The sequence below is a fragment of the Treponema bryantii genome (assembly GCF_900111035.1).
In the GTDB taxonomy this organism is placed as follows: domain Bacteria; phylum Spirochaetota; class Spirochaetia; order Treponematales; family Treponemataceae; genus Treponema_D; species Treponema_D bryantii_C.
Genome location: NZ_FOFU01000003.1, coordinates 288,358 through 403,700, shown reverse-complemented (window position 1 = coordinate 403,700; position 115,343 = coordinate 288,358). Strand labels below are relative to the sequence as shown.

Below are 115,343 nucleotides of genomic sequence, written 5' to 3'. Positions count from 1 at the left end.
TGTTGCGCATTTTTTCCAAATTATTCGTTGCCATAATTGGGTTATTATATAGTTTTTTATCTGCTTTGAAAAGTTAGGGGGTATAAAATAAAATTCCTCATAGAGCACAGAGGAATTTCTATTCGAGGATAGCACCCTTGCCAGGTCGCAGCCTGACGGCTTCTTATCAAGTTTTGCATTCGCAAAACTTGCAGGTTTACCGTCTACTCTAAAATTGCACCTTTATCTGCGGAACTAACTAATTTCGCATAACGTGCGAGATAGCCGGTCTTAACCTTTGGTTCCGGAGCTTTCCAAGCGGCACGGCGACGCTCGAGTTCTTCGTCGCTTACTTCAAGGGTAATCTTATAATTGTTGATATCGAGAGTGATTTTGTCGCCCTCTTCTACAAGTGCGATTGGTCCACCTACAGCAGCTTCCGGAGAACAGTGTCCGAGAGAAGCACCGCGGGTAGCACCAGAGAAGCGGCCGTCTGTAATAAGGGCAACTTCCTTATCGAGTCCCTGACCTGCAAGAGCTGCAGTTACTGCGAGCATTTCGCGCATACCAGGTCCGCCCTTTGGTCCTTCGTAGCGGATAACTACTACATCACCACTCTTGATTTTACGGTTCTGAACAGCATCCATTGCTTCACTTTCGTCGTTGAATACACGGGCTGGTCCTGTGTGCTTCATAAGTTCTTTTGCACAGGCAGAGCGTTTTACAACAGTTCCGTTTGGAGCAAGGTTTCCAAAGAGAATTGCAAGTCCACCATTGTCACTGAAAGGATTTTCAATTGGACGCAAAACTTCAGGATTGCGGTTACGAACGCCTGCGATATTTTCTGCCACAGTTTTTCCTGTAACAGTCATAAGGCTTGTATCAATCAGATTTTTCTTAGCAAGCTCTGCAAGAACAGCCTGAACACCACCCGCATCATCAAGTTCGCACATAAAAGTGTGACCGGCTGGAGCAAGGTGGCACAAGTTTGGTGTTCTGTTAGAAATCTCATTAACCATATGAAGGTCAATCGACAAACCTGCTTCATGTGCAATTGCAGGAAGGTGAAGCATTGTATTAGAAGAACAGCCGAGTGCCATATCAGCAGCAAGGGCATTCTCAAAATTTTTCATTGTAAGCATGTTGCGCGCAGTAATTCCACGCTCAAACATTTCCATAACCTTCATTCCGGCTTTTTTAGCCAGAGCGATACGGCGACCGCTGACAGCTGGAATTGTTCCATTTCCAGGAAGACCAAGTCCGATAGACTCTGTAAGACAGTTCATTGAGTTTGCTGTGAACATACCAGAGCAGGCACCACAGCCAGGACAAGCTACAGTTTCCATTTCACGAAGCTGTTCTTCTGTAATACGTCCGCTGGCAACTGCACCAACAGCTTCGAACATATCTGTCAGCGACAAATTACGTCCGGCATAAGGATTAGAAGCATCAGCTCCAGGGAGGTGACCAGGCATCATAGGACCGCCGCTTACAAATACTGTAGGCAGATCTAGGCGGGCTGCAGCCATCAGCATACCAGGAACAATTTTATCGCAGTTAGGAATCATAACGAGGGCATCAAACTGATGAGCCTTTGTCATACATTCAATTGAGTCGGCAATGAGTTCGCGTGTAACAAGGGAATATTTCATTCCTTCGTGACCCATGGCAATACCGTCACAGACACCGATTGCAGGGAACTCTACAGGCGTTCCGCCAGCCATACGGATGCCGGCTTTTACAGCTTCAGCAATGCGGTCAAGTTCAATATGACCTGGAATAATCTCGTTTTTAGCACAACAAACGCCTACGAGCGGGCGGTCTAATTCTTCATCAGTATAACCCATTGCATAAAACAACGAGCGGTGTGGCGCGCGGGCAACACCTTTTTTAGCGTTATCACTTTTCATAGAGGTCCTCTTTATGTCGGTATTCTACTCATATTTGTCGCGGATGACAAGTTTTACGAGAGTTTTTGTTTTGAGCACTGCTGTACGGCGCTGTTCTGCGAGTTCTTCTTTCTTCAGGCTGATTCTGGCATAATCACAGATTGTCTTTCCGAAATCAGAAAGTGTTGCAGGAGATTCTGCTTCACAGGCAAGAATAACATTCTTCTTTGCAATAAAATGCTTAAAGAAGAGTGCAAATTCCTCATTATCAAGAGGAAGTCCGTAAAGCATAATGATTCTTTTATAATCCTGAATTCTTGCAAAAGTCTTACAACAGGTAATAAGTTTTGAACTGAAGTTTGATTTTCCGTTCTCATCCTTAACAATTTTTTCTGCAATGACGAACAGTTCAGGATCTTCAGGAAGTTCTCCCGAAGGTTCACATTCAAATACAGCACTTAAACCAACTGAATCTGCAAGAATCTGAGCCTTGCTGTCCAGAACATCAGGATTATCAGCATTGTGAGTTGCGAGTTCTGATTCCTCATTTTTAGCAAATAACTTTTCAAGTTCAGCTTCTGAAATTGCAGCACTTGTATCACCCTGACTTGAATCAGACATTACAGCCATAGTTTCTGAAAGAACTGCAGTTTCCTGCTCGCTTACGGCAACCTCTTCGGAAAGTGTATTACGTTCCTTTTCATCACCCATAATATCTGCAAGCATTGAATCAACTGCGCTATCCTGCATAATCTCAGGTTCTTCCTGAGCTGCAGAAGTTGATTTTGTATCAAACACTGGTTCAGGAGCATTTTCTGCCTGAATAAATACAGCTTCTTCCTCTGAAGCCCCTATTTCAGCGCTGAATGTATCATCATCTTCGAAATCTTCGTCATCATTTTCTGAAAGGCCTGCTGATATTTCATCTGCATTATCCTTAAAGAAAGATACACTTGAAGCATTACCGCCATTTGTTTTCAAAACAACGCGGTCTCCTTCATCAGCGGCTTCGTATAAATAGCCATCGTTTTCACCAATATAGAAAAGTCCGCCCTCTCCATCTACACGCAGATTGTGCAGAGAATTACAGCCTTCAAAGGCATCTGGAGCAATATATTCAATACAAGATGGGAATACAACACTTTCAAGAGCAGTACAACCGGCAACAGCTCTGGATTCAATTCGCTTTACGGTTGGTGGAATTACAAGAGATTTTAATGAAGCACAGCCTTCAAAAACACTTTCCGGCAATTCTGTAATTCCGGCACGGAAAGGAATTTCTGGTAAAGATACACAATCCTTAAAAAGCCCTTCTGGAAAAGCACTAACCGCATTTGGCATAGTTACCTTAGTAAGAGCAGAACATCCAGAAAAAAGATAAGAAGGAAGTTCTGTAACACCAGATGGAAGCTTAACCTTTTCGAGTGCTTTTGAATTTGAAAAAAGACAACTTCCAAGCTCTTTTACAGAATCTGGCAGAGAGATAGACTCATACGGACAATCTGAAAAAACATCATCTTCTATTCTATGTGCTCCAAAAGGAACACGACCAGTAAAGTCTGTTGAAGTATCGTCAACTCCAAGAACTGTGTGCAAATCCTCAGAATATAGCAGGCCATTTTTTTTAATATACGAACCCATAAAGCTTCCTTAAAATATTGTTTTATACAATTTTATCATAGGAATTGTTATTTGTCATTTAATAATGTTCATGTTATTCTATATTTATGCTGAAAATTTTCTCTTCAGACACACAGATTTTTTATAGTGAAAGCAAGTGGCTGCATCCAATTTTTGAATTTGAAGAGTTTTTGAAGGCTTATGATGGGCCTCGAACTAATTTGAGTGCCTGGGACAGCGCCATTGGAAAAGCTGCAGCTGTTTTACTGGTGCGGTTAGGTGTTGAGCAGATTCACGGCGAACTTGTAAGTAATCTTGCAGTAAAATATATCGCTCAAACTCTTGGCGAAGGCAAACTCACCTGGGATACTCTGGTAGACCGCCTTATGTGCCAGACTGAAAGTCAGCTGGAAAATCTTACAGATTCTGATGAAATGTACTATTTACTACGACAGCGGGCAAAACTTGTACTTGGAATTCCAGTCAGCATTCAAAATCTTTCATATAAATACGGAAAAATAAACGGCCTGAATCTGGAAGTACCCGCAGGTGGGCGACTGATGATTCTTGGCGAAAACGGAACCGGTAAAACTACCCTTCTCCGCTTGCTTTGTGGAATTTACAAACCAGATAGTGGAAGCATTCTGATTGACGGAAAACCTGTAGACAAGCTCCCAAAATACACAATCGGCTATATTCCGCAGCTTTCAGAACTTCAGGAAGAACAGAGTTTTGATCTTACAGCAGAAGAAGTTGTAGGACTTGGAATAAATGGCAAGCCTGAGAAATCTGGCGGAAAAAGCCGTCGAGACCTTGTAGAACAGGCAATGAGAAGAACAGGCTGTGCACATCTTGCCGGACGAAAGTTTTCAGTACTCAGCGGCGGTGAAAAGCAGAAAGTTTCACTTGCCCGCTGTCTTGCGCAAAAAGCCCGTCTCCTGCTGCTGGACGAACCTACCGCAAACCTCGACAAAGATAACCGCCGCATGGTAGTTGATATTCTTACTTCTCTTTCGATTTCGGAAATCCCAACTATCATAATGGTAACTCACGACAAAGAGCTTACTTCTCTAAAAAAATGGGAGGTACTCAACATTGGATAAACTCGAAAGACTTGCATTACTTTTTTCTCTTGCACCCGTAATGAAAGGCTTTATTGCCATGAGCATAAGCGGAGCCGTTTTCCCGCTCTGTGGAGTTATGGTCCTGCGACTGAATCTTGTTCCAATGCGTTACATGCTGATGCACGGAGTAATACTCGGCGGTGCAATTGCAATGGCACTGAATGTTCCCCTGCTTCCTGTAACAATCACAGTAAACCTGCTTTTAGTTTTTATGATGATTATGATGACAGGAAGCGGCGAAGGGAGAAACTTCGGCGGCACTAGTGCTGCTACAATGGTTTTGAGCATGGCCCTCGCTTCTCTGATTATGCATGTAGCTGATGTTCCTGCAAAAGACACTCTCGACCTTTTATGGGGAAGTCCTTTTGCCTTGAGCTATCTGGACATTACAGCGCTTGGTATACTTGCCCTCCTGCTCCTCTTATATGTCATCATAAATTTCAGAAATATTAAAAATCTCTTTTTCAGCAAAGAGATTTCCATGAGTCTTGGAATCCGCGTAAGACTTCATAACACAATAATGGTTATTCTGATTGCCTCTGTAGTTGCAATTGCAATGAAACTACTCGGAGCTTTTCTAATCGACTCACTCTTAATTCTTCCGGTAATGTGTGCCGCGCCGTTTCTCAAAAAAATGAATCACAACGGTATCCGTTCACTGTTTATCGGAAGCTGTATTACAGGTTTCTTACTCTCGGTTGCAGGCTATGTTATAGCTGTTGCCGCAGATTTTCCTCCAGCTGGAACTATTGCAGTTCTTGCAGGTATATTATTCTTTATAGGAAGGATTATTAAATGAAAAAAATCTCTAAAATCATTATTGCCCTTTTTGCAGCTCTTACACTTGTAAGCTCTGCCTGGAGCCAGTCAAAGAAAGTTGTTGCTTCTACTTCCTGGGCAGCTGCCTTTGCAGATATTGCAGGAGCTGATGAAGTTGAAAGCATTGCACCAGTAAACCTCCGCCATCCGCCGGAGTATGAAATTACAGTAAGTGATGTTCAGAAAATTTCTGATTCTGAAGTTTTCATTTTCGCTGGCTTTGAACGCATGATGAAAACTCTTGGAACAAAAGTTCCTAATAAGGGCGTAAGTGTTCAGGTTGTTCTTGATAACTCTCTTGCAACTGTTCAGGAATCTACTTTGAAAATTGCTCAGGCTCTTGGAACAGAAGAGATTCAGAAAATTCGTTTTGCAGAATATGAAAAACTTGTAAAAGACGGTCAGAAAAAAGCTTTGAAAAAGAAGCTCAATAAAAAGAAAGTTCTCTGCAACAAGAATCAGACATATCTTGCAAAGGAACTTGGACTTGATATCGTCGGAGTTTTCGGGCCTGGTCCTGTAAGCGCAGAAGAACTTCTTAAAGCAAAGAAAGAAGGCTATGATCTTATTATTGATAATATTCATAATCCTACAGGAAAGCCAGTTACAGAAATTCTTCCTAAGGCAAAATATATTGAATGGCGCAACTTCCCTACTGCCATTGAGCACAACGCGCTTAAGAAAGTTGTAAGCGACAATATAGAAATGTTACTTGCTGAGTTTTAATTCAAAAGAATCAACGAGGGCTATCCAAGACGCTTCGATGACGTCGGAAGATACGCCCACTGTAGTCCAGCTGCTTTGTCCGTCGGTAGATTCAATAATTACACGTACACGGGCAGCAGTTGCAGACTTAGAATCCAAAACACGTACCTTATAGTCCACCAGTCTGAAATTAGAAACAACAGGATAGAACTTTTCGAGCGCCTTACGAAGCGCAATATCCAGAGCGTTGACAGGACCGTCTCCCTCACCCGCTGTAATTTCAAAATTTCCGTCTACTTCAACTTTAATCTGTGCACAGCAGCAAACGCCCTCTTCTGGACGCGGATTTGAACCTGTTGTCTGATAGTAATGAAGCTTAAAGAACGGCTTATACTGACCGAGCATCTTTTTTACAAGCAGTTCGAAACTTCCGTCGGCACCTTCAAACTGATAGCCGGCAGATTCGAGTTCCTTTACCTTAGCCATAAGGTCGCTTACGATAGGATCATTGCGTTTTACATCAGGCACAAAGCGGCGGATCTTCTCCAAAATCATACTGCGGCCGGCAACCTCGCTCATAAGGAAGACACGGTTATTACCTACAGTTTCGGGAGTAATATGCTCATAGGCAAAAGGATTTTTAAGAACCGCATCAATGTGCATTCCAGCTTTATGCGCAAAGGCATCTTTTCCAACATAAGGCGACTGAGGATTTACACGGATATTTGTGAGCTCTGCAACACGCTTACAGATTGCAGTAAGGTTTTTCATGCTCTCTTCAGGAATAACCTGATAGCCCATTTTAATCTGAAGATTAGGGATGATTGTAGAAAGATTTGCGTTACCGGTACGTTCACCAAATCCAAGGAGAACACCCTGAACATGAGTTGCACCTTCCTTTACGGCAACAAGGGAATTTGCAACGGCAAGACCGCAGTCATTGTGAGTATGAATACCTACGGTTACTTTCTTTCCATAAAGTTTTACGACCTCAGCTACGGCACGGCGGCATTCGTCAATCATAAAGCCGCCCTTTGTTTCACACAGGCTCAGGACTGTGGCACCACCGTCCACGGCAGCCTTTAAAGTTTCCAGAGCATAGGCTTTATCTTCTTCATAAGCAGTAAAGAAATGTTCTGCATCGTAAATTACTTTGCGTCCGTTAGAAACAAGGAACTCGCAGGATTCGCGAATCATATTGAGATTTTCTTCCGGAGTTGTTTTGAGAATGTCTGTAACCTGGAAAGTCCAGGACTTACCAAAAATTACGACAGTTTTAGTTCCTGCTGCAAGAAGACTTTTAAGATTTGCATCGTCTTCGCATTTACAGTTTTTTCGTCTTGTAGAACCAAAGGCACAAACCTGAGCATTCTTAAACTGAACTTCAGCAACAGCCTTAAAGAACTCCATATCCTTAGGATTCGACCCCGGATTGCCAGCCTCGATGTAAGTTACGCCAAGGTTATCGAGCTCATGACAAATATGCAGTTTATCCTGAACAGAAAAACTAATACCTTCGCCCTGAGCACCGTCGCGTAATGTCGAATCAAGAATCTCAATTTTCTTCATGCGTTAATTATGGAAGAAATAAGAGGAAGTTTCAAGAACCCCCGTCATTGCGAGGAGTGAAACGACGAAGCAATCTATTAAATGGATTGCTTCGCTGCGCTCGCAATGACGGCATCTTATTCACAATAACGTTAGTTCAGAAAGAATTTTACCGAGTTCTCATAACAAACCGCAGCCACCAGACGGCCGAGGCTCTCTTCATGCCACGGGAACTCACCTGCTTCTACAAGACCGCCGATGTAGTTACACAAAATGCGGCGGAAATATTCATGTCGCGGATACGAAAGGAAACTGCGGCTATCTGTCAGCATGCCGACATAACTTCCAAGAGGTGCAGTTCTTGCATATACACGGATCTGCTCTTCAATTCCATCTTTGTGATCATTGAACCACCATGCAGGACCAAACTGACAGTTGCGGAAGTTGGCAGCCATAGTTGCAAGAGCTTCGTTATCTTTTGGATTAAGGTTATAGAGGATTGTGCGTGCACCCGGTGCTGTACTGTAAATCGCATTCAGAACAGCTCCCAGCTGCGGTGCAAAATTAAAGTCATTCAGACTGTCTTCACCGATATTTTTTCCGGCAGCCTCGAGCATTGCAGCATTGTTGTCACGAAGGGCTCCAATGTGAATCTGCATTACAAAGCCCTTCTGAGCATAAAGCTTTCCGAGTTCCACCAGAACCCACCCCTTATATTTTGCAATTTCGTCGTGGCTGAGTTTTTTTCCAATCCACGCCTTTTCAAAAATGTAGTTTACGTCATCGTAAGAAGCCGGCAGGTAGAAGTCTCCTTCAAGAGAATGATCACTTACTACAGAACCGTTCTCTTTGAAAAAGTCCATACGTCGGCCGAGAGCAGCAATCATATCAGACACAGACTGGAACTTTGTGCCGTCCATTTTCTGAAGGCGGCTGATGTAATCTGCATAGGCAGGACTGTCTGGAGAAAGCGGAACATCCGGGCGGAAAGACGGGCGCACACGGAGTTCTGCGCTGTTGTCAGCAAGTTTCTTATGCCATTCAAGACTATCAAGAGGATCATCTGTGGTACATAACTCACGGACACCGAGTTTAGAAAGTAAACCGCGAGGCGCATACTCAGGCTTTGCTAAAAGCGCGTTACATTTATCCCAAACCTCACGGGCATTTGCTTCAGTAACAGGCTCGGTAATTCCAAAGTAGCGGGCAAGCTCAAGATGGCTCCAGTGATATAACGGATTTCCAGGACACAGTTGAAGTGTTCTAACAAAGGCAAGATAACGCTCGTAGTCGGCTTTTTCTACGGCAGCGGTTCCGCCACGTTCAGCATCTGATTTTACGGTGCCGTCTTTGCGGATGTGCCCTGTAATAAGAGATTCATGAACCCCGGCAGCTCTCATGGCACGCCATTTATAATGATCGTGATCAAGCCATGCATTTGCGAGATTTCCAAGAGTTTTATTCTCAAAAATCTCCTGTGGGCTCAAGTGATTATGAAAATCAAAAATCGGCTGATTTTCTGCATATTTATGATATAAGATCTGAGCAGGTTCGCTCTGCAAAATAAAGTCATCATTCAAAAAGGGTTTCATATAGTTTCTACCTCGAATACTAGTATATCACACTTCATACCTTTTGTGTATTATGAGGAAGTTTTTTCATGGCAACAAAAGCTATAATCACACCAATTCCACAGACAACAGTTCCTGTCAAAAGCATTTGAGTTATTCCCAGATTATCAAGAATTACTCCGCTTATAAGATTAGAAAAAACACCGCCTATTGTAATTGCACTTGTGATATAAGCCTGACCTTTTACCTGATCCAGTTCTTCCATTGTTTCGCTTACATAATATGCAGCTGCCGGAACAAATACAGCATAGGCAAAAAGCTGGAACGACTGGCTGAAATAATAAACTGCAAGATTTCCGGCAGCCATCAGCACAATCATTTTTATAAAGAACGCAGCACCTGAAAATACAAGCATCCAGCGGGAAGCAATCTTTTTAAGAACAAAGCCAATCAGTGCCATAACAGGAAGTTCAAGAATAGCCTGCAGAAAGTTTGAATAGCCCAGTTCTTTTTCACCACCCCCGAGTCCACGTATAATCTGAATCATAAAATCATTTATCATATTGTGGGCAAAAAAGAAGCAGATTGTTCCAACCAGAAAAAGCATAAATGCCGGATAAGTTCGGGCAAAATCAGAAATCTTATTATGAGCAGCAGCGGGCTGTGAATTAAAAGAATTCACGACATCCACATTACCAGCGGCTTCCCCTTCTGTCTTCGGTTTCTTAAAAGTAAACACAACTAAAGCCGAAAGAATCATAGAAATAATATTCACAAAAAGAAGCACATTCACGCCACGTTTTGCAACAAAGCCGCCGACAAATGCAGAAGTCACAGCGAAACTTGCAGAACCAAGTCCTCGTGCGAGTCCAAAATAAATAGGACAACCAGCTTTCTGATACTCAAAACACAGAGCCAGTACAACCGGCTGATATGAAAACTGAATCAGATAAATCAATGCATAAACAACAAAGATAAATGCCTTATTATCATGAAACACCAGAAGTGCTGCTGAACCGGCAAGAATCAATACCACAGAAATCAAAATAAAACGGCGGTTTGTAAGCGGGCCGGGCTTGTCTATTACTCCTGCAATCAGAGGCTGAAAAACTGCAGAAATTATATTTGCAAGGGCAAGCAGAATTCCAACCTGAGTATTTGTAAAGCCGTTCGCAAGCAGATACACTGCGGCATAAGCATGTACAGTACAAAAGGCTGCAAAATAAGAAATATTTATCAGCGAATATCTGAAAGTCCAGTTAAAATTATTACGGTTCATACAATCCTTATTCTTTTACTGCAGAATCATACATTGCAAGGATACGCTTAAATAAATCTTCATCAGGGAGTTCATTAGAACGCAAAAGTCCGGTATGACCTCTATCCTCATTTGGAACAAAGGTAAAACGCGGATTATCCTTAAATTTTCTGTAGTAGATTTTATATCCATATTCAGGAGGTACTGTTGCATCATCCATACTATGAATAATCATAACTTTTGCATCTGTAGCAGAAAAACCTTTTACGCCACTTGCAGTTGCATACTTTCCATACTTACAGGCTTCAAAGATTCTATAAAATGGAACAAAGAAAAGTACCAGATTACCGGCGATTTTTTTACCACCTGCAACAAACATTCCAGGTGAATCATTAAAGCCTGCAACCTCGGCAACAGCCTTCACTTCCGGATGATAGGCAGTAACACTGCTGACACTGAAACCACCCCAGCTGTGTCCAAATAAAACAATCGGGAGTTTTTCAAAATTTCCACTGTTTTCAACAAAGGAAATTGCATAATCTAAATCGATTACTCCCTGTGGAAGACCACCCACAACCTGATCTTTTCCAAAACCTTCACTTTCATCATTTCCGGTTGCATCATAGGCAAATACAGAATATCCGTTTTTAGCAAAATAATTTATGATATCTGTATATCTGTTGTGTCCGCCTCCGCTAAAACCATGTGCAAAAACAACTATACCTTTTTTCTCATCATTGCCAATATTATACATATAACCGGCAAGACGCTGTCCTTTATTTGACTTAAAATCATATCTTGTTCTTGTAAGTCCTTCAAAATTTTCAACATAAAGTCTGTCTTCATCAGGCGTAATATAACGATTACAGAAATTGAACTTATAAGAAATAAGCATTCCTATCCAAAGTCCAGTTATAACCAGCACGATAAACAGTACTGTACAGATTTTTAAATTTTTAATTGTCTTTTTTGTCATTGTTTTCTCCAGTTCGTCAAATTATATTTTTTTTTGTGTTTTATAACAATGATTTTGGAAACACTTTTCTTATGTTTCCATTATGTTATATAATTAAAACATGAAATCCTTCTATTCGAAACAGTTTTTATTATTTATTCGCATAACTTCTATCATTTTTATCGGAATTCTTTGTTATCTGACCGGACACGCTGTTTTCGATGTATTTTTGAATCATGATTACCCATGTATTTTCGGACTTATATGTGGACCTGTAAGTATTGTAATTCTGATTTTTGTTATACGAAATCCGCAGAAACTTGCTTTATTTGTCCCACCACTTATTCTATATTCAGTTTCAAACGCAATTGGAAATGCAAATCCAGCTTATCCCATAATCTTTCTGGAACTTGCTGCCATTCTTTTATGGATCCGCGGCTTTTTCAACTGTCATAAAGCAATTAAAATTTCTGGTATGGTTCTGATTTATCTGATTCCGGTTTTGCTTTATCTTCGCTTTGGATGGGCTTATTTTGCAGAACAGCTTCTTGAGATTCTGCAGATACTGCTTATTACCTTCTGTATCATTTACATAATGTATGAATATATGAAAGCGCAGACGTCAACAGACAAGATTCTGAATATTGCAGATTATTCCGAAACTACAGAACGAGATGCAAAATGGCTTATTCTCGTACAGCAGGGAGTTAAATACGAAGCGATCGCCATTGACTATGAACTGACTCTTGGCACTGTTCAGAACAGGCTCAATAAAATCTATCATATTCTTGAAACTGGCGACCGCATCGGTTTTCTTTCAATTTATTCAAATGCTAAAATTATTTATAAAAAGTAATTCAGCTTTTTCATTACATAAAAGTATGAGTCCAGCTAATTGCAAAGCGCTTAAAGTACCATTCACGTCCTGTTACTTTAGTATTTAAGATATCACTTTCTTTTTCAATTTTATTTTCAAAGCTTCGGCGGCTTGAGAAATCAAACAGACAAATCAGATTATCTTTTTTACCAATTTTAAACTGTACGAGTGGGCTTATTGAGATTTCCGGAAAATCCCCATCAAAAACATCATTATACACTCCATAAGCATCACCATTATAATATCCGGCAGCCTTGAACATAACTCCTGCAAGATTTATTGGAAGTGGCATCTGATAACCTAAAATACACTGAGCCTGATAAGCTAAACCACGTACCTGATATTTTGAACACTGCCATTCATACAGACTGTCGCTTTCTAAACCTGCAATTCCAAAATAAATTGTTGTATAGGATGCGAGCAAAACAACATGACTCCAGTCTCCTGGAATAAGAGCGCCTGTATCAAACTGGAAAGTTACTGTACCCCATGCCTCATAATAAGGATGTGATATAGTTGAGATTGGTTCGTATTCATAAGTTGCTTTATTCATTTCGCACAAACCTTCAATTGGTCCTATATTCCAGCCCCAACCAATTGAACCTCCGGCCGAAAAAATCAAAAATGGCACAGGTGTAAATTCAATACTTAACTTTTGCTTTAATGAAATTGGAGTAAGTTCTAATGCACCACGAAAAGTAACATTAGCGTCAGAAACCAGCCAGTGTTCTCCAAGAGGTGTATTCAGCTTATATGCAGCAGTCAAAGTTGTACAGGCTTCCACTCCATCATAGACTCCGGTAATCGGGGCATAATGAGTATCTCCTGTAATAAATTCAGCTTTCGGATGGTAAGCGAAGTCTGTCTGAAGCGCAAGACTAAATGGAGATTTTTTCTCTGCATCATTATTATCATCCTGAGCAAAAACTCCAAAAACAGTTAAAACAGTTGCAAGTAAAATGGCTATTACTTTTTTCATTTTTTATCTCCCTATAACTTTTATTACTTTTATGATTCCTGCGACAACCGAAAGAATCACACTTAATATTATTATAATATACAAATCTGGAACAAATAATTGTACCACCCAGAGTGGGGTCTGTACAAATATTTTTGTAAAAAAGATTAACAATAGCGGCCAGATAATATAGCAGCTTACAGCAAATATTATACTGATACATCTTTTTGTTTTTATTGATCTAATGAGTATAAAAATAGAAAAACAAAGCATACAAAGGTAAACAGCATCAATCATAATATGCAGCAGAACATAAGATTTATGATTAATTTTCTCAGGTTCTTCTCCACGAATAATTGAAAGGCTATCTCAGATTGCATTATCCATAAGATTATTTAAGCCAAACTGGTCACTTGCATTCAGCATAAAACAGACTCCAAGCTTCTCATCTGGTAAAATAAACATATAGGTAATTCCATTTTCAACCTGTCCCCCATGAAAAACAAGTTTTTGCCCCTTCCATTCCATAAAATTCCAGCCCATACCATAATAAGCATCATATTCATTTACACCTAACGAAACATTTTTGTACCACATGGAATTAATACTTTCCTGAGAAATAATCTGATTTTTACCAGTCTGTCTGTTTTCAACAACTCCTTCATTCAGATACATCCTCAAATATTTTGCATGGTCATGTGGTGTTGTAGCGATATAACCAGCAGGTTCATGAAACCACGATTTTTCAACAGGATATATAGCCTCTTCTCTTTTGAAAAAGCCGAAATAATTTCTGTTTCCCCTCAATAGTTTAGGACTATTCTTTACCTTCCTGGCATTCGCATTTGAATCTTCCATTTCCAGAGGATTAAAAACATTCTGTTTAATATAGTCTTCATAAGCCATTCCGCTTACCTTCTCAATAATTTTTCCAAGCAAATCATAATTTACATTAGCATATTCATATTTACCATAAGACTTCGTAAGTTTCGCATTATGGAGTTTTGCATGAGTATCAAAACCACTTGTATGATTCAAAAGAGAAAGCACTGTAACAGGCTTTGAAAACTTATAATCCGGCAGATAAACAGAAATATCATCCTCAAGCTTAATCTTACCCTTCTCTACAAGCTGCATTACGCAAAGCGCAGTATACGACTTACTCATAGATCCAATAAAAAACTGCTGATCTAAACTTGTACATTCACCATATGCCTTCTCAAAAAGCGTATGGTCCGGGCTTGTAATAAAGAAAGCCATTCCGGGAATGTGATAAACTTCTGCTAATTCATCCAGATATGTTTCAAACTTTTGAATACGTTCAGAAGGAAGTTCTATTCCATCTTTGGCCTTAGCGAAACAATTTTCAGTAAATGCCATTAGCATTATCAAAAAGATAAACGATAATTTTTTCATAAAAACCTCACGCTGCAAATCATAAAGCATGACAGAAAGAAAACAATACTAAAGTGAGGAACCTAATATTGGGTTTATGAGGTAGTTAACATCTGTTTATACTGTAAAATCAGAATTGTGATATAATAATATGTAAGATGAAGTTTAAAAAAACATTTATTTTATTGTTCTCTTTTATTTCTCTTTTTTTATTTATTGGCTGTAATCAAAAAAAATCAGTTAGCCGGAATCTTAACCTCGAAAACATCAACCAGCTCAACAGCGATACCTTTACATGTACCTTTGATGGCATTGAACATGATTTTATAGTTGAATTACCTGTCCAGAAAGATACTTCAAAAAACGATGCAATAAAATCAGTTCCCCTTGTAATCCTCCTTCCCGGCTACAGTAATACGGCAGATCATCTTCGTTTTACTACGGGTTTTCATAAAGAAGCTAACTCACGCGGTTATGCGGCAGTTTATGTAACCGGCTCAATCAGTAAATATGAAAAAACGGGTGGACTTGGATGGAACTCGGGAATTGCTGCAAAAGGTAATCCTGATGTTGAGTTTATTGTGGCGCTTACAGAATATCTTCAAAAAGAATATGGCTTTGATAAAGAACGCACTTTTGCAGCAGGCTTTTCAAACGGTGGATTTATGATACACAGGCTTGCAATGGAAGCAGGAAATACTTTCCGTGCGGTTGCATGTGTTGCAGGAAAAATGCCTGAAAAGGTCTGGAACAACAGGAACAGAAAAAATCACATTGGCGTTATGCAGATTACAGGCGAAAAAGATGATGTTGTTCCAAAGAGATTTGACGGCACAGTAAACAATTCACGCGATCCTGCAATTGAAGATGTTATGGATTACTGGGCACTTTCAAACGGTTTGAAAACTATTGCTGTGGAAAATGTTGCCCGCGGCTCAAAGCTCACAAAATGGAATTCTGGAAATAAAGACTGCCAGGTGTGGCATCTGCTTGTAAAAGACAGCCATCACTTCTGGCCTACCGAACAGATTAACGGAATAGACGGCAACACAGTTATTCTGGATTTCTTTGATGCAAATTAAGATCTGAATACCATTAAACTTCTACAACTTCTATTTGAATATTTTCTTTCAGATTCTTAACTGCAATCTGAAAATCATCCTCGTAAATAATTTCACCAGGAACTTCAGAACACTTTGACATGTAAAGTTTTAATCCGTACTTTTTTGCCATCTCACGATAAAAAGTCATCTGGCGGTAAATGTCATTTCCCTGTGGAGTATCCTTGAACCAGGTAGTTGCGTGCTCTGGATTTCCCTGCTCATAAAAAGGCGGAACCGGCAGAACCTTTTCAAAATATTCGCGGTTCTTCCAGTACTCAGCAGTTTCTTCTTCTGTGAGAGTTTTTGAATCTACAAGTTTACCAATTGCAGTAAACAGGCCGCGAGGCTGCTGGGTAATATAAGCAATATCTGCTGTGTGAATTCTGTAAAATGTCATCTATATATCCTTTTTTTAAATTATAGATTATTTTACAGTTTTCACAATAAAGACATTCTTTAATAAATTACCTTGAAGCAAATTTCTTATTTGCTCCCCACAGTCCAAGTGCAATAAGCCATGCAGTTATAACCAGTAGAGGAAGTACAATCCAGATAGTGTTCAAACCGAAAGCAAGAAAACCATACCAGTCGTAAGCAGGATCGGGTTTTCCATTATTAAGATGAAGAAGTACATTCGGAGTATAAACAGAAGCATAAAGAGCCATTGGAATTATACCGGCAAAACTCAACTTAAAGGAAGGTTTTTCAGCAGCTTCAAAAAATATAAAACTGATGATACACAGCATTGGTGTTACAAAATGCATGAAAAGATTTGAATTCATAAAAAGCGAAAAATAACCAGTTTTTGAAGTTGGTGCCAGATAGAAAACAGTAATGAACATTGTAAAGGCAACAGCGTCAGTTGATGCAATTTTCAGCAGATATAACCAGCAAGGAAGCTTCTCTGTATTTTTTCCAGCTGGACTGAATTTGAAAACAATGTAAATAACAGCAACAATTGCCGCCAGAATATTAGATAAATTTGTAAAATAACGGAAAGACTTAAAGTTCTTTTCTGAAAGGACAGAAATATCCTGCATAAACTTAAATCCAATAATAACACAGATAGTTGCGAAAATTGTAAATACAACAACAAGACAATTTAAAACAAGCGCTGCTTTCTGAGATTTAGTCATAAATAAAACTCCTGAATACTATTCAAAAAAAAATGGTTGCACGAGTCGTGCAACCATTTTTACTTATACTGCTTATTATATCTCTTTTAGAGTTTTTCGAACAGTACCCTTACCGGAATTTAATTTTGCAAAATATTCCTTTACCTTATCAGCAAGGCCAGCTTCAAACAGGTCTACACCGAAAATCTCTGCACGGTGTAACAACGAATCGATGTCTCCCGGCACATACTTTCTGCACTCATCCAGAAGTGGATCAGGACTAAGTTCAAACGGATTACCATCATCACCAATTCCTGTAAGATAGCGCAGCCACAAAGCAAATACAAGAGGAACCACCTTAAGGTCTGCAACGTGGAGGTCGCTGCGACCAAGGTAGCCCTTAATAGTCTCACCAAAACGAATACTCAGTTTCTGAGAAGTATCACAGGCAATGCGCTGTGGAGTATCCGGCATAAATGGATTTGGAATACGGATATTTACAACCTCATCAATAAACTCACGAGGCTTAATAATTCCAGGATCAACAACAACAGGAAGCCCTTCTTCGTAGCCAAGGCGTTTTACAAGACGAAGCAAATCTTCATCCTTCATTTCATCTGCAATCAAGGTGTAGCCGAGAAGACAACCGCTTACAGCAAGGAAAGTATGAAGAGGATTCAGACAAGTACAAACCTTCATCTTTTCAACCTTGTCTACAGTTGCACGGTCTGTAAAATACAAACCAGCCTTTTCAAGCTCCGGGCGACCGTTAGGGAAGCTGTCTTCAATTACAAGATACTGACACTCTTCTGCATTTACAAAAGGAGCAACATAAGTTTTCTTAGAAGTGATTACAGGCTCAAGCTGTTCGATTCCGTCATCAGCAAGAATCTTTTCAATTTTTGCATCCGGGCGTGGAGTGATTTTATCTATCATAGTCCATGGGAAACTTACTTTCGAAGCATTGTTTACATATTCGAGGAAACCTGGCTTACAAACACCACGTGTCTCCCACTCTTTTGCAAACTCATTTACGGCAGCATACAATTTATCACCGTTATGCGAACAGTTATCCATGCTCACCATAGCAACTGGAAGTTCACCGTTTACATAACGTTCGTGGAGAAGAGTCACAACCTTACCAATATATGATTTAGGCAGTACAGGTCCCTGAGCAAAATCTTCTTCAACTCCAGGCATCATAACACCGGCTGCATTGCGCAATAAATATCCTTTTTCAGTGATTGTGAAAGTAACCATCTGAAGGGATGGAGAACGGAAGATTTCGCAAAGACGAGCCCAGTCTTTTTCGTTTTCTGAATCGGCAGCAAGAGCTTCCATAATAGAGCCCACAACTGTTTTTTCAACAGAGCCGCTAGACTTCAAAGTTACAAGAGCTCCGATATTGTCGTGTGGACGGTACATCTTTTCGATGATTTCATAATCGTAACCTTCTGCTACTACAAGACCACGGTCAAGCACACCGTCATTCAAAAGATTCTGAACAATATTAGCCTGGAACGCACGGAAAATATTTCCCGCACCAAAATGAATCCAGAATGGCTCTGCTTTAGTTGCAGTTTCTACAGCAGTACGGTCAAATTTTGGAAGTGAGTAACCTTTTGCTTCCCACTCCGCAGTATTTTTTATTCCTTCAATAGTTAATTTCATAATAATCCTCGTAACTAGTATTCTAGCATATTAGTTATATTTAATCTACAAATCATTTAGATAAATACACAGCCGCAATATCAGAATCGGTAAAACCTAGTATGTTTCCGTTCTTCTTAAAGAATGTATTGCAGTCCCAAAGCATAGGGCAATAATTATACTTTTCACAGTTTTCAAGAACACTTGTCATCCATGCTTCCATTCCCTGCTTTTTTGAACCATCCTTTTTTGTAGAAACACCATATTCACCGATAATTACACCATAGCCCTGTTCTGTAAACTTATTCAGCTTTCTAAACCAGTAATTTTGTTTTGAATCAGTATTGAAGTTACTGTCATATCCCGGCCAGGAATCCATATATCCCCAGCTGTTTTTAGGATCATTCACAAGACAATAAGTTTCCGGCTTATAATAATGAACAGAAATAATCAGCTTTTGAACTGAATTAGTTTTATCTGAAGGCACTTTGAATCTGGAATCACAAGTCTTATCTATATCTGTATTGTATCCGGGAATTAAAAGAAAACGTTTTGAATTATTGCTACCCTGCGAGCGGATTATATCAACAAATTTCTGATTGATTTTTTCTGAAAGAGCATAACATTGATTTTCAGTAAGCTTTCCTTTTGTACTATATTTGATAGAAGCATCTAATCTGCTGTCAACTTTTGTATCAACAACATCATTTAATCTGTCTCCAATTTCTTCGTTTCCGCCTTCAAAAATCAGTCTGTAAGAATAATTCTTAAAACGCTCCCCTACCTGACTCCAGATTGCTTCATAAATCTTCCAGGCTAAAGCTTCATCATGGCTGAACATTCCCCACCATTGATAATCCCAGTGGTCATTAATAATGACAAACAAATCAGATTCCAATGCCCAGTCCACAACTTGTGCAACACGATCCAGATAATCTTTTCTGATTGTAAACTTGCCACGGCTCCAGTCCATAGTGTGAGTCCACGCCACAGGAATCCGTACGCTGTCAAATCCAGCAGCTTTCATAGCCTCAAACATTTTCTTAGTTGTTACAGGCTGCCCCCAGGCTTTTTCATAATCTGTTACCTGAGCATGTCCATAACCAAGCCATGGTCCTGCAGCTTCCATTGTATTTCCAAGATTAATTCCGTTTCCCATCAATTTGATTAATTGAGGAGAAGACATTTCTATTAAAGAGGCTTCATCAGCCCCAGGAACAGCCCAAAGATAACAAGCAAAAAATACTGAAAACAATAGTGATATTTTTTGTTTATTTATTTTCATTTTTACCCCACAACAAAAGAAGTTTTATATGATTTTTCCAGCAAGGATCTCTTTATAATCAGCAAGATTCTTTTTGAGCAGGCTTGGGATTTTAAGTTCATAAGGACAGCGCTTCATACATGCACCACACTCGGTACACCGTTCAATCTTCATCATCTCTTCCTGCCATTGCATAGTAAGCCAGTTCTCAGAAGGTGCACGACGAATCATCTGACTCATTCGGGCACATTGATTTATAACGATTCCTACAGAACAAGGAGAACAGTAGCCACAGCCACGGCAGAAATCACCAAGAAGTTCTGCACGATCTTTTTTGATAAGGGCGTCGAGTTCAGGAGTCATTTCAGGTTCAGCATCAAAATAACTCAGCCATTCATCAAGTTCAGATTCCTTTTGGATTCCCCAGATTGGCAAAACCGGATACTGAAGCATAAAAGCCATGCATGCTCGCGAGTTTGTCAAAAGACCACCTGAGAGCCCTTTCATTGCAATAAAGCCCACATTGTTTTTTTGGCACTTTTCTACCAGGGCAATGTCTCGTTCAGTCGCAAGATATGAAAAAGGAAACTGAAGAGTTTCATAAAGGCCACTTTCTGCAATTTCTTCTGCGATTCCGATTTTGTGAGCAGTAATTCCAATGTGGCGGATTTTCCCCTGGGCTTTTGCTTCCTGTAAAACTTCGTAAAGACCAGTACCATCACCCGGACGGTAGCATTGTTTTACACAATGAAGCTGATAGATATCAATGTAGTCAGTTTTCAGATTTCGAAGAGAAGTTTCAAGGTCTGCACGAAGTTTTTCCGGAGTTTCTGCAGTTGATTTTGTTGCAATAAAAATCTGGTCACGTTTTGGACTATTCCACTTGCCAAAAGCCTCGCCCATTTTTTCTTCACTGTCAGAATAAGCGCGGGCTGTATCAAAAAAGCGCATGCCACCGTCATAAGCCTTTCGCAACATCTGAACAGCAGTATCCATATTAACACGCTGAACCGGAAGCGCCCCAAATGCATTCTGAGGAACAGTGATTCCCGTTGAACCTAAAGTTATTGTTTTCATGGATTCAGTATAACATAAACTATAAAAAAAGGAGAGGAATTGCTCCTCTCCTTTCTATAAAATTAAGTTATAGACTAGCGATACAGCTTTACATTGCTGCGGTCAATTGTTTTTTCGCAGGCTTCCCAAAGTCCCTGAAGGTAAGTAGCACCAAGAGCGCGATCATACAAACCATAACCAGGCATAGCCTTTTCGCCCCAGATCATACGACCGTGGTCAGGACGGATAATTCCATCAAAACCAGTTTCATAAAGAGTCTTTACAATCTTGAATATATCAAAAGAACCAGTACTTGAAAGATGAGCAGACTCCTGGAAGTCGAGAACTGGATCATCAATTGCAGTATTGAATTTAAGGTTGCGAACGTGAGCAAAGTGAATGCGTCCCTGAGCAGCCTTAATGAATTCGCAAAGATCATTTTTGCGGTTAGTACCGTATGAACCGGTACAGAAAGTCAAACCGTTGTGAGGATTGTCTACAGCCTTAAGCATGCGGCAAACCTTATCCTGACTTGTGATGATACGAGGCAAGCCGAATACAGGCCATGCAGGATCATCCGGATGAATTGCCATATCAATATTGTATTTATCGCAGACAGGCATAATAGCCTTAAGGAAGTAAACAAGGTTGTTGAAAAGTTTTTCTTCATCAACTTCCTTGTACATCTGGAATAATTCCTTTACACGAGCCATACGCTCAGGTTCCCATCCAGGAAGAATAAATCCGTTCGAATCCTTATCAATAGAAGCAAACATTTCTTCCGGTTTTACGCCGTCGATAGCCTTAGAATTGTAAGCAAGAACAGTAGAACCGTCCTCACAAACGCGGGCAAGCTCAGAACGAGTCCAGTCGAAAACAGGCATAAAGTTGTAGCAGACCATGTGGATATCTTCCTGACCAAGGCGCTCCAAAGTCTTAATGTAGTTTTCGATATACTTATCGCGATCACCGCCGCCAATCTTAATGTCGTCGTGAATATTTACACTTTCAATACCGGCAATCTTAAGACCAGCATCCTGTACTTCTTTTTTGATTTTCTGAATAGCAGCAAGTTCCCATGCATCGCCAGGAACAGAATCGTACAAAGTTGTAATAACGCCGTGTACCCCCGGTACCTGGCGAATCTGCTGCAAAGTAACGGAATCAAAACCTGTTCCGTACCAACGTAAAGTCATTTCCATTTATGAACCCTCGAATATCTGAAATATTTATATCCAGTTTTTTATGATTTCAGTATAGCATCTGTCAAACGTTTTATCAACTAAAATACTAGCATACAAGTTTATATTTTAAAATATAGGTAATTTACAGTACGTTCCCCTCCCTCCGGTCGGGTCGCTACGTCCGCCATTCCGCTTCGCTCCAGCCTCCGCACTCGCTCACTTCGTTCGCTCGCTTGCGGTGGCCGCCTTCGGCGTGGCTCCCATCGCTAACGTTTTGTTCTTATTAATTTGATGGAGATAAAGTCCAGATAAATTCAGCTTTCGAAATACCTTCACCAGTACTAAACTTCCAGCTGCTGATTTTCTGTCTCATTTCTTTATTTATAATATCAGATAACATAAATTCATTAGCAATTATAATAGTTGAAGATATTACATTACCATTTGCATCAACTGAAAACGAAATCTTAAATGATATTGCTTTTGTAAGAAGCATAGATTTCTTAGCTTCTTCTGAAAGTTTTGTATCGAGATTATATTGTTTTCTTGCTCCTGCACCATCTTTCCACGTAAGAGATTCTTTATCATTACCTTTCGATGGATTTTGATTTTTTCCAGCACCTGTATCATTATTACTAATTGCAGTTCCTTCAGAGTTTTTGATTTTATCCAAATCACTTGAATGATTTCCCTTAGCAGACTTATCATCAGCATTATTAGAAGTACTTTTTATCGATTCACCATTATTTGTATTAACCCTTGCATCAGGATTATCTTTTATTGATGATTTTCCTTGAACCCTTACTGGTTGATCAGTTTGTTCACTCTCATCTGAGTCATCACCAAACATTTTATCAAAATCTCTCATTTTATCTTCTGCCGATTTAGAATTAAACTGTTCTGCCATCAATTCTTCAACAGATTTTGCATAATTAACAGGCTCCGCTGGTTTTTGAGTTGCAGCCGGTTTCGCAGCAGACTTCTGTGTAGTCGTTGTTTTAGCAGGCTCTTTCTTAGGCTGTGTCTGTGCCTTAGGCTTTGGAGTCTCAACTTTTTTTGAAGCCGGAGTTTCTACAGTTTTCTTTACCGGTTCCGGGGCGGGCGCTGGTGTCTCTACTACTTTCTCAACCACAGGTTCTGAACTTGCAGCACTTGCCGCAGACTGCTCTGCAGGAGCCGGAGACTCTTCGGTTTTCTGAACAACCGGAGTACTTGAAAGCACAATCTGCACTTCCTTGTACTGCTTCTTAGGTTCAGGTTTAATCACAAATGAGAAAATCAGAAAAAGCAGCCAGAACAGAACAGTGCCCGAAAGCGCAAAAAACTCACTTGTGTTTTTGCTTGAACTGTCCGGACCTAAAACAGGCTTTCCTCTATAATTTATCATTTTTCTGCCGTTGTCCTCAGATTTATAACACAGTAACCGCTTTCGCGAATTACATCAAAAATCTTTACGATAGTTCCATTTGTTACGTCAGAATCAGCTTCGAGAGAAACAGGGAACTCTTCTTTTTTCGTTGTTCCTGTATCAAAAATCAAAAGCTCTTCACCAAGGCCAGCCATCGAAACTTCCTTATCATTAAAATAAAGACCTCCGTTGCTGTCTGCAGTAATTGTAATCCCTTTAAGGCTGGTAGCTTCAGAAGTATGACTCTGAGGAAGATTCAGTTTGATTCCAGGCAAGGTTGCAAATGTAGTAGAAACCAGGAAGAAAAGAATCAGCTGGAATACAATATCAATCATAGGAGTCATATCAACGTTAGAACGGATACGCTCCCGCTTAGTTTTTAGTTTCATAAGCACAACCCTCGCAACTTAGCGAACTCTTCCGGTAAGACGAAGCAATACAGAAGTTACACGTGCTTCCATTTCTACAACGCGGCGGTTTACCCGCGAAACAAAATAGTTATGAAAAATTACAGATGGAATTGAAACACATAGGCCTGCAACAGTAGTTACAAGAGCCTCAGCAATTGCACCTGCAAGCAGAGCTGGATCACCCATTGAACCGCCGGAACCAAGTACACCGAAAGCCTTAATGTTACCGGTTACAGTTCCAAGAAGTCCAAGCAAAGTAGCGATATTTGCAATAGTTCCAAGCGGAGTCAAAAGATGCTCAAGAGAAGGAATCACAAAATCCATCTCTGCTTCTACAGCTTCGCGTAAATCATGCTCCTCATAACGGCGGCAATCCATAGCCTTTTTTACAACCTGAGAAAGCGGAGTGTCAGCCTGAGCACAGGCAACTGCACACGCCTCAAAATTTCCGGCAGCAAGAAAACCATCCAGATCACTCATAAGTTTCTGATCACGCTTATTGATATTAAAAAAATAAATACATCGTTCGATGATAATGAAGGTCGCAATGATTCCACAAACGATAATTGGGAACATCAACGGTCCACCTGATTTTAATGTCTGAAACATATATACCCCCTTAAAAATCCATAAGTTCAGAAATTATTAAAAGATAAATTTTAAAAGTAAAGTTGCAGATCCACCTCGTGCCTCATATTTTCCGGCATAAGTACGGGTCTCTCCTTTAAACAATTTTATTAAATCGTTAATACTGAGAATTGCACGAACAGAAGGAGTTACACGAACAAAACCTTCAGCTCCTACAATCGGAGTTTCAACACTTCCGTTTATAGGTAGTTCAAAGCTTGAGTTCACTCCCCACTTTGTATTTTCTTCCTGTACATTTACAGTAATTTTTACATTCTGTGTATTTTCATCTGCAGGAACATCAATCCAGTTAGAATGCCATTTTCCACTTACAGTAAGAATTCCCTTGTGATATGAAACAGAAAAATCAGTAGCAAGTCCCTGGAAATCACCAGTCTCATAACCGTAAATTGGGAGATTTGAATCATAGCCTGGAATCCATCTACCGTTATCAAAAGCAGTCTGACGATATTCAAAGCCTGCACTACCGGTAAATGAAGTCTTAATAGGAACAGCTATATTCAATTTTCCAAACCATTCAGAAGTCTCAGTTAAATTCCATTGAACTGTTGTAAATTTATAATTTTCTTCAAGTTCAAAAGCCTTAGGCTTAAAGGAATCAATTCCTCCTTCAGCAGCAATTGAAACTCTTCGGTTAGAAAAAGAAACAGGGAACGATGCATCAACACCAACAGTAAAAGGAACAATTACAGATTTCTCCATAACATTCTTTCCAACAACTGCAGCAGCATCACCATATAACTTTACAAAATCATTTTTCCACTGAAGGTCTAACATAAATTTTGCACGATGGCTTTTTAATATCTCTGAGACATATTCATAATCAATAGTAAAACCTGTATCAAAACCATGACCTGCCCAACGGAATAAAACAGAAGGCTCAAGAGAATAGAAGAAAACATTCTCTATCCATGAAGTTGAAATTTCAGGATATCTGTTATAAAGCCAGGCACCAGCTTCAACACCAATAGAAAAACCATTATCAAAAGTATACGAAAGGTTGCTCTCTGCATTATAAAGGTCGCGGTTAAAAAGTCCGATTTCAGAACTGCCTTCAAATACATTTCCCTGAAGACCATCAGCCGATGATTTATAAAAACCTGATGCAGACCAGTCAACATTATTTTTGTGATATTCTTTTTCCGCACTAAGTTTTGTAGTTCTGTCATTAAAACCATCTGTTACAGAATGATTTGCATAAGCAAGAGCAGATTCATGTTCAAAACTGAATTTAAAAGGACTCGCGCCGACAGTTCTTGCAACAGAAATATTTCCTATAAAGAACAACGGATATCCGCCACCAACAAAACCTTCAGCATAAACAGACTTTTCTACTGATCTTGATTTTCCTTCTGCGACCTCTGTATTTCCTGAAGTTTCAACCTCTGGAAGTACAGGTTCTACTCCACCACTTCCAGACGGTATCTTTAAAACATCACCAAAATCTGGGAGTGTATCTTCGTCTGCTTTTTCTGTCTCACCAGAAATAACAGTTGTTACTTCCGGTAGTTCAATATTCTGTGCAAACATACCGGAAGCTAAAACTGAAGCAGCTGTCATAACCGCATATAATTTCTTTTTCATTTTATATCTCCATTAGTTACGTGCATCACCGGTAACACGGTCTACACGCTCTGCCTGTATACTCTTTGGATAAAGTTCTTTCAGTAATGCCGCTGTCTCACGGGCATCACCCTTAAGACCATCTGCTGCAAATGCTTCTGCCGCACCATAAAGTGCAGCTGCAGCCCCTGAACTGTCTTTTACACTTCTATAATATTCTGCAGCCTTAAGATACATTTCTGCTGCCTTTTTATTTTCACCTTTTTTGCGGCTGTATTCTGCAATGAACTCTGCATTATAGGCTGCAGCAGCGCGCTCTTCTGAACCAGTCTGTCGTGCCAGAAGTTTTACTGCAAGCTCATAAGCTTCATTCTGAGTAGACAAACTTTCTGCATACAGACGGACAAGCTCCGTACCAGCGTTACGTCCTGCTGCAGTTCCAGCACCACCAAGCTTATTAAACTCAGTTTCTTTTTCTGCAACACGGCGGTCTGTTCCGCTTACGATTTTTTCGAGTTCTTTGGCCCGCTTTCCAATTTCATCATCAGCAGCCTGCTGTGCAAAATCGCGGAGCATAATTCTTGCAACACTCAGTGCCTGAGAATACTCCTCCTGCTTGTAATATGCTTCCAGAAGATTTTTATTTGCACCGTAAGCATAGATACTAGCCGGCCACTTTTGCAGTAAAGTCTTATTTAACATAACGCAGCGGTCGTTTTCTCCAAGACGGAGCGCACAGTCTGCACAATAGAACATTGCTGCGTCACTGAAACGGCCCGAAGCATATTTGTAAACATATTTATTAAAACGTGAATAAGCCTGAGAATAATCTCCTGCCGAATAATAAACCTCGCCTACCCGATACATTGATTCTTCTGCATAACTTGAGCGAGGTAATCCTTCATAAATACGGCGGAACCCTTCATCTGCCTGAGAAATCTTTCCCTGACGTTCATAAAGTTTTGCTGTCATAAAAAGAGACTGAGCAGCAAACTCATCACGTCCATTTGTATATGGAGCGAGCAGCTGAATCGCTGCATCATAATCTCCATAATCTGCAAAAATCTCTGCACTTAGAACAACAGCTTTCTGTTTCTGTTCTCCGTCCTGTGAATAACGAACGAGATTTGCAGCCTGAACAGATGCGTTCTTAAAATCGCCGCTCTGCAGCGCAGACTTTACAGCATACTCATAACCGCGCAGCAGATATGGTCCCGGTTCGTCCTGAGTTTCCAAACAATAACGTACAAAAGATGAATATGCATTTTTAAATTCTGCCTGATTATATTCCGCATATCCCTTGTAATATAAAGAAAGCTTTTTAAAGTCCGTGCGGTTAGAGTTCTGTCGGATATACGCCGCAAAACGCTCAGACGCATTATTCCATTTTTTCAGATTTATAAAACACAGTCCTGCAAGATATTCTTTTTCCCCTGCAGAACCTGCATCTGCAATTTTTACAGCCTGGTCATAACGGCCGGTTCTAAAGAGCGCAAGTGCATAATCAAAAGACACAGAGTTTTGTTTTGCATATTCTGAACAAGCTTCTGAATAACGCCCAAGTTTACAAAGTGCAGAAGCATAAAGTTCACCACAAGAAGAATCAACTTTTTCAAACTGACCTTTCTTATAATAATATGAAGAAACAGCAAACTTGTCTGATGCTGCAGGAGTTTTTATTTTTCCATAAACACCAGGAATCTCTTCCCATTTTTCATTCTGCAGCTTACATTGCAAAAGAGTTGAATAGTAAGCATCTGCAGCACCATCTGCAACAGATTTCTTTGCAGCTGATTCAAGACCAGATAATTTTTTTTCTGCTTCAGCAGGATTTCCTTTTTCCAGAAGCAGTTTTGCTTCATACAGATTTTTAAATAATTTCAAATCTGTATTTTCATTTTCTTCATTTATTTCTATTTTGGAAAGATACTCTTCAGTCTTCTCATAATTCTTAGCTTTAAACTCATCAATTGCAAGTCGAATCAAAAAGTCATTTGCAATTGCAGCGGCTTCATCTCCACCTGCAAGTACACGGCTATATGCTTCATATGCATCCTTATTATTCTTTAAGGCTGCACAGGCATCACCATAATAAAAGCAGAGTTTCATATAAACAGCATTTTCAAAATCATTTTCTGAAAGCTTTTTAAATAAAGCTACAGTTTTTGAAGGATTTCCTGTTTTGTTATAACAGATAAAAAGTTTCTGAAGAGCTTCTGAATATTCAGCCGAATCAAAACTGTTTCCGTTTGAAACTACATATTCAAAAAGCGGAATTGCATCCTTGTGTTTTTCCAGTTCATAAAAAGCCCGGCCAGAATAAAGAATGCTGTCCGCATAATAACGCATATCTTTCTGCTTAAGAGAAAGGCTGCAGACAAAATGAAGTTTATCAAGTGCAGCTGAATATTTTTTCTGATTGTAAAAAGCAATCCCCAGAAGATAATTACAGTGAATTATTTCAGATGAACCAGAATGCATTTGAACGAGCGCTGACTCTAAAGCAGTAACAGCCTCGTCAAAACTTTCCATATAAACCAGAGATTCGCCTTTATAGATTAAAGCCGACTGAATCAAAGTTGAATCTGGAAAACTTTTCTGCAGTTTTTCTGCAGCACTCACTGTGCCCGGATAAAAGCCATTTTCAAAACTCTGACAAACTTCATTATAGAGCTGAATATCGGTATCTGCATTCTGTGCAAAACAGAATCCTGTAATCAGAAATAAAAATATAGTAATAAATCGTTTCATATTTATAAATTACCGGTGGTTGAGTGATGCAAGGCATCATATCAAAACCACTCTTATCAGTTTTCCGATGTTTTCAATACGGGTTCGCCTGATCAACCATCGGACAGTTTTATTGTGGGAAAAATCTTTCAGACGATTTTACCCTTGTAAGATAAACAAAGTCATCAGCATAATAGTAACAGAAATTTTCAAGAGTCATTTCCCGTCCATTCATAAAGACTGTACAGGCAAAGCCTCCGTCATCCTGGAAATATGGGAAAAACGCAACACATTCATTAAAAGCCATTATTTCTGGAGATACAGTTCTGTCGGTTCCTCTGATTGCACCTAAATACAATGTACCAGGTTCTGTTGCCGCAAGCACATAAAGAAGCGAATTCAAAACTGCAACTGTATGGCCGGAGTTTTCAACAAAGGTAACTGTATTTGCAACACCTTTTTCTGTAATAGAAGATGCAAAAGGATTCAGTTTTACATCTACTCCAGACTGATTAAACATGTAAGTTTTTCCTGAATATACAGATACAACTGCAGATGCAAGATTTCTTACCCAGTTGAGAGCAAAGAAAAGATCATATTTCTGAGAGAGCACGCCCTGTCTTCCGTTATCTTTTACGGAAACAGTCTCTTTAATAAGCGGCTCTCTTTTTAGAACTCCGCCAGAAATCGGTTCAACAAGACCGTCTGCAATCCATTTTACAAAACCTGCAGATGATAACAAAAGTTTTTCCTTTGGGAAATCTGTCATTTCTGCTTTTTCAAACTTTTTCCCGTTAGAAATATGCACAAGCTCATGATTTTCATCATACATAGCATCCTGCACATAATAGATTTCAGGCAGTTTTTCATGGATTACAGCGCACATCTGTTTCATGCTGTGATATACCTGAGGATCAACTAAAACATAATTCCATGGAAGTTTTGTTTCTGTTATTGTCATCACATCTTCAAAAGATGCTGTGTAGAATTTTTCAAATGACATTCCTGTAGGAACACCGCGAGCAGCGTAATTACCAAAAATTACTAAATCTGCAAGGGCAATTTTTCCCTGAGGAGTAAACTGAATGAATACTTCACTGTTTTTTACAAAATAGTAACGGATACGCAGCGGCTTTCCGGTTCTTTTGTCGCGGATAAGTACCCAGCTTCCAGCAACATCTCCAGGGTAAAGCTCCTGTTCCTCGGTATACATTCCTTTATCAGAATATACATTGACTTTGATAAGTGCTCGAGGGGAAACAAAAACATTAAACGTTGTCTCACTTTCTTCCAGACGAATCTGAAATTTCTGGCCGTTATTATTAGCACGGATTTCCGGCTGATTAGCACGAACCTCACTTAAAGGGGCGGTAAACCAGCGTTCTTCAAGTCCCTTTCGGATTTCTGAAGAATCTGGAATACCAAGCCTGTTATAATCCGCAAAAAACGGAACCACAAGACAGATAGCCGTAATCAGACAAAGTAGTTTTTTCAATTTTTCCTCCCCCTCACCAGGCCGGTTAAGCCTTCATTGCTTCACCGGCAGGATCAGTATCGGTTGCCCCCGCTGCAAGACGAATCTCAGCTTTAACGAGAGAACCGTCCGGCATACGAATCATATTATTATCAACTTCATCCGGATGATTTCCAACCGGTGCATTAGAAAGCAGAAGTTTAAGTCTGTTCAACTGGTTAACCTCAGAGCTACCCGGGTCATAATCGATTGCAGAAATGTTTGCTTCAGGGAAGCGGCGACGCAATTCCTTAATCATACCCTTTCCGGTAACGTGGTTTGGAAGACATGCAAACGGCTGAACACAGGCAATACTTGGTGCGCCCTCGTGAATCAACTCAACCATTTCTGCAGTAAGGAACCAGCCCTCACCTGTCATGTTTCCAAGCTGAACGATATCATCAACACCCTTCATCAAATCGTAAATTGAAGATGGAGCTTCGAAACGGCGGCTTCTCTTGAGGTACTTAATCATCTTCTTTCTGTAAAGATCAAGTGCCCAAACAAGCAGTCTCGAAATAATTTCAGATTTAAGAGAGAACTTCAAATCTCTACGGCGGATAATATCATCAGAGAAAGTATAGAAGAAGAAGTCTGCAAGGTCTGGCATTACACACTCTGCGCCTTCACGTTCAATTGTTTCAACAATCTGGTTGTTTGCAGTCGGGTGGAACTTAACAAGAATCTCACCTACTACACCAACGCGCGGCTTTTTAATAGGCTTGAGCGGCAGATTGTCAAAGTCGCGGATAATATCCTTCATCAGTTTATTGTAAGCACGGTTAGAAACTCTCTTACTGAAAAGAGCTTCTGCACGCGCATTCCATTTTTCGTAAAGCTGATTAGCACTTCCCGGAACTGCCTCGTAAGGACGTGTACGGTAAAGTACGCGCATAAATACGTCGCCCACCATAATTGCCTTAACAAGATTATCAATCAGAGGGAAATCAATCTTAAAGCCAGGATTCTTTTCAAGCCCAAGAGCAGAAAGAGAAAGAACTGGAATTTGTCCCCAGCCCGCGTCATTCAATGCACGGCGGATAAATCCAATATAGTTTGTAGCACGACATCCACCACCAGTCTGGGTGATAATCAATGCAGTTCTATCAAGATCATATTTTCCACTTTCAAGAGCAGCAATCATCTGACCGGCAACAAGCAGAGACGGATAACATGCATCATTATTTACATACTTAAGACCAGCTTCTACAGCCTTAGGATCTACAGCATCAAGAACTACAAAGTTATAACCGCAGGCAGAAAAAGCCTTCTCCAGAATCTTAAAGTGAATTGGAGACATCTGAGGTCCAATGATTGTATAGTTCTTACGCATTTCTTCTGTGAAGATAACACGGTTATAAGCTGATGACTTAATAACAGGCTTAGCCTTATTGCGGCGACGCTCTTTAACAGCTGCAATAAGAGAACGGATTCGAATACGAACCGCGCCGAGGTTACTTCCTTCATCAATCTTGATAAGAGTATACATGCGGCTCTTAGCACGAAGGATTTCATCTACCTGATCTGCAGTTACAGCGTCGAGACCACAACCAAAGCTTGTAAGCTGAACAAGCTCAAGGCTAGGCATTTCACTTACGAACTGAGCGGCACGATAAAGTCTGTTATGATATACCCACTGGTCAATAATGCGCAGAGGGCGTTCAATATTTCCAAGATGAGCAACAGAGTCTTCTGTAAGAACAGCAAGACCAAGTCCGTTAATCATTTCCGGAATACCATGGTTGATTTCCGGATCAAGGTGATAAGGACGACCGGCAAGTACAATACCGCTACCGCCCTTTGTAATGATTTCTTCGAGAGCTTCTTCACCCTTCTGGCGAACTTCCTCTCGGAATTTTTCCTGTTCTTTCCAAGCTTTATCTACAGCATCAAGAATTGCGTCGCGTGTAAGCTTAGGGAATTTTGGAAGCATTTCCTCGCAAAGACGCTCAGCAAGAGCAGCCTTATCATAAATAGGAAGGAATGGATCCATATAAGTAACAGTAGGATCCTGACGAAGTTCATCAACGTTATTGCGGAGAACTTCAGGATAACTTGTTACAATAGGACAGTTATAATGGTTTCCAGCTCCAGGGTCTTCCTGATATTCATAAGGTGCACATGGATAGAAAATAAACTTAATACCACGCTGCAAAAGAGAAACCACATGACCATGGCTGATTTTTCCAGGATAACATACAGACTCAGAAGGAATTGTCTCAAGACCTTTTTCATAAACTGTACGGCTTGAACGCTGACTCAAAATTACACGGAAGCCAAGTTCATTGAAGAAGGTAAACCACATTGGATAGTTCTCGTACATATTAAGAACACGTGGAATACCAACATCTCCCATAGGAGCATCTTCCGGCTTACGAGGTACATAATTGAAAAGTCTCTTATACTTCCATTCAAAAAGATTTGGAAGTGGACCAGCATCATCACCATCAAGATCTGTATTTTTCTTGTTACTTGCGTCGATTACTTCGCCTTCAATTTCGGCTCCCTTTTCACAGCGGTTACCGGTAATAAAGGTACGTTTTTCATCTCCAGTAGAGAATGTATTTATAGTAAGAAGACAGTTGTTCTGACACTTTCCGCAACGGCGAAGATCAAGTTCAACATGGAAGTTTTCAAGCTGCTTGAGAGTTGCAATGTGAGAACGTACATCATGTACAGTTCCTTCAGGCTCGCCTGGTTTTGGAGCCATAAGATCCTGCCACTGGTCGTAAGCAATAAGAGCAGAACCGTAAGCACCCATGAGACCTGCAACATCAGGACGGTAAACATGAACACCTGCAATTTTTTCAAAGGCACGCAGGATAGCATCATTAAAGAAGGTACCACCCTGTACAACTACCTTTTCACCAATATCAGAAGCCTTGCGAAGTTTGATAACTTTGAACAAAGCATTTTTGATTACAGAATAAGAAAGACCTGCAGCGATATCAGCAACAGAAGCACCTTCCTTCTGAGCCTGCTTTACGCGGCTGTTCATAAATACAGTACAGCGTGAACCAAGGTCAACAGGTTTCTGCGCCATAAGGGCAATCTTTCCGAACTCTTTTACGTCCATGCCCATTGTGTTGGCAAAGTTATCCAAGAAGGAACCACAACCAGAAGAGCAGGCTTCGTTAAGCTGAATGCTTACGATAGCACCGTCCTTCATGCGAAGACACTTCATATCCTGTCCACCAATGTCGAGAAGGAACTCAACACCTGGAACAAAGAAGTTTGCAGCGCGGAAGTGAGTGATTGTTTCAACTTCACCAGAGTCTACACCAAGAGCAGCCTGGAAAAGTGCTTCACCGTAACCAGTAGAAACAGCACGTGCAATATATACATCTTCAGGAAGCTTAGCATAAAGGTCTTTCAAAACCTGAACGGCAAGCTCAACAGGATTTCCCTGATTGTGTGCGTAGAAATCCCAGATAATACGGCCGTCTTTATCGATAAGACAAGCCTTAGTAGTTGTAGAACCTGAGTCCAGACCAAGGAATACAGGGCCGTGAGTTTTTGTCAGTTCGCCGCGTTTAGCCTTCTGCTCTGAATGACGAACTTCAAACTCATCAAGTTCTGCCTGATTTTTGAAAAGCGGTTCAAGACGCTGAACTTCGCTAAGCTCAGCACCAACAAGATTTTTAAGATTTTCGCGGAACTCAGAAATTGTAGGGAACTTAAAGCCCTGAGCAACTTCCTGACCTTCTCCGCCAAATTTTCTCTCTGCACCAAAAGCACAACCGCTGGCAACAAAGAGCTGAGAATCTTCAGGAACAATAATCTCATCATCCTTAAGCTTCAAAGTCTCAACAAAGCGTAAACGAAGCTGATCAAGGAAGTGAAGCGGTCCACCAAGGAAAGCAACGTGACCGCGAATAGGCTTACCGCAGGCAAGACCGGAAATAGTCTGTGAAACTACAGCCTGGAAAATAGAAGCCGCAATATCCTCGCGGCGTGCACCTTCGTTAATCAAAGGCTGAATATCAGTTTTAGCAAATACACCACAGCGGGCAGCAATAGGATAAATCTGCTGCATACCCTTAGCAAGTTCGTTCAAGCCAGAAGCATCAGTTTCAAGCAAAGCAGCCATCTGATCAATAAAGGCACCAGTACCACCGGCACAAGTACCGTTCATACGCTGCTCAACACCACCGCGGAAATATGTAATCTTGGCGTCTTCACCACCAAGTTCAATTACAACATCAGTTTGTGGAATAAGTTTCTTTACAGAAGTAGTAGCGGCAATTACTTCCTGAATGAAAGGAATATTCAGCCACTGAGAAACAGAAAGACCGCCAGAACCAGTTACCTTAGCAGTAATAGTTCGGCTCTCACCACCTTCAACATTTGCAACAAGAAAATCAAGTGCCTTATTAACAACGGCAATAATTGTGCTTCTTATATCTGCACGGTGACGCTGATAGTCACCGTAAATCAATTTGTCATCATCATCAAGAACTGCAACCTTAACAGTTGTAGAACCAACATCAATACCGAGTCTTATCGGAAGCAAAGTATTTTCGTACATAGTATTGATTTTAACGGTTATCCCCTACTTAGTCAAACCAACAAATATTTCTTTGATTTTCGAGGTGAACTCAGCAGTGTCATTACGAAGCTTAAGCAGGAACGAGTTATCTTCCAGAGGTCCTATAACCTCGTCCATTTCTTTTTCGCTGCGGTAAACCATGTTGCGGTAATAATCTGTATAATCCTTTTCGCGTGAACGCAGAGAGGCATTGTAAATATCATAAGCTACAATCGAAACATCATCTGTAATATTTCTATACAAATCTACAGAGAACTCTTCTATCGGTCGTGAATAAAGCTTTTCAAGAAGATAAAGTGCATAACGAACCTTCCACTGCTCATAAGAACATTCACATAGCTTATAGAACTCATGTACATCAGCCCAGTTCTTTACAGTGCCATTCTTAATAGAAGCAAAAAGTTCCTGAATCTTATCAGATGGAATAATCTGGCCGCCAACATTTTCCCATTCAGTGAAAAGTGGAAGCCTTCGAATTCCTTCTACCAGTTCGAAGGTAAGTTTTTCCTGATTCAAATCCTGACAGAAACTCATAAGTGTACGGGTTGCAAAATATTTTACAACCTTACGGTAAGTTTTATATGCCTGTGCCGGCTTTACAATTTCAGCACCATATTTTTTCTGGCAGATTGAATCTTCGACAGTAAACTCAGCATCCGGATTCTGATGAAGGAAATCTTTTGCAGCCTGATACTGCTCTTCTGGAGTTAGTTTTCCTTCTATATATTCATTATTTGTCGACTTCAAATAACCGATAGTCAGCCCGATTATGCGTTCAAGCGCATTCATTACTTCCTGCATTGTATCAGGAGCAAGCGGATCTGTTTCAATAAACTGAATTCTCTTTACACGTTTATCGCGCTTAGTAAATTTATCTTTATTTCTGGTGATGGCAAACATATCATACATAAACCACCAGGCAGGAATAATTGTAATTTTTGACGAACCATTACTTCCCGGAGCTACAAGTGCAAAAGGATAAGGAATATCAAGTTCATACTGATAACTTCCTTTTGAAACAAGTACAAATGAAGCAAAGCGGGAATTATGCTTAAAGTCACTGCAAAGACCAGGCCAGAAACCTCGTTTTGCAAAAATTTCTCCATCAGGAGAACGGCTGTTATGATTACTTCCAATTGTTGCGCCAGCAGCAATATTACTCTGTCCCATAACTGTAGTTGCAATCAGGAATGAAGAATTATGATGCTGTTCGTGGAACGGATAAATCAGGTTATTTAAAATTTCACAGCAGGAAACGGTTGAATTGTCACCAAGAACAGAGTTCAAAACACGAGCTCCATACTTTACCTGACAGTTACGGCCCAATACAAAGCGAACGGCAATAGCCTGGTAGAATACTTTACAGCCATAGCCCATAATACCGTTTACCATTTCAACGCCTTCACCAATCTGCGAATGCTCCTCTTCAGAAGAAAGAACAGTTATATTTTTAAGCTTAAAGGCACCTTTTATGTATGCAGCAGGTCCGATTTTTGAATCCTTAATGATACTTACATTTTTAATAACAGCATCGTTTCCAACAGTTCCAAAAGTATTCAGTTCATGAGAAACGCCATACTCTGTAAGTTCAACAAAACGCTTGAGAAGTTCCTCATCATCACGGTAGTGAGACCAGAGATATGCATCACCAGGAATCATATCTTCAAAAGGAAGAACCTTACGGCCTTCATTTTCGTTAGCAACCCCAATCCAGATTCTGTGTTCTTCCGGCTCCCCTTCTTTCAAAATACCATTACCGAATTTTGCATGATTGGTACAGCTCATCTCATTTATATTGAAGAGAATTACTCTGTCGCCAAGGCGGTAATTATCCAGATAAAAGACATTGCGGATAACACAAAGTTCCCCAGTTACAACATTACTGAGCTTTGAACGCTGAATACCACATTCAAGACGAAGGTCATTATATTTTAGAACGATTCTTTTAATTTTTCCAAGTACAATAAAACCTGCAAAAAAGGAAAGATGAATAAGAGAAGGATCAAAACCATCATCAGAATCATCAACATAAACATTATTCCAGGAAGGATCTTCATTATGATTCAGATTTTTCTCAAGCACTTCAATTTCAGAAGCTGTGAGATGACGTTTTCCTTTCAGCAGTTCTGCAGGCACAACAAGTGATGCATAGTCTGCAGCATTTTCAATTTTAACCATATATGTTATCATATATAAGATGATTTTTAAAAGCAACAAGATTCTTACAATTATTTCCCTCTCAACCTGCCTTTTTACTGCAAAAATGTTTGCAACACCGGTAAAATCAGTTCAGGAATACACTCTTGAAAACGGAATGCAGGTTTTTATTCTGGAAGATTCATCAGATGCACAGGTTCACATTGAATATACCTGCCGCGCAGGATTTTCATCGCAAACACAGAGCACATGCGGCTTTTTTAAGCTTTACACAAAACTTGTACAGGCGGCTAATGCAAATCTGACATTTACAGATGTTCAATGCAATGCAGATTCATCACGCTATATTATTGATGTCAGCCCATCCCAGGTAGAAGACACACTTTTTTCCCTTTCAGATGCAGTTTTTTCACCTGATTTTTCTGATGAACTGCTGAAAGCACAGTTAACGGCCCTTAAAAAAGAAGTCAATGATAATAAAGATACAATGTCCTTCTATATAAATGCTGCTATTGATTCACGGGTATTTTCTGAAGCACCATGGAAACATGATTCGGGAATTTATCCTCCGCTATTTAAGAAGACCACAGAAAAAACAGCACGCACAGTAATTAAACAGATTTCAGAACAGTGGTACACTCCAAAAAACAGTGCCGTATTTATCAGCGGAAACCTGAATACAGAACATACAATGCTGATGCTCAGAAACAGTTTTGGCCGTTTTTATTCAAGTTTCAGGACTCCATCTGAAAAACCTTCGAGACCCGTAAATAAGCAGAGAAAATATGTACTGCATTCAAACGAAATCTCACCAGATCTTACACAGTTAGTCATTCAATATACCCTTTTTGATATGGAACAAAGTGATTTACTTGCTCTTGCAATGGGATACGAAGGCTCACTATTTAAACAGCAGATTCTAAGCTTTAATGAACTAAACATTCCTGGCGATGAATATATAAATGTTTCTGCAGCACATAAAAAAGACAGTTCACGCCTGATTATTCAAACACTTTTACAGCCACCAGAAGATAAGAAAGCTGCAGCTGCAACAAATTCCTTCAAACAGACAGAACTTTTTCTCAAACAGCTCGATCTTATTCCTCATATAGTTCGTCCAGAAGAATTCGAATACGCAAAAAATCAGCTTGAATACAGTTTGAATAGAACCGCAGCCGTTCCAACCGAACTGATGCAAACTCTTTCTGAATTCTGGGCATTAGAACCATATTATCAGGGAGACGAAACAGATACAGAAGATTATTCTTCTCAAACTGCCCGCCGTCTCATGGAACGACCACAAAAACTCCATGCAAACACTCTTACAGAAGCTCTTACAAAACTTCAGAGTGAAGCTCCTTTCATTTTTGTTATCATAAACAGTAAAGATTATAAGTTAAACAAAAAGGCTTACACTTCTGCAGGCTTTGAAGAAATCAACGAAAAAAATGCATCCTGGTATGTTCAGCAGATTTTTAAGGAAGTTCTGAAGGAAGCTGATACTCAAGATTCTGCAAAATTATACAGCACACAGTCCATTGCCGACGACAACAGTTATTATCAGAAAAACCGTGACACAATTTCAAATTTCACACTGTCAAATGGAATAAAAGTCTACACAAAACAGAATCCCCTTTCTGCACAAACCTCACTCATCCTTTCGATAAATGGCGGAAAATATAATTCTTTTGATGACAACGGTTTTGAAGAAGTAATGATTAACCTTACAGCAGGTCTGATTCAAAAAAAACTCAGAGCTGCACAATCAGAAGGCTTACTGACAGGCGCCTTTTATGTAAGTTCAGAAACAGAACTTTCCACAGGTAAGATAATAGTAGAATTTGACACAGAAGATACATCCGCAGTCTTAAAAACACTCAGCGATGCAATTGTATATGGAGAAATAGCTCCTGCAGATGCAGACCGCGCAGTTTCTGCACGCAAATACAGAAAACGCCTGGAAAATGGAACAGCATCAAACCAGTTATACAGTGCACTCATAAACCGCATTTACAAAAAAAGCCGCCAGTCCTCTGTTTTTGAAGCAGAAAAAGAAATTCTTTTAGATACAGATTACACAAAAATCCTTTCAGCCTACCCTGCAATGCTTGATGCATCCAGATACAGCGTAATTATCTGCGGAGCCCTTCACGAAAAACTCCAGCCGCTTATGGAAGAAACACTCGGACATCTTGCCCCACAGGAAAATAAAGAAGAATCAGAAAAAGAAAATCTAAACATACAGAATCCAGATCTATCAGGTGCAAAAAATCTAACAATTCAGGTACGCCACACCTTCCTTACAGACATCCCTGCAGAAAAGGCAGGCCCTCAGCCAGCAGTTCTCATTCCGACTACTGAATTCTTAGACCCGGTAATCTACGCAAATCAGGCTCCGGTACCTGGAACAAAACAAACAGCCCTTTATAATGCTCTCTTAAATTATATTGGAACAAAGCTTGAAAAATCTGATTCATCATATCTGGTAACTGTACAGTTCCCGCGCAGCAATCTGAATATAGGCTCCCTTACAATTCAGAATGTAGCGCACACCCGAGAACTGGATGCTCAGTATAAATCAATAATTCAGACAATAAAAGATCAGCTTCACAGACTCCAGGCAAATCAGACAATAGTCCGCGAAATCAAAAATAACTGGATTCAAAAACAAATGTACCCGACCAGTTCCGACACAGGTACCGCGCTTCTCATGCAAAAAGGCCTTGAACTCTTTGTATCACAGGCATCCCAGAATCCTTGCTGGTATCTTGATGAGTACAACTATATTCAGACCGCGAACGCCCAGGATTTTCTGGAAATCATGGAATACTTCCCGGTTATCCCTCCTGACCGAATTTACTCAAGCGACTCTAAAAAGTAAGCTTACCTTTCGGCCGTCTAAGTTTATTCCGTTCCTTTTCAGAACAATCGGAGCTTCTTCAAAGTTTACAGCTGATATTCCACTCCAGCTAACAGTTAAGTTTTGATCTGACAACAGTTTAGACAACTGAAATAAAAAAAAAGACGTCCTCTTGCGAGAACGTCTTTTTATCAGGTATCTAAACTAGATTAGAGACCAAGTTTGATTACAGCTGGAACGCTCCAGTTGAACTTTCCTTCAGAGTTAGTAGCACCCTGATTGATATCAGCGCGGAATGCAACATCAAATGAAGCAGAACCTACATTGAAAGTAACACCAGGCTTGAATGTCATAGCAAACTTGAAGTCATCGAAGTTCCAACCTTTATCTCCATCAGGCTCTGTTGAAGCCAAGAAGTATACACTAGCAGCATCGAGAGCATATGTAGCCTTTACAGTTGCATGAAGACCAACCTTCATATCACCAGCAGCATTCTTGAATACAGATACTGGAAGGTGAGCAGCAATTGTCAAAGCATCAGCAGAATACTTTACAAAGTCATCAATTGTAAGTGCAGTGAAATCGAAATCTCCATTAAATCTGAAGTTCAAGTTTCCGAACACGTACAATCCATCAGCATTGTAATCTGTACCGATACCAATAATCTTATCTTTGTCCTTACCTTTGTCAGCCCAAACAGCAGCTACAGAACCAGCTCCGTATGTATACTTTGCTTTAAGTCCGTATCCCTTATATCCATATTTGTCAGCTGTAGATGTCCATGCTGTATCAATTCCAGGGAAGATAGCTGCTGTAATATCAAGACCATCCATTGGATTGAATTCCAATTTCAAACCATTTCCAGCAATATATTCACCACCGAATGCACCCCAAGTTCCTGGCTGTTCACCATAAACTCCGTGCCACCAGAAAATCTGCTCTTTGTAAGAATCAAGGTTGATGTCACCAACAGTTACCTTTAATGTATCAATTGGTTTGAACCAAAGGCTTACATTGCGGATACGAATACCGTGAACCTGCATAGACTTGTTGGCATCACCATCTTTTCCACCTACTTCAGTATAAATGTTTTCACCATTTGTACCATCATAGTCGTACCACAACTGGAAACTTGCACCGGCCTTATCTGTAGAAGCAGAAAATTTCAATGCATCATCATCTTTCTGATTCTTGTTTTTAAGTGTGAAGAACTCAATTTTATCATTAGCGTCATCGTTAATGATACTTGCTTCCATCTGCACTGTTGAACTAACGTCCACTGCGAACATTGAAGCTGCACACAATAAAGCAGCAGCTCCCATTACGATTTTTTTCATTTGAAAAAATCCTCCTTTTTATTTGTGGATTTCACAAACCAACGGTTTTTTACGTGAAATCCTCTTTTTTTTTATAATTCTAACACGCTCTATATGTGAAGTCAAGAAAAATATTTTTTTTTATTTGCGTTATTCTCCACTTATAAGGGAAAGTTCTTAGGGTACTCTTATTTTTAGCTTATTTGCTTTTTTCTCTCTAAAAATGGACATTGCAGTAAAAAAAAGAAGCATTTTAGGATGGTCAACAGCAAAAAAGCAATAGATTCCGCAACTAAATTATACCTATAACGCCCCTTTTTACACATGAATATTATTTTTCTTCACAGCCGGTCAGTTTATATCTGGAATTCAGCTTACCTTTTGGACGGCCCAGTCTTGAAAGTTCAGAGCAGATAATAATGTCGCCCTGCTTTGTTTTTTGAATAAGTTTACCGAGATTTCGTTTATTTGGAGAAACCGTTCCGCTGATTGTTTCTTCAATCCAGGCACTCACACGAAGGCCGTTTTTCTTAATGAATCGATTGATTTCGAATCGTTGATTTTCGACAGTCTGCTTGTCTGTGCTAACACGAATATAGCCATAAATCATAAATGTCTCCTTAGAAAAGATACAGAATTTGTATTTTCCATGAAGTTAGTTTATAATAGAAGAATGTATTCGCGGCAATTTTGTGAACCTCCAGAACAACTGGTGCAGAACGGAAAGGCGCATTTTGGCTCTTTTGATGGAGTCTCTCCTGCAATTGATATACGGGGGATGCGGGCACCTTATGCTGGAGTTCCAGTTCCTTCTATAATATCTAACCTCAGAATAAAAAGCCGGCTGGAATATATTTTTTCGCTTAAGGATTTTATAGGGCTTTGTCAGTTTTATGATTTTAAAATGCTCGGCCTTGGCGAAATAATCTTCTGGAATAAAGAAACCGGCAAAAAATATGTATATCATACAATCATGTCTCCGCGCCGTCGTTTTGTACCGGTGCTTACCACCAGAGGAATCTGCGCCTGCTACAGAAAGGCAAGATTTATAAAGATTTCCTGGGGACGCCAGCACAAACATCACGCACTCACCTTTAAGGTAAAAGGAGACAATGCACGCCCAGATGCAGAAGGCTATGTTTATTCTCCTATTCAGGATGATATGCATACAGATGCACTTTTTGTCTGCCCTTCTCCGGCTTCATCACGCTGCAGTGCAACCTGGTTCTCTTCCATGAAAACTATGGGACATATTGCAATCAACGGAGAAGCTTCACAGGATTCACAGGGACTTGGTATGATGATTCTGAATCGTACCTATTTCAAATTTCATTCAAAAAATTCCACAGCGTATGGAATTGGTAATTTAAAGGGTAAAAACATTGTTTTTTATCTAAATACTTCAAATATGGATGCTGCTGCTTCAGATTCTTATAACAGTAATGTTCTTGTTGTTGATGGAAAGCAGACTGCACTGCCACCAGTTTATATGACCCATCCTTTTGGAATCGATAAAAACTGGATTATTCAGGATACAGAAAGCATGATAGATTTAACTTTTACTCCACTTTCTGTAAATTCAAGAACTCTGAATCTTATTGCTTTAAGAACAAATTATTACACTATGTACGGAACCTTTGAAGGTGTATTATTAACTTCTGATGGCGAAAAAATAACTCTTAAAAACTTTCCAGGCCTGCTTCATAAAGGAATGCTCAGGCTTTAGACGAATTCTTCTGGAGGATATATATGGCTGAGAAAATCAACGGAACTGCGGACTGGGCTCCGGGTACTCTGGACAAAACTAGAAAGAACATTGGCGAAATCAGCGATAAAGATGCAGCTGCTATGGCAAAGAAACTTGGCGGTCAGGTGCTTTATGAACGCTCATCAAGTTCAGGCAGCAGCAGCTCAGGAAATAAAGCCGGAAGAATTATGCGTCAGACTACTGGAGGCGGTTCCGGAAGTTCAGGCTCTTCTGCAGGCGGTGGATCCGGCGGAATGTCAGGAATGCCTACTGGCAGACGAAGAAAAGAAGATCTTCCTGTAATTTCTAAAAAAGCAGCAACCATCATGGACAAACTGATGATGTCTGCTGAATATAAAATCAAGCCTAACTATGGAATGTTTAATTTCATCCGTTCATTTCAGAAAAACGGAATGGAAAAAATTGTTCCTGATTTTTATACCTATACCATAAAACAGGCAACAGAACATATGGAAGGCTTTATCACTGTAATCAAAACTCTGATTCAGATTGCACCTTCTACTTATAAAGGAAAAATTGCCAGCGGAACAGAATCTAAATTTAAGTTTCTGAGAAATGTTGCCGGCTGGGCTATGCAGCCAATCAAGGTTGAATACATAAATCTTCAGGGAATAAATGAGCCACTTCTTGTTGCAGATTTAATTCCTCTTATCCGTGCAATTTATAAACCACTCATCACTGTTTACTATTATGGAAATACAAAAATTCCAAAACTGATTAAAGAGATTTATTCTGATGAAGCAGCTTATCCGGATTCTCCAAAGGACAAGCTTTCTCAATATGCAAAACAGGCTATTACAGAATGGCTTTATATCGAAACTGAAGTAATCAAAAAGCTCTACCCTCTTTTGATGCGCATGTGTTCAGATACTTATGAATCATACCCGACCTTCTTTAATGCAAAGGTTGGAGAAATTCTAAAATTTGTAGGACTTCATAAGTTTGATCTTCTGCTCCCGGAAAAACCAAAAGAGCCTGCACCAGAAGAAAAGAAACCTAAGGTAGCACCTCCAGAAAAAGGAATTAAAGATTCAACAGTAATCACAGGTCTTAAACTCTTGAATCAGATGTTCCCGGATGCAGGTTTTGACAGACTTGATGAACATCCTGATATGTATCCATACTTCCAGCCTCTCTTCCATTTTAAGGATGGCTTTAATATTCTGTCACCGGAAAACCCTATTCAGGTAATCTGTGTACTTCAGCATATTATCGAAGATTGTTTCCAGGGATGTCGTAACATTACTTTTACAGAACCTGGCGAACAGAAAAAAGGCGCCGACACTATTACGGCAATTATGGATGACTGGTCTGCTTACCGTGAAGACACATTTGAACAGCTTTACTGCGAACCACTCTGTGACCTTGTAAATTCAGTTTACTCTCAGCCGGATTTTGATAAATCTCATATCGGTAAGAAGATGATTACTTCTCTTCTCTGGCAGACTACTTATCACTATATGCCGAACTTTAAGTTTGAACAGCTTCTGCTTGAACATCCAACTGATGAAAGCAAATATCGTCCGCTTTTCCACAGAACAGATTATGCGCGTAAGTTCCTTACTCTTGTAATCAATGAATGTGATCAGAAAGCTGCTACAAAAGCAACCTGTTCCCTCATTGAAAATCCTTGGGAACACTACAAGTTTGATATACCAAATGAAGTTTCTAAACGTCTTGATGTTCTGCTTGGTGCACAGAATAAAACTGCAAATACTACAGCAAACAATGCAAACCTTTTGAAGTATACTCTGTGTTTTGTAGCTGTTCTTGACTGGTGGATCAATAATCCTGGAAGCCCTGCTTATGCAACAGAGCCTATGCACATCTGGCGTGTCTCAGATGCAGATGGAAAACCACAGTTCTCAGTTCCAGAACGCAAAGATCAGAACAAACTGTTTGCCGACGGAATCAGAGCCAGCTATCAGAAAGCTGCGAAATAAGAAAAGGAATAGCAGATTCAAAGTCAACACCGTACCAGTTATAATCTTTATGGCTGAGGGTGGCTTTGATTGCTTCAACGACAAAGTCTGCTGCAAGGCGGCAGGCTTTGTCCAAAGACAGTCCGCGGACAATTGCTCCTGTCAGAACGCTTGCAAAAATATCTCCTGTTCCATGAAAACTCTGCGGCATTTTTTCGTGGAAATACCAGTTTATTTTTTCAGTCTCGGAATCATAGCTTACAATACCGAGTTTCTTATCATCAAAAGAAACACCTTTTAAAACCACTTTGCGGGTTCCAAGTTCTGCCAGTTTTTTTACTAAATCTTCTATATATTCTTTAGTATATCCGTTTTCAACATACGGAATACCAAGCATATAACTTGCTTCTGTTAAATTCGGAACTATTACTTCTGCTTTAGAACAAAGTTTTGCCATAGCCGCAGCGAAATCCTGAGTAAAACCAGAATAAAGAGAACCGTTATCCCCCATACATGGATCTACAATTACGTGAGTGCTGCCGCCACCGAAATCTTTTATGAGATCATACATCAGATCAATCTGTTCAAAGGAGCCCAGATAACCGGTGTAAATTGCATCAAAACTTATTTTTTCCTGCTTCCAGTGTGAAGTAATTGCACTGATATCACTGGTGAGGTCATGGAAGGTAAAGCCTTTAAAGGCAGTATGAGTTGAAAGAACAGCCGTAGGAAGCACGCACGCTTCTACGCCCATAGCAGAAATTACTGGAAGTGCAACTGTAAGCGAACACTTTCCTACGCAGGAAATATCCTGAACGGTGATTATACGTTTCATTGTTTTGCCTTTCTTGAATCAGATTTTTTTATCCGCTTGTCTTCATACATCTTTTCGTCAGCTTTATCAAGTACCACCTGATAACCTTCATTTTTATCAAGTTTTTGAATGCTATAACCTATACTTGCTTCAACAGGAATAGACATTGTTTCATTTGCTGATTCAAGATAACCTCTGAAACGAGAAAGTTTTTCCCTCAACTGAAGGTCTGTATAATCACCTACTCCAAGAATCATAAACTCGTCACCACCGCCACGCACACAGATTTCATTTTCATCTGTTATACTGAGAACAGCTTTAGCAACAGTCATAATTCCGTTATCGCCTTCTGAATGGCCGTATTTATCATTACGTTTTTTCAGGCCATCCATATCAATCATAATTGCAAAAATACTTGCATTTTCATCTGCATTTTTGATTTTTGTTAAAAGCGCAAATTCCATACCGCGGCGATTTTTAAGACCTGTCATTGCATCATGTTCTGCAAGATAGGTTGAACGGTATTTTGTGCGGCTCATTTCCAGTGCATTATTTATGTTACGAAGATAATTTCTAAATACTTCGCCAATTTGACCAGGATTACCTAAATCATTTTGAACTACTGCATAACCAAGGCACACCTTTCCAAAATGAATAGGAGCAAAATAATAAACCTGCGGTTCCTTAAAAATATCATTTCGATTTTCTATAAGTGCCGGAAGCATTTCTTTCTTTGAAAAATAACGTTCCCTGCCATCTCCAAAAAATACATGATGTTCCCAGCCATGATGCTTTGAATTATTATGTGCTGAAATTGCAAGAAGCATTCTGTCACTATAGCCATCAAAAATATCAGCATCTGTATTAAGCCAGTTTTCATTCAGACAAAGATAAAAACGCTTATACGGCTTTAGCAGATATTTTGTTTCATATATTTTTCCAAGACAGATTTGAGGAGTTTCTGCACCTGTAAGATTTTCTGCCATGTAGCTTTCCTGAAGCATGGTCATATTGATGTTATCCCAAATGGAATTGTCATCGTAATTATATTTGGTGCCGGAGTATTCATTTTTGAAATAAGCCCGTGTATAAGAAAAATCTTCTTCACAACCACAGGAAGCACCGAGCTTAAGTTCTATATCAGAAGTATCTATTCTTTCGTCAATGGAAGCAGCAGGATCTATTTTTGAACGCAGATAATCAACTGCTTCTGCACCGGCCTTAGCATGACTTGGGACAAAGGAAGTAAGCGGCGGCGTATTAACAGCAGCTTCACGTACAGCGCCAAATCCGGTAATAATAACATCCTCTGGAACTCTTATATTATTCTTTTGAAGACGATTTATAAGTCCCAGTGCCATATGATCAGAAAGACAAATTACAGCTTCTGGAAGATCAAGTTCTCCGGAAATATAACGGTTAGCAAGTCGCTCACCACCAAGATACCAGTAATCTCCACGGAAAATTCGGTTCCTGTCTACAGTAATATTATTTTCAGAAAGTACTTCTAAAATTCCGTCCAGACGCATAGTTGTAAGCTGAGAATCATCTGGACCACTCAGAATATCAAACCGACGGCAGTTATGCTTTTTGATAAGATGCTCAGTTATCCGCTTGAAAGGAGTTTTATCATCTGTATAAATAACAGGAAAATCACCAAATTCCTTATCAAGAGAAACTACAGGTTTAGGGCAATTTTTAAACTGTTCAAGAAGTGTATTATATAGAAAGACATTATGATCTTCTGTCATTGGAACAGGCGTAATGATAAACCCGTCAAATAAATCAAAATTTATAAGATTATATATATTCAATTCGCCATGAAGGTAGTCTTTGTAATAATTGCAGACAGAAACGAGCGAAGAAATAACAACAACATCGTAACCATATTTTTTACATTGAGAAAAAACACCGCTCATAACACGGCTCGGATATTCAGTTTCCGGCGAGATTGTAATAAGACCTATTCGCTTTCTCTTCATTACATAAATTATAACACAGATTCTTTTTTGGAATATAGGAAATTTTATGTACTTTCTGTCTTTTTTTTATTATATTTTATATATAAAGCCGTGTAATACGTCCACGACAAGGCACGCTTCGCTTAAAGCCTTGTCATGTCCGTTTATCGGTTTTATTAAGGAGTATAAAACCACTATGTCTAATAAAAAGATTCCTATTACACTTTTGTGCGGTTATCTTGGAGCGGGAAAAACAACCCTGCTTAACCGTGTTCTTACTAATCAGAAGGGTTACAAAGTAGCAGTAATTGTAAATGATATTGGCGAAGTAAATGTTGATGAACGCCTTATTTCAAAAGAAGCAAAAATCGAAGATTCAAGCAGTCTTGTTCCACTTACTAACGGTTGTATCTGCTGTACTCTCAAGAGTGACATGGTAAATCAGATTGAAAACCTGATGAAAACCGGAAAATTCGACTACATTATGATTGAAGCAAGTGGTGTTTGTGAACCAATGCCAATTGCACAGGCTATCGAAACTATTGAAATCGGTAAACTTGATAACGTTGTTGGCGTAGTAGATGCAAGCCGCCTTGTAGAAGAGTTTGATGAAGGAAAGGCTCTTCTGAAAGAAGGTATTGATGAAGAAGATATCGAATCACTTTTGATTCAGCAGATTGAATTCTGCTCTACCCTCATCGTAAACAAACGTGACCTTGTTACAGACGAGCAGATGAAGATGGTTCGTGCTGTAATCAACAAGATTCAGCCAACTGTAAAGGTTATTGAAACTACACGCTGTGATGTTCCTGTAGAAGAAATTATTGGAACAGACCGCTTTGATTTTGAAACAGTTTATGCAAGTGCCGGATGGGTTAAGGCTCTCGAAGAGCACGATGCACACGAAGAAGATGATGACGATGATGATCATGACGAGCACGAACATGAACACCATGAGCATCACGAAGAGGGCGAGCATCATCACCATGACGATGACGACGATGATCACGACCACGAAGGACATGACCACCATGGACACCATCATCACCACGAACACAAGCACGAAGGTGAAAGCGAAGACGAGTACGGAATCGGCTCATTTGTTTACTACCGCCGCCGTCCGTTCAACCGCGTAAAGCTTGATGAGTTTGCTTCTAAGTGGCCACGCAACATTATCCGTTCAAAGGGTGTTATCTGGTTCAGCGATGAAGATGACATGGCATATGTTCTTGAAACTTCAGGCCGCCAGATTCAGGCAGGCTACTCAGGAAACTGGCTTGCTTCATGCCCTCCTGCAGAACAGCAGAAAGTTCTCGCCGAAGAACCAGAAATGAAAAAAGACTGGGACGAAAAAGTCGGCGACCGCATGATCAAGATGGTAATCATCGGACGCCACCTGGACAAGGAAGAGATTTCTAAGAATCTCGATGCTTGTCTGGACTAAGCGCTTAGCAGAGTTTTGTGAAAATGGCCGGCTCATATTTTGTGAGACGGCCTTTTTTTTAGTCTCCGATGGAGTTTTCGTAGGGGATGACTTTATTTTGATATGTTACACAAAATTGAAGGCATGTATCATCATATTTTGTTCCCCTATAAACATCTGCAATTTCTACACGAATATCTTCCTGTTCCGTTATAAAGGAAATATCTACTGTTTGAGGATGGGGAGTATCCAAAACATCTAAGATTGCTGTTTTTCCTGACTTTACTCCTGTTACTTTAATTTTCTTTATACGGTTATTTTGTTTATAAAGATAAGGTTTTCTGTACGAAATATATCCATTCATTATTAGCAAATAAGGATAAACGCTTTTACTTTTAATTGTAAAACCTTCTCCTATTCCATCTCCTTTTACTCCTTCAACCCAAGGACTATCCACATAATACTTATCCAAATTTTCTACAGGATATTCTTTAGTTTTTTCTTTTAAGAAGGATGAACAATCTGAATAAGAGCGCCCTACCTCAAAATGAAACATTGGAAATATAAATGGATAAACACCTTCAAATCCAGTTGTTGTAGCAAACATAAGAATATTATCCTTTTTAGATATTTCTTTTCCTGCCAAAATTAATATTTCATCATTTGTTATCAGGTCTTGTTTATCATAATAATATTCTTCATGAAAATTCTTCGGCATTTTTTCAGATAATTTGAAAAACAATATTCCATCTTTATTTATTAATTTGTACCCGATATTTTTTTTGTCTATGTCGACTTCATAATTTAAAGTAATAGATGTGTCATTAATATTTAAAACATCAATTGTACTATATAGATTTGGAAAATAATTTCCAAATAGAGAAAAGTTTTCTCCATAAATAACAAATGTTTTAATCACTAAAAATAATAATAAGATATTCTTTTTCATTTTCCACATCCTTCTATATGTTCAAAAGACCTTATCTTTACCTCAATTGATCCAGGATCACTAACACCATCCATTAAAGCATCCATCATCTCATTTTGATGATCTTGTCCATCTTTTCCTATTATACAGCCTGCACCACCAGGTGTTTCATTCCCGTTATATGGGGCTGCACCATCTGCAAATTGATTAGCATGTAATAGTCTATCTCCTTTATTTATATCATCTCTTTTTTCTTCAGATATACTCTGATCATTTGTCTTAAGTGCAAGTACGTTATTATAAGAATCTGAATTATATGTCCCATCATCTTGTTTAGTTACAGTATCAGAGGATAAATAATAATCGCCATCTGGAGTCGTAAAACCTGTACTATCATTATAATATTGTTCCTTACAATTCGCCCCAACTGTATCTACATAAACAAGATTTGTGTTTATTCCATCATTTTTATAAATATATCTGGTAGAATCGAAATCATTTCCTAATCCATCATTGTTTCGGATTATAACCACTGTAGTCAGTTTTATTTCTGTAATAGAATGCTGCCCATCTGCAGAATAAAAAAACAACCCATACAAATCCACAAAATTCACAGGATCGCCATTGCAATATGCAAACCAGTTTGAGCCGTCGCGGATAGGATCAGAAGTTGTAAATCGTGAGTTTTTAGGGTTATAGTCCCGGTAACCATAGTTGTAAAACTTTGAGGTTGGCTCGAGTGCTTTGGCAAGATAACCATTGTCATTTATTCCAGAAAGATTTCCAGTAATCAGAGAACCAAAGGCATCGTATGAAAAAGCTGATTTTTCCATACCGTAACTATCAGTTGAAACACGAATACTACCCTGCTGATCTGTTGTAAAGTATTCCATACCGTAATCAGAACAAGACTGTGCAGCCAATGAACCGTTCACATAAAAATGAGTCCGTTCTCCATAATAGCGGCTGTTATTATTTTTGTATGTTTCATTTTCATCAAGATAGCGATATCGGTCTCCTGTTGGTTGGCCGGAAGTTACAGTTTTAGCATAAGCAGGTTCCTGTTTTATAACATCAAATGTCAAACCATCATAGATGGAACGAAGTGCCGTTTGCCCCTTATCTTGGGTCAACACTCTGCGACCAAAGGCATCGTATGCATAGGTTGTCTGCGCATATTCCTTTTCAGAAAATGATCTTGATTCACAGGCTACCAGACGATTTTGAGCATTATAGGTATATCGTACTTTTTTCTCAGAACTTTCTTCGGACAAAAGATTACCCATTTTATCATTTGTATAATTTAAAAAAGACTGTCCTCTTGAACCGCTGGATATAAGACAGTTTTCTTTATCGTATTTATATTCAATAGTTCCATACGAAGTAACTTTTGAAATACGATTTCCATTTAAATCGTAACTATAACTTTCTTTTACCAGAACCTGCAGATCAGTTATTTTATATGCTAAACCATATTGCATGGAATTAAGAAGTGGAATAATTGCGTTTTTCTCTGATGAAGTCAGGAATTTATTTTCACCAGCAGAAGTAATTTTCTGAAGTCCATTTATCTGTGCTTCATTTTTCTGAATGTTTATAATTTCTTCTGAATAGGGATAATAAACTGTAGAAAGTTGACCTTTAGAATTATATTCGTATAAAGTAATTCGGGCATTATTATCAACAGAAGCAATACGTTTTCCATCATCATTATAAACATAACCTTCGCCCCAGACTAATTCATTTCTCTCGGACTTAAGCATTTTTACAATTACGCGTCCAGCCCTATCATAAAGAGTTTCTTCTTTTGTTCCATTTCCATACTTTCTCAATATTTCCCTACCGTTTTTATCATATTGTAATTTTACACTCAGGTTTTGTTTATTGTCAAAAATTTCTTTAATCTCATTATTCTTACTATATAAATATTTTGTATTACAATTTGAACTTCTGAGACTTGTTTTGTTACCAGCCGCATCGTATTCATAACAGATTTCTTCACCAGTTTCTAAATCTTTCTGATATATAAGTTTTCCACCCTGATCATAAGAATAGATATTTTTTCCATTTTCATTTCTTGCTTCCAGGACATTTCCCTTAGAATCATATATAAAACGATTTTCAGAACCATCTGAGAAAACAAAAGTCTTTATACTCCTATCTGATGAATAAAGTATTTTTATATTCTTATCTTCAAAATCTCTTTTAGATATAAGAGAGCCTTCTTCATCATAAGAAAATGTTTGATAATTACCATTTCTATTCTGTTCACTGGTAAGCTTTCCATAAGAATCGTAAAAATAGAAATATGAATTATTATTGCCATCAGTAGCAGACAATATTCGTCCATTATCCCTATAACTATAACTTTGGAGAACATCACCATTACATATGATTTTTAATAATCTGTTTGAATTATCATATTCATATTGTTTTTCACCCTCTGCACGTTTCTTTTCTTTTATAAGTCGTCCAGCTTTATCGTATTCAGCATTATAAACAAAACCGCAATCATCACTTATTTCTTCAAGAAGACCTAAACAATTATATCGATAATTTATTTCTGTTTTATCAGGATTACAGATATGACAAATATTCCCAAGTGCATCATATTCATAAAAGGTTTGATTACCATAACCATCGACACTTTCTACTATCTGATTACGCTCGTTATAAACAAACGAACGTTCGTTATTATTTCCATCTATTATCTTTACAACATTTCCAAACGAATCAAGCACTCTGGTTGTTTTATACTTCCCACCTTCACAAACACTTACACCATGTCCATCTGCTCTATAATCAAAACTTACATAATACCCAGCATCAGATTCATAGGCAGATGGACCTGTAATTTTTTTGATAATTCGTCCCCATAAATCATATTCATACCAGATTTTCTGTCGTTCACTTTGAACACTTTTTAGCCGTCCCTGTTTATCATAATGATATTCAGTTACTTTTCCGTAACGGTCTTTTACTTCTCGAATTTTCCCATCAGCGTAATAGCTGAGATTAATCTGTTTTTTTCCACGCTCACCAGCGCAGCTAAGCATTCCATCAGAACCATAAAAATAATCATACCAGCCTCCAAAATCAGATTGTTTTGAAGAAAGCAATCCGCTTTTTGTAAACTTGTATAATATTTCATTTCCATTGCCATCAATTGACCTTACAATATTACCGTAACTATCATATTCAAAAATTTCCTCAACACCAGATAATTTTGATACTGTAAGACTTTTTTGATTCTTACCATAAATCTTAGAATCATATTTTACAACAAAAGCATTTTCGATTTTATCTTTTTCTTTATATTGTCTTACTTCACTTAGCAAACCATTTTTATAAATAAAATCTTTTATAATATTTTCTGTTCCATATATAATTTCAGAATTTAGTTTACCTTCTGGCGTATAAGAGCATTCTATTAGTTGAGTTTCATTTTTTTCATCGCCAATAAAGACACGTACAGGAAGATGTCGTTTATCATATTCAATGCGAAGCTGATGAATCTTTCCTGTTTGATTATCTTTCTGAATAACTCTGTTAATATCCTTACGACCGTTAGTCTTACAAGTTGTGATAAGTCCGTTATAGTCTTTCCTTGTTACGCCATGCTTACTATAAACATATTCTGAAACAACCACCCCATTAAATGTATATTTAATCAATCGATTTCTATTATCATATTCATATTCTTTATTGGTAGTATCAGAAATTTCTTTTTTCAAATTTCCAAATGAATCATAATAAAACTCTGTAATTTCAGTTTGTTCACTATAAACACATTTTTTAATTACCTGCCCTTTTGAATTTAAGGACTGTGTATAAACAGTTTTTCCACCTTTCCGATATTCAATAACATTACCCGTATCATCACGAATAAACTCTTCTTTTACTCCATCTCTATTAACATATACGGTAATCAAATTAAAATTATCATATTCCCAGTGCACAGTGGAACTATCTTCATAAAGTGTTTTTATTTTATTTCCACTCCCGTCATACTCATTCCTTATAAGATTTCCATTTATATTTACAAGCACAGGATTATCAAAATCATCGTACTCATATTTTATTATTGTTCCATCTGGATGATATTCCTGAACAGTTCTATGTTTATCATCATAAAAATATGAAAACTTATTTCCATCATGATCTATATAGTCTGTTCTTTTTTCTGAAAGGCTATATTCAAAATACTCTGAATCACCCTCTTCATTTGTTGTTTCTGTAATGAGATTTTTACCATCAAAGGTCTGTACATCGTATTTAAATTGAACCTTACTTCCATCGCATTTAGACAATGATATTAAATGATTATTTGAATCATAATTCATTTCTACCTGGTCACCATCCGAATCTTTTACACTTATAAGTTTGTTATTAAGATAATCGTACACAAACTTTTCCTCTTCTGATCGGCTGTTTTTAATTTCTTTTATAAATCCGTTTTCATATTTAAAGTCAAAACATTCGTTATCTGATGTTTTTATACATACAATTTCTTCTGAAGGATTTCGAATAATCTCAACAACATTCCCATTTCTATCGGTTACACTAATCAGAAAACCATTTTCATTAAAACATTTTACAGTTCCATTCTTTTCATAAAGCAAGAACTGATTATCTGATTTCTCACAATATTTATACAGTTTATCAGTCTGGTTTTTCCAGATTTTATCTTCTTCTTTAAGTATATGAGGAAAACCTTCTGCATCAATTACCGTTATTGTATCTAATCCAGTTTCTTCATAGAACTTTTCCATACCATTGAACATTACTTTTTTGTTATGTTCATTCCGTTCTTTAGACTCCTGCATAAGCACTTTCATTTCTTCAAGTTTCATATGTGCCTGCTGAAATTTATGTTCCAGTTCCATTAAAACAGAAATCTCGATTCTAGATTTTTCATAAAGTAAATTTAGTAATTCTTTTTTATTTTCTGCTTCCCGTTTAACATCTGAAGCCTTTTCTATATATTCACTTATTTTATTTCTAAGTCCTTCGCGAGAACCTGCACGATCCTTTAATTTATTTAATTTAGAAATAATCGTATCCAACTTTGAGCAATATAATTCGCAATTTTGAATTTTATTATTAATTTCTTCCGGAGCATTATATATATCAGAAACATGATACATATTTGAAAGCTGAACTTTTCTCAAAGAGATTAACAAGCGCAAGTTGTGAACATAATCATTCATACTTTTAACATCATTATAATGAGCAGGTCTTGTTCCGAGAATTATTCTTTCATCAAGATTTGTATTCCATCCTAATCCAAATGAACCAGTAATTTTTCTTCCAGAATCATAGTTACGCTTTATCATAAACAGCTTATTACTACCAATTACAAAATCAGATTCTGAAAGTTCATAAGTTCCTTTTGAGATTTTTACAGGATCACCAGTTTCTGTTGAATTACTTCCATTTTCTTCATTTGTGCTGTTTTCAATATTTTCACCTATTTCTGCTTCAGTGCTAGCAATAGCTTCTCCTGCTTCATTATTCAAACTTTCTTCTGCTGCAATTGCATCTGCTGGATTTGAATTATCTGCATCACCAGTTTCAATTGATCCAACTTCAGACTGTTCTTCATTTATCTGAGAATTTAACGCTTCTGCATCACTTGCAATCTGCATTCCTTCCGTATCAACGTTTGGTCCTTGAGGTTGATTTGAATTGTTATTATTATTTTGATTACTATTATTATTTACACCTTCATTTTGTCCATGACTATATACACCAGGATCGTAAGAATGCGGATAGCCATTTCCATTTTCTTCATAAGAAATAATAAAATTTGAAATAAAGCCTGCAATCAGAATACAAATAAATATTTTCTTTTTCATAGCAAAACCTCCATTTAGTAATCTGTATAAAAAAGCTTATTCAGGAGACTTCCTGTTTTTCCATCATAAGTTGGTACCCACCACAAGCTATCTCTGATAAATAAACATTGATGCGAATTTTCTGGATTTTTTATGTAATCAAAAGAATGTGTTACGGCCGTTATTTGAGAAGAAACTAATGGAATAAAATGAACTCCAATTCCATAGCCTCTATCTGATAAAGTTACTGCACATACATCTTTTTTCAATTGTTCTGCTGATGATGCCAGTACTTTATTTGAATCATTCGCATAAAGTTCTGCCATTGAATAAATATCCAGATACATATCACAAGGGTACTGTGTATACCTATAGGATTTAGCATTAAACAGAGTATTAAAAACGCTTCTACGTTTATCTTCACTTTTAATTTGATTTGCAAGATTTTTTGAAAAACTTTCAAATGAGTTCATTAGAGTTTCCAGTTTTTCATTACAAAAGACTGTAGTTTTCGCAGAAGAACTGTTACACATCTGATCTGCAATTGTCCGGGATGAAAAATCTCCTGCAGACAGATTTTCAAGTAAAGATTTGTAATCCCAGCCTGCGCCAGGGGTTATTCCAGGGCTGCCCACCGTGAACTCGGCGCAATTCTTCAGTTCATATACATTTTCAAAGACTCCACCAAAGCAGGTATCAAAGCCGATTACATTCAGGCCCTGGCCCCGTAAGGCATTACCTAAATCAGTTACTTGCATGTATGAGCCGGTCTTATCATCAATTGCAACAGCCCGACCATCACAATTTAATCTGTTTTCTTCTATCTTATAACGCCACCCTGTTCCATGTCCCCAGATTATCAAAGCATACTTTTCAGTCAGATATTGTCTTTTAATGAATTCAATAAAATTACTTAACACATAAGGATTTGCCATATCTAACTCTGTTTTTTCGTGATTAGAGAGTCCAAGATCAGGACAATCGATTCTACGGGATACAATATGTGCACTACCCGAAATATCTTTGCAAACCTCAAAAAGTCTTGTATCTTTCCAGTCTCCATCTGTTTCATCATAACCTTCAGAACGATCCATTAAGACAAGAACATTCAGATTTTCACAATCTGCCAGTTCCATTTGATTCAAGTTCTGCAAAGCATAACTTTCTAAATCATTATCAGCAGCCATATAAACCATTAGGGTAAGCTGCTTGCTTATTTCAGGTTCGGGCTCTGGTTCTGGTTCAGGCTCTACAATTGGTTCAGGTTCTTCGACAATCTGATTCTTATTAACAACAGTCACAATTGAAGGCTGTTCTAAACACCCCGTTAAATAAATAACTGCAAATAACAAAAGAAATACTATCTGTCTAACTTTCATAAATACCACCTCACTTAAACGCAATAAGCCCAAGAGGATCTTTCCATACACTGCCATCCTCGTATTCGATTTCTGCAAGATACAAATAATCTACAATCAAAGGATCAGATGGTATTGCATTCATAAACTTATCCAGACTCATAATAAAATTACAGCTTTCGCCTGCATCAATATCCAATTCAGTTACAACAGAAATCTTGTTTCGACATTCATAAGCTGGTTCACCATCCTGATCAAACAGAAAGAATACAACATTGATTTTTCGGATATCCTTATCACTTTGATTTATAAGGAAAAAATCTACTCCACAAATCTCATAATCCAGAGAATTTTCTTCCATCACAAAATCACCGGAAATGACATATGGAATCGAATCAAGACAAAATCCTTTACAACTTGTTAAAAAAAATAATAATCCGAACAAAAAAAACTTTATTAATTTTTTCATTTTACAGCCTCCTCAAGTTTTGCTGCATAGTTATTAAAAAACGTACAATCATCTCCTTTGTATTTTTTCAATTGAGCAACAATCGATTTCTTTTTTCTTTCCTTGTCTGCCGTAAAAAACTGGTAAGCCTTTATCAGATTTTCCTCTGCAGATTTTGATTCACAACTTATATTGCAGAGTAGTTTATACGCCTCCTCTGTCTGACCTAAACGAATCATTTCATCTGCGCTTTCTATTGCTGCTTTAAAACTTTTAGTCTGAAGACAAATAATTTTACTGCGGTCATTAAAGCTGTACGAAATCTTTGAGATATTAAGATAATTGTTCTTTTCTCCTGAAAGCAGATATTTACCAGACGGGATATCATAAAAAACAAAAAGCCCATTTTCATTTGTCAGCACTGGACGTATGTTATGAGGACTTGCATCACCAGAATGGCAGTAAACTATAAAATCTTTTACAGGCTTATTGTTTTCATCAATGATAAGCCCACATAAATCTCCATTTCCCTTAAAACCTGGTTTAGAAACACAACCAAATACACACATCAGGAAACTTAAAAACATAAAACACTTTATTATTTTTTTCATTTTTCCAGCTCCTTTGTCTGAATTAATTTTTTTACTTTACCATCTTTATCTTTATAAAAAATTATGCTGCTGTTATCAGGTCGTTTTATTTCTCCAAGAATTGTGTTATTTCTAAATAAATTCTTTTCTTTGGGTTCTGCTGCAACATAATTTCCAGTTATCTGTTTTTCTTTTCCCCGGTAGAATAATTTCAAATTATCAGCAATGTTTTCTAAATCAAAAGTTGTGCCACTAAAAGAAAATTCAGTTATTGATATTCCAGCCCTCATTTGCTGTGAACCAGTTTGAATCAGACTAATTTCAGTAACAGAGCGATTGTCATCCTGTATAATTTTTGAAAGTTCCTTAAAAAGCAGTTCAGACGACATCCCTTCAGTTAATATAAATTCAATATGATATGGAGGAGCCTTTTCTTCTTTTAGAACAGCTCCATTTTTCAAAATAGTATTTCGAATTTCTTTATTGAAATCTGAATTTGAAAGAACTGCTTTTACAGAATTAGTATTGTTATTATTTTGCAAAATACGCTTTGACCAGGAAATCGTAAACTGAGGAATTCCCTTTTCATAAATTATGGAATCTTCTATATAATTAGAAAAATCGGAAAACTGTTCTGGAAAAATCCCGCTGATATTCGCTTTCAAACGTTGTGTATAGCCATCTGACTTCCATTCAAACCTGCTGATTTTCCCGTCACCGGCTCCCACTACTTCAAATAGACTCTTTATATCTATAGAAGTATCCTGGATACTCTCCAGTTTATTCTCACTCCCAGCTGAGTTTATGTTTGTAACTTCTGAATCAAAAGTGTTAGTAGAAACAGATAAGGAATTACCCGCAAGTTTACCACATAAAATTCCAGTCAGAACAATTATAATAAAAGCAATAAAACTCCATTGCGTTATTTTCCATTTCGAACTCAAGAAATATCGGTGGCGTGCTTTTAATTTATTTCCATTTTGCTTTTCATCAATAAAGAATCCTGTTCCCGAAAGAGATCTTTTTCTCTCATACTCCGCAAGTTTTTGCTTATTAATTACAAGCACATCTGAATAAACACCTTTTCTACCGATTCTCTTTAGAACTTTATCAAAGGCATATTCATCTGAAAAACAAGGATGACGTTTCTCCAATTCTGAACACAAAAATTGATTTCTTCTTTTTCCAGATAACGAAGGAAAAGGAATCAATATCTCATATTTCTCATAATCATTTTTTTTAATTACATTAGTTTTTTGCACCATTTTTACCTGTCCTCGAATTAATTCAGTCAGTCAGCTTGACTACAATAAACTTCAACAGTTTCATTAGAACTTTTCCATTTTCCGCAATAAATACAGTTCTTATTATTTTCCACTACTTCCCATTCAATATCTTCCAGCTCCCAAAGCTCTCTACAACTTTCTTTCCACTCTTCCAGGGAAGCATAACCTTTTCCGTAGCACGTATTGTAAAAACTCTCTGAAACAAATATTAAAGAATCTGTTTTTTTCCTAAGTTCATCTGCCTTTTTATCTATCTTTAAGAACTCACACATTAAGCCTGATAAAACAGACGAATAGAGAACAAGAATTACCGCAATGGAAAATATTTCTATAAGCCGCATTTTAATAACCAGCAATAATGCTCAATTCTTTCTGATTCTTTTCCTGTATATAGGAAAGAGTCTTTGAATATTTCTTTTCATAAAATTTAATCTTTGCCCGTTTTTCTGCAGTCATTCCACAAATAACAAAAGTAATTGTCATTAGTCCCATAAGGCAAAGAAGAAGAATAGATTTACTTCCATGAGCAGATATCATCTGTGCCTCCTGTTGTACTTTGTCCGGCACCGGAATCTTCTTTTCCATCTGGTCCGAATGAGATAAGTATAAAGGGCAGTTTCGAAGGAACCTCTGACGGCATAATGGAACTTTCAGCACTGAGATACTTATAATCGGTTCCCCACGGATCATTGCATGGTTCACGTTCAAGGTATGGGCCATCCCAGTTTTCTGGTATCGGATACAAAACTGGTTTTTCCCATAAGGCTGAGAGTCCCTGTTCTGAGGTCGGATATCTTCCGCAATCAAGGAAATAGGTTTGGAGTGCGCTGCTGAATTGTTCAATTTGATTTCTTGCTGCAGTTTTTTTCGCGACGGAAATAATCTTTGATGCCGAGAATACGCTCCCTGCCGTAAGTACCGCGCCGATTGCAATGACGGCCACAGTTTCGACATAGGTAAAGCCTTCTGAACGTTTTTTAAATCCATAACAAAACCTCCTGAGATTTTTGTAAATAGTTTTTTTATTCATTTTCAAACCTCCCGTTTACATAAATGCGATATTATTGATAAGCGGCATAAAGAATGTCATCAGAAGTACAAGAATAAAGCCACCTGTGATAACTATAAAAAGCGGTTCAATCAATGAAATACAGATATTCCGGCTTCGTTCTTTTTCTTCTTCCAGATAGCCTGCAATTTTTCTAAAGAGATCTTCTTTACTGCCACCAGTATCTGCATAATAAAATGCTTCCTGAAGTTTTGAATTATAGAAGCCTTTATATTCATCTGAAGGTAAAAATGCATTCTGCAGATTCATTCCATACAAAAGTTTAATGCGCGCATTTTCAAAAAATCTACCGATTCTACTCGAAGGGCCAGCTATCTGAATTGCACAGCCAACAGCCACAGATAGTTCAATTCCATTTCGAAGCAAGAAATCAACAGCTGTAAAAGATTCAAATAATCTGCTCTCGCCAAGCATTTTTATAATCAAAAAAATAAGAAACATACAGACTGTAAACAATCCAAGAACATATTTCATAAGTACCTGAAAATCTGCAGTCTTTGTATAAAGTCCAATAAATATTGTTGCTGCAACTGAAACCATAACTACAAAGATGGGATATACCAAAGCACCTTTTATTTTCTTTCTGCACTCTGCTTCGCGTTCAAGTTTCTGCTTAAGAAAGGAAAGTGTTGATTTCAAATCTCCGTTCTTTTCTGCAATACTGATAAAGGAAATATAAACAGGATCAAAGGTACAGTCTTTGCAAACTTTTAATGCATTTGAAAAAAGGCTTCCATTTTCAAGCGCTGCATAAATTGAGGCTGCAGCTCTGTTGACACGATCTTTTCTCGGCTTCGCACGCATGATTAATAGACTCTGAGTTAATGTAAGTCCTTGTCTGATAAAAAGCTCATACAATGCCTTTGTGAATTCCAGCATCCTCACGCCCCCTGGTATAAAATGGAATTATTGATTTCTTCTTTCCTTTACTTCGTTTTGACTGTGCCTTAAAAAGTTTCATTGTTTCACAAAGTATTTCGCTGTAATTGGTAAAATGTTCGATATACTTTTCCAGCTGTTCTTCAGAGTTTGCTGTAATTGCCCTTTCACCAAAGTTTTCAGAAGGAATTGCAATATCAGCATATAACCTCATTTTTCCGCCAAGCTCATTCAACTGCTGGCAGATTATTCCCCGCAGCACCTGACATAACAGATTTCTTTGAATCCCCAGATTTTCAAGTCTGAATATAGATTCTGCAGCGCCTCCAGAATGAAGTGTTGCAAAAACAAGATGCCCGGTAAGAGAAGCTCTTAAAGCGGTAGCTGCACTTTCCTCATCCCGAATCTCACCAATCATAATTACATCAGGATCCTGTCTGAAAAGATGATTTATTGCTTCAGAAAAACCATTCCGTTCATCAATTTTTACCTGTGTTACGCCTGGTATTACATATTCAGGTGGATCTTCAAGACTTATTATTTTCAGAGTTCCTGAAGTACGTTTTTCAATTTCAACAAGAAGAGCTGCAACAGATGTTGATTTTCCTGAACCAGTTGGTCCACATACCAGAACAAGACCATTTGGCAATGAAATCAAACCATTCTCACCACAAAGTTTTTCAAGCTGTAAGGAATTGAATCCCAGTTCGCCCAAAGTCAGTGGTATTCGTGAAGTATCTAAAAGTCTCATGACTATTGATTCTTCACATACCTTCCCACCGCCAACAACAGCCATAGCAGATACTCTTATGAAGAACGGATTTTTATTTCCATATATAAACTGCCCATCCTGACAAACTCTGTTTTCAATTACATTCATACCTGCAAGCAATTTGATTCTCTGAATAAGCTCCACACTTTTTTCACTCTGAAGTTCAATATATTTTTCAAGTCTTCCGTTCACTCTTAAACGTACACAACTCTTTTCAATATGAATGTCAGTCGCTTTTCTAAATCTTGCTTCATTTAAGATACTGTCCAGAAGCAAAACAGCAGCAGCTTCTTTCTGATTTTTAGCTTCCTCAGAATCAGATGCATCTTTTACTAATCCAAACTCACCTGCCCTATAAAGTTTCGAAACACATTTTCTAAGCTGACTTCTGGTACCATTTTCAAAATCAATTTTTATCAGGCGATGGAACTGTTCCGGGCAATCCTTCAACTGTCTGATATTTGCAATATGATTTTCGAATGCTCTCGAAAGGCGTCCGCATAAAACTGCATCATTTTTATTTTCAACAAGAAAACGAATACTCGCACCGTTCTGTTCCAGCACAGCAGCCCCATTGTAAAGGCAGTAAGCAGGAGTAAGATTAAACTCATAATTTCTGTTCATCACCTGTCTCCTTTGAAAGTTTTCCCTCAGAATAATCAGCTAAAAGATTCCATAAAGATTCTTTCGCCCATGCTAAATCCGCAATTCCATTCCCAGAATCTTCAAACGCCTCACCCCCGGTAATATGCGGAACAAGATAAATTACCATCTGCATTTTTTCCTGAATTGAATTCTTATTCTTAAACAGATTTCCAATAATTGGGATTTTAGAAATCAGTGGACTTCGTTTTTGCTGCTCACTTTCTGCAGTCTGGACGAGCCCACTCAAAACAACAGGTTCTCCGCTTTTACTGCAAACTTCAGTAGTAACAAGTTTTTCGGAAGTTGGAGGGGGATTACCCGTGAGCCCTGAAGTATCATTTCCTCTGCGGGATACAGAAGCCGTAACCTTACTTGTGATCATTCCGTCACCGCTTACCCAGCCAAGAACATCAAGTTTTATACCTGATGCAATCTCTCTTGTTACTCCAGAGTAAATCGGCTTTCCGGTTTCCGGGTCTACATTATTATCCCGATACCTGTAAGTATTCGTATTCTCAAAATGTATTTCCCGGCCTGAAACACCATGCAAAGTTGTATCCGCATAAACCCGGGCCTTATTTTCTTCGATTGATCCCTGAAGTTCTGCTGCAAAAGTTAAACCGAAGGCTGTTACTACATTAAGATTAAAGCCCATCACAGAACCGAGTACTGCAGAAACACCGTTCCTGTCTCCTACAGTAAGACGTTTTACTCCAAAGGAAGAGGTCCAGTTATTTTGAACAGTCTCGTCATACTGCAAAATCAAAAGATCATAACTAAGACGAACAGCAGGCTTATCACAAACCTCAAGCTGTTCACACAAAACTTCATAGGCTTCTTCTGTTCCCTTAAAATATAGCCGTGCAGAATCATCCGCCATAAAAAGAGAAGAACGATCCACCGCAGGCGGTAAATGCTCCAGGAATTCTGACGGCTTAAGATACTTAAGATTAACCACATAAGTTGAAAGCTTAATATCTGCCTCGGACATTAACTCCTCAATGGCAGCAGTCTCTGATTCACTTGCATAACACAGAAAAGAGAATTCATCTGGAAGCGGAAGTATTTCCAGTTTTCCAACACGCTTATACACAAAGGTTAAAAAATCCTGAGACTTAGTAAAACGGAGAGTAAATTTACGCCAGGTGCGTTTTCCGCTTATAAGCTCTTCACGGACAGAAGGCTTTGCAAAAATGTAATAGATGCCGTTTTCATAAACAAAGTCAAATCCGCACTGCGAACAAAGAATACTCAGAGTATCTTTAAAATCCGATCCGACAAAAACAGACCTCTGAATTTTACTTTCACCATCAGAAAGCAGACAATAACTTTCATTTTCAAACAATCTGTTCAAAATCACAGAAAAACTGCAATCTTCTACATCAACAGAAACAGCCCCACTTTCAAGCATTTCGATTTTTACCATTCCCGAAAAAAACTCATTACGAAGCACGCCATTGCCACGTATATCAGTCTTTTTCACAAAATGATATCCAGCATCATCCTGTACAACGTCATAAACACCAAAACGTTTTGCAAGACAATCCATTAAGACAGTTTCATCAACTCCCTTAAAGCACACCGAAATCCTTTGCGCCGGTAACGTCTCAAACGTTACAACCTTATCCATTACCTCAGACAGCTTTTCAATAATCTGCACTGGAAGCAAATCATACGCTTCAACAGAAAACAATCCATTTTCCATCGAAACTTGAATTCTGCTCACAGTCCATATACTGCCATCACGTTTCACAAACAATCTGTTAGTTCTCAGAAAAGACTCAAAAGCTAAATCAAAGTTACCGCCTGCAAATTTCAAATCGCCTTTACCACTAACAGTGTCATCAGGAACAATCGAAATTCCAGTATCCATCGACACCGCAAACAAGATGTCTTTAATCTCACAATCCGCAAAATCCCAGCTGAAGCCTGTACTCTGCGCAACCACAGCATGACAAAAAGCCAGCACAACAACAAAAATCAGCAGACCCTTTTTCATCCGCCCGGAAAACTTAACAAACGCCCGTCTCAAGATATTTAACCTCCACCTATAAATTAGGTGTGATAGAACATTTTTGACCAATTTTTCAAAAAAAACTTAAAAAAAAGCATTATTTAATGCATTTTTTTCCAAAAACTTGCACTCTTAGCCTAAATTCAGTAAAATTATATTTATCAGTTTGATATTTTAATCTGTTATTCAGGAGGCACACTTATGGACAGCGGCTCGAGTTATCCCATACGTTCATTAATTTCTAATACAAGCCTCCTGACAAATCACGCATAAAAATCACACAAAAGTCATCGAGGCCTCATAAAAATTTTTAACGAGGTTAACTATGATTACATATTGGCAGCAGATTGATGGCCAGTTCTCTAAGACCAAAAAAGATGAAATAAATACAAAGCTTCCTCTTTGGGTAGACGCACGTAATGTTACACGTGATGAGACTACATTCCTTCAGGAAGAGTATCAGATTGAGCAGGATCATATTCTGGATATTCTTGACCCGGATGAGCTTTCACGTATTGAAGACGGTGATTCAGGATACATTCTTACAATCGTCCGGGTTCCGTTCTACGACCCCGCAGCTGAAACGCCATATTTCACCGGGCCGGTCGGCATTATCATTAAAGGAAAGACAATCATCACAATCTGCTGGACAGACTGTGAAGTGCTTAAAGACTTTGGCTCTAACAGAGTCCGCAACGTCCGATTAAACGACTTCCCGTCTTTCATCGTACACATTATCAACCGCGCCAACTTAAACTTCCTGCGTTACCTTAAGGAAATCAACCGCCGCTCTACAAGCATTCAGAACGAAATGAGACTTGAGATTGAAAACAAAGAAATCATCCTCATGCTTGGACTCGAAAAATCTCTTGTTTACTTTACAACTTCCCTCAAGAGTAATTCACTTTTGCTGATGAAGATGAAAGGTACCCGTCTTATTAAGTTTGATGAAGATGACCTTGATTTTGTTGAAGGAGTTACAATCGATAACCGCCAGGCTATTGAAATGGCCGACACCTATTCGAACATTCTTTTTGGTGTAATGGATGCCTACTCTTCCGTAATCTCAAACAACCTGAACGTCGTAATGAAAAAGCTCGCAATCATCAACCTGGTTATGATGGCTCCAACTTTTGTAACAAGTTTCTTTGGAATGAACTTTAAACTGCCGTTTGATGATCTGCCGGGCTACATTCCTGTTCTGATTGCAACTGTGATTTGTCTTGTTTCAGTATTCCTCTGCAGCTGGATGCTCAACTGGAACAAAGAAACTGTTGGTGCCATCAAAAAAGCAAAACAGATGAATAGAAAGCAGAAGCAGAAACTTAAGGCAGAGACAAAGAAAATTAAAAAGCAGGAAAAAAGATTAAGTTAACGGGCTGTACAGCAAATTCTGAAGCCCATGTAATTATAACATTCGTTAGGATCGTAGCTGTAGCGGTCGCCGGCATAGAGGAACATTGTATACTCTGACCAGCTGCCGCCGCGGCTTACTCTTTCAAAGCCCACAGAAGGTCCATGCGGGTTATCAGAAGTATAGTCTTCAAACCAGTCCCAGCAGAATTCAATAACATTACCGCTCATATCAAAAAGGCCTGCAGCATTTGCATTACCGCTTGCAGGATAAGACTGCTCACCAGGATCAAATGGTACACCCGCAGTTCCTACATTATGAGAACTCGAAGCATTTTCACTTGTCCAGGCATATAAAAGCCCTTCTTCATATTCAGCAGAAATCTGTCCGCTTATCAGGTCGCCGCGCTGAAAACCTTCTCTGGTTCTTCTCGCAGCATATTCCCATTCAGCTTCACTTGGCAGACGATAACCATTACAGTTCCAGTTACAGACACACAAATCACACGCTGCAGTATCTGCTGAATCTCGGATAACTTCACCATTATAAGTATAACAAGGCTCTTTACCGCGAACCTCACTCAAAGCATTACACCAGACAACAGCATCATACCAGTTAATCATGGTAACAGGCTGAGCATAATTATCATCCGTAGGTGCAGCCCCTCGTTTTCCATTCGAACCAGCCTGGCCTGGATTTGCAAAGTTATACCCGATTTTTTCAGCCTTCATACGAACCGAATGCCACAATGTATATGTAGTTTCAAATTTATTGATTGAGAAAGGAAGGAGTTCACGTTCAGCAGTGTAAGCCTGAGTATCCTCACCAATAGTATATGAAAGATTTGAGCGGAAGGTAACAAGACTTATGTGCGAAAATGAAGTCTGAGCAAAACTGCCTGCAGCCATTAAAAAAGCGGATATAAAAAATACAGCAATCTTAAAGTTTTTTCGCACTACTCGCCCCCTTTCCCTCAAACTAGAGTTTACACATTTCAGAAGAAACAACCTTCCAGCCGTCACCTTCTTTAGCAACCTCAAGCCATGCATAAGTTTCTTTTTCTCCAAGGCTGCCAGGATTGATTACAACAGTATCACCGATTTTTTCAATTCCAGCACCTTCATGAATATGACCACAAACAACAGCAAGCGGCTTATGCTCTTTAATGAAGTCAGTAAACTTCTGGCTTCCCGCATGATGCTCACCGTCAAAAGAATCAAGCTTATCTGCAACCGGTGGATTATGACTTACGAGAATAAGACTCTGCCACAAGCTTTCATCCCCGCTCTGTTCAACCGAGTTCAGAACAATATCAAAATCAGAAAGAACCTCATCTTCAGTTCTTTCAAATTCAGTTTTACCGGTAAATATAGTTCCACCACCGCTACCAGCAAAACCAAGACCTTCATGGAACACAAGAGCCTTTTCTACACAGATATCCTGATTCTCAAGTTCTTCCATAAAATCTTCATTATCGCAGTTACCAAGAACAGCAAAAATTGTATCGTGTTTAGCACAAAGTTTTTCAAGCGCAGCCTTTCCAGTTTTTGGCTTAAAGCATTCAGCAAAGTCACCGCCAAATACAACAGCATCAGCCTGCTCAAAAAGAGAATCCATCTTATCCAGCACATCATTATGTGCATGTAAATCACTTATAACTAAAATCTTCATAATCATACTCCTATAGAAGGGGAAAGCCTTCCCCTCGCTCGCACATCGTTGCTCGCTACCCCTTCTGCGGGGACACCCCGCAACGCCCCCTGTCATCCCAAATCAAATTCAGCATGACACTGCTTTTTCTATTGCTTTTCTAAGTTCATCCATCTGCTCTGCCGTACCAATTGTGATACGTACAAAATCTTCAATTCCCTTAGTTGCAAAGTGCCTTATCAAAAGGCCCTGCTCTTTAATCTTTTTATAAAGTTCATCCCCGCTGATCTTCGGATGTTTTGCGAACAAAAAGTTTGTTTCGCTCTTCAAAACATAAAACCCTTTTTCCTGCAAAAAGTTATAAAACTTATCACGTTCATCAGCTACCTTGCGTGAAGTCTCTACATAATAAGGAACATCGCGGCAGGCAGCAGTTCCACTCACCTGTGCAACAGCATCAATCGGAAAGTGGTTTACGCTGTTTTTTACAGTAGTTACGATATTTACCAGTTCCGGATTCGCAACAATATAACCAAGCCGCTGACCAGCTCCGCAAAGACTCTTAGAGAAAGTTCTTACAATCACAAGATTCTTGAACTCTGCAAGAAGTGGAATACAAGACTCACCGCCAAAATCAACATAAGCTTCATCAACAATAAAAATCTCATCGCTCGAAGCCTTTTTTAGCATTTCGCGAACCTGGTCGCGGGTAAGTCCAAGACCTGTAGGTGCATTAGGATTTGCAAAAATTATACCGCCTTCATTTTTTGCTGCACGCTTGAGCATTTCGTCAGTATCGAGAGACCAGTCTTCTTTGAGAGGAACCTGGTCCATCGGAATATTATAGAAGCCGGCATATACAGGATAGAAGCTGTATGTAAATTCCGGCATTACAAAATGTTTTGAAGAATCAAAGAATGCATAGAAAACGAAAGACAAAACCTCATCGCTTCCGTTTCCTGTGTAAATCATATCTGGAGTAACTGTAAAAGGAATTTTATCCTGCTCTGAAGGCTCAACGTTTTCACCGCAAACCTTAGCACGGCAAAGAACTCCACCGCTTTTGTTGAGCATTTCAGCAAGAGCTGCATGAAGTTCAAGAGAATCTGGGTCAGGATAAAGGCCCAGTTTTTCAGGATTGTTATTTACGAAATCCATAACGGCCTTCTGAACTTTTGGAGAAGGCGCGTATGGATTTTCATTAGCATTAAGCTTTATATAGACACGGTCTTTAGGCTGTTCGCCTGGAACGTATGGATGCAGATTTTTAACACGATTTGAAATTATCATACATCCATTTTACCCCTTTATCGGGTTTATTTCAATTCCAACACTTCTTTAATGGAAGCTGTAAGTTCAGGACTTGGAATATTTTTCTTATTATTCAGAAGAATTACAAAGTTATCTGCAAGAATTTCTTCTGCATGAATAATATAGTCTGTATTCTGACCTACCTTTTCCATATAGTCGCTCACCTGCTCAAACTGAATCAGTTTCGGATTCTCGTTCTCCATAGCGAGAGTACATACATCTCCTGTATTAACTTCACCAAAGGTAAAAATCATATACTCAAAGAATTCTCCGCCTCTTTTTTCATCATATGGACTTGCTGCAATAAGAAGCGGCATTACATTTATGCTCTGTCCATTCACAGTTCCCTTGAAATAATAATTATTCACAACCGAATCCGGATTAGTAATCTTCAATTTTCCAAGTTCTTCTGGAAGCTTAAGTTCTCCCGTTTTGTAATAACCAACAAGGCTGTAAAGTTTTTCCCGCACATCAAGATTGTTCTTAGAGAAAATATGGAAAAGCTCATGAATACAAAGATTAAGCAAAGCATCTTTGTTAGCAGCCATTCCCTGAGGAATAACTACAATATTCTGACTGCGGCAATATGCAGACATTCCTTCTTCGCGCCCGGTAGTTTTTACAAAATAAACTGTCTTTGGATAATTCAGATTATATTTTTTTCCAAGTTCTTTAATTTTCTTAAAGTTTGCTTCAAAAGTTTTCTTCTCATCCTTTGTCCAGTCCATAGCCTGTTCACCAACAAATGTCAGATATTCTTCCTTTGAAACAGTTCTTGAAACCTTAAGTCTTGCAGAACGGTCAAATTCAGATTGAGCAAGTACAAAATCATCTTCTGTTGTCAAAAGCTCTTTTCCTTTTGCTTTATCTGCAAGCACAAATTTTACATTCTGCAAAGAAGTCATTTCTATCGCAGAAAACGGCATCAGTATACTAAATAATCCAATTGCAAATGTTGCACATTTTTTCATTTCCTGACTCCTGGATTTTTATCTAATATTAACTTCACCAACATTGGTATTTGTTCTGATTCGCTTCTTTCCGTTTCCCTTAGAATTATAATTTCTCTTATAATGTTTACCGCCTACACGTACCCCGCCTACATCTGTAGAAACTGAAATACTGTAATCATCGATATTTCCTTCAGGATATATTGAAATTTCACCAACATTGTTATCTACATCAATCTTTTCAAACTCAACATCACGTACAGAAACTTCTCCAACATTCAAATCAATATCTATAGTTTCTGCTATAAGCTTACGAAGTTTTATATCACCAACATTGGAATTAATATCAATATCGCTAAGTTTAGTACCGCTGGGAATTGTAATTATTACCCTGCAGTTATTGTTACCGCCATTGACCCCATTCTTCTGTTTTGGCTGACTTACTTCCAGAGTTCCGTTATTCACAGAACACTCAGGCTTAAGCAAGTCTCTTGTATAAGTACTTTCAAGCTTAAACTGTTCCCCTTCTTCAATTTTAAGTTCCATAATAGTTGCATTAATTCTGATTGATGAAAACTTTTCCAGTATCAGTTCCATAGATTCTCTTTTCTCCTCATTATAATTATCATTATCATCTTCCAGATTATTTCCAATACGAATAAATGGAAAACCACTAACTCTGAAAGTTCCGCCAACATGTTTTGTTGTTCCATAAATGATACAGAAAACTGTAACTACACCCAGAACAATAAGAAAAATTGTTTTTTTCATTTTTAACTCCTATTCATCTTCTTTTTCTACAGATTTTTTATTTTCTTTTTCTGAAGGTTCAACTGCATAAATTGCCTTTATGATTGTATGTATTGCAGCTGCAACAGGCCAGATAAGCCAGGTAATATGCCATTGGAAAGTAAGGAAACTTACACAAAGGTAAATACAGGTAACTACAGACCAGTAAGCACTCAAAATAACTTTTACATTTTTATTTTCAATCATCTTATTATCTCCTTTTCCTATTTCATAAAACTCGATTTTCTCATTGATATTCAAAAGGTTGAGGTATGCTCTTTTCATTGATTTTGCAAAGACCATTAAAAATACTCCGGCTCCCACGAATACAAACAGCATTACTCCACCAAGCTCATCCATAAAACATCCGCCAAATTCATCAAAGATTACTGCCGGAATAAAACACAAAATACACAAGAGTACACCTACTGAAGAAAGTACACTGTAAGTTGGTGTAAAATCACGGATCTTATTTTTCAGATAATCGATGGAAATTGCATCTATACTGCATGGTTCGTTTTTAATATAACGCCATGGTTCCATAATTGTGGTTGTTAGACACATGAACATTACTCCGCAGCCAATAGCCAGGAACATCAGGACAACACCTATCTTTTCAGAAATATCTAATGTATCTGAAAGTATCGGAAAAATTACACTGATTATGAACAGACAGATTGCGGTTGATTTCATTATGATTGCTCTCTTTTTTGCAGCAAGGAAATCTGTTACTTCATCAAAAGAAAGTTTTCTACGCTGAACATCTGAATACTTTGTCTGATGCAGAATGTCTTTAATTCCAAGATCTTCTGCCAGATCTTCCAGATTACCAAAATTCTGAATTACATCACCAACTGCCTCATTTTCTGTTTTACCGCTTCTGATAAGCTCGGTATATTTGTCTTCCATCATCTGAAGAAGTTCAGATTTTGCACGCATGATTTTGTCTGTCTGCGGAAGTCCGCGGAACATTGATTCAAGATAGTTTCTAATCGTCTCCATTTTATCCCTCATTAGATATAAACTTCTCTACAACCTCTTTAGTGAGGTTCCACTCTTCACACTTCTCTTTGTAATAACTCCGTCCTTTATCTGTTATGCGGTAGTATGTTCTCCGTTTTCCATTTTCAGCATCCTGAGAATAGGATTCCACATAACCATTAGTTTCCATACGGGTAAAGGCTGAATAAAGGGTCGTTTCCTTTATGATGTACTTTTCCGCGGACAAGGACTTAATGTCTTTGGAAATTTCGTATCCGTACGAAGGCTTTTTCTGGAGTAAATACAAAATCATTGTGTCGTTATACCCTCGTATAACATCACTGCTGATTGATGTCATTTACAACCTCCGGTGATATAATACGACTGACGTTGCTTTGTTTGTCGTTGCAACGACTGTCGTACTACGTCTGACGTAGTATAATATAACGCACAAAATGCCTGCTGTCAACTAAAATGCTTTAAAAAAACAAACTTATGGTATAAAATATTCAATTATGGCAACAACATCTAATTTAAGTGCAATTATCCGCTACTATGCAGAAAAACAGAAATCCCCATTTATTGATTTAAAGGAGTTCTGTGCTTATGTAAAAAAATACGCAGAACATCATGTTGAAGAACAAAGTGAACTTGTAAAATATCTTGGAGACCCAAGCGGTACTGTAGTTGCTGAACTACAGGGACTTTCAGAAAAAAAACTTGTTGCCATTATCAATTCAAACAATAAAAAGACTATTGTTTCTATAACATTCCTTGCTTCCAAATATGCAAATCTCTATAAGGAAATGATGAAGAATGAGTCTATTCCTTATCCACAGGCTTCTGATCTTCCTAAACAGTTTCCAAATCAGGTGCTTGAGCATAAAGCAGCAAGTCAGTACATTCCTGCGATAATCGAAAAGGATAATTTAAAATCACCTTTACTCTATATTCTTGATTTTTCCCGTGACCTTCCATCTATGCTTATTCCTGCCTGTGTACCAATAAAGGCTTTACTTGATACAGCACAGCAGAAGGTTCGTAAAATCCTTAAAAAAGATGAATTCCATGATTACTTCCTAAAAAAGCTCAGAAGTACAAATCCTACAAAAGAAATCTCAATTAAGAATTTCTACACACATTTTGTTGATACAGAGAATTATCAGTTTGCAGAGTTTACAGACGGTGAAGATTACTATATCTGGAATCAGTCTCTTTACTATATCCGTCAGGATTTTGAAAAGATTCAGGACCGCACTGCTGAGGATACAAATGTTCTTCAGGCAGTTCAGATTCTTGAATTACACAGTTCTTATCTTAAAGAAAAATTCCAGAATGAACATAAACGTGAAGAAGCAATTAAAGAACTGGAATCAGCTCTTGCAAAGCCGCCATATTTCTATTCAATGCCTCAGATTCTCAAATTCCAGGATAACAACGGCCGCCTTCTTTACGGCCAGTACACAGAAGATGACCTTAAAAACTTCCTCCAGAAAATGACAACAGATGGAGAAGCAAATGAGCTTCCTCAGATTCTGGTATTTAAGGCTGAATCTGGAACCCGCTATTATGTTTACAAGAAAAAGGTAAGCCAGGTAGTTGTCCGACTTTGTAATGAAGCACATGAATCTGTTGAAAAAACTCTGGAAGATCACTGGTACGATGTTCTGCTTGATTTTGAACGACTTCCGGAAATGACAAATGCTTCAGAATTTGAAGCCTGCCTTCACGAGCTTGTAGAAAAGCATTCACCAATCCTCTACTCGCTTTTGAATGCAAACTTTATGAATATTCTTTCTTACGAAAATAATGAAGATAACCTTGATGGTTTCCGTCTTTTTGTTGATGGTAAGCTTTTGCCTTACAGCGATTTGCTCATGCTTAAGAATTCAAAAATCTATGCAAATGCAAAAGCACGGCTTCCATTCTACTATACGCTTCCTATAATCTCATGGATTATGAGCCTGTTCAGTGGAAAAAATAAAGAAAAGAAACGTTCTACATCAAGTGTTATTGTAGAGAAGAATCCATTTGAAGAGGAAGAGAAGAAACCAGACACAGGGCCTAAGAAAACTAAAACTCAAGCTCTTGCTGCAAATGCAAAAGAAATTGCACAAGACCTTGTTCCAGAAGGTTCTACTCTTGACCGAGAGTTGAATTACCTTACTAAGCAATGGAACAAAATGATTTCCAAGGAAGCTTACAATAATCTGACAGAAGATGTAAATGCCCTTATCCGCGATTATACAAGACGTGTTGTAAAAACACTTTCTGCAACTTCATTTACACGCGAGCGTGTAGAAAACCTTGCAAAGACTCTTGTAAACACACCGAACATGCAGAAAATCAAAGAAGACAAAGCACTTACAGAATATGTAATTCTTTATATGCTGCGTCTTGTAAGTAATTTCCAATAAGATCTAAGTCATCCCGACCTGAACTTGTTTCAAGGTCGGGATTTTTTTTATGCTGAAACAACTTCAGCATGACAAAATTCATCAAAAATCTAAATTTTTCTCATTTTTTAAACTTTTTTTTCAAAAATTTGGTCAAAAAAAACATATCGTGGCAATTATATAGGTGTACGGATTTTGTGTCCGATTTGTGATTGCCCGGCCGGAAATCATTTTAAAAACTTTACAAAGAGGTTGTTATATGAACAATTTAAATTCTTTGATTCTGGAAGGAAACCTTGTAAGAGATTCAGTTCTTTCTGAACCTGCACCAGGTTTTAAGAAATGTATGTTTACAATTGGCGTCAACCGTTTCTACAAGAACAGAAACAATCAGGATGTAAATGAAGCATCATTCTTTGATGTTGAAGCGTATGGAAATATGGCCGAATACTGCGGGGAAAAAGCTAAAAAGGGACGCGGTGTTCGTGTCGTAGGAAGACTTAAACAGGACACCTGGAAGGACAGTAATGGTAAGAGTACAAGCAAGGTGTACGTGGTTGCAGAACACATTGAGTATAAGCCTGTTAAAAAGACAGAGGCAGCGGAAGAAACCGCTGCCCCGGAACAGAAAGTTGAAGCAGAACAGGAAACTGCTCCAGCTCAGACAACTGAGGAGGAGGCAGTATTCTAGCGACGCTTGCCGCTGCCACCGCGGTTCGGTTTGCTATAACCACCACGGGCAGGCTTACCTGCTTTTTGTGCAGCGGCAACCTTACGCTCTGCAGCTCTTTCATTAGAAAGTCTGTATTCTTCCATTTGCTGAGGGGAATAGAAACCGTCTTTCCAGTTGAAACGTGAAACTCCTGGAAGCGGCTGACCTTTCAGCATGGAAGTTGTAATAGCCTTTATCTGACTGCGGGAAACCTTAGTCTTTGAGAAGTCTATAAGCAGACGCTTAAAGCCTGAACTTGTAATAAAGTCAGTTTTATCAGTAATAGCAAAAGGCTCTTCCGGCATAACAAAGGAACCGTCAGCTGTTGAGTTTACCTTGAATACAGAATTTTCCTTGTCTTCAAAATATGTAAAGTCATAATCAGAAGGAAGCTTAAAACGCATACGGAACAAAGCCGGATAAGCAAAAACCGGAACAAGTACACGGGCCCGGACATTCTGTTCCCAGGTTGCTTCAAGGTTACGGCGACTGTTTTCATATGGCATGATGAATGCACCAACATTCTGATTTTCAAGCCAGCTTACAGCCCAGCGGTTGAAGGTGTACAGATAAGGACCTGCAATAATATTTGTCTTAGTACCTTTAAGCATCTGAAGATGTGCTATATTGTTTGCAACAAAGTTCATGTAACCGTCTTCAATAAGGCGGTCAAGTTCTTCTTTGAGCTTATCTTCCTGTGCTGCAGAACAGAACGGATCAAGAGAAATATAAATCTGCTTTTTAGAGAAAGGCAGAACAGTTTTATGATTAAGCAGGTCGTAAGCAGTTTCGCTGTTGTATTCGAGAATAAGGCGGACAGGCTTAAGTCCCTGTACGGCAAATACATCCTGAACAGAAGAAACCTGAGCGTAGATTCCTTCAGGGAAGTAAGCAAGTTCTTTACCTGCAACTGGAGTTACATCAAGAACTGGAAGTCTTTCATCTTTAGGCTGTTTTCTGTAACGACCGAGGTCATTAGGAAGTACGCGGTTATAGCGTTTTGAACCGGCTTTAATCTGAAGAAGATATACTTCATCACCGATAGAGAAACCACTAGGAATATCAATCCAGCGCTCACCGTTATCCTGAACTTCAACAGAATGAACCTTATGGCTTACACGGCCGGTATCATCTTTTTTATGAAGACGGATTGAATCGCCTGGATCAGGATCATAAGAGCCGCCCTTAAGCAAAGCCATCTGAATATGCTTCTGTTCCAGAGGTACATCATCACTCATGTTTTCTACAATGGCTTCTACAAGTTCTCTTGGAGCTGCCTTAGTTGCAGAAATCTTTCCAAGATAAATACCGGTTCCACCAGCCTGATCCGGATTCAAAATAGCAGAAGCAGCATTATTTACACCGTCTTCAAGAGACTTAAATCCATACCAGTAAGAAGTCTTGCTGCGAGCAAAGTCAGAAGCAAGCATACGCTTACCTGCAGCAATAGCACCCTTCTTATCTTCTTTATAATGATCAATTACATAACGGTATGCAGAAACAACACTTCCTACATACTCTGCACTCTTCATGCGTCCTTCAATCTTGAAAGAATCAACACCGGCTTCAATTAAGTCCGGAATCTTTTCAATCAGTTCAAGATCACAAGGAGAAAAATAATACCCCTGTCGTACACCACCAGGAACTTCGGCAGTATAGAAACGACGGCAGGCCTGAGTACACATACCACGGTTAGCGGATTTTCCGCCAAGGAAGCTTGAGAAAAGACAGAGACCACTTTCACTTACACACAAAGCACCGTGTACAAAAACTTCAAGATCGGCACCAGTTTCTGTCTTGATTTTTTTGATTTCTTCAAGACCAAGCTCGCGGGCAAGAACCATGCGCTTTACACCGCAACCCTGTAAAAGTTTAACCGCAGAGGCACTCTCAACATTCATCTGAGTAGAAGCATGAAGTTCAAGATTTGGAAAGAACTCCTGAGCCATACGCATAATGGCATAATCCTGTACGATAAGACCGTCTGGTCCTACTTCATTCAGATAAGAGAGAAAACGATAAAGACGCTCTGTTTCGCGTTCTTCACAGACTGTATTTACAGTTACATAAACCTTCTTCTGTTTTTTATGAAGGCTCTCTACAGCCGCTTCAAACTGATTCCACGCAAAGTTGGAAGTTCGCATTCGCGCATTAAAGCTTTTGAGACCAAGATAAACAGCGTCCGCGCCTTCACCAATAGCGGCATCCAGAGATTCAATATTTCCCGCAGGGGCTAATAATTCTACCATACGGGAAACTTTAACATAAAAACGAGCTTTATTAAAGCGTTCCGGAAGTTTTGTAAATTACAGAGTTCCCGGACTCACATTTTTAACCATCCAGTTCTCAGGAAGCCGCTTCACCGGATACTCTGCCATGTCCTCAGAAAACTCTCCGGCCAAAGCACGAGTCTGCAATTCCTTTGCATCTTCGCGGCAAAAAGATTTCTGTGCAACAGAACCAAGTCCCGTATTTAATTCAACCTCAGAAACAGAAATATCCTCATAAATACCACTGTCAGCTACCTGAATAGCCATGGCCAGAAGATTCTTTTCCCACTCAGGAGCACCTTCTACAGCATACATAAAAGCATCCAGAAGAGAACCATCAACACTGTTTCTTATTACAATAATATCTGAATTATCACTAAGCCGGGCTTTAGAATTATCCGCCCAAAGATCCCTGACATTCTTTCCAGAATGAGGTGCCGTAGATTCATTTAAGTCTTCGTCTTCTGTGACACAACCGCTTCCTGCACTTCTCAAGTGAACAATAAAAACTTCACCAGCTTCTACAGTAAGAGGTGGAAAAACATATTTTTTTGATTCGCCATCTACAGCACTTACAAGCTCCAGCCCGCTAAGATTCCCGGAGGTAAGTGCCAGCAGTTCAACAAACTCACAGCGATAAGCATCTTCTTTATATTTCTTATACTTATTCTGAACCTCGGTCATAACAAGCTTTGGAAGATGAGAATTAAAACCTGTAAAAGGAACACAGAACGTGAGTGAGTTTCCAGCCTTATCTTCCACCGTACCAAATATTTCATAATCCTTTCCGATTTCATAATTCTCTAAAGCTGAATATGTAATGACACAACCATCTTCAGAAACCGAAAAGTCGGCTGCTATTTTTCCATACTCACCGGCAGCCGCTTTTATAGAAGGAGAAAGTTCCAGAGTTTCGGAATGCTCTGAAGAATCCGAAACCTCCGGTATTCTTTCTGATACTACAAAACTCTTTAAGTTTACCCGTTCAGAAAAATACATTTCCACAGTTTTTTCATCAAGCACACAGACATTTTCTAAAACCGGAGAAACATAGTCGCCGCCAACAAACAGAATCCCCTCTTCTGAAACCTTGCATGAAACAGGTACCACACACAATACAGTAACAGAAACAAGAACGACAGTCTGAATAAGAAGAATAAAGAAACTACCCCACTTACCAGAAAAAAACTTTTTCATAAAACCTCCTGGATTATCAGTTTTTACCTGATGTCCCTGACAACAAAAAAAGCACGGCTCCGGGGAGTCGTGCTTTTTCTCTATATATAATATAGGATAAACCTTAAGATTTTAGGAAGTTTTTCCAGAAAGAAAAAATCTTTTTAGAACTGTGCGGCTTCTATCATATATCTGATTGAAGTTCCTGTATCATCTTCCATCATTTTTTCAATTACAAAAATCAGATTACGTTCTGATTTATCACAGAATATGCGTTCGATTTTATAATTTGTAACGCCCTTTCTGTTAATTCCTGGATTACCGATTTTGCGGCTCATAATTACTTCACCATTGGCATCTCTTTTTTCCAGCATGATATAGAAAGATGAGCGGGCATTCTTACCGCTTCCATTTACAGTTGGATAGAGTCTGATATGGTAAACATCTGCATTATCAAGATCAGCACTTCTGAAATCTTTAAATACAATTTCATCAGTTCCTGTTTTATTTACATCATCAAGAATATAAAGTACATGATCCAGATTAGCCGGCTCACACTTCAAATCCTTGAAATAATAAAAGCTTTTTCCTTCAAGTGCTTCAAATACATCGCGGCCATTTTTATCTGCTGTTACTGCAGAAGGCTTTGTTTTGAAAACGCCATTATCAGTATAGTCATTTGCAGCAATATCTACCTGATAGAGTTCTGCCCAGCCCTGGAATTTTTTGTCGGTCTTACCATACTGACCGAATACATAATATTTTCCGTCCTCAGAAAATCCCTTATCAACAAAGGTAGCAACATCACCTGCAGAAAGAGCTGTAAGCCCAAGAATCATAATCAGGCCGCAAACAAATGTCTTTTTCATTATAAAAATCCTCCCAAAAGAATTCTTTCCTCATTAAATTTTCGGAATAAAAACTAAACTCTTTACTATTATTTGTCTTCACTGTATCTTTAAATTATGACTATAAGATTCAGAAACCGAATGACCCTTATCTTCTTTATTATTACTCTTTCATATTCCCTGCTTTGCAGTGTTCTCACTCTATATCAGTTTCTTTTTAATGGAATTAGTCTTCCAGAAATTTATACAAAGTCTCTTTCAGATGCCTTTCTTTTACGTTATAACCCGATCTGGGTTTATTCAGGCATTTTTCTCCTGATGCTTTATATCTGCATTACTTCTATTATTATCTATCACAGTTTTGAAAAAACACAGGCACCAGATATTGTTTTCTTTTTAATGTTTTTAATTGCCTGCCTTTGTGATACTACCCGTATCTTAGTTCCTGCATTCCATTTATCAGGCAGTTTTTCTCACTTCACTTTGAAAATCGGAAATATCCATCTGTTTGCCCGTCTGCTTGCCCCTCTTGCACTGATGGGAAATACAGTAATGAGTACTGATGATTTTCGTCAGAGTACAGACCGTAATTCAATTATTCTGATTATAGTTGCTTTGTTTTTCGCAGAAGTGATCCCTCTGAATACAGCAATCATTCTTCCTAACTACTGCATTTCCTATGGCTATGTTAGGGCTATAAGAATTTTCTGCTGTCTAACCTGTACAATGAGCACAATAAATCTTTTTGTAATAAACAGAAAAAATGAATATAAACAGATTATGACAATTGGTTTTATTCTATTGTGTATTGGTTATACTTTGATTTTCTACTGCTACAATATTCTCACACTGATTTCTGGAATATTACTTTTAGGTATCGGAACTTATCTGTATCTGAATGAAGTTCACAAACACTACCTGTGGATTGATTAACAGCAGGCTGTACTTGCCGACTTATATAAGACCACTATAAATCAATCCAATAACCGGTGGAATAATCAGGTTATCAAAATCAGAAAGTGGCAGAACCTCAATAAACATTGCACAAAGAGCTGTAATTAAAGAAACAAGACAATTACCGCAGCAGCAGAAGGTTGAAATAAACACAGCAAAAAAGCAGGTAAGACTACCGGCTGCAGTTTTTCCATGAGCACCTGGAATTGTGATTTTTCCGAAAAGTTTTCCCATCAGACTTGCAAGCCCATCTCCAAATGCCAATGCAAAAATACCGACTCTTGCACAATCCAGAGGAAGCAGAAGTGCTGCAATAAGAATTCCACAGGCAAGTGTTACAGGGCCCAATACAAAACGATTTTCATCACGCTTACGGGCTGCAATTTCTGTAATCTTTGAAATAAGAGGAATATTTATACCCTTAGCACGAAGAAGTTCACTGATAGTATAAACAACAATGGCCAGAATCAGTAAAGCAATTACAGGCCAGTAAGCAAATCCCAGAAAAAGAGGAACAAAGCTGGAGCAGATATGAATAGATTTTCTGAACAGTTCCTTAAAGATTGCGTTGAGGCGCTGTCTTGCTATGATTCCTTCGACTGTATTTCTCTGAGTTTGCATATTCGTTATCCTACACTCTAAAGACGCTCATTATCAAGCAGTGTCTTTGAAATGTCAGTATAGATAGATGGCTCAAACTCCGGAATTGGATGTGTAATATATTTAATATTCTGTTCAGCAAGATTGCTGCCTTCAAGACGAAGCATTGTTTCCTGATTACGGGTAAGAGCATCCCATGCACGAACTGACTGGCTCAACTGTACAATAGCCTGTGCATTCAGAGCTGAATTACCAGTTCTCTTTGCAAGTTTATACAGTGTAACACCGTAGTTATTTGCTGCGTAAAGATATGTATTGATTAAATCATAATCCTTTACATTTGCCTGAGGAAGTACAAGACCTGTTTCTATAACCTCTGCCTCAAGCTCATCAAGCAGCTGATCGTAATATCCCTGTGCCGCATACTCATCACCACGAAGATAAAGAGTATTTGCCATAGCGAGCATGAGATTTCTTTCTTTTATATTTCCATCTCCAGACTTCATAAATGCGCCTAAAGCTTCCATATAATTCTTTTTCTTATACTGAATATAACCAATCCTATAACGGATAGAAGGATTATCGTTTTCAAGTTCAACTGAATACTTGTAATTAAACAGAGCGTCATCATAGTCGCCGGAAATGGTATACTTAATATTTCCCATATCCTCGTATAACTTTCCGATTCCTGGAGTTCCTTCAAAGCCTGCATTATCACGCTCAGTTGTAAACAAAGAAATACCTTCTGCAAACTGCTCCTGAGCCTGAAGATAATCGTTTGTACCAATATAATGCTCACCAAGAAGACGATATGAGTCTATGTACTTGTAAAGGTCGCGCTTCTTCATTGAAGGTACTGTGTTAAACTTTTCAATAGCTCTCTGAAGTGTTGCTTCAATAGAAGCTGTTTCATTTGTCTTGAGGAAGTATTTTGCAAGATTGTACTGAGCAATCGGGTTATTTGGATTTGTCTTAACGGCCCTCAAAAGAAGTCCACGGAGGCCTTCAATTTCATAACGCAGATATTCTTCTGATGGAGCAAGGTCTCCATAATACTTATCGAGAAGGTAACCACTGAGTTCTGTCCAGTCTTCTGAACCAAGAGACTTCTCGCGCTTTTCAAAGTTTTTCTGCATCTGAATTACTTCGCGCAGATTATCTGTACGGATAAAGTAACGCATCATGCGAGACATATAGAGGTCAGTAGGTTTATAAAGCTGAATAAGGTTTGCATACTGCTCGCGAGCAAGTTCAAGCTTTGCAGGATCTTTTTCTGTACCCCACTCCAGGAATACATCACCAAGTTTTAAAATACCATCTGCATCATTTATATGATAATCAAGAACTTCACGGCGTACTATTTCTTCTGCACGTTCATAGTTTGCAAGATCATTGAGTTCCATATCAGCATATTCAAGACCAGCCATCTTATCATGCTTAAAGAAGAAAAGAATATTCTGATACATCTTTCCTGCACGCTGATACTGCTTATGTTCACGGTAGCCGCGGGCATAGCGGAAGAACCACTTCTTGTTTATGCGTTTTTTAACAGCTTCCTCAAAACGCATTTCTGCCTGAGGATATTCATCTGCCTGAAGTAAAGCATATCCCTGTTTATAGAGGGAATTAGCTTTTATTGGTCTGTAAATACAGTAATCTGTAAACTTAATAAGTCCCCAGCCTACAATTGTAAGAAGAAGTCCAAGGAGGATTCCCGGAATAATCTTGTTTCTAAGCTGATATGAAAGAGACTTCTTATATGCTTCATATTCTGCTGCGGTTCTGTGCTCAAAGTCACGTGGAATCGGAATAGAAGTATCGAGCATCTTCTCAAGCATACCGGCTACCTGGCGTGCAGGTGCCTTGTTGAGAATCTTTTCTATGATTTCGAATTCAGCGTCATCTGTAAATTCATCCTGAACAATAAAGTCTTCAAATGCAAGACGTACGTTCAGCGGATATTCAGCAAGATTTGCAAGGAATGTTTTATACTGTTCGTCTGAAAGAGTATTTGGTGGCAGTTCTTCTGCTTCTTCTGCGCCAGAAAAATCTGCTACCGGAAGCTCCTTTGTTCTTCTACCTCTTCCCTTAGGCTTATCCTTACTGCTTACAAGCTTAGTTTTTGAACCTTTTTCTTCTTTGGCTGTTGTAACATCTGAGAAACCAGGAATCTCAAATTCTCCTTCCATTGCAAAGTCGTCGTGAGAACCAAATTCAAAGTCTCCGTCTCCACCTGCACTTATCTGGGAATCAGTATCCTGGATGCCAAAGTCCATTCCTTCCATTTCGGAAGTATCGAATACTTCAAGAGGAGTATTTTCTTCACCTTCTGCTTCTGAATCAGAAGTTTCATCATCAAGTCCGGCAGTATCATCAAAATCAGGAATTTCGTCTTCTGCAGAAAACTCTGTTGAAGCTAAACCTGTATCACCAGCTAAATCAAAATCTCCGGCATCAAAAAGTCCGGCAGGAATTCCACTGTCTTCTTCTGAAGTTTCTTCTGCTACAGCAGCATTATCAGGAGCATCAAAATCAAGATTTCCAAGTTCTTCAAGACCAATTGATCCGTTTGAAGAGCTTTCCTCTGAAGCTGTATCTTCTGTTATAGAATCAGCCGCAGGCTCTGTAATATCTGTATCTGCAACATCTGAAATATCCGGTAAATCAAAAGATTCCAGGCCATCTGAAGAAGAAGTTTCTGCTGCAGGAGTTTCAGATTCAAAAGATTCCGGTTCATCTTCATCAAAATTATCAGGAGGTAATGAATCAAAATCGTCAGCAGGAAGAGCTTCTGATTCTGAAGCTGTTTCAGAGCTGTCTGTCTCCGGGAGATCCGGCATATCAAAATCAAAATCGCCGGCAGGAAGCGTATCACTAAAGTCTTCCTGAGGTGCAGTCTCTTCAATTGAATCAGACTGAGGTTCCTCTAAAGGCTCCATATCGTCTAAAGCCTCAGGTTCACCTAAAGCTTCAGGCTCATCTAAAGGCGCAATATCATCTAAAGCTTCAGGTTCTTCTAAAGGTTCTGCATCATCAAGAGCTTCTGGTTCTGCTTCAGTGACAGGCTCTGGCTCAGGTTCTGGCTGTGTTCCAATATCATCTAAATCTGGAATATCTTCAAAATTGTCTAAATCAATTTCAGGCTCTGCATCTTCCGAAGATTCCTCTTCTTCAGATGTTTCTTCCGGTTCATCAAAGCCACCACCAGCAAGCAGGGCATCAAGGCCCATATCGGCAATTGAAACTTCTTCAGGTTCTTCTTCAATGATTTCTTCCGGTTCTTCTTCCGGCTCATCAAACATTGAAAGATCCGGCATTCCTGCATCATCAGAAGCAGTTTCTGTTACAACCGGATTCAAAAGTGCAGACATATCCGGAGCTTCAAAACTTGGGGCTGGCTCGTTTTCTTTTGATTTATCTGTAGATGCGGTTGGATTTACAAGGGCAGTTAAATCTGAAAGGTCTTCATCTGCTGAAGATGTATCAACCTCTACCTCAATCTCTGGCATACCAAGAACAAAGTCTTCTGAGTCGTTTTTATCTTCAATTTCTTTTGGAATCTCAATTTTTACAGGCTTTTCACCACGGATGGCTCGGAGATTTATCTCGTCACCTAGTGAAAGAAGATCACTGCTGAATTTTTTAAGCTGACTTAATCCTGGCATACTACTTTAATTTTACCCCACAACCCTTGTAAATTACAAGTATAATATACTTCTTATATGAACGGATGATTTTTGTTTTGACTTAAGGGAAATATAATAAATAAGAAAAACAACGAAATCTTATATTTTTATTTCCGCTCGCGGGAATAAAAATATCAAAACCGTATATCTTTGCAATATTCCGAAAAATCTAAACTAAAATCATAATCACAGAATCAATATTATACTTGTATTTACTTTCACTAAACTCCCCGTCTCAGATTCCGATAATCAGAGTATGAAAAAGCTTATTTTACTCTTGATTGCGGGGATGGGGCTTTTGGTAGCGCCGCTGTTTGCCGCTGAGATAACAAATTATCAGAATTTTGAGCTTGATACACTTTTGCATGGAATTGACAAGCCGGGAGCTCCTGTAGTCACCGACGACTATATTATTTTCACAGCAGATACAAAGCATCGCTTTGTTGGAATTGCTTTTGATTTTGAAGAATACAAGGTAATTCATCCATTCCAGATTCTCACCCAGAAAGATGATGAAGAAAAAGTCAGCCGTAAACATATGTTCTACGTTTACAAAAGACAGCATAAGTTTACAGAACTAAGATATCGACTTGTTTTTGACGGGCTGTGGACAACAGATCCTCTGAATCCAAACAAAGAATATGACCAGAATGTAAATCTGTATTTTTCGAAGCTGGACAACCTTGGAAGCATAAATGTGTATACAGAATCTCCAAAAAACGACTATGCACACTTTATATACAAAGGAGAAACAGGACAGAAAGTAAATCTTGCAGGAACCTTTACAAACTGGGATCCATGGATTTACGAAATGGTCGAAACTGCACCAGGGCTTTATGAACTTGAACTGCCGCTTCCGGCTGGAAAATATTATTACAACTACTATATTGGTTTAACACCGGTACTAGATAACACAAATCCACAGAAGATTTATACACATGACGGCCGAAGCGCCAGTGTACTGACTGTTAAGTAAAAAAATCGGCAGGTTAACCTGCCGATTTTTTTTATCTGAACTTCTTAGCCATTTCCATCAGTTTTTTCATGTCCATACCTTTGAGGGCACTTGGATCTAATCCACCTGGAAGACCACCGGCTCCACCGAGACCTCCCATACCGCCCATCATACTTGGATCAAGGCCGAGCTGGTTCATCATCTTACCCTGCATTCCTTTGTTACGGCTTACTTTCTTCATCATAAGCTTTGTCTTTTCAAACTGCTTTAAGAGTTTGTTTACATCTGCAACAGAAGTACCACTACCCTTTGCAATTCGCTTACGACGGCTAGGACCAATAATAAGATGGTTCAGACGCTCTTTATAAGTCATACTCTGAATGATGGCTTCGTTTTTCTTCATGCTTGAAAGATCCATCTGAGAAGCGTCCATTCCGCTCATTCCAGGAATCATATCGATAATAGACTGCATGCTGCCCATCTTCTTAACCTGCTGGAACTGTTCAAGATAATCCTGAAGAGTAAACTCATTACGCTGAAGCTTCTTCTGCATTTTGAGTGCTGCTTCGGCATCAACTGTTTCCTGTGCTTTTTCAACGAGAGATACAACATCTCCCATACCAAGGATACGAGAAGCAATTCGTTCAGGATGGAAAACTTCAAAATCTTCTGTTTTTTCACCGGTACCAATAAAGAGGATTGGTTTACCTGTAATTGTTTTAAGAGAAAGAGCCGCACCACCGCGGGCATCTGAGTCGAACTTTGTAAGGATTACACCGGTAAGGCCAAGCTGCTCGTCAAATGTCTTTGCAATATCAACTGCGTTCTGACCAGTCATTGCGTCGGCAACAAGCAGAACTTCTACAGGACCTGTTGCCTTTTTGATTTTTACGAGCTCAGCCATCATCTCTTCATCAATCTGAAGACGACCGGCAGTATCGATAATAATTGTATCGTAACCGTTTTTGCGTGCAAAAGAAATTGCATCTTCTGCATTCTTTACGGCATTTTTAGAATCTTCTTTGTAAACAGGAACACCAATTTTTTCACCGAGCTGAGAAAGCTGTTCTACAGCCGCTGGACGTACTAAGTCACAGGCTGCAAGAAGTGGCTTTCTTCCCTCTTTCAAAAGGCGCGCTGCAAGCTTATGGGCAGCGGTAGTTTTACCGGCACCCTGAAGACCGAGCATCAAAATTACAGACTGAGTATCTGGTCCTTTAAGATGTAGATCAACCTTGGTATCTCCAAGCATTGAAACCATCTTGTCATAGATGATTTTTGTAAACTGCTGGCCTGGATCTACAGACTTAAGAACTTTTTCTCCCTTTGCTTCTTCAATAGTTGAATTAACAAAGCGGCGTACAACACGAAGATTTACATCGGCCTCAAGGAGTGCCATTTTAATTTCTTCAACAGCATCCTCAATGTTCTTTTCTGTGATTGTAGATTTTCCACTCAGCTTCTTAACAATTCCGCTGAAAGTACCAGTAATTTTCTCTAACATTCTTAAACCTCAATAAGTTGCTCGATTATTCCCACTCTGATTTACATACTGATTAAATTTTTTAAAATTTCCAGAGCAGTAGCTTCTTTGTTAAGCACCTTATAAAGTGCATCACAAATAGGAAGTTTCAAATCTTTTTTCTTTGCAATTTCATGAACGTATTTACAGGCAATTGCTCCCTCAGGAAGATATCCAATCTTTGATACATTAGCAATCAAATCATCAATATCTTTAAACTTAGAAAGCATATCTGTTTTAATTATATCCTGTCCAAAACGACGGTTTCGACCATACTTACTCTTACAAGTAACATCAAGATCACCAACTCCAGAAATTGAAGTAAAGGTTTCTGCATGAGTTGCACCCATTGCAAAACCTAAAGTCTGAATTTCATTTAATCCTGCAGCAAGCAGAAGGCTTTCTGCATTGTCACCAAAAACATCTGAAGTTTCTGCCATAGCATCAACAGCACCATAAACAGCAGCAACAACGTTTTTAGCAGCAGCACAAATCTGAACGCCAATTACGTCAAAACTTGAGAATACCATAAGTCCTGGAACCTTCAGAAGCTCACGTACACGAATAGAATTCTTTGGATTAAGAGAAGCTGCAACGAGACCTGTAAGTTTACCCATTGCAACTTCTTCTGCATGACTAGGACCTGCAACATATACAGTGCAGTCCTTATATACTTCTGGAAGAACTGATTCCATTGTTTCTAGAATCAGCTTTGGACCTTCTGCAGAAGGCACGAAACCTTTTGTAACTGCAGTTATAACTGTAGAACCGTCTGCAATATTTGGAACATTAACTATCTGTGAAATAGTCTTAGCCAGAAAAAGTGATGGAGAAGCAATAATCAGAAACTCTTTTCCAGTTGCAACTTCAGTAATATCATTTGAACAAGTGATTGAATCTTCCAGTTTATAACCAGGAAGAAACTGTTTATTTTCATGTTCGTTGTTAATCTGATCAGCGACTTCTTTTTCAAAGGCCCAGATCTGAACCTTATGACCACCACGTGCGAGAGCCTGTGCAAGTCCGGTTCCCCATGCACCACCACCGATTACACCTACTGTTTTCTCAGACATATATCTTTCCTACTACAAAACATTCCCAATTTATCGCTCAGGCACAGCCTTCGCTCTGAGGCGTATTTTAGGCTAGTACCAGCCATCCTCGCAGTCAGCCCAGTCATAGAGTTCTTCTGGCTTGAACCAGAGATTGATTTCGCGCTCTGCGCTTTCATCACTGTCTGAAGCGTGGATAATATTTCTGTCTGTGTGAATACAGTAATCACCACGGATTGTTCCTGGGTTTGCTTCTGTAGGCTTTGTAGCACCTACTACTTTTCTCATAAGAGTTACACAGTCATCAGCCTGCCATACCATTGCAATTACAGGACCTGATGTAACATAACTAACTAAATCATTGTAGAAAGGTTTTCCATCATGCTCTGCATAGTGTTTACCAGCGAGATCTTCGCTAACGTGCATCATCTTCAAACCAACAAGTTTGAATCCTTTCTTTTCAAGGCGCTCAATAACTTCGCCTACTAAACGGCGGTTGATTACGCCGGGTTTTAACATTGTGAAACATCTACTCATAATATTTTGATTATATAGGAAGAAGGATTTGTATTCAATATATATTATTTTCTGAAATCTTGAAAAATAAAAATGGTCCATATCAAAAATAAAACCAGAAATTGCGGGTCCCAGCGACGGCAAAACTGAAAAAGCAATCTCCCAGGGTCCCATCGCGCCTCATTCTGGCTTCGCCAGAATAATTGCGCAACCCTGGGGCCCTCTTTTTCATTTTGCCTGCGTCCCACAATTTCTGGTTTTATTTTTGAAATTTTCAGTCTTCTAAGAACATCTTCCTATATAATCATAATCAGTTAGCGGACAGGAGGAAGGATTCTACTTCATCTATGATACTATCGGGGGTACTGGCGCCGGCGGTTATTCCTATGGTGTTTAGTTTATAAAAATCTGAGGGGATTTCGGCGGCGGTTTGGACGTGAATGGCTTGTTTGCAGTTGGCTGCAGCAGTCTGATAGAGGCGTTTGGTATTTGCGGAGTTCTTGCCGCCGATAACGATTACGCCATCTACTTTTTTGCACAATTCAAGCAACGCTTCCTGGCGTTCGCTGGTAGCGGGACAGATAGTGTTCATCACTGCAAGATTTTTGAATTTTGAACGGAACAATGATTCTATTTTTTCGAACTCTTTTGGACTGTAAGTAGTCTGGCTTAAAAGAATTACGTTTTTGTTTTCTGAATCTTTAATGTCAAAAGACTCGGCTTCGGTATAGTCCTGAATCTGGCTGAAGTTTTCGCCTGCGTAGCCGGCTATTCCTATTACTTCACCGTGATTTCTGTCGCCTGTAAGTACTACATAATCATTCTGATTTGAATAACGTTCTACCATTTTCTGACTGGCTTTTACGCGGGGACAGGTAGCATCTATGATTGTACATTTTTTAGCTTCTAAGGCATCTGTAACAGAAGGAGCAACTCCGTGTGCACGGATGATTACTACAGATTCTGAAGGAATCTCCCCTACCTGCTGTTCATCTACAGTAATTAAGCCTTTATCACTCAGAGCACGCAATGCGTTTTCGTTATGAATAAGAGGTCCCAGAGAATATACAGTTTTATCTTTATTTTCAGCTAACGCCTTCTCCGCCAACTCAACAGCACGGCGCACACCAAAGCAAAATCCTAAAACAGAAGCACGTACAATTTCCATAAGAGCAGAATACACATTTACACACAAAATGTCGAGGATAGAAAAAAAAGCAGCTTACGTTCCGTATTAAAGAAGTAATCAAATTTTGGCGCGAGGGAGCGGATTTGCAGGGCAAAATGACTTTGTTTGTGGCTGCCGCGAGAGCGGCAGTATAATAGTTTCTATACCACAAACAACGTCAAGCGCAATATTGCGCGTTTTTGACCTGTAAATACGAGACCGGAAGCCAATATAACGATTAAATAGTCTATTGCGAGTACAATTCTTTATTTTTCTCTCCTCGAAGAGATTTCGTTAAATAAAAAAGCCCTGCTCTTATTCGAACAGGACCTTGTAAATGTCAGTAAAATGGTAAAGCTAAAAATTGCTTTCGCAATTTTTTTAACGCTTTGCTATTTATCACCGGCCGCCAGCGGCCTTACTCATCTTCGTCAGCACGAACATGCTTAAGAGAATGGTGAACACCAAATTCTGGTTTCCAGTTCTTTCTTGAAGCACTGATGAATGCGCTTGAAATGAAGATTGATGAGTACATACCACAAATCAATCCGACAATCATTGCAAGTGAGAAGTCCTTGATGCTTCCTGTTGTGAATACGAACAGAGAAACAACAGCGAACAATGTTGTAATAGTTGTCAAAACAGAACGTGTGAATGTATCAGAAAGAGACTTGTTCAAAATCTCATTGAAAGTCTTAGCTTCTGGCATCATCTTGAGGTTATAGCGAACGCGGTCGAGAATTACGACAGTAGCGTTGATAGAGTAACCTACGATTGTAAGAACAGCTGCAAGAACAGTTGTTGAGAATTCAATCTGAGTCCAGATGATGAATGTGAACATAATCAATGTATCGTGAAGCAAAGCAATTACCGAACCGAGAGCGAAGTCCCAGTGGAAGCGGATTGTTGCATAGAGCCAGATAAGTCCAACTACAGCAATGAACATGATGATAGACTTAATTGTTGTGTTCTTTGACATACCAGCACCAATGAAGTCTGTCTTTACGATTGCAACCTTCTCTTTTCCAAAAGCCTTAAAGAGCTTTTCATTGATAGAAGTCTGAATCTCGTTCTGTGCATCACCTTCGCTAACACCCATACGAATCTGATAAGAAGCATCAGCTCCAGTACCAAGCTGTTTGATGTTTCCACCAGCTTCTCCAAGAGCGTTACGAATATCATTTGTAGTAACTTCAGAAGTTCCTGCAGGATAGATATAGATAGGTGTAGTTGAAAGCTGATTTGTAACAGCAGAGTTCAAGAACAATTTTGTAGAATCATATGAACCGTTCTTTACAGTCATTGTAACATTGCTGATTTTGTTTACTTCAGCAGCAACATCTGCAACTGTCTTTGCAACAGCAAAGTTGATAGAACGAGTTTCGTTGTCAGCACCAGTACCAGAAATGATGATATCCATCTGACCAGCAGAAAGATCCATAGATACTTTTGCAGCACCATTATAAGTAATTTCGGCAACAGGATTTGCTACACGAACTTCCTCAATAAGACCTGGACGGAAATCAAGACCAAGATTGATTCCTTTTACAAAGAAACCAACAATACCAAGTGCGATGATTACACAACTGAAAATAGCAGCTGGGATAAATCCCTTATTAAAGTTTAATGTCTTTTTCATTGTTTAATCCCCCAACCAATGCTTACTTTCTTAGCATGGAGAACCTCTGTATCGAAGTCGAACATAAGACGTGATACGAAGAGAGCTGTGAATACAGATGAAACAACACCAATTGCAAGAGATACAGCGAATCCCTGGATAGAACCAGTTCCAAGCTGACTCAAGAAGATTGCAGCGATGAATGTTGTAATGTTAGAGTCCATAATAGCCCAGAATGCATTGTCAAATCCCATTGCAATAGCAGCTGGACGGCTCTTACCCTGACGAAGCTCTTCTTTGATACGTTCAAAAATAAGTACGTTAGCATCAACGGCCATACCGATTGTAAGAATCATACCGGCAATTGATGAAAGTGTAAGAGTAAGGTTGAAAGCAGAAAGGATAGAGAACATCATAAAGAGGTTCAAAACCTGTGCAACAACAGCGTTAATACCAGAAGCCTTGTAGTAAATCAACATGAAGATAAGGATGAGACCAAGACCAAGAAGGATAGCCTTTGCACCAGCACGGATTGAATCTTCACCAAGTGAAGCTCCGATAACCTGCTGACTTTCTACCTCGAGAGGAACGTTAAGCCAGGCTGTCTGAAGAACCTTCTTAATATTGTCTGCTTCTTCGTAGCTGAAACCACCAGAAAGTGATACTGAACCACCTGTGATAGCTGTCTGAATACGAGCGTTAGATTTAACCTTGTTATCACTTACGATTGCAAGATTATCACCAACATGAGCACCTGTGAAATCACCAAAAATTACAGCACCTTCGCTGTCGAGGTTGAAGTGAACCTCAGGCTGGTTTGTGAATTCATCTGAACCAACGATAGCAGATTTAACATGCTGACCATCGAGAGCGATTTCCTTCTTTACAACAACCCAGTCATAGCGTTCATCAAGACCATATTCATCTTTTCTATATTCTCCGAAAACTTCGCAGTCATCAGGAATTACAGATGGGTCCATCAATTCGCCAAGAGCATTGAAGGTATTTGCAGGGTTCTGAGCATAGTATGCTTTGAAGGCATTTGTTGCTTCTGTATCAACGAGACGGAAGTTCAAAATACCCTTACCCATAATCAATGTATTGATTGCGTCTGCCTGAGCAGCACCAGGAATTTCGATGTAGATTCTGTCATCGCCCTGCTGGCGGATAACAGGAGAAGTAAGACCAAACTTGTCGATACGGCTTGAAAGGTTTTCAATAGCATTAGCCATTGCTTCTTTCTTGAAATCAGATGCATTTTCTGAAGCAACTGCATCACCCATAGAAGCAAGAGCTGCATCAAGATCAGCCTTTACGATAATATTCATACCACCTGAGAGGTCAAGTCCAAGCTTTACAGAATTTTCATAATACTTTTTAGCTTTAAGAATCTGCTCGCGATAACGAGTCTGGAAAACAGTCAAAAAGTCAAGTTCACTGTCATAAGCAGAAAGAACATCTTTCCATGTAAGCTCTGCAGGAGCTTTCTTATCAAGAGTCTTGTATCTCTTGTTTACATCTTTCTTAAGCCAAGCATATTCGTCAGTAAGTGTTGCTGACAAATCCATTTTTTTAATTGCGCGTACATCTTCTGCGGCTTTGAGTTCAGCATAATTCTTAATATTTTCTGTTGAACCTAAAGCAAGCTGCTGCATTTCCTTTGGTGTTCTTCCATACCAGCTGATTGAAGGCCAGAGGAAAACGAAACAAAGAGCTAAAACAGCCAGCAGAACCAATAAACGAGTTCTCTTGTTCATTTTATTATAAACTCCAATTATTTATTTTTCTTCAGCGTCTTCAGCTTTTTTTGCCTTTTCAAGATCTGAAGATTTTTTACCTTTGAAAAGTTTTTTGTTTTTTGCTTCTTCAGCAAGTTTTGCTTTTTCTTCTTCAGTAAGTTCTACAGAAGAAATTGCTGTGCGGTTGAATTCAAGTTTACAGTCATCATCAACTTTTACGATTACAGTATTCTCTTTAACAGAAGATACAGTTCCGTGGATTCCTCCAATTGTGATTACTTTGTCACCCTTCTTCAATGCATCAAGCATTTTTTGAGTTTCTTTCTGCTTTTTGTTCTGTGGACGAATCAAAAAGAGATAAAAAATAACGATAATAAGCAGAAAAGGAAGAAGGCTGCCTACAAGTGACGATGATGTAGAAGCGCTGCCTGCTGCTCCTGCCTGTAAAAATGGGATAAATGACATATGAGTTTCCATCCTGTTTTTAAAATCTGATTATGAAATCAGTCTAAAAATTATAACACGATTTATTCTACAAATCAATGGTAAAATTTCCCATTAAAAGAAGTGATTTTTATACGTTATTGAATGAGTTTTGTTAAAGCTTCGTTCAGCTTTTTAATAGAAGAATCATTAGGATTTATGGCAACTACCTGACGCAGATAATACTGTGCCTTACGGTAATCTTTCTTTGCATAATAAAGTTCGTACAGACGGAAAAGTGCATCGCTGTTACGAGGATTTGCAATCAGACTTGAACGAAGATCTGCAAGGGATTTTTCTTCTGTAAGCTGGAGAAAACTTCTTCTATAATAAAGGTAACTTTTTACTTTTGAAGACGAACTGTTCATCATTGAATCAATATACTTAATGACAGCATCTCTGTTACCTACCTTGCTGTAAGCGAGGATATAGGCTTCAAGCAGAACTTCATCTGATGGATTTGCATCATAGCGGGCTTTTGCAAATTCATAAGCTTCATTATATTTTCCAAGCTTTATACAGACTGTGACATACTTATCAACAACAGTAGAACTTACATTTCCCAGAGAAATAAGATTCTTACTTGCCTTATAGGCTTCCTGCCAGTTTTCACGGTGAATAAGACCGTCCAGTGCATAAGTCATTGCTTCCTGATTTCCAGGCTTTTTCTCAAGCACACGGGCAGCAAGTTCATCTGCATATTTGCCGGCAACAGGAGAATCAGTTTCTGAAGAAATGCGGGCTGCAAACATAAGGGCATCAACATTATCCGGATACATCTGAAGTGCCTTTTCTACAGTCTCAGAAGCGGCTGCTGTATTTTTACTCCAGTCAAGCTGAACGCGTGCACGAAGAACAAGATAATCTATAGAATTACTGTCTTGTCTAGCATAAACATCAAGCAAAGAAACAGCATGAATATAATCTTTCTTTTCAACAAGAATCTTTGCACGGAAAAGCAGGAACTCAAGATCATTAGGAGTCTGCTGAATTACTCTTGCAACATACAACTCTGCAGCGTCATAATCACCCGCATCAAAAGAAATATATGCATTCTGCTTTAGCACGGCTAAATCATTTGATGAATTATCAACTGTATTTAAGATTTTTGATGCATCTGTCAGTTTTCCATTTGCACGTAATATTCTCGAATATGCAAGATTTATTTCTGTCGTCTTTGGAGAACCTGCATAAGCAGCCGCAAGATTATTTTCTGCCTTTGCAAAATTTCCCTGTCTCTCACAGAGCATAGCCATCAGATAGTTTGCAAGAACAGAATCCGGCTGAAGAGCAAGAGCTGAAGTCAATGCATTTTCACATGGCTCATAAATTGAATTATCAGAAGCTCTATTTACAATTACAAGTGCAGGTAAGAGAATAGTAAGGAAATCAACATTACCGGTACTTGAATCAAAAACACCCTGTTTAACAGAACTGATTGCACCAGTATAAGGATTTTCATCTGAAACTACAGGAATATCCCAGGTAATCTTTTCAGAAGGCCATACCAGTTTCATGATTTCTGCAGAAACTACAGCAAGCACCTTTTCGCATTCTTCGTATTCACTGCCCTTCTGGCGCATAAGTGCCATAGCCTCACGAATAGATTCAGGGCTGCCGTTCTGAACACCATTCAACACATCAGGATTAACCTTAGCAAAATAATCTCTCTGATTTTTTCCTGTAGGAAGTTTAATTGAATATGAAGTATCATCTATTTCGGTTTGAGTTTCAGCGGAAGTTTCAATCTTTTCCGGTTCAGGTTCTTTATTTTTCTTCTTCTTTTTTGAAGCAGAAAAAACCGGACTGCTTATAATAAAAGCAGCCAGCAATATGAGAACTCCAGTTTTACCCCAAAAAGTTTTTATCACTTCTAATACCGATTATTCGTCGTCTAAAGCTGATTTAATTGATGCTTCCTCATCCGCAAAAACTCCAGTCTCCTCATCTGGAAAAACAAGTTCTTTATGCTTTTGTTGCAAAAAGAAGAAGAAAACAAGGAAAACTGCTACAAGTAACATAAAAAGTGGTCCTAAAGTGCTTGCTACAGTTTTAAATGATAAACTTATTACCCCGAATGAGAAAAGTGAATACCAGACTCCCATTCCAAACAAAGTAACAGACGGAATCAGAAAACCAAACTTCAAAGTCTGATACTTTAATCTTCCAGCAATAAACCAGAGTATTCCAGCCGAAATACCAAGCAGCGGCCACATCTCCTTTAATGAATAAGAGAAAAGTGTATATGCAAACAGATAAATCAAACTCCAGCTTAAATAAAGGAGTCCCATAAACAGATGGAAGAATTTCTTGGTAAATTTTCTGGAAATAATAATTGTCGCAAGTCCAATTCCAGCCTGTATAATTATAAAAATGATATTAAGGATATTAACGGGTGTTGAAACAGGATTAAACAAAGCAACAAGTGTACAACCTATTGCAAGAAGGATTCCAATAACTATTAGGACATAAATTGATCTTATATTTTCTTCAGTATTCATCTGCATTTATCCCTCTAAATATAACATTCAATATAGGTCTGATTTTGAAATTATCCTGTTTTTTCTATAATACAAGTAAAATTTAATCTTTACAATAACAAATCACTATGATAAATTTAAAAATATGATATTAAAAAGAAAAATAACTCCTTATATATATATATTCTTTTTTACTATTCTATTTATATTTTCGGCCTGTAAAAATACTAAAAATACTGGAAACAATAAAAAATCAGCGTCCATTCAAAGCCATCAGCAGGAATTGCAGAGCCTTTTAGACTCCCAGACTTTTAATGGAAAGCAGAAATATTCCCTTATTAAGCAGATTGCAGACACACTGCGAGATGAAAAGGATTATCAGGGGCTTATTCTTTTCCTTACAGATTGGGTAGATAATAATCCGGATGATATGTATAACTCTTACTGGCTTTTGATGACTGCAGACGCTTACCTTGCACAGGGAGCAGAACCAGTTGCAGAATACTATTTTGACCGTATTCTTCAGCAGTGTCCGGATCTTCTTATAAAAGGAAATTCTGCACATTTTATCTGCCTTCAGAAACTGATTCAGATCAGTAAAACACCGTCTCACAGAATAAAATACTTCAACGAGCTTATAAGCCGTTTCCCACAGAATGTAAATACAACAGAACTTTATCTGCGCCTTGCGCTTGAATATCAGAATGACAGTCAGTGGTCTCAGGCACTTAAAACCTACTCCCTCTTCCTTGAACAGCCGGATGCAACTACAATCCAGATTGCAGGAGAGCCTGATGCTTATAAAAATGCCCGCCACCTTGTAGACTTTAATAATTCTTCTAAAGACTGGACTTTTGAAAGCCTTTCTGCTCTTGAAGAAGCAGTTAAAAAAGCTATCAGAAATTATGACTGGCGTGCTCTTGACCGCTATAAGGCAAAAGTAAACTTCTTCTCTATGTCATGGAAGCAGGATGAAAATGACGCTAACTCTCAGGAGGAATTCTCAATGTATTCCTGGATGAGAGGAAAACGCATTCGATATAATGATGCTCTTGATGAAGCCTCTAACCCGAACGAAGCTTACTTAAGAACCTGGGGATGGAACAGTTATGTTCCTGTATGGTATCTGTATTTCCGAAAGGTAGACTTCCCTCTTGATCCTGATATTCACGGTAACTGGGAATGGGCCGGCATTTATCTTGGAAATAAACTGTAATGAAAAAAATACTCACTGCCTTTGCTGTACTTCTTGTTTGTTTCTCATTATTTGCTGATGACGCAGTGGAAGAACCTGTTAAAAACTCAGAAAGTACCGAAACCGCAGAAACCACTGAACCCCAGCCCCTTTCTTTTACAGAAGAACCTTTAGAAGAAGAGGTTGTTGAGGACGAAGCCTTTCTTGAACTTTTGAAAACCGCTCTTCTGCCTGAAATAACTCCAATCAATATAATAGAAGAAAAACACACTCATACACCGCTTTCATTTATTTCTGATGAAGAAATTGAAAAGCCTCAGGTAGAAGCCTTCCGCAAAATGTATCTTTCTCCAAAATGGAGTGCTCTATTACGCGGATATCTTGAAAGTGCTATGGAATACCGCCTTTATGTGCGTAAAGCCGTCAGCGATAAACAGATGCCAGAAATGCTTGAATACTTACCGGTTGTAGAATCAAATTACAAGACAAACGCAAAATCCCGTTCGGGTGCAATCGGTATGTGGCAGTTTATGGCTAACAGCGTATGGCCGTTTCTTACTCTAAATGATTTTGTAGATGAACGCCTGGATCCGTGGAAATCTACGGATGCGGCCCTTAAAAAGCTCACAGATAATTATAATACTTTCAACGACTGGTTACTGGCAATCGGTGCTTATAACTGCGGAGTTGGTGCAATGAACCGGGCAATTAAAAAGGCCGGTGGAGTAAAAGATTTCTGGTATCTGGCAGAGCACGGCTATCTTTCAAAACAGACTGCAGATTATGTTCCAAAGCTGATAGCAATTGCAGACCTTGCAATCAACAGTCAGTATTACGGAATTGATATTCCGGATCATAAAGAAGAATACGAAATTCTTGAAAACGAAAAAAACGGAAACTTTGATTACGTTACCGTAAAAAAAGCTTATTCTTTGAATCAGCTTGCACAGGAAATGAGAATGGATGCGGCAACAATCAAAAGATTGAATCCTTCCTACACTCTTGGAATGACACATCCTTCAAAAGTAAGCGAAATCCGACTTCCGCTTGGCATGAAAGAGTCTGCAGAAGATGCACTGGCAAACATGAAGCCGGTTGATTTCCCTCTTAAGTACACTGTAGTTGCCGGTGATTCACTCTGGTCAATTTCAAGAAAATACAAGACAACAGTTTCTGCAATCTGTGAACTCAACGGTATTAAAGAAAACGCAATTCTTAAAATTGGAAAAATACTTTATATTCCCTCAAAATAAGCCGAAATTTGTAGAAGAGGTATATTATTATGTCCAAAACGTTCACTGCCCTCGCAGGTGTTATTCTTTTTGCATTTTCACCACTTTCTGCTCAGGCGGCACAGCAATATGACACTAAGATAGAAGCCATCAGCTCTATCAACTGGATTACAAAAGAATTCGCCACAAATATTTCTCTGGACGCTAATAAAGCAAATATTCAGATGCCGTCTGGAAAAAAGGTTGCTTCAACCTACATCAAATCTAAAATGCTTCCTTTAATTCAGCCGCCGCTGCTTTCTCTTTTTGAGAACTCAGAGAATGACCTTTCTGAAGCAGTAATTAACGAAGACCTCTCTCTTGATCAGGTTTACAGTTTTATTATGGGTGGACACAAAACTCCGGATGTTTTTTCAAAAGACCTCAAATACTTAAATACTACAAACACAACAAATATAAATGATATAGGCAAGCTCCTTGTCCGACATAATTATGCCTATAATCCTCAAAAGCCGATTGAATCAGTTCCTTCAAGAGCTTTCAGCGGAATTATTATTGATGCACGCGGAGCATTTCCTGTGCATGGTGAATACGTAAAGAGTGAAGTTTACGCCTGTTTCTTCCCACAGATTTGGGATGATCAGATGAACAGCATTTTTGAAAAGAATATCGTTTCACCATCAATTGTCACTTCAAAAGGTGTTGTAGGCTACCACTATTCTGATGATGTAGCTGATTACGAAGACCGAGTTGGTTCAGATCCGCTTTATATAAAGGCTTCTCAGGTTTATGGACGAAACCGCACAGACCCTGTTATTAAGCACCGCGATGCGCTGAAAATCCTCACAGTTCCAGAAAATATAAAACTTTTGCAGGAAGGCAAGGTTGTTATTCTTCTTGATAAGGACAACCTGATTTATGATATTTCTGTACCGGAAAAGACACCTGCTTACTATGTAAAATACGATGCAGTAAAACAATATTTCTACGAAAACAAAATTCCTGGTGTTACAATCTCAGATACAAGCATCGGCTTTATGTTTGATGTAAATCTCCGCTTCTACCCAGACTCACCTGAACTTCTTCCAGATGAAAAAGGCCGCATTGAACTGATTGCAGAAAAACTCAAAGAAATTCTTGAAGATGAAGGCTATTCTATTCTGATTGAAGGACATACTGCCGATGTAGGAAAACCAGTAGGCCAGCTGAATCTTTCCATAGAACGAACACGTACCGTAATGACTGCACTTATAGATGAAGGAATTGATGAAAAGATTTTCACCTACAAAGGATATGGAGGAACAATGCCGATTGCAGACAATGACACAGAAGCCGGCCGCGCCCAGAACCGCCGCGTAAGAATTATTGCACGCCCTCGCGCAACTTATATTCAGCGTGACTGGAACTAGTCATCTTCTGAATAGATTTCTGAAGATTCTTCTACAACTTCTACCAGCTGTTCGACCTTCTTTAATTTTTTAGAACGCTTTTCCATATACATAATGGAATCTGCCTCGCTTAAAAGCGGGGTAATTTTATAGCCCATTTTTTGAGATGGATAAGCAACATAGCCCATACTGATTGAAAGCGAGAATCCTACTTCATTACCACCAGACCACATCCGGCAGTCTTCATCAATCTGTGCACGAATATGTTTTAAAGCCTGCTTTGTAAGTCCCGGACAGAGAATTGCAAACTCATCACCACCGATTCGGGCAATAATATCATTGGAACGGAAATTACTCTTGAGAATTATTGATTCTGCAATAATTGCCCTATCCCCTTCTTCATGGCCATAATCATCATTTATTTTCTTAAGGCCATCCATATCACAATAAAGCATTATTCCGCTCTGGCCCATTGCTTTAGCAAATTTGAGTGTAGTCTCGCCATAGGAATAAAAACCGCGTCTGTTGTAAAGGCCAGTCAACTCATCAGTACTTGCAATAAGATCAAGTTCATCAATCTTTTTACGTACACGGGAAGTTTCACTATGAGCAAGCGAGAACGAATAAACAGAAGCAATTGTCGAAGACAAAAGTTTTACAAAAAGATCATAAATAATACTGTCATAGCTACCCGGACGAAGGATAATGTATCCATACTGCAGGGTACTATGGAAAAGAGCAAATACTAATACTCCATCATGATCAATACTGATTATTCCATCAGGAAGCATCTGTTCTTTTGGATTACACTTAATTATCTTTTTCTCTACTGTAGAATCAAAACCAGTCTTATTATCAAAACCTGCAAAAAGATGTGCATTTTTTGGAAGATGGAAATAATCAAAAGGAACTGCAGCTTCAATCGGTTTATCATAAAGCACAACTGCACAGGCAGTTATTCCAAAAGAACGGACATCATCATTGATTCTGTTACGCAGCTGGTCATAAGTCATATCAGACTGCATTTGTGTATAGAAATTTGTCGTCTGATAGAATTCGCCTTTTTTTCTATACCACTCAGTACCAGAGTTAGTTCTCAAATAAGGTTTATTTTCATCAGATTCAAATTCAAAACTTCTTGCATGAGGAGCTGTCTTATCATAAGGAACACGACGGCTGGATTCACGCATAACAGGAATTGCAGTTATCACAGATAGCTTATCTGCAGCTTTTCCATAAATCTCTTTAATAAGATTCATTCCTGCAAGATACCCCTGCCCTTCAAAATTCTGTTTAATAGTAGTAAGAGTTGGTATACAGGTATCAGAATTTATAAGATTATCAAAGCCTACAACTATTACATCATCAGGAACTTTTAATCCTATTTCACTGCAGAAATCCATAGCTGCAAAAGCCATTTCATCATTCATACAGATTAAAGTATCATAGTCGAAAACTCCAATTTCTTTATAAATTGCACGAAGATCTTCAAGAGCCGGAGTATAGCTTAAGGTTGATTTCCATACAGAAATATCATCTTCGCTAACACCAAGGTTTGAAAGTGCAGCTTTTATATTCTTGAGACGATTTTTGATTTCTGAAGAATTTCCCCGTACGCTAAGAATTCCAAATTTGTGACATCTCTGTCGTTTTACCAGTTCTGTAAGAATTGAATCATAAGCTTCCTCATTATCAACAATAACTGAAGGAATGCCTGATATTTCCATTGATATATTTGCAACAGGAAGAGGCTTAAAAGCCTTTATGTACGAAGCAACTTCTGATTTGTTTTGAGACTGCATGATGGCGCCAGAAATAAAAATTACACCATCGAGATTTTTTGAAGATACAAAGGAAGATACTGCTACATTCTGATAGTCAAATGCATTGGTTATACTCTGAATTTGACCAATTGAGAATACAACAAGCTCAGCGTCTTTTTCCTGACAGGCGAGCGAAACACCCCGGATTATACGCTCAGCATATTCCGAAACCACATAATCTATTACAAGCCCTATTCTCATACTCTCTCATCTTTTGAATAAAGTTTTAAATAATTATTTTTAAATCTTTTTATTACATTTTTGGGCTAATTATATTTTAGTCTAGTTTTTGTAATTTGTCTAATCTTTTATTACCTGCAGCGATTTTGCCTGATATTTCGGCAAAAACTTCTTTTTTCCGCCATTTGCAAACTGAACTTCTATTACATACTCGCCGGAATTTGAATAAGCAGCAACTACAGCACCATCACCATAATCATCATGATAGACATGTGTTCCCTTTTTCCATTTTGATACCAGTGAATCATCTTCGGAAGTATCATCTGAAGTATTCGAAAAGGCTGATGCATCGCGGCCGAATTGACCATAAGGCGAAGTTTTCCTTACTGAAAAGCCGAAAGGAGCCTGACCTATTACTGTAAATGCCTCAGCTGCTTCTTTTATGAACGGACTTGGACGCATAAAATCCCAGCGTCCATAAAGACAGCGTTTTGCCGTCGAGGTCACATAAAGTTCATCGCGGGCACGGGTAATTCCAACATAGAAAAGACGGCGTTCTTCTTCAAGTTCTGCCCCTGTCTTTTCCATTCGCGGGAATACACCTTCTTCAAGACCTGTTATGATTACCTTGTTATACTCCAGACCTTTTGTGTTATGGAGGGTGATGAGGGTAACATAATTATCACCTATAGCCTCATTCTCTTCTGTCATAGTTCGATCGAGATTTATTGTATCTAGGAATTTTACAAGACCATCTAATGTACATTCATAATGAACAGCACTATTTATAAGTTCCTGTAGGTTTTGTGCGCGTGTAGTTCCTTCAATTTCGTCTACTGCTTTATGATATTCATCAAGACCAGAATCATGAATTACACGCTCAATAAAATCTGAAAGCGGTTTATTTTCATCAAAGCAGCCTGCAAGCGTATCAAAAAGATTTATAAAACCAGAAGCCCCTTCAGATGCTTTTTTAGAAAGACTATCTTTATGATTTTTGATATTTTCAAGTAAATCAGAAAAAATAGGATTACCGTCTCCTTTCAAAGTAACAGCACTTGCCATAAGTTTATCCTGAGTTTTGTCTCCTATTCCGCGAGTCGGTTTGTTGATAATACGGCGGAACGAGATTTCATCCTTATGATTTGCAAAGAAAGAAATATATGCAAGAGCGTCCTTAATTTCTTCACGTTCATAAAATCCAAGAGATCCAAAAACTACATAAGGAATTTTTCTGCGTGCAAATTCAATTTCGAATAAACGAGACTGGACATTAGTACGATACATTACGGCCCAATCAGAATACTTTGCGCCTCCGGCAAGTGATTTCATTACAAGATCTGCCGTAAAGGTTGCTTCAGCATTCTGATCTGGCAGAAAAGCAAGCACAGGCTTTCCACCGCCCTCACGATCTGCAACCAAAGTTTTTTCAAGGCTTCCATGATGATTCTTTTTTACGACAAGACCTGCCGCGTTTAATATATTCGCTGTGGAACGATAGTTCCTCTCAAGCTTAATGATTTCTGTTCCCGGGAACTTTTCCGGGAAGGTCAGAATATTTTCTACCTCAGCTCCGCGGAATTTATAGATAGACTGGTCATCATCACCTACTACGCAGACATAGGTATCACTGCCCTGCTTAACTCCCGAAAGAGCCTGCAAAAGCCGATATTGTGCAATATTCGAGTCCTGATACTCATCAACCATAATTACCTTAAATCGGTTATGGATGTAATCAGCAATTTCCTCATACGCTTCAAGAATTTGAACCGGCAGCATAATGAGGTCACCAAAATCAGCATTACCTGTAGCGCGAAGTCGTTTCTGATATTTAGAATAGATATCGTTGAGGTCAAACTCACTTCCAATAATGCTTAAATCATCTTCTGGAGTAAGGCAGTAATCTTTTGCCAGCGAAATCTGATGAGCGGCGGTTCTTATTTCTTTTGTAGAAAGCGAAGGTTCTGCTTTTTTTATAAGAGTCGCAACGTCATCATCATCATAAACAGTAAAGGATGGTTCAAGGCCTGCGTGCTCAGCATATTTACGAAGGAACCAGGCACCAAAAGAGTGGAAGGTCTGGATTTTTGCATCAGCAGCACGTTCATCAATTGCAACTGCACGTTCACGCATTTCATTGGCAGCCTTTTTAGTAAAGGTTACCGACAGAATACTCCATGGATCAATATTCTTTTCTTTAATAAGATACGCAATCTTAGTAGTAATTACACGGGTTTTTCCGGAACCGGCACCCGCAAGAATTAAAAGAGGAGAGCCCTCGTGTACAACGGCAGCTCTCTGTTCTTCGTTTAGTGAGTCGAGATAGTTATTTTCTGTCATGTTTCTTCTTTTTTTCTTTATAAAGTTCTTTATCTGCTTCGGAAAGAAGCTGCTTCAGAACACTTGATTTCTGAAGGTCTACTGCTCCAAGACTTATTGAAAGTGTAAACGGCAGCTGATTTTCTATAGAAACTTTTTTACAGAGCATTTGTATTTTAAGTCTTGTTTTTTCAACATAACCGATTTTCATTCCAAGAGCAACAATTCCAAATTCATCACCACCAAGGCGACCGACAACATCTGAAGAACGGAAAATATCTTTCAGAACCCTTGCCTGAAGCATAATTGCCTTATCACCCATTTCATGACCATAAGTATCATTGATTTTCTTAAGGTCATCCATATCTGCAAAGAAAATGACACCAGATGTATCTGTTTCCTGCAGAAGATCGAGAGCTGCCTGTCCCTGTTCAATAAAGCCGCGGCGGTTGAGAATACCAGTCAGCTCATCCATGCGAGACTGTAAAGCAAGATCAGTATTTTCGCGTTCAAGGTTTCGGCCTTCCTGAATCTTACCGGTATAATCATAAGCCTGAGCAATTGCATTTATGATGATTTTTAAGTAAACGTTGTAATCTGCAAATTTATTTTCGTTTATACGACAAAGCATATAACCGTAATTTGCTTCACCCATAAAAATCGGATTCAAAATAAATATTCCGCTTATATCTTCCATTGAGCGGGCTGAAAAAATCTTTTCATGAGGATTTACAGTAAGCCCTGGTCTGAAGAATTCAACATTCTTCTGATTAGTGTAAAACATGTGAAGTTCAGCTTCTCTAGGAAGGACAAATTCCTGCTCAGAATCAATAATCTGAACATCCTTAAAGAAATGAATAGCCATACCACTCATTGCACACTGCTTTACAATATATTTAAGGCTGAAGAACATCTGCTTGAGAGTATTAAAGCCCCGGATTGTATCTAATAATGTTACAACAACATTTTTTTCGCCCAGTGCGTTTACAAACTGCATGACTCCATCAGTTTTATCGTTAACATCAGAACGAAGTTCACCTTCAACATTTTTATATACAGGAAGTGAATGATCCAGACTGATACAGCCGCAAGACTGACGGAATTTTGGAACGAGAGGATTAAAATACGCCTTCTTCATCTTTTCACCGGATAAAACGCGGTCTACAATTTCTGCAGCTTCATACCCCTGACTATAAATATCCTGGTTGATAGTTGTAAGTTTTGGAGAATGCATAGATGCCACAATAGCATCATCAAAGCCTGTAACCTTTACTTCCTGAGGAACTTTTACACCAAGTTCTTCCAGAGCACGCATACAGCCCGAAGCCATCATATCATTGGCACAGACAATAGCATCAAAATCTATTTCATTTTTAGATTTATAATGTGCTTTAATTGCATCATAAGCCTTAAAATCAGTAAATGCGCCATCAAAAACAAGTTCAGGATAAAAGGTAAGCTTACAGGCATCGAGTGCAGCAGTAAAAGCATCATATCGTTCCAGAGCTTCTTTTGATTTTGTTTCATTGGCAGAGAAAAAAGCAATTTTCTTGCAGTCATGAACTTTTTTAAGATGACTTACAATTTCCTTAAAGCTTTTACGGCAGTCTGCCTGAATCACATAACTGTTTCTTGTTTTTGGATCGAGGTTAATTGAAACTACCGGACGTGGTTCAAAACATTTGAGGATTTCACGAAGTTTATCTTCAGGCATCTCAGAAGCATAAACACCGCTTACACAAATTACAGCATCTACTTCTTCTGATTTAGCATATTCAAATCCTGTACAAAACTGATAGTCAAAGGCTCCTGTATTTATGCCAGGAATTCTTGTCTGAATAAGAACAACCTTAGCATCTTTGCCTCGAAAATAATCAGAAATACCACTAAGAATATCCAGATTGTACTCAGTTGAAAATGTCGGAATTAAAACTGCTATAACCTTCATTTTTGTGTCCGATTTGTAAATTATACACTAGAAAATGAATTTTCGCTCGTTTTTTTTATCAATTTTTCTAGAATTTTTAATAAATCGGGAATCGAGGTCTACTCCAGTATTTGCGAGAACTTTTACAGTTACTACCCCGCCAGGAATTATTGATTCTACAGCCTTTTTGTCATCCAGGTCATAACGGATTACTACAGAACCGTCAACTTCCGGAGCCTGGAACCAGGCACGGCCGATTGCAAGCCCTTCTGCGGCAGCATCACCCTCTACACCAGAAACGATTTCTTCAACAAGAATATTGAGTTCCTGACCAACATAGTGTTCAAGGCGCTCACGGGTGATTTCCGCCTGAAGTTCTTCGAGATGATTTGCACGGGCTTTGGCAATCTTTGCAGGAACACGAGGCTTCATTTTATAGGCCGGAGTATCTTCTTCGCGGCTGTAAGGGAAACAGCCAGACCAGTCCGGCTGAATTTCCTGAAGGAAACGGGCGGTATTTTCTGCAGCCTCGTCTGTTTCGCCAGGGAAACCTGTGAGGAAGGTTGTTCGGAGCACAGCGCCCGGTAACTCACGACGGAGTTTTTTTACAAGGCTTGTGTATTGCTCGTATGAGCCGGTTCTATTCATTGCGCGAATGATTTTATCATCTGCACTCTGGAACGGAATATCAAAATATGGAAGAAGTTTTGGAGAAGTTTTAATTGCTTCAATAATGTCATCTGTAAAATGATCCGGATGAATATAAAGCGGACGAACAATAAAATCTCCCTTGATTTTTGAAAGCTTAGTCAAAAGCTTGGCAAGTGAAGTACCGAATTCCTTGCCGTAAACGGCAAGATCCTGTCCAATCAGATTGATTTCGTAAACACCGTCTGAAATAAGCTGCTTTACTTCGTCGAGAATTTCTGCTTCCGGACGGCTTCTTACCTCACCACGAATTAAAGGAATTGCGCAGAAAGAACAGTGATTTGAACAGCCTTCAGTTATTTTTACAAAAGCGCTGCCAGGGAAATTAAAGAGCACCGGACGGGTTCCGCTGCACACACCTTCCTGACTAAAAGTCTGAGCAACACGTTCTTTACGAACCTTATTCATAAAGCTGCAGATTTTTGAAAGGTCACCGTTTCCAAAAACACCATCCAGTTCAGGCATCTGTTCTATAAGATCATTTGCATAGCGTTCTGCAAGGCAGCCAGTCATAATAATTCTGGCATCCGGATAAGCCTTTTTGATATCATAAATTGCATCAATTGATTCTTTTTTGGCAGATTGAATAAAACCGCAGGTATTAACAAAGATAAAATCAGCTTCGCTGGCATTCAGTGTAAGTTTATACCCCTTCTCCATCAAAAAGCCTGCCAACAGCTCTCCGTCTGTCTGGTTTTTAGCACAACCGTGCTGGTCGATAAAAAATTTCATAGGTTTAATTAGTCCAATTCTATAACGACAAGCTTATACTTACCGTCTGTATCTTTAATCCACTTGATATCTTCAACAAAAATTTGACCGGCAGTACCAATATCAAGGTCAAAGGATTTAGAGTCTGCAATAATTGTAATTTTTACAGTATTGAAGTTAGACATCCACAGGCGGATACCATTACGTGGAGTTGCAGTGAATAAGTCACCGCGCGCGAAATAAGATTCAACCGACTGAGAATTATCCACGCGATCGCGGAAGAGACAAGGACCGCGGAAGCTTGCATTGATTGTAAACGGATAAGCTCTGTTGTCCTCATGAATAACCTTGTAAGGATGCGAAGACTTAACTTCAGAAGCAAACGGAATTTCTTCTGCAGCAACTACAGTTGTATCTACAGCAAGACCATGACGGAGCAGAATACTAACTTCTGCACCGCGGCTTTCATCAGTAGAGGAAATATCAGAAACGTAGACAATCATATCAGATGCATTGTCACCGTTAATATCAAGTTCTGATTCTTCTGCAAGTTCGATATAGAAAACTCCGGAAGGAGTATCAATACCAAAGGCAGAAAGAGTATCTCTAACAGTAAGAATGATTTTTCCATCGTTCTCTGTAGGAATAAAAAGCTGGTCGCCCTTATAAACACGCTGTGTAAACTTTTTATCAGAAAGCTCATACTGACGATTTTTTACACCGCTGGAAACTACAACACCATCTTCAATATTATTCTTCTTTTTTAATACGAGAAGAGTCAGAACAACAGCAACGACTGCAACAAGCAGTACAGAAGGAATTATAATTGCCGGAAGGAAGTAACGTGGCTTATGAGGTTCATAAAGCCCCTGTGGAAGCGGAGATTCCTGAATCTGCTTATTACGGTAAAGCTTTAAAATAAACTCTGAATCAAGTTCAAGATAATCTGCATAATTCTTTAAGAAGCCAACCATATAAGCTTCGCCAGGAAAAACAGCATTATCTTCTGCTTCAAGTCCTGCAAGATATCTTTTTTCTATAGAGATTTCGCGACTTGCACGGTCAAGGTCAAGTTCTTTTGCTTCGCGGGTTGTTTTTAAAAGTTCACCGTAGCTTTCCATACCACACTACTCCGAAAACAGGAAGTTGTTATAATTATTTGCAGAAGAAGGAGCGTCGTAAACGAAACGCTGCTCAGAAAGGTTCTGATTCAGTACATAATCATAGAAATCAAAAACGAACTCTTCTCCTTTAGGAGTAACAGCTTCTATACGGCGAATAAGCTTTGTTTCGTTGTTGATTGCAAGCTTAATATATCTGAAGGCTTCTGAAGCGCTCTTTCTTGTAAGAATCAGTTTTACTACCATTTCATCAGAACCTTCTTCCAAAGGCTCTGGATTCTGACCAGTTTCATAAGCAACTGTGTAATAACGAGACATAAGAGACAGTCCCTGAGGTGTTGAAAGTGTTGATGCACTTCCACTTGAACCAGGAGTTACCTGCTGCTGAAGAACAGCCTCGGCCGGCTCTTTAATATAGATTGTAAGGATATCACCATTAAAGCAGATTACCTGCTCTTCAGGATTTGTATAATCCATTCTCAAAAGATTAGGAGCCTTAAAGGAAAGTTTTCCTCTTGATTCTGTCTTTTCTATTCTGATTTCAAAATCTACTTCGTAATCTTTGATAGTACCGTAATATTCGGAAATAGTCTTAAAATATGCACTAGCAGTTGTAATATTCTGTGCGAATAAAACAGTTGAAACAAAAAGTGCACAGAAAGAAATAATTAGCTTTTTCATATCAGTGTATTATACAGCGAAAATGCATTGTAGTCTACTTATATAAAAAAAAGGCTTCCGCTGCTCAAAACTGCAAATAGCGGAAGCCCGTTGATTAAAATGCTAACTTACTCTTCTTTTTTAGTTTTACGTGGAGCTCTAGACTTTTTCGCTGTAGAAGATTCTTTTGAAGTCTCAGAAGTTTTTTCTTTCTTACCAGCATTTTCAGTGAGTTCCTTGCAATGAGCTTCGCCCTTTACAATCTCATAGAACTCTTTACCGTCCATTGTTTCAATCTCAACCAGGCGGTTTGCAATATATTCAAGAAGATCTTTGTGCTGTTTAAGCAGTTTTACTACGTAATTGTAGCGTTCGTTCATGATACGGGCAATTTCTTCATCAATATAGTTCTGTGACTGTTCACTGAACTCACGGATGAGGTTTGCATCACCGCCACGAGTTCCGAGTACGCCCTTTCCAAGTGTCATGTTCTTGAACTTGTCTGACATACCAAAGTCTGTAATCATGCGCTTGATGATATCTGTTGCACGGGCAATATCGTTAGAAGCACCGGTAGAAATATCACCAAGGATAACCTCTTCTGCGGCACGTCCACCAAGCAGGCTGTCGATTTCGTCCATCATGTCTTTACGAGTCATATTGAACTTTTCTTCGCCTTCTTCGCGGTACTGTGTAAATCCGCCTACTCCATGGCTTCGTGGAACAACTGTAATCTTATTTACAGGCTCGTGGTCCGGATTAAAGGCTGCAACAAGAGCATGGCCTGTCTCGTGAACAGAAACAAGGCGCATCTGCTTTTTATTATCCTTGCGGCTCTTTTTCTTAAGGCCAATGCTTACCTTATCGATAGCATCGTTGAAATCTTCCATTGTTACCTTCTTGCGACCATTGCGAACTGCAAGAAGAGCAGCTTCGTTTACTACATTTGCGAGGTCTGCACCGGCAAAACCTGTAGTTCCGTGAGCAACCGATTCAAAATCAACGTCCTTATCAAGTTTTACGTTCTTTGCATGGATGCGGAGAATCTCCTCGCGACCCTTAACATCCGGCTTTTCAACCGGAACCTGGCGGTCAAAACGGCCAGGACGAAGAATTGCAGGGTCAAGAACGTCTACACGGTTTGTAGCTGCAAGAACAATCAAACCTTTTTCGTTATCAAAACCATCCATCTCAACGAGGAGCTGGTTCAATGTCTGTTCACGCTCGTCGTTGCTAGAGAATCCGTTTGCACGGCTCTTAGCGAGGGCATCAATTTCATCAATAAATACAATACAAGGAGCTTTTTCACGGGCCTGCTTAAAGAGGTCGCGGACGCGAGAAGCACCAACTCCGACAAACATTTCTACGAAGTCTGAACCGGAAATACTGAAGAATGGTACTCCAGCCTCTCCTGCTACAGCGCGGGCAAGCAATGTTTTACCGGTTCCAGGGTCACCGACAAGCAGAACTCCCTTAGGAATCTTTCCACCGATATCTGTATATTTTTTAGGAGACTTAAGGAAATCAACAACTTCTACAAGTTCTTCCTTAGCCTCATCAACACCTGCAACATCTGTAAAGCGGGTTTTGATTTTTCCTTCTTCAACAACCTTAGCGCGGGAATTACCGACACTGAAAATACTTCCCATTCCGCCTGAACCGCCGCCCATCTTTCTGAAAAGGAAGAAGTAAAGCAGGAAAATAAGTCCAAATGGAACTACAAGATTCAAAAGCAGCTGCAGGAACCAGTTATTCTGCTTTGCAGCAAACTTATAATGAATATTGTTCTCTTCAAGGAAATCAAGGAAGCTCTGAGTAAGCACTGCTGAAGTCTTATACTGAACAGCAGATTTTACAGAAGGAGCATTAAAAAGCTTAAGACCTTTGCCCTCTGCTTTTGTTTCAATGACATTTCCGTAGCCTATAAAATAGCTGTCGCTTATAACTACAGATTTTATCTCGCCCCTCTCAATTTTCTCCTTGAAATCAGAATAATCAATTAAATCATCATTCTTAGGGAAGAGAAAAACCTCTGCCATAGCAACTACAAAAAGAGTTAGCAGAAGAATTGGCCAGAAAGGAAGCTTCTTTTTGCCATTATTCTTCTTGTTTTTATTCTTATCATCATTATTTTCCGGTCCAGGGAACTTGAAAAACTTATATGGATCGTTTTCGTCATTGTTATTCGTGTTCTGGTTTTCGTTCTGATTCTCTGCCATCGCTGTATCCTGAGTAAAAATTCGTTTGTTACTATAAATATAGTAAAGATATTTGTTTTTTTCCACTAAATTCGAATTTGAAGTGGATTATAAATAAAATATTAGAAACTTCTTACTCAGGTCCTTCCATATTATAAACAAATTAATCGATATATTGGCTCCCAGTCGCGCCAAATTTCGATTTTTTTATAAAAAAACTGTATCTTTTTGCTAAACTAATTTTTTTATTATCCGACAATCAGAGAAGAATACCCGCATTTTTTGCGGAATTCCGTATTTCAAGGAGGAACAGACATGGCTTATCAGAACGCTTATGCTGCATATCAAAAAACTAATGTAAATACCGCAAGTCAGGGACGTCTTGTTGTTTTACTTTATGAAGGTGCTGTAAAAAACTTAAAGGGAGCACTTAATCTTTTTGATCAGAATGATAAGCTGAAACCAGGTGATATTGAGCAATTCGGTATTTATCTTCAGAAAACTCAGGCTATTATTACTGAGCTCCAGGTTTCGCTTGATATGGAAAAAGGTGGAGACATTGCAAGAAATCTTATGTCTCTTTATGTGTATTTTAATGAAGAACTGATGGATGCAACTATCAATCATAGCAAAACAAAAATTGAGTTTGTTTTGAACAAGATTGATGATCTTGCAGGAGCATGGAGAACTATTGCAAACAGTACAGCAAACGCTCCGGCTGCAAAAGTTGCAAATACACTGAATATTGTAGGGTAAGGGGAAAAACAATATGGCAGAAATCACACAGGAAGAATTAAACGAACGAGTTGCTATTTTGCGCCGTTTCAGAAGTCTCTTAGAGGAACAGCGCGGCAAATTCCGTGAATATCTTACTGTTCTTGAAAAACAGCAGGATTCTATTACTTCAGAAAATCCAGAAAGCCTCCTCGCTCACACAGAACTTGAGCAGCAGGTTGTAAAGAATATCGCAAATCTTCAGAAGGTTATTGTACCTATGGCAAAAATGTACAAAGCTAATTCATCTAAAGCTGTTTCTGCTGCTGAAGATGCAGATATAATTAAGATTCAGAATGAACTTTCTGACCTGCAGGATAGAGTTCTCAAGCAAAATGCCATTAACCGTGACCTGCTCCGCGTTCATATTGAGCAGCTTAAAACTCAGATTAATAACTTTAAGAATCCATACAAAGCTACAAGAAATGTATATGCGACGGTTCAACCGGTTGCACAGATGGTACATTTTGAAGCATAAAAAAAAGACCTGTGGTTTGAACGAGCTCAATCACAGGTCTTTTTTTAGATAACTAAAAAATTATTTGTCTAATTCCTTATTATATCTTTCAACCTGTTTGAGAATATCTTCCATAGTAATTCCATTTTTACCGCGGTTTAAGCGGAATGGATTACTCTTTGTCATCTCAATCATAGCATCCTTTGTGAATGGGAACAATTTAGCAAATTCTTCATCAGATAAATCACCAATTACAGCATGACATGCCTGGTCAAACTCAGGCTTAATGATTGCAGCCATTTCACGGTTACGAAGCATATCGCCCATTGTTGTCTGAGGAGTAATTGTAAATGCCTTCTTTGAAGTTGAAGTAACATCAACTTCGGCAGTAGCACGAATGTCGCGGCTTGAAGCACCAATGCTGATGATGTATTTTCCAGACGGAGCATACCAGTCATCTATATCGATGTTCCAGAAAGCAAATGAACGGCGGTCCAGTTTGAAAGTAACTTCTTTTGATTCACCAGGCTTAAGATTTACTTTATCAAATCCCTTAAGTTCTTTTTCAGGACGAACTTCTACGCCGGTTTTATCGCTTACATAAAGCTGAACAACTTCTTTACCTTCAACACTTCCTGTATTTTTAATTGTGATGCTTACTTCTACCCCATCACTATCTTTGAAAGCAGATTTTGAAACCTTAAGATTTGAGTACTCAAAAGTTGTGTAGCTGAGACCGTATCCGAATGGGAAAAGAACAGGCATTTTGCGGCTGTCGTACCAGCGGTAACCTACAAAGATCCCTTCTGAGTAAACACAGGTACGTCCGTTTCCTGGATATGTAAGATAACATGGAGTATCTTCAAGACGAAGAGGGAAAGTTTCTGCAAGCTTTCCGCTTGGATTTGCCTTTCCAAAAAGAAGATTAACCTGTGCAGTACCGATATTTTCACCACCAAGGTAACATTCAAGAATTGCAGCAACCTTGTCTACCCAAGGCATTGCAACAGGCGCACCGTTATGAAGAACTACAACTACGTTCTTGTTTACAGCAGCAAGTTTTTCAATAAGTTCATTCTGAACCTGTGGCATATCAAGAGTTGTACGGTCAGCCCCTTCTGTTTCATAACTTTCAGGGAGACCTGCGAAAACAACTACAGTATCGGCTTCGCGAGCTGCAGCAACTGCTTCATCAGTGAGGGCTGCTGTTGTAGTTACAAAGTCTTCGTTATATCCCTTAACATATTTTACACCAAGTCCAGCTTCGCGGGCTGCATCAACAGCACTTGTCATCTTATAGCATTTAATTTTTGAACTTCCACCACCACCATAGCGAGGATTTTCAGCAAAACAGCCTGTAAACAGAACCTTTTCTGCAGAAGCTTTGATTGGAAGTACTGCATTATCATTTTTGAGGAGAACACAAGACTCTTCAGCAATTCTTGCAGATTCAGCATGGTCTTTATCCATATCAAAAACGCCGCTCTGCTTATGTTCTGTATAATTCAAAACCATTTCAAGAACATGAGAAACGGCTTCATCAAGTTCTTCCATAGTCAAAGTTCCTGCTTTAACGGCCTGAACAATATCATTGTCTGTATGGCCGCCACTGTAAGGCATTTCAAGGCTCAAATCAGCCTTAATTCCTTTTACACGGTCGTAAACTGCACCCCAGTCTGAAACAACCATTCCCTTAAAGCCCCATTCATCACGAAGAACATCCTTCAAAAGCCATTTATTCTGACTTGAAAGTTCACCGTTGATTGCATTGTAAGAGCACATAATTGTTGTTGGTGCTGAATTCTTTACACAGTTTTCAAAAGCAGGAAGATAGATTTCACGCAGAGTACGCTCGTCTACTTCTTCACTTACAGAGAAACGGTTTGTTTCCTGATTATTTGCAGCAAAATGCTTTACAGAAGTTCCAACATTCTTTGACTGAACGCCTTTTACATAAGCCGCGCCGAGTTCTCCGGCAACATAAGGATCCTCTGAAAGATATTCAAAATTACGTCCACACAATGGAGAACGTTTAATATTTATAGCAGGACCGAGTACTGTTGAAACATTATAGTTATTAGCTTCTTCTCCAAGAATCTCTCCAAGATTACGAAGAAGATTGCGGTCAAAAGATGAAGCAGTAGCACATCCCGAAGGGAAACTTACTGCAGCACGAGAGTCATTTTCATTTACGCCATTTTCAACCTGAGTACGAAGACCGCTTGGACCATCACTTACCATTACTGATGGAATACCAAGTCTTTCAACTGGCTTTGTACGCCAGAAATCTTTACCGGAACAGAGTCCAGCCTTCTCTTCAAGTGTGAGTTGTGATAATAATTCTTTGATTTTAGTGTCCATAACAATATTTTATCATGACAACATAAAGGATTCAAATATAAGAAAATATTTAATAATTGTACAAAAATGATTAGTAGCGAAATTTCAAGTATTGGTATATTATATAATATATAGAAGAAGGCATTCAAAAATGGTTACCGC

At 38.8% G+C, this 115,343-nt stretch carries 87 protein-coding genes (1 of these 87 running past the window's edge); 19 read left to right on the top strand and 68 right to left on the bottom strand.

Annotated elements, in window-relative coordinates; all coding sequences use genetic code 11:
- The 3 genes from fusA to BMY21_RS08115 form a co-directional block, all read right to left on the bottom strand.
- Positions 1-34: the beginning of an elongation factor G gene (gene fusA / locus BMY21_RS08125; protein ID WP_074642666.1), read on the bottom strand. Its footprint begins 2,027 nt before the window's first position; 34 of the gene's 2,061 nt are visible here — the first part of the coding sequence; its start codon is at positions 32-34; the stop codon falls past the left edge of the window.
- A gap of 169 nt (positions 35-203) precedes the next feature.
- Positions 204-1,889: a dihydroxy-acid dehydratase gene (gene ilvD, locus BMY21_RS08120; protein ID WP_074642664.1), complete on the bottom strand. Its 1,686-nt coding sequence runs from the start codon at positions 1,887-1,889 to the stop codon at positions 204-206.
- Positions 1,890-1,913: 24 nt separating this feature from the next.
- Positions 1,914-3,509 (bottom strand): leucine-rich repeat domain-containing protein, encoded by a 1,596-nt coding sequence (locus BMY21_RS08115; protein WP_074642661.1) that lies wholly within the window; start codon positions 3,507-3,509, stop codon positions 1,914-1,916.
- An 86-nt stretch (positions 3,510-3,595) separates the two neighbouring features.
- Between BMY21_RS08115 and BMY21_RS08110 the strand changes: the two genes are divergently transcribed.
- From BMY21_RS08110 to BMY21_RS08100, 3 genes are read left to right on the top strand one after another with little or no spacing between them, the layout of a single operon-like run.
- Entirely contained in the window at positions 3,596-4,591 is a 996-nt protein-coding gene (locus BMY21_RS08110; protein ID WP_074642659.1) for an ATP-binding cassette domain-containing protein, read from the top strand.
- Complete coding sequence (locus BMY21_RS08105) at positions 4,584-5,411, top strand: metal ABC transporter permease (protein WP_256210335.1); 828 nt, start codon at positions 4,584-4,586, stop codon at positions 5,409-5,411. The genes BMY21_RS08110 and BMY21_RS08105 overlap by 8 nt, the downstream gene beginning before the upstream one ends.
- Positions 5,408-6,157 carry a metal ABC transporter substrate-binding protein gene (locus BMY21_RS08100; protein ID WP_074642657.1) on the top strand — a complete coding sequence of 250 codons (750 nt, stop codon included), beginning with the start codon at positions 5,408-5,410 and terminating at the stop codon, positions 6,155-6,157. Before BMY21_RS08105 ends, BMY21_RS08100 begins: the two co-directional genes overlap by 4 nt.
- On the opposite strand, the gene cimA is transcribed toward BMY21_RS08100, so the two are convergent.
- The 4 genes from cimA to BMY21_RS08080 form a co-directional block, all read right to left on the bottom strand.
- Positions 6,140-7,705 (bottom strand): citramalate synthase, encoded by a 1,566-nt coding sequence (gene cimA / locus BMY21_RS08095; RefSeq protein WP_074642655.1) that lies wholly within the window; start codon positions 7,703-7,705, stop codon positions 6,140-6,142. The genes BMY21_RS08100 and cimA overlap by 18 nt on opposite strands.
- Before the next feature lie 131 nt (positions 7,706-7,836).
- Positions 7,837-9,276, bottom strand: coding sequence for a glucuronate isomerase (uxaC, locus tag BMY21_RS08090; RefSeq protein ID WP_074642653.1), 1,440 nt, complete (start codon positions 9,274-9,276; stop codon positions 7,837-7,839).
- A 34-nt stretch (positions 9,277-9,310) separates the two neighbouring features.
- Entirely contained in the window at positions 9,311-10,534 is a 1,224-nt protein-coding gene (locus tag BMY21_RS08085; RefSeq protein WP_074642650.1) for an MFS transporter, read from the bottom strand.
- Between the two features lie 7 nt (positions 10,535-10,541).
- Complete coding sequence (locus tag BMY21_RS08080; RefSeq protein WP_074642648.1) at positions 10,542-11,489, bottom strand: alpha/beta hydrolase family protein; 948 nt, start codon at positions 11,487-11,489, stop codon at positions 10,542-10,544.
- Between the two features lie 100 nt (positions 11,490-11,589).
- Between BMY21_RS08080 and BMY21_RS08075 the strand changes: the two genes are divergently transcribed.
- Complete coding sequence (locus tag BMY21_RS08075; RefSeq protein WP_074642645.1) at positions 11,590-12,324, top strand: hypothetical protein; 735 nt, start codon at positions 11,590-11,592, stop codon at positions 12,322-12,324.
- Between the two features lie 13 nt (positions 12,325-12,337).
- Here BMY21_RS08075 and BMY21_RS08070 read toward each other — a convergent pair whose 3' ends face one another.
- Positions 12,338-13,324, bottom strand: coding sequence for a hypothetical protein (locus tag BMY21_RS08070; RefSeq protein ID WP_074642642.1), 987 nt, complete (start codon positions 13,322-13,324; stop codon positions 12,338-12,340).
- A gap of 348 nt (positions 13,325-13,672) precedes the next feature.
- Positions 13,673-14,683 (bottom strand): serine hydrolase domain-containing protein, encoded by a 1,011-nt coding sequence (locus BMY21_RS08065; RefSeq protein ID WP_218141038.1) that lies wholly within the window; start codon positions 14,681-14,683, stop codon positions 13,673-13,675.
- Between the two features lie 173 nt (positions 14,684-14,856).
- Here BMY21_RS08065 and BMY21_RS08060 point away from each other — a divergent pair, with 173 nt between their 5' ends.
- A complete protein-coding gene (locus BMY21_RS08060) occupies positions 14,857-15,780 on the top strand; it encodes a CE1 family esterase (RefSeq protein WP_074642637.1) in 924 nt (307 codons plus the stop codon).
- A gap of 13 nt (positions 15,781-15,793) precedes the next feature.
- Here BMY21_RS08060 and BMY21_RS08055 read toward each other — a convergent pair whose 3' ends face one another.
- The 14 genes from BMY21_RS08055 to BMY21_RS07990 form a co-directional block, all read right to left on the bottom strand.
- Positions 15,794-16,198 (bottom strand): hypothetical protein, encoded by a 405-nt coding sequence (locus BMY21_RS08055; RefSeq protein ID WP_074642635.1) that lies wholly within the window; start codon positions 16,196-16,198, stop codon positions 15,794-15,796.
- A 67-nt stretch (positions 16,199-16,265) separates the two neighbouring features.
- Positions 16,266-16,937, bottom strand: coding sequence for a hypothetical protein (locus BMY21_RS08050; RefSeq protein ID WP_074642633.1), 672 nt, complete (start codon positions 16,935-16,937; stop codon positions 16,266-16,268).
- A gap of 75 nt (positions 16,938-17,012) precedes the next feature.
- Positions 17,013-18,587, bottom strand: a complete 1,575-nt coding sequence (locus BMY21_RS08045) for a mannitol dehydrogenase family protein (protein WP_074642630.1) — start codon at positions 18,585-18,587, stop codon at positions 17,013-17,015.
- Positions 18,588-18,639: 52 nt separating this feature from the next.
- Positions 18,640-19,851: a glycoside hydrolase family 5 protein gene (locus tag BMY21_RS08040; RefSeq protein ID WP_074642628.1), complete on the bottom strand. Its 1,212-nt coding sequence runs from the start codon at positions 19,849-19,851 to the stop codon at positions 18,640-18,642.
- A 24-nt stretch (positions 19,852-19,875) separates the two neighbouring features.
- Complete coding sequence (locus tag BMY21_RS08035; RefSeq protein WP_074642625.1) at positions 19,876-20,907, bottom strand: aldo/keto reductase; 1,032 nt, start codon at positions 20,905-20,907, stop codon at positions 19,876-19,878.
- A gap of 74 nt (positions 20,908-20,981) precedes the next feature.
- The gene (gene uxuA / locus BMY21_RS08030) at positions 20,982-22,088 is read right to left on the bottom strand and encodes a mannonate dehydratase (protein WP_074642622.1); all 1,107 of its coding nucleotides are present in this window, start codon (positions 22,086-22,088) and stop codon (positions 20,982-20,984) included.
- Between the two features lie 265 nt (positions 22,089-22,353).
- Positions 22,354-23,457, bottom strand: a complete 1,104-nt coding sequence (locus BMY21_RS08025; protein ID WP_074642620.1) for a hypothetical protein — start codon at positions 23,455-23,457, stop codon at positions 22,354-22,356.
- Positions 23,454-23,867, bottom strand: a complete 414-nt coding sequence (locus BMY21_RS08020) for an ExbD/TolR family protein (protein ID WP_074642617.1) — start codon at positions 23,865-23,867, stop codon at positions 23,454-23,456. The genes BMY21_RS08025 and BMY21_RS08020 overlap by 4 nt, the downstream gene beginning before the upstream one ends.
- Positions 23,868-23,885: 18 nt before the next feature.
- On the bottom strand, positions 23,886-24,497 hold the full coding sequence (locus tag BMY21_RS08015) for a MotA/TolQ/ExbB proton channel family protein (protein WP_074642616.1): 612 nt from the start codon (positions 24,495-24,497) through the stop codon (positions 23,886-23,888).
- Positions 24,498-24,533: 36 nt separating this feature from the next.
- Positions 24,534-26,120 (bottom strand): hypothetical protein, encoded by a 1,587-nt coding sequence (locus BMY21_RS08010; RefSeq protein WP_074642613.1) that lies wholly within the window; start codon positions 26,118-26,120, stop codon positions 24,534-24,536.
- Positions 26,121-26,132: 12 nt separating this feature from the next.
- Positions 26,133-28,850: a tetratricopeptide repeat protein gene (locus BMY21_RS08005; RefSeq protein ID WP_074642611.1), complete on the bottom strand. Its 2,718-nt coding sequence runs from the start codon at positions 28,848-28,850 to the stop codon at positions 26,133-26,135.
- A 109-nt stretch (positions 28,851-28,959) separates the two neighbouring features.
- Positions 28,960-30,324: a DUF8515 domain-containing protein gene (locus BMY21_RS08000; protein WP_074642609.1), complete on the bottom strand. Its 1,365-nt coding sequence runs from the start codon at positions 30,322-30,324 to the stop codon at positions 28,960-28,962.
- Positions 30,325-30,349: 25 nt separating this feature from the next.
- A complete protein-coding gene (locus BMY21_RS07995) occupies positions 30,350-34,870 on the bottom strand; it encodes a 2-hydroxyacyl-CoA dehydratase (RefSeq protein ID WP_074642606.1) in 4,521 nt (1,506 codons plus the stop codon).
- 24 nt (positions 34,871-34,894) lie between these two features.
- Positions 34,895-37,069: a DUF4954 family protein gene (locus tag BMY21_RS07990; RefSeq protein ID WP_074642728.1), complete on the bottom strand. Its 2,175-nt coding sequence runs from the start codon at positions 37,067-37,069 to the stop codon at positions 34,895-34,897.
- A gap of 19 nt (positions 37,070-37,088) precedes the next feature.
- Between BMY21_RS07990 and BMY21_RS07985 the strand changes: the two genes are divergently transcribed.
- Positions 37,089-39,929 (top strand): insulinase family protein, encoded by a 2,841-nt coding sequence (locus BMY21_RS07985; RefSeq protein ID WP_074642604.1) that lies wholly within the window; start codon positions 37,089-37,091, stop codon positions 39,927-39,929.
- A gap of 188 nt (positions 39,930-40,117) precedes the next feature.
- Here the strand turns inward: BMY21_RS07985 and BMY21_RS07980 are convergent, their stop codons facing one another.
- Positions 40,118-41,245 carry a hypothetical protein gene (locus tag BMY21_RS07980; RefSeq protein WP_074642602.1) on the bottom strand — a complete coding sequence of 376 codons (1,128 nt, stop codon included), beginning with the start codon at positions 41,243-41,245 and terminating at the stop codon, positions 40,118-40,120.
- Between the two features lie 310 nt (positions 41,246-41,555).
- The gene (locus BMY21_RS07975; RefSeq protein WP_083379786.1) at positions 41,556-41,834 is read right to left on the bottom strand and encodes a recombinase family protein; all 279 of its coding nucleotides are present in this window, start codon (positions 41,832-41,834) and stop codon (positions 41,556-41,558) included.
- Positions 41,835-41,897: 63 nt separating this feature from the next.
- Here BMY21_RS07975 and BMY21_RS07970 point away from each other — a divergent pair, with 63 nt between their 5' ends.
- Together BMY21_RS07970 and BMY21_RS07965 are read left to right on the top strand one after the other, a co-directional pair.
- Positions 41,898-42,950 (top strand): DUF2804 family protein, encoded by a 1,053-nt coding sequence (locus BMY21_RS07970; RefSeq protein ID WP_177177728.1) that lies wholly within the window; start codon positions 41,898-41,900, stop codon positions 42,948-42,950.
- Positions 42,951-42,973: 23 nt separating this feature from the next.
- On the top strand, positions 42,974-44,935 hold the full coding sequence (locus BMY21_RS07965; protein ID WP_074642597.1) for a hypothetical protein: 1,962 nt from the start codon (positions 42,974-42,976) through the stop codon (positions 44,933-44,935).
- Here the strand turns inward: BMY21_RS07965 and BMY21_RS07960 are convergent.
- Together BMY21_RS07960 and BMY21_RS07955 are read right to left on the bottom strand one after the other, a co-directional pair.
- Positions 44,904-45,749 carry a pyridoxamine kinase gene (locus BMY21_RS07960; protein WP_074642594.1) on the bottom strand — a complete coding sequence of 282 codons (846 nt, stop codon included), beginning with the start codon at positions 45,747-45,749 and terminating at the stop codon, positions 44,904-44,906. The two genes, BMY21_RS07965 and BMY21_RS07960, sit on opposite strands and share 32 nt — an antisense overlap.
- Positions 45,746-47,710 carry a diguanylate cyclase domain-containing protein gene (locus tag BMY21_RS07955; RefSeq protein WP_074642591.1) on the bottom strand — a complete coding sequence of 655 codons (1,965 nt, stop codon included), beginning with the start codon at positions 47,708-47,710 and terminating at the stop codon, positions 45,746-45,748. Before BMY21_RS07955 ends, BMY21_RS07960 begins: the two co-directional genes overlap by 4 nt.
- A 175-nt stretch (positions 47,711-47,885) precedes the next feature.
- Between BMY21_RS07955 and BMY21_RS07950 the strand changes: the two genes are divergently transcribed.
- The gene (locus tag BMY21_RS07950) at positions 47,886-49,133 is read left to right on the top strand and encodes a CobW family GTP-binding protein (RefSeq protein ID WP_074642589.1); all 1,248 of its coding nucleotides are present in this window, start codon (positions 47,886-47,888) and stop codon (positions 49,131-49,133) included.
- A 58-nt stretch (positions 49,134-49,191) separates the two neighbouring features.
- Here BMY21_RS07950 and BMY21_RS16060 read toward each other — a convergent pair whose 3' ends face one another.
- From BMY21_RS16060 to BMY21_RS07890, 12 genes are read right to left on the bottom strand one after another with little or no spacing between them, the layout of a single operon-like run.
- On the bottom strand, positions 49,192-50,061 hold the full coding sequence (locus BMY21_RS16060) for an NADase-type glycan-binding domain-containing protein (protein ID WP_256210328.1): 870 nt from the start codon (positions 50,059-50,061) through the stop codon (positions 49,192-49,194).
- Positions 50,058-55,898, bottom strand: coding sequence for an RHS repeat-associated core domain-containing protein (locus BMY21_RS07940; protein ID WP_074642584.1), 5,841 nt, complete (start codon positions 55,896-55,898; stop codon positions 50,058-50,060). The genes BMY21_RS16060 and BMY21_RS07940 overlap by 4 nt, the downstream gene beginning before the upstream one ends.
- Before the next feature lie 14 nt (positions 55,899-55,912).
- Positions 55,913-57,256: a clostripain-related cysteine peptidase gene (locus BMY21_RS07935; protein ID WP_074642582.1), complete on the bottom strand. Its 1,344-nt coding sequence runs from the start codon at positions 57,254-57,256 to the stop codon at positions 55,913-55,915.
- Between the two features lie 10 nt (positions 57,257-57,266).
- Positions 57,267-57,704, bottom strand: coding sequence for a hypothetical protein (locus BMY21_RS07930; protein WP_074642580.1), 438 nt, complete (start codon positions 57,702-57,704; stop codon positions 57,267-57,269).
- A complete protein-coding gene (locus tag BMY21_RS07925; RefSeq protein WP_074642577.1) occupies positions 57,701-58,294 on the bottom strand; it encodes a hypothetical protein in 594 nt (197 codons plus the stop codon). The genes BMY21_RS07930 and BMY21_RS07925 overlap by 4 nt, the downstream gene beginning before the upstream one ends.
- Complete coding sequence (locus BMY21_RS07920) at positions 58,291-59,538, bottom strand: hypothetical protein (RefSeq protein WP_074642576.1); 1,248 nt, start codon at positions 59,536-59,538, stop codon at positions 58,291-58,293. The genes BMY21_RS07925 and BMY21_RS07920 overlap by 4 nt, the downstream gene beginning before the upstream one ends.
- 26 nt (positions 59,539-59,564) lie before the next feature.
- A complete protein-coding gene (locus BMY21_RS07915) occupies positions 59,565-59,900 on the bottom strand; it encodes a hypothetical protein (protein ID WP_074642574.1) in 336 nt (111 codons plus the stop codon).
- 1 nt (position 59,901) lies between these two features.
- Complete coding sequence (locus tag BMY21_RS07910; RefSeq protein ID WP_074642571.1) at positions 59,902-60,096, bottom strand: hypothetical protein; 195 nt, start codon at positions 60,094-60,096, stop codon at positions 59,902-59,904.
- The gene (locus BMY21_RS07905) at positions 60,074-60,589 is read right to left on the bottom strand and encodes a type II secretion system protein GspG (RefSeq protein WP_074642570.1); all 516 of its coding nucleotides are present in this window, start codon (positions 60,587-60,589) and stop codon (positions 60,074-60,076) included. Before BMY21_RS07905 ends, BMY21_RS07910 begins: the two co-directional genes overlap by 23 nt.
- 15 nt (positions 60,590-60,604) lie before the next feature.
- Positions 60,605-61,507 carry a type II secretion system F family protein gene (locus BMY21_RS07900; protein WP_074642567.1) on the bottom strand — a complete coding sequence of 301 codons (903 nt, stop codon included), beginning with the start codon at positions 61,505-61,507 and terminating at the stop codon, positions 60,605-60,607.
- Positions 61,479-62,903 (bottom strand): GspE/PulE family protein, encoded by a 1,425-nt coding sequence (locus BMY21_RS07895; protein WP_074642564.1) that lies wholly within the window; start codon positions 62,901-62,903, stop codon positions 61,479-61,481. Before BMY21_RS07895 ends, BMY21_RS07900 begins: the two co-directional genes overlap by 29 nt.
- Positions 62,887-64,923 carry a type II secretion system protein GspD gene (locus tag BMY21_RS07890; protein ID WP_074642562.1) on the bottom strand — a complete coding sequence of 679 codons (2,037 nt, stop codon included), beginning with the start codon at positions 64,921-64,923 and terminating at the stop codon, positions 62,887-62,889. Before BMY21_RS07890 ends, BMY21_RS07895 begins: the two co-directional genes overlap by 17 nt.
- Before the next feature lie 340 nt (positions 64,924-65,263).
- Between BMY21_RS07890 and BMY21_RS07885 the strand changes: the two genes are divergently transcribed.
- Positions 65,264-66,313 carry a magnesium transporter CorA family protein gene (locus BMY21_RS07885; RefSeq protein ID WP_074642559.1) on the top strand — a complete coding sequence of 350 codons (1,050 nt, stop codon included), beginning with the start codon at positions 65,264-65,266 and terminating at the stop codon, positions 66,311-66,313.
- Here BMY21_RS07885 and BMY21_RS07880 read toward each other — a convergent pair.
- From BMY21_RS07880 to BMY21_RS07850, 7 genes are all read right to left on the bottom strand, one after another.
- Complete coding sequence (locus BMY21_RS07880) at positions 66,310-67,248, bottom strand: formylglycine-generating enzyme family protein (RefSeq protein WP_256210326.1); 939 nt, start codon at positions 67,246-67,248, stop codon at positions 66,310-66,312. The genes BMY21_RS07885 and BMY21_RS07880 overlap by 4 nt on opposite strands.
- A gap of 22 nt (positions 67,249-67,270) precedes the next feature.
- Positions 67,271-67,963 (bottom strand): metallophosphoesterase, encoded by a 693-nt coding sequence (locus tag BMY21_RS07875; RefSeq protein ID WP_074642557.1) that lies wholly within the window; start codon positions 67,961-67,963, stop codon positions 67,271-67,273.
- A 108-nt stretch (positions 67,964-68,071) separates the two neighbouring features.
- Entirely contained in the window at positions 68,072-69,232 is a 1,161-nt protein-coding gene (gene hisC, locus BMY21_RS07870) for a histidinol-phosphate transaminase (protein WP_074642556.1), read from the bottom strand.
- Positions 69,233-69,258: 26 nt separating this feature from the next.
- On the bottom strand, positions 69,259-70,224 hold the full coding sequence (locus BMY21_RS07865; RefSeq protein WP_074642554.1) for a hypothetical protein: 966 nt from the start codon (positions 70,222-70,224) through the stop codon (positions 69,259-69,261).
- A gap of 18 nt (positions 70,225-70,242) precedes the next feature.
- On the bottom strand, positions 70,243-70,974 hold the full coding sequence (locus BMY21_RS07860) for a DUF4097 family beta strand repeat-containing protein (RefSeq protein WP_074642553.1): 732 nt from the start codon (positions 70,972-70,974) through the stop codon (positions 70,243-70,245).
- A gap of 9 nt (positions 70,975-70,983) precedes the next feature.
- Positions 70,984-71,994, bottom strand: coding sequence for a permease prefix domain 1-containing protein (locus BMY21_RS07855; protein ID WP_074642551.1), 1,011 nt, complete (start codon positions 71,992-71,994; stop codon positions 70,984-70,986).
- A gap of 1 nt (position 71,995) precedes the next feature.
- On the bottom strand, positions 71,996-72,331 hold the full coding sequence (locus BMY21_RS07850) for a PadR family transcriptional regulator (protein ID WP_074642549.1): 336 nt from the start codon (positions 72,329-72,331) through the stop codon (positions 71,996-71,998).
- Positions 72,332-72,488: 157 nt separating this feature from the next.
- On the opposite strand from BMY21_RS07850, the gene BMY21_RS07845 reads away from it, so the two are divergent.
- Positions 72,489-74,390, top strand: coding sequence for a hypothetical protein (locus BMY21_RS07845; protein WP_074642547.1), 1,902 nt, complete (start codon positions 72,489-72,491; stop codon positions 74,388-74,390).
- Between the two features lie 238 nt (positions 74,391-74,628).
- Positions 74,629-75,060 (top strand): single-stranded DNA-binding protein, encoded by a 432-nt coding sequence (locus BMY21_RS07840; RefSeq protein ID WP_074642544.1) that lies wholly within the window; start codon positions 74,629-74,631, stop codon positions 75,058-75,060.
- Here BMY21_RS07840 and BMY21_RS07835 read toward each other — a convergent pair.
- The 3 genes from BMY21_RS07835 to BMY21_RS07825 all read right to left on the bottom strand — a co-directional run bounded on the left by BMY21_RS07835 (position 75,057) and on the right by BMY21_RS07825 (position 79,396).
- Positions 75,057-77,330, bottom strand: a complete 2,274-nt coding sequence (locus tag BMY21_RS07835; protein WP_074642542.1) for a U32 family peptidase — start codon at positions 77,328-77,330, stop codon at positions 75,057-75,059. The genes BMY21_RS07840 and BMY21_RS07835 overlap by 4 nt on opposite strands.
- Before the next feature lie 57 nt (positions 77,331-77,387).
- Complete coding sequence (locus tag BMY21_RS07830; RefSeq protein ID WP_074642539.1) at positions 77,388-78,548, bottom strand: lipoprotein TP_1001-related protein; 1,161 nt, start codon at positions 78,546-78,548, stop codon at positions 77,388-77,390.
- A gap of 143 nt (positions 78,549-78,691) precedes the next feature.
- Positions 78,692-79,396, bottom strand: coding sequence for a DUF2259 domain-containing protein (locus BMY21_RS07825; RefSeq protein ID WP_074642537.1), 705 nt, complete (start codon positions 79,394-79,396; stop codon positions 78,692-78,694).
- Between the two features lie 96 nt (positions 79,397-79,492).
- Here BMY21_RS07825 and BMY21_RS07820 point away from each other — a divergent pair, with 96 nt between their 5' ends.
- A complete protein-coding gene (locus BMY21_RS07820; protein ID WP_143064190.1) occupies positions 79,493-80,308 on the top strand; it encodes a hypothetical protein in 816 nt (271 codons plus the stop codon).
- Between the two features lie 21 nt (positions 80,309-80,329).
- Here BMY21_RS07820 and BMY21_RS07815 read toward each other — a convergent pair whose 3' ends face one another.
- Together BMY21_RS07815 and flcA are read right to left on the bottom strand one after the other, a co-directional pair.
- Positions 80,330-80,950, bottom strand: a complete 621-nt coding sequence (locus BMY21_RS07815) for a diacylglycerol/polyprenol kinase family protein (protein WP_074642533.1) — start codon at positions 80,948-80,950, stop codon at positions 80,330-80,332.
- 17 nt (positions 80,951-80,967) lie between these two features.
- Positions 80,968-84,594 carry a periplasmic flagellar collar protein FlcA gene (gene flcA / locus BMY21_RS07810; protein ID WP_074642531.1) on the bottom strand — a complete coding sequence of 1,209 codons (3,627 nt, stop codon included), beginning with the start codon at positions 84,592-84,594 and terminating at the stop codon, positions 80,968-80,970.
- Positions 84,595-84,871: 277 nt separating this feature from the next.
- On the opposite strand from flcA, the gene BMY21_RS07805 reads away from it, so the two are divergent.
- A complete protein-coding gene (locus BMY21_RS07805) occupies positions 84,872-85,591 on the top strand; it encodes an early set domain-containing protein (RefSeq protein WP_074642528.1) in 720 nt (239 codons plus the stop codon).
- Positions 85,592-85,622: 31 nt separating this feature from the next.
- Here the strand turns inward: BMY21_RS07805 and ffh are convergent, their stop codons facing one another.
- The 9 genes from ffh to BMY21_RS07760 form a co-directional block, all read right to left on the bottom strand.
- Positions 85,623-87,074, bottom strand: a complete 1,452-nt coding sequence (gene ffh, locus BMY21_RS07800) for a signal recognition particle protein (protein ID WP_074642526.1) — start codon at positions 87,072-87,074, stop codon at positions 85,623-85,625.
- A gap of 41 nt (positions 87,075-87,115) precedes the next feature.
- Positions 87,116-88,165, bottom strand: coding sequence for an NAD(P)H-dependent glycerol-3-phosphate dehydrogenase (locus BMY21_RS07795; protein WP_074642524.1), 1,050 nt, complete (start codon positions 88,163-88,165; stop codon positions 87,116-87,118).
- A 72-nt stretch (positions 88,166-88,237) separates the two neighbouring features.
- A complete protein-coding gene (ndk, locus tag BMY21_RS07790; protein ID WP_074642725.1) occupies positions 88,238-88,681 on the bottom strand; it encodes a nucleoside-diphosphate kinase in 444 nt (147 codons plus the stop codon).
- Between the two features lie 289 nt (positions 88,682-88,970).
- Positions 88,971-89,828, bottom strand: a complete 858-nt coding sequence (gene ispH, locus BMY21_RS07785; RefSeq protein WP_074642723.1) for a 4-hydroxy-3-methylbut-2-enyl diphosphate reductase — start codon at positions 89,826-89,828, stop codon at positions 88,971-88,973.
- Positions 89,829-90,246: 418 nt separating this feature from the next.
- The gene (gene secF, locus BMY21_RS07780) at positions 90,247-91,467 is read right to left on the bottom strand and encodes a protein translocase subunit SecF (RefSeq protein WP_074642521.1); all 1,221 of its coding nucleotides are present in this window, start codon (positions 91,465-91,467) and stop codon (positions 90,247-90,249) included.
- A complete protein-coding gene (secD, locus tag BMY21_RS07775) occupies positions 91,464-93,203 on the bottom strand; it encodes a protein translocase subunit SecD (RefSeq protein ID WP_074642519.1) in 1,740 nt (579 codons plus the stop codon). Before secD ends, secF begins: the two co-directional genes overlap by 4 nt.
- 21 nt (positions 93,204-93,224) lie before the next feature.
- The gene (yajC, locus tag BMY21_RS07770; RefSeq protein ID WP_074642517.1) at positions 93,225-93,650 is read right to left on the bottom strand and encodes a preprotein translocase subunit YajC; all 426 of its coding nucleotides are present in this window, start codon (positions 93,648-93,650) and stop codon (positions 93,225-93,227) included.
- Positions 93,651-93,766: 116 nt separating this feature from the next.
- Complete coding sequence (locus BMY21_RS07765) at positions 93,767-95,539, bottom strand: tetratricopeptide repeat protein (RefSeq protein WP_143064189.1); 1,773 nt, start codon at positions 95,537-95,539, stop codon at positions 93,767-93,769.
- Positions 95,540-95,551: 12 nt separating this feature from the next.
- Positions 95,552-96,175 carry a hypothetical protein gene (locus BMY21_RS07760; protein WP_074642512.1) on the bottom strand — a complete coding sequence of 208 codons (624 nt, stop codon included), beginning with the start codon at positions 96,173-96,175 and terminating at the stop codon, positions 95,552-95,554.
- A gap of 256 nt (positions 96,176-96,431) precedes the next feature.
- On the opposite strand from BMY21_RS07760, the gene BMY21_RS07755 reads away from it, so the two are divergent.
- The 3 genes from BMY21_RS07755 to BMY21_RS07745 are packed head-to-tail and all read left to right on the top strand — an operon-like array spanning position 96,432 to position 99,984.
- On the top strand, positions 96,432-97,364 hold the full coding sequence (locus BMY21_RS07755) for a tetratricopeptide repeat protein (protein WP_256210325.1): 933 nt from the start codon (positions 96,432-96,434) through the stop codon (positions 97,362-97,364).
- Entirely contained in the window at positions 97,364-98,596 is a 1,233-nt protein-coding gene (locus BMY21_RS07750) for a lytic transglycosylase domain-containing protein (protein WP_083379782.1), read from the top strand. Before BMY21_RS07755 ends, BMY21_RS07750 begins: the two co-directional genes overlap by 1 nt.
- A gap of 29 nt (positions 98,597-98,625) precedes the next feature.
- Positions 98,626-99,984: an OmpA family protein gene (locus BMY21_RS07745; protein WP_074642507.1), complete on the top strand. Its 1,359-nt coding sequence runs from the start codon at positions 98,626-98,628 to the stop codon at positions 99,982-99,984.
- Here BMY21_RS07745 and BMY21_RS07740 read toward each other — a convergent pair.
- From BMY21_RS07740 to ftsH, 7 genes are all read right to left on the bottom strand, one after another.
- Positions 99,981-101,987, bottom strand: a complete 2,007-nt coding sequence (locus BMY21_RS07740; RefSeq protein WP_074642504.1) for a diguanylate cyclase domain-containing protein — start codon at positions 101,985-101,987, stop codon at positions 99,981-99,983. The two genes, BMY21_RS07745 and BMY21_RS07740, sit on opposite strands and share 4 nt — an antisense overlap.
- Before the next feature lie 99 nt (positions 101,988-102,086).
- Entirely contained in the window at positions 102,087-104,306 is a 2,220-nt protein-coding gene (locus BMY21_RS07735) for an ATP-dependent helicase (RefSeq protein ID WP_074642502.1), read from the bottom strand.
- Positions 104,293-106,233 carry a diguanylate cyclase gene (locus tag BMY21_RS07730; RefSeq protein WP_074642499.1) on the bottom strand — a complete coding sequence of 647 codons (1,941 nt, stop codon included), beginning with the start codon at positions 106,231-106,233 and terminating at the stop codon, positions 104,293-104,295. Before BMY21_RS07730 ends, BMY21_RS07735 begins: the two co-directional genes overlap by 14 nt.
- 27 nt (positions 106,234-106,260) lie before the next feature.
- Positions 106,261-107,652, bottom strand: coding sequence for a 30S ribosomal protein S12 methylthiotransferase RimO (gene rimO / locus BMY21_RS07725; protein WP_074642497.1), 1,392 nt, complete (start codon positions 107,650-107,652; stop codon positions 106,261-106,263).
- Between the two features lie 8 nt (positions 107,653-107,660).
- Positions 107,661-108,752: a helix-turn-helix domain-containing protein gene (locus tag BMY21_RS07720; protein WP_074642494.1), complete on the bottom strand. Its 1,092-nt coding sequence runs from the start codon at positions 108,750-108,752 to the stop codon at positions 107,661-107,663.
- A gap of 6 nt (positions 108,753-108,758) precedes the next feature.
- The gene (locus tag BMY21_RS07715; RefSeq protein WP_074642492.1) at positions 108,759-109,433 is read right to left on the bottom strand and encodes a LolA family protein; all 675 of its coding nucleotides are present in this window, start codon (positions 109,431-109,433) and stop codon (positions 108,759-108,761) included.
- Between the two features lie 107 nt (positions 109,434-109,540).
- Positions 109,541-111,631, bottom strand: a complete 2,091-nt coding sequence (gene ftsH, locus BMY21_RS07710) for an ATP-dependent zinc metalloprotease FtsH (protein WP_074642489.1) — start codon at positions 111,629-111,631, stop codon at positions 109,541-109,543.
- 294 nt (positions 111,632-111,925) lie between these two features.
- Between ftsH and fliS the strand changes: the two genes are divergently transcribed.
- The gene (gene fliS, locus BMY21_RS07705) at positions 111,926-112,366 is read left to right on the top strand and encodes a flagellar export chaperone FliS (RefSeq protein ID WP_074642487.1); all 441 of its coding nucleotides are present in this window, start codon (positions 111,926-111,928) and stop codon (positions 112,364-112,366) included.
- Positions 112,367-112,379: 13 nt separating this feature from the next.
- The gene (flgN, locus tag BMY21_RS07700) at positions 112,380-112,862 is read left to right on the top strand and encodes a flagellar export chaperone FlgN (protein WP_074642484.1); all 483 of its coding nucleotides are present in this window, start codon (positions 112,380-112,382) and stop codon (positions 112,860-112,862) included.
- Positions 112,863-112,922: 60 nt separating this feature from the next.
- Here flgN and BMY21_RS07695 read toward each other — a convergent pair whose 3' ends face one another.
- Positions 112,923-115,202 carry a glycoside hydrolase family 3 C-terminal domain-containing protein gene (locus tag BMY21_RS07695; protein WP_074642481.1) on the bottom strand — a complete coding sequence of 760 codons (2,280 nt, stop codon included), beginning with the start codon at positions 115,200-115,202 and terminating at the stop codon, positions 112,923-112,925.
- Positions 115,203-115,343 lie beyond the last annotated feature (141 nt).

What these genes read in the sequence shown, in the direction of transcription:
- ilvD (WP_074642664.1), bottom strand. Translation starts at nt 1,889, where the DNA reads ATGAAAAGTGATAACGCTAAAAAAGGTGTTGCCCGCGCGCCACACCGC.
- BMY21_RS08115 (WP_074642661.1), bottom strand. Translation starts at nt 3,509, where the DNA reads ATGGGTTCGTATATTAAAAAAAATGGCCTGCTATATTCTGAGGATTTG.
- BMY21_RS08110 (WP_074642659.1), top strand. Translation starts at nt 3,596, where the DNA reads ATGCTGAAAATTTTCTCTTCAGACACACAGATTTTTTATAGTGAAAGC.
- BMY21_RS08100 (WP_074642657.1), top strand. Translation starts at nt 5,408, where the DNA reads ATGAAAAAAATCTCTAAAATCATTATTGCCCTTTTTGCAGCTCTTACA.
- cimA (WP_074642655.1), bottom strand. Translation starts at nt 7,705, where the DNA reads ATGAAGAAAATTGAGATTCTTGATTCGACATTACGCGACGGTGCTCAG.
- uxaC (WP_074642653.1), bottom strand. Translation starts at nt 9,276, where the DNA reads ATGAAACCCTTTTTGAATGATGACTTTATTTTGCAGAGCGAACCTGCT.
- BMY21_RS08085 (WP_074642650.1), bottom strand. Translation starts at nt 10,534, where the DNA reads ATGAACCGTAATAATTTTAACTGGACTTTCAGATATTCGCTGATAAAT.
- BMY21_RS08080 (WP_074642648.1), bottom strand. Translation starts at nt 11,489, where the DNA reads ATGACAAAAAAGACAATTAAAAATTTAAAAATCTGTACAGTACTGTTT.
- BMY21_RS08075 (WP_074642645.1), top strand. Translation starts at nt 11,590, where the DNA reads ATGAAATCCTTCTATTCGAAACAGTTTTTATTATTTATTCGCATAACT.
- BMY21_RS08070 (WP_074642642.1), bottom strand. Translation starts at nt 13,324, where the DNA reads ATGAAAAAAGTAATAGCCATTTTACTTGCAACTGTTTTAACTGTTTTT.
- BMY21_RS08065 (WP_218141038.1), bottom strand. Translation starts at nt 14,683, where the DNA reads ATGGCATTTACTGAAAATTGTTTCGCTAAGGCCAAAGATGGAATAGAA.
- BMY21_RS08060 (WP_074642637.1), top strand. Translation starts at nt 14,857, where the DNA reads ATGAAGTTTAAAAAAACATTTATTTTATTGTTCTCTTTTATTTCTCTT.
- BMY21_RS08055 (WP_074642635.1), bottom strand. Translation starts at nt 16,198, where the DNA reads ATGACATTTTACAGAATTCACACAGCAGATATTGCTTATATTACCCAG.
- BMY21_RS08050 (WP_074642633.1), bottom strand. Translation starts at nt 16,937, where the DNA reads ATGACTAAATCTCAGAAAGCAGCGCTTGTTTTAAATTGTCTTGTTGTT.
- BMY21_RS08045 (WP_074642630.1), bottom strand. Translation starts at nt 18,587, where the DNA reads ATGAAATTAACTATTGAAGGAATAAAAAATACTGCGGAGTGGGAAGCA.
- BMY21_RS08040 (WP_074642628.1), bottom strand. Translation starts at nt 19,851, where the DNA reads ATGAAAATAAATAAACAAAAAATATCACTATTGTTTTCAGTATTTTTT.
- BMY21_RS08035 (WP_074642625.1), bottom strand. Translation starts at nt 20,907, where the DNA reads ATGAAAACAATAACTTTAGGTTCAACGGGAATCACTGTTCCTCAGAAT.
- uxuA (WP_074642622.1), bottom strand. Translation starts at nt 22,088, where the DNA reads ATGGAAATGACTTTACGTTGGTACGGAACAGGTTTTGATTCCGTTACT.
- BMY21_RS08025 (WP_074642620.1), bottom strand. Translation starts at nt 23,457, where the DNA reads ATGATAAATTATAGAGGAAAGCCTGTTTTAGGTCCGGACAGTTCAAGC.
- BMY21_RS08020 (WP_074642617.1), bottom strand. Translation starts at nt 23,867, where the DNA reads ATGAAACTAAAAACTAAGCGGGAGCGTATCCGTTCTAACGTTGATATG.
- BMY21_RS08015 (WP_074642616.1), bottom strand. Translation starts at nt 24,497, where the DNA reads ATGTTTCAGACATTAAAATCAGGTGGACCGTTGATGTTCCCAATTATC.
- BMY21_RS08010 (WP_074642613.1), bottom strand. Translation starts at nt 26,120, where the DNA reads ATGAAAAAGAAATTATATGCGGTTATGACAGCTGCTTCAGTTTTAGCT.
- BMY21_RS08005 (WP_074642611.1), bottom strand. Translation starts at nt 28,850, where the DNA reads ATGAAACGATTTATTACTATATTTTTATTTCTGATTACAGGATTCTGT.
- BMY21_RS07995 (WP_074642606.1), bottom strand. Translation starts at nt 34,870, where the DNA reads ATGTACGAAAATACTTTGCTTCCGATAAGACTCGGTATTGATGTTGGT.
- BMY21_RS07990 (WP_074642728.1), bottom strand. Translation starts at nt 37,069, where the DNA reads ATGGTTAAAATTGAAAATGCTGCAGACTATGCATCACTTGTTGTGCCT.
- BMY21_RS07985 (WP_074642604.1), top strand. Translation starts at nt 37,089, where the DNA reads ATGATTTTTAAAAGCAACAAGATTCTTACAATTATTTCCCTCTCAACC.
- BMY21_RS07980 (WP_074642602.1), bottom strand. Translation starts at nt 41,245, where the DNA reads ATGAAAAAAATCGTAATGGGAGCTGCTGCTTTATTGTGTGCAGCTTCA.
- BMY21_RS07975 (WP_083379786.1), bottom strand. Translation starts at nt 41,834, where the DNA reads ATGATTTATGGCTATATTCGTGTTAGCACAGACAAGCAGACTGTCGAA.
- BMY21_RS07970 (WP_177177728.1), top strand. Translation starts at nt 41,898, where the DNA reads ATGTATTCGCGGCAATTTTGTGAACCTCCAGAACAACTGGTGCAGAAC.
- BMY21_RS07965 (WP_074642597.1), top strand. Translation starts at nt 42,974, where the DNA reads ATGGCTGAGAAAATCAACGGAACTGCGGACTGGGCTCCGGGTACTCTG.
- BMY21_RS07960 (WP_074642594.1), bottom strand. Translation starts at nt 45,749, where the DNA reads ATGAAACGTATAATCACCGTTCAGGATATTTCCTGCGTAGGAAAGTGT.
- BMY21_RS07955 (WP_074642591.1), bottom strand. Translation starts at nt 47,710, where the DNA reads ATGAAGAGAAAGCGAATAGGTCTTATTACAATCTCGCCGGAAACTGAA.
- BMY21_RS07950 (WP_074642589.1), top strand. Translation starts at nt 47,886, where the DNA reads ATGTCTAATAAAAAGATTCCTATTACACTTTTGTGCGGTTATCTTGGA.
- BMY21_RS16060 (WP_256210328.1), bottom strand. Translation starts at nt 50,061, where the DNA reads ATGAAAAAGAATATCTTATTATTATTTTTAGTGATTAAAACATTTGTT.
- BMY21_RS07940 (WP_074642584.1), bottom strand. Translation starts at nt 55,898, where the DNA reads ATGAAAAAGAAAATATTTATTTGTATTCTGATTGCAGGCTTTATTTCA.
- BMY21_RS07935 (WP_074642582.1), bottom strand. Translation starts at nt 57,256, where the DNA reads ATGAAAGTTAGACAGATAGTATTTCTTTTGTTATTTGCAGTTATTTAT.
- BMY21_RS07930 (WP_074642580.1), bottom strand. Translation starts at nt 57,704, where the DNA reads ATGAAAAAATTAATAAAGTTTTTTTTGTTCGGATTATTATTTTTTTTA.
- BMY21_RS07925 (WP_074642577.1), bottom strand. Translation starts at nt 58,294, where the DNA reads ATGAAAAAAATAATAAAGTGTTTTATGTTTTTAAGTTTCCTGATGTGT.
- BMY21_RS07920 (WP_074642576.1), bottom strand. Translation starts at nt 59,538, where the DNA reads ATGGTGCAAAAAACTAATGTAATTAAAAAAAATGATTATGAGAAATAT.
- BMY21_RS07915 (WP_074642574.1), bottom strand. Translation starts at nt 59,900, where the DNA reads ATGCGGCTTATAGAAATATTTTCCATTGCGGTAATTCTTGTTCTCTAT.
- BMY21_RS07910 (WP_074642571.1), bottom strand. Translation starts at nt 60,096, where the DNA reads ATGATATCTGCTCATGGAAGTAAATCTATTCTTCTTCTTTGCCTTATG.
- BMY21_RS07905 (WP_074642570.1), bottom strand. Translation starts at nt 60,589, where the DNA reads ATGAATAAAAAAACTATTTACAAAAATCTCAGGAGGTTTTGTTATGGA.
- BMY21_RS07900 (WP_074642567.1), bottom strand. Translation starts at nt 61,507, where the DNA reads ATGCTGGAATTCACAAAGGCATTGTATGAGCTTTTTATCAGACAAGGA.
- BMY21_RS07895 (WP_074642564.1), bottom strand. Translation starts at nt 62,903, where the DNA reads ATGAACAGAAATTATGAGTTTAATCTTACTCCTGCTTACTGCCTTTAC.
- BMY21_RS07890 (WP_074642562.1), bottom strand. Translation starts at nt 64,923, where the DNA reads ATGAAAAAGGGTCTGCTGATTTTTGTTGTTGTGCTGGCTTTTTGTCAT.
- BMY21_RS07885 (WP_074642559.1), top strand. Translation starts at nt 65,264, where the DNA reads ATGATTACATATTGGCAGCAGATTGATGGCCAGTTCTCTAAGACCAAA.
- BMY21_RS07875 (WP_074642557.1), bottom strand. Translation starts at nt 67,963, where the DNA reads ATGAAGATTTTAGTTATAAGTGATTTACATGCACATAATGATGTGCTG.
- hisC (WP_074642556.1), bottom strand. Translation starts at nt 69,232, where the DNA reads ATGATAATTTCAAATCGTGTTAAAAATCTGCATCCATACGTTCCAGGC.
- BMY21_RS07865 (WP_074642554.1), bottom strand. Translation starts at nt 70,224, where the DNA reads ATGAAAAAATGTGCAACATTTGCAATTGGATTATTTAGTATACTGATG.
- BMY21_RS07860 (WP_074642553.1), bottom strand. Translation starts at nt 70,974, where the DNA reads ATGAAAAAAACAATTTTTCTTATTGTTCTGGGTGTAGTTACAGTTTTC.
- BMY21_RS07855 (WP_074642551.1), bottom strand. Translation starts at nt 71,994, where the DNA reads ATGGAGACGATTAGAAACTATCTTGAATCAATGTTCCGCGGACTTCCG.
- BMY21_RS07850 (WP_074642549.1), bottom strand. Translation starts at nt 72,331, where the DNA reads ATGACATCAATCAGCAGTGATGTTATACGAGGGTATAACGACACAATG.
- BMY21_RS07845 (WP_074642547.1), top strand. Translation starts at nt 72,489, where the DNA reads ATGGCAACAACATCTAATTTAAGTGCAATTATCCGCTACTATGCAGAA.
- BMY21_RS07840 (WP_074642544.1), top strand. Translation starts at nt 74,629, where the DNA reads ATGAACAATTTAAATTCTTTGATTCTGGAAGGAAACCTTGTAAGAGAT.
- BMY21_RS07835 (WP_074642542.1), bottom strand. Translation starts at nt 77,330, where the DNA reads ATGGTAGAATTATTAGCCCCTGCGGGAAATATTGAATCTCTGGATGCC.
- BMY21_RS07830 (WP_074642539.1), bottom strand. Translation starts at nt 78,548, where the DNA reads ATGAAAAAGTTTTTTTCTGGTAAGTGGGGTAGTTTCTTTATTCTTCTT.
- BMY21_RS07825 (WP_074642537.1), bottom strand. Translation starts at nt 79,396, where the DNA reads ATGAAAAAGACATTTGTTTGCGGCCTGATTATGATTCTTGGGCTTACA.
- BMY21_RS07820 (WP_143064190.1), top strand. Translation starts at nt 79,493, where the DNA reads ATGACTATAAGATTCAGAAACCGAATGACCCTTATCTTCTTTATTATT.
- BMY21_RS07815 (WP_074642533.1), bottom strand. Translation starts at nt 80,950, where the DNA reads ATGCAAACTCAGAGAAATACAGTCGAAGGAATCATAGCAAGACAGCGC.
- flcA (WP_074642531.1), bottom strand. Translation starts at nt 84,594, where the DNA reads ATGCCAGGATTAAGTCAGCTTAAAAAATTCAGCAGTGATCTTCTTTCA.
- BMY21_RS07805 (WP_074642528.1), top strand. Translation starts at nt 84,872, where the DNA reads ATGAAAAAGCTTATTTTACTCTTGATTGCGGGGATGGGGCTTTTGGTA.
- ffh (WP_074642526.1), bottom strand. Translation starts at nt 87,074, where the DNA reads ATGTTAGAGAAAATTACTGGTACTTTCAGCGGAATTGTTAAGAAGCTG.
- BMY21_RS07795 (WP_074642524.1), bottom strand. Translation starts at nt 88,165, where the DNA reads ATGTCTGAGAAAACAGTAGGTGTAATCGGTGGTGGTGCATGGGGAACC.
- ndk (WP_074642725.1), bottom strand. Translation starts at nt 88,681, where the DNA reads ATGAGTAGATGTTTCACAATGTTAAAACCCGGCGTAATCAACCGCCGT.
- ispH (WP_074642723.1), bottom strand. Translation starts at nt 89,828, where the DNA reads ATGGAAATTGTACGTGCTTCTGTTTTAGGATTTTGCTTTGGTGTGCGC.
- secF (WP_074642521.1), bottom strand. Translation starts at nt 91,467, where the DNA reads ATGAAAAAGACATTAAACTTTAATAAGGGATTTATCCCAGCTGCTATT.
- secD (WP_074642519.1), bottom strand. Translation starts at nt 93,203, where the DNA reads ATGAACAAGAGAACTCGTTTATTGGTTCTGCTGGCTGTTTTAGCTCTT.
- yajC (WP_074642517.1), bottom strand. Translation starts at nt 93,650, where the DNA reads ATGTCATTTATCCCATTTTTACAGGCAGGAGCAGCAGGCAGCGCTTCT.
- BMY21_RS07760 (WP_074642512.1), bottom strand. Translation starts at nt 96,175, where the DNA reads ATGCAGATGAATACTGAAGAAAATATAAGATCAATTTATGTCCTAATA.
- BMY21_RS07750 (WP_083379782.1), top strand. Translation starts at nt 97,364, where the DNA reads ATGAAAAAAATACTCACTGCCTTTGCTGTACTTCTTGTTTGTTTCTCA.
- BMY21_RS07745 (WP_074642507.1), top strand. Translation starts at nt 98,626, where the DNA reads ATGTCCAAAACGTTCACTGCCCTCGCAGGTGTTATTCTTTTTGCATTT.
- BMY21_RS07740 (WP_074642504.1), bottom strand. Translation starts at nt 101,987, where the DNA reads ATGAGAATAGGGCTTGTAATAGATTATGTGGTTTCGGAATATGCTGAG.
- BMY21_RS07735 (WP_074642502.1), bottom strand. Translation starts at nt 104,306, where the DNA reads ATGACAGAAAATAACTATCTCGACTCACTAAACGAAGAACAGAGAGCT.
- BMY21_RS07730 (WP_074642499.1), bottom strand. Translation starts at nt 106,233, where the DNA reads ATGAAGGTTATAGCAGTTTTAATTCCGACATTTTCAACTGAGTACAAT.
- rimO (WP_074642497.1), bottom strand. Translation starts at nt 107,652, where the DNA reads ATGAAATTTTTTATCGACCAGCACGGTTGTGCTAAAAACCAGACAGAC.
- BMY21_RS07720 (WP_074642494.1), bottom strand. Translation starts at nt 108,752, where the DNA reads ATGGAAAGCTACGGTGAACTTTTAAAAACAACCCGCGAAGCAAAAGAA.
- BMY21_RS07715 (WP_074642492.1), bottom strand. Translation starts at nt 109,433, where the DNA reads ATGAAAAAGCTAATTATTTCTTTCTGTGCACTTTTTGTTTCAACTGTT.
- ftsH (WP_074642489.1), bottom strand. Translation starts at nt 111,631, where the DNA reads ATGGCAGAGAATCAGAACGAAAACCAGAACACGAATAACAATGACGAA.
- fliS (WP_074642487.1), top strand. Translation starts at nt 111,926, where the DNA reads ATGGCTTATCAGAACGCTTATGCTGCATATCAAAAAACTAATGTAAAT.
- flgN (WP_074642484.1), top strand. Translation starts at nt 112,380, where the DNA reads ATGGCAGAAATCACACAGGAAGAATTAAACGAACGAGTTGCTATTTTG.
- BMY21_RS07695 (WP_074642481.1), bottom strand. Translation starts at nt 115,202, where the DNA reads ATGGACACTAAAATCAAAGAATTATTATCACAACTCACACTTGAAGAG.